The organism is bacterium Scap17, from assembly GCA_013376735.1.
Taxonomy (GTDB): domain Bacteria; phylum Pseudomonadota; class Gammaproteobacteria; order Pseudomonadales; family Halomonadaceae; genus Cobetia.
In genome coordinates, this window is the sequence record VINJ01000001.1 from 689,451 (window position 1) to 804,793 (window position 115,343).

Annotated in this window: 89 protein-coding genes, 8 tRNA genes, 3 rRNA genes and 1 pseudogene (2 of these 101 cut by a window edge); 53 read left to right on the forward strand and 48 right to left on the reverse strand. The window is 63.0% G+C overall.

Annotated features, from left to right (window positions below; all coding sequences use genetic code 11):
- The 10 genes from FLM52_02945 to rlmM all read left to right on the forward strand — a co-directional run.
- Positions 1-568 carry the final stretch of a M48 family metallopeptidase gene (locus FLM52_02945; GenBank protein ID NVN54762.1) on the forward strand. The gene continues 1,337 nt to the left of window position 1, outside the view, so the window shows 568 of its 1,905 coding nt (coding positions 1,338-1,905); its start codon lies beyond the left edge, outside the window; it ends in the stop codon at positions 566-568.
- Between the two features lie 481 nt (positions 569-1,049).
- Positions 1,050-2,595: ribosomal RNA gene (locus FLM52_02950) — 16S ribosomal RNA — on the forward strand.
- Between the two features lie 71 nt (positions 2,596-2,666).
- A tRNA-Ile gene (locus tag FLM52_02955) sits at positions 2,667-2,743 on the forward strand.
- A 40-nt stretch (positions 2,744-2,783) separates the two neighbouring features.
- A tRNA-Ala gene (locus tag FLM52_02960) sits at positions 2,784-2,859 on the forward strand.
- Between the two features lie 225 nt (positions 2,860-3,084).
- Positions 3,085-5,997: ribosomal RNA gene (locus FLM52_02965) — 23S ribosomal RNA — on the forward strand.
- Between the two features lie 120 nt (positions 5,998-6,117).
- Positions 6,118-6,233: ribosomal RNA gene (gene rrf, locus FLM52_02970) — 5S ribosomal RNA — on the forward strand.
- The 16S, 23S and 5S rRNA genes sit together here with 2 tRNA genes alongside, the layout of an rRNA operon.
- 174 nt (positions 6,234-6,407) lie before the next feature.
- On the forward strand, positions 6,408-6,776 hold the full coding sequence (locus FLM52_02975; protein ID NVN54763.1) for a transposase: 369 nt from the start codon (positions 6,408-6,410) through the stop codon (positions 6,774-6,776).
- Positions 6,773-7,108, forward strand: coding sequence for an IS66 family insertion sequence element accessory protein TnpB (gene tnpB / locus FLM52_02980; GenBank protein ID NVN54764.1), 336 nt, complete (start codon positions 6,773-6,775; stop codon positions 7,106-7,108). The genes FLM52_02975 and tnpB overlap by 4 nt, the downstream gene beginning before the upstream one ends.
- Positions 7,109-7,188: 80 nt before the next feature.
- Positions 7,189-8,718: an IS66 family transposase gene (locus FLM52_02985; GenBank protein ID NVN54765.1), complete on the forward strand. Its 1,530-nt coding sequence runs from the start codon at positions 7,189-7,191 to the stop codon at positions 8,716-8,718.
- A gap of 164 nt (positions 8,719-8,882) precedes the next feature.
- A complete protein-coding gene (gene rlmM, locus FLM52_02990; GenBank protein NVN54766.1) occupies positions 8,883-9,956 on the forward strand; it encodes a 23S rRNA (cytidine(2498)-2'-O)-methyltransferase RlmM in 1,074 nt (357 codons plus the stop codon).
- Between the two features lie 129 nt (positions 9,957-10,085).
- On the opposite strand, the gene FLM52_02995 is transcribed toward rlmM, so the two are convergent.
- Positions 10,086-10,370 carry an antibiotic biosynthesis monooxygenase gene (locus FLM52_02995; protein ID NVN54767.1) on the reverse strand — a complete coding sequence of 95 codons (285 nt, stop codon included), beginning with the start codon at positions 10,368-10,370 and terminating at the stop codon, positions 10,086-10,088.
- Between the two features lie 62 nt (positions 10,371-10,432).
- Between FLM52_02995 and tusA the strand changes: the two genes are divergently transcribed.
- Positions 10,433-10,678, forward strand: a complete 246-nt coding sequence (tusA, locus tag FLM52_03000) for a sulfurtransferase TusA (GenBank protein NVN54768.1) — start codon at positions 10,433-10,435, stop codon at positions 10,676-10,678.
- A 40-nt stretch (positions 10,679-10,718) separates the two neighbouring features.
- Here tusA and FLM52_03005 read toward each other — a convergent pair whose 3' ends face one another.
- Positions 10,719-11,453: a hypothetical protein gene (locus tag FLM52_03005; GenBank protein ID NVN54769.1), complete on the reverse strand. Its 735-nt coding sequence runs from the start codon at positions 11,451-11,453 to the stop codon at positions 10,719-10,721.
- A gap of 293 nt (positions 11,454-11,746) precedes the next feature.
- Positions 11,747-13,222 (reverse strand): MATE family efflux transporter, encoded by a 1,476-nt coding sequence (locus tag FLM52_03010; protein NVN54770.1) that lies wholly within the window; start codon positions 13,220-13,222, stop codon positions 11,747-11,749.
- A 342-nt stretch (positions 13,223-13,564) separates the two neighbouring features.
- On the opposite strand from FLM52_03010, the gene FLM52_03015 reads away from it, so the two are divergent.
- From FLM52_03015 to FLM52_03035, 5 genes are all read left to right on the forward strand, one after another.
- On the forward strand, positions 13,565-14,137 hold the full coding sequence (locus tag FLM52_03015; GenBank protein NVN54771.1) for an elongation factor P hydroxylase: 573 nt from the start codon (positions 13,565-13,567) through the stop codon (positions 14,135-14,137).
- A 250-nt stretch (positions 14,138-14,387) separates the two neighbouring features.
- On the forward strand, positions 14,388-15,419 hold the full coding sequence (locus tag FLM52_03020) for a Fe(3+) ABC transporter substrate-binding protein (GenBank protein ID NVN54772.1): 1,032 nt from the start codon (positions 14,388-14,390) through the stop codon (positions 15,417-15,419).
- Positions 15,420-15,725: 306 nt separating this feature from the next.
- Entirely contained in the window at positions 15,726-17,369 is a 1,644-nt protein-coding gene (locus FLM52_03025; GenBank protein ID NVN54773.1) for an iron ABC transporter permease, read from the forward strand.
- Between the two features lie 113 nt (positions 17,370-17,482).
- Positions 17,483-18,019 (forward strand): HPP family protein, encoded by a 537-nt coding sequence (locus FLM52_03030; protein NVN54774.1) that lies wholly within the window; start codon positions 17,483-17,485, stop codon positions 18,017-18,019.
- A gap of 216 nt (positions 18,020-18,235) precedes the next feature.
- Entirely contained in the window at positions 18,236-19,816 is a 1,581-nt protein-coding gene (locus FLM52_03035) for a DEAD/DEAH box helicase (protein ID NVN54775.1), read from the forward strand.
- 210 nt (positions 19,817-20,026) lie between these two features.
- Here FLM52_03035 and FLM52_03040 read toward each other — a convergent pair.
- A pseudogene (locus tag FLM52_03040) lies at positions 20,027-20,512 on the reverse strand (hypothetical protein).
- Between the two features lie 48 nt (positions 20,513-20,560).
- A complete protein-coding gene (locus FLM52_03045) occupies positions 20,561-21,511 on the reverse strand; it encodes a hydrolase TatD (protein ID NVN54776.1) in 951 nt (316 codons plus the stop codon).
- Between the two features lie 326 nt (positions 21,512-21,837).
- Here FLM52_03045 and FLM52_03050 point away from each other — a divergent pair, with 326 nt between their 5' ends.
- Positions 21,838-23,775, forward strand: coding sequence for an ATP-binding cassette domain-containing protein (locus FLM52_03050; protein NVN54777.1), 1,938 nt, complete (start codon positions 21,838-21,840; stop codon positions 23,773-23,775).
- A gap of 209 nt (positions 23,776-23,984) precedes the next feature.
- Here FLM52_03050 and FLM52_03055 read toward each other — a convergent pair whose 3' ends face one another.
- Positions 23,985-24,437 carry a universal stress protein gene (locus FLM52_03055; protein NVN54778.1) on the reverse strand — a complete coding sequence of 151 codons (453 nt, stop codon included), beginning with the start codon at positions 24,435-24,437 and terminating at the stop codon, positions 23,985-23,987.
- 209 nt (positions 24,438-24,646) lie between these two features.
- On the opposite strand from FLM52_03055, the gene FLM52_03060 reads away from it, so the two are divergent.
- Positions 24,647-25,195, forward strand: a complete 549-nt coding sequence (locus tag FLM52_03060; protein NVN54779.1) for a preprotein translocase subunit YajC — start codon at positions 24,647-24,649, stop codon at positions 25,193-25,195.
- Positions 25,196-25,319: 124 nt separating this feature from the next.
- On the opposite strand, the gene slyA is transcribed toward FLM52_03060, so the two are convergent.
- Both slyA and FLM52_03070 read right to left on the reverse strand, forming a co-directional pair.
- Positions 25,320-25,766, reverse strand: coding sequence for a transcriptional regulator SlyA (gene slyA / locus FLM52_03065; GenBank protein NVN54780.1), 447 nt, complete (start codon positions 25,764-25,766; stop codon positions 25,320-25,322).
- 217 nt (positions 25,767-25,983) lie between these two features.
- Positions 25,984-27,096: a DUF2914 domain-containing protein gene (locus FLM52_03070; GenBank protein ID NVN54781.1), complete on the reverse strand. Its 1,113-nt coding sequence runs from the start codon at positions 27,094-27,096 to the stop codon at positions 25,984-25,986.
- A 426-nt stretch (positions 27,097-27,522) separates the two neighbouring features.
- Between FLM52_03070 and fadB the strand changes: the two genes are divergently transcribed.
- The 3 genes from fadB (at position 27,523) to FLM52_03085 (ending at position 32,082) form a co-directional block, all read left to right on the forward strand.
- Positions 27,523-29,673: a fatty acid oxidation complex subunit alpha FadB gene (gene fadB / locus FLM52_03075; GenBank protein ID NVN54782.1), complete on the forward strand. Its 2,151-nt coding sequence runs from the start codon at positions 27,523-27,525 to the stop codon at positions 29,671-29,673.
- A gap of 93 nt (positions 29,674-29,766) precedes the next feature.
- Positions 29,767-30,945: an acetyl-CoA C-acyltransferase FadA gene (fadA, locus tag FLM52_03080; protein NVN54783.1), complete on the forward strand. Its 1,179-nt coding sequence runs from the start codon at positions 29,767-29,769 to the stop codon at positions 30,943-30,945.
- 204 nt (positions 30,946-31,149) lie between these two features.
- On the forward strand, positions 31,150-32,082 hold the full coding sequence (locus tag FLM52_03085; protein NVN54784.1) for an amidohydrolase family protein: 933 nt from the start codon (positions 31,150-31,152) through the stop codon (positions 32,080-32,082).
- A gap of 99 nt (positions 32,083-32,181) precedes the next feature.
- On the opposite strand, the gene FLM52_03090 is transcribed toward FLM52_03085, so the two are convergent.
- The 4 genes from FLM52_03090 to FLM52_03105 all read right to left on the reverse strand — a co-directional run bounded on the left by FLM52_03090 (position 32,182) and on the right by FLM52_03105 (position 37,088).
- On the reverse strand, positions 32,182-32,532 hold the full coding sequence (locus FLM52_03090) for a hypothetical protein (protein NVN54785.1): 351 nt from the start codon (positions 32,530-32,532) through the stop codon (positions 32,182-32,184).
- A gap of 21 nt (positions 32,533-32,553) precedes the next feature.
- Complete coding sequence (locus tag FLM52_03095; GenBank protein NVN54786.1) at positions 32,554-33,612, reverse strand: DNA polymerase III subunit delta; 1,059 nt, start codon at positions 33,610-33,612, stop codon at positions 32,554-32,556.
- A gap of 145 nt (positions 33,613-33,757) precedes the next feature.
- Positions 33,758-34,303: a hypothetical protein gene (locus FLM52_03100; protein NVN54787.1), complete on the reverse strand. Its 546-nt coding sequence runs from the start codon at positions 34,301-34,303 to the stop codon at positions 33,758-33,760.
- A 184-nt stretch (positions 34,304-34,487) separates the two neighbouring features.
- Positions 34,488-37,088, reverse strand: coding sequence for a leucine--tRNA ligase (locus FLM52_03105; GenBank protein ID NVN54788.1), 2,601 nt, complete (start codon positions 37,086-37,088; stop codon positions 34,488-34,490).
- Positions 37,089-37,512: 424 nt separating this feature from the next.
- Here FLM52_03105 and FLM52_03110 point away from each other — a divergent pair, with 424 nt between their 5' ends.
- The gene (locus FLM52_03110; protein NVN54789.1) at positions 37,513-38,088 is read left to right on the forward strand and encodes a hypothetical protein; all 576 of its coding nucleotides are present in this window, start codon (positions 37,513-37,515) and stop codon (positions 38,086-38,088) included.
- Positions 38,088-39,305, forward strand: a complete 1,218-nt coding sequence (locus tag FLM52_03115) for a tetratricopeptide repeat protein (protein ID NVN54790.1) — start codon at positions 38,088-38,090, stop codon at positions 39,303-39,305. Before FLM52_03110 ends, FLM52_03115 begins: the two co-directional genes overlap by 1 nt.
- Before the next feature lie 124 nt (positions 39,306-39,429).
- On the opposite strand, the gene FLM52_03120 is transcribed toward FLM52_03115, so the two are convergent.
- From FLM52_03120 to miaB, 6 genes are all read right to left on the reverse strand, one after another.
- On the reverse strand, positions 39,430-40,182 hold the full coding sequence (locus tag FLM52_03120; GenBank protein NVN54791.1) for a YdcF family protein: 753 nt from the start codon (positions 40,180-40,182) through the stop codon (positions 39,430-39,432).
- 119 nt (positions 40,183-40,301) lie between these two features.
- Entirely contained in the window at positions 40,302-41,819 is a 1,518-nt protein-coding gene (gene lnt, locus FLM52_03125) for an apolipoprotein N-acyltransferase (protein ID NVN54792.1), read from the reverse strand.
- 86 nt (positions 41,820-41,905) lie between these two features.
- Positions 41,906-42,814 carry a CBS domain-containing protein gene (locus FLM52_03130; GenBank protein NVN54793.1) on the reverse strand — a complete coding sequence of 303 codons (909 nt, stop codon included), beginning with the start codon at positions 42,812-42,814 and terminating at the stop codon, positions 41,906-41,908.
- 128 nt (positions 42,815-42,942) lie between these two features.
- Positions 42,943-43,659, reverse strand: coding sequence for an rRNA maturation RNase YbeY (gene ybeY, locus FLM52_03135; GenBank protein NVN54794.1), 717 nt, complete (start codon positions 43,657-43,659; stop codon positions 42,943-42,945).
- Positions 43,656-44,768 (reverse strand): PhoH family protein, encoded by a 1,113-nt coding sequence (locus FLM52_03140; protein ID NVN54795.1) that lies wholly within the window; start codon positions 44,766-44,768, stop codon positions 43,656-43,658. Before FLM52_03140 ends, ybeY begins: the two co-directional genes overlap by 4 nt.
- 226 nt (positions 44,769-44,994) lie before the next feature.
- Positions 44,995-46,344: a tRNA (N6-isopentenyl adenosine(37)-C2)-methylthiotransferase MiaB gene (gene miaB, locus FLM52_03145; GenBank protein ID NVN54796.1), complete on the reverse strand. Its 1,350-nt coding sequence runs from the start codon at positions 46,342-46,344 to the stop codon at positions 44,995-44,997.
- A gap of 833 nt (positions 46,345-47,177) precedes the next feature.
- On the opposite strand from miaB, the gene FLM52_03150 reads away from it, so the two are divergent.
- The gene (locus tag FLM52_03150) at positions 47,178-47,876 is read left to right on the forward strand and encodes an SH3 domain-containing protein (GenBank protein NVN54797.1); all 699 of its coding nucleotides are present in this window, start codon (positions 47,178-47,180) and stop codon (positions 47,874-47,876) included.
- 61 nt (positions 47,877-47,937) lie between these two features.
- Positions 47,938-48,588, forward strand: coding sequence for a thiopurine S-methyltransferase (gene tmpT, locus FLM52_03155; GenBank protein ID NVN54798.1), 651 nt, complete (start codon positions 47,938-47,940; stop codon positions 48,586-48,588).
- Between the two features lie 124 nt (positions 48,589-48,712).
- On the opposite strand, the gene FLM52_03160 is transcribed toward tmpT, so the two are convergent.
- The 3 genes from FLM52_03160 to ggt form a co-directional block, all read right to left on the reverse strand.
- A complete protein-coding gene (locus FLM52_03160; protein ID NVN54799.1) occupies positions 48,713-49,318 on the reverse strand; it encodes a hypothetical protein in 606 nt (201 codons plus the stop codon).
- Positions 49,319-49,499: 181 nt separating this feature from the next.
- A complete protein-coding gene (locus FLM52_03165; GenBank protein NVN54800.1) occupies positions 49,500-50,789 on the reverse strand; it encodes an MFS transporter in 1,290 nt (429 codons plus the stop codon).
- Positions 50,790-50,927: 138 nt separating this feature from the next.
- A complete protein-coding gene (ggt, locus tag FLM52_03170; GenBank protein NVN54801.1) occupies positions 50,928-52,688 on the reverse strand; it encodes a gamma-glutamyltransferase in 1,761 nt (586 codons plus the stop codon).
- Between the two features lie 278 nt (positions 52,689-52,966).
- Between ggt and FLM52_03175 the strand changes: the two genes are divergently transcribed.
- Together FLM52_03175 and FLM52_03180 are read left to right on the forward strand one after the other, a co-directional pair.
- The gene (locus FLM52_03175; protein ID NVN54802.1) at positions 52,967-53,674 is read left to right on the forward strand and encodes a ribulose-phosphate 3-epimerase; all 708 of its coding nucleotides are present in this window, start codon (positions 52,967-52,969) and stop codon (positions 53,672-53,674) included.
- Positions 53,610-54,014 carry a GIY-YIG nuclease family protein gene (locus tag FLM52_03180; protein ID NVN54803.1) on the forward strand — a complete coding sequence of 135 codons (405 nt, stop codon included), beginning with the start codon at positions 53,610-53,612 and terminating at the stop codon, positions 54,012-54,014. Before FLM52_03175 ends, FLM52_03180 begins: the two co-directional genes overlap by 65 nt.
- A 99-nt stretch (positions 54,015-54,113) precedes the next feature.
- On the opposite strand, the gene FLM52_03185 is transcribed toward FLM52_03180, so the two are convergent.
- Positions 54,114-55,415 carry an NAD(P)/FAD-dependent oxidoreductase gene (locus FLM52_03185; GenBank protein ID NVN54804.1) on the reverse strand — a complete coding sequence of 434 codons (1,302 nt, stop codon included), beginning with the start codon at positions 55,413-55,415 and terminating at the stop codon, positions 54,114-54,116.
- A 340-nt stretch (positions 55,416-55,755) separates the two neighbouring features.
- On the opposite strand from FLM52_03185, the gene FLM52_03190 reads away from it, so the two are divergent.
- From FLM52_03190 to trpC, 5 genes are all read left to right on the forward strand, one after another.
- A complete protein-coding gene (locus FLM52_03190) occupies positions 55,756-56,529 on the forward strand; it encodes a phosphoglycolate phosphatase (protein NVN54805.1) in 774 nt (257 codons plus the stop codon).
- 108 nt (positions 56,530-56,637) lie between these two features.
- Positions 56,638-58,125 carry an anthranilate synthase component I gene (locus tag FLM52_03195; GenBank protein NVN54806.1) on the forward strand — a complete coding sequence of 496 codons (1,488 nt, stop codon included), beginning with the start codon at positions 56,638-56,640 and terminating at the stop codon, positions 58,123-58,125.
- A 367-nt stretch (positions 58,126-58,492) separates the two neighbouring features.
- On the forward strand, positions 58,493-59,083 hold the full coding sequence (locus tag FLM52_03200; protein ID NVN54807.1) for an aminodeoxychorismate/anthranilate synthase component II: 591 nt from the start codon (positions 58,493-58,495) through the stop codon (positions 59,081-59,083).
- Between the two features lie 77 nt (positions 59,084-59,160).
- The gene (gene trpD, locus FLM52_03205; GenBank protein NVN54808.1) at positions 59,161-60,207 is read left to right on the forward strand and encodes an anthranilate phosphoribosyltransferase; all 1,047 of its coding nucleotides are present in this window, start codon (positions 59,161-59,163) and stop codon (positions 60,205-60,207) included.
- Positions 60,207-61,031, forward strand: a complete 825-nt coding sequence (trpC, locus tag FLM52_03210; GenBank protein ID NVN54809.1) for an indole-3-glycerol phosphate synthase TrpC — start codon at positions 60,207-60,209, stop codon at positions 61,029-61,031. Before trpD ends, trpC begins: the two co-directional genes overlap by 1 nt.
- Positions 61,032-61,184: 153 nt before the next feature.
- Here the strand turns inward: trpC and FLM52_03215 are convergent, their stop codons facing one another.
- The 7 genes from FLM52_03215 to ugpB all read right to left on the reverse strand — a co-directional run bounded on the left by FLM52_03215 (position 61,185) and on the right by ugpB (position 68,473).
- The gene (locus FLM52_03215) at positions 61,185-62,003 is read right to left on the reverse strand and encodes an HAD-IIB family hydrolase (protein NVN54810.1); all 819 of its coding nucleotides are present in this window, start codon (positions 62,001-62,003) and stop codon (positions 61,185-61,187) included.
- A gap of 105 nt (positions 62,004-62,108) precedes the next feature.
- The gene (locus FLM52_03220) at positions 62,109-62,930 is read right to left on the reverse strand and encodes a DeoR/GlpR transcriptional regulator (GenBank protein NVN54811.1); all 822 of its coding nucleotides are present in this window, start codon (positions 62,928-62,930) and stop codon (positions 62,109-62,111) included.
- The gene (locus FLM52_03225; GenBank protein ID NVN54812.1) at positions 62,927-63,754 is read right to left on the reverse strand and encodes a glycerophosphoryl diester phosphodiesterase; all 828 of its coding nucleotides are present in this window, start codon (positions 63,752-63,754) and stop codon (positions 62,927-62,929) included. Before FLM52_03225 ends, FLM52_03220 begins: the two co-directional genes overlap by 4 nt.
- 213 nt (positions 63,755-63,967) lie before the next feature.
- A complete protein-coding gene (gene ugpC / locus FLM52_03230) occupies positions 63,968-65,083 on the reverse strand; it encodes a sn-glycerol-3-phosphate ABC transporter ATP-binding protein UgpC (GenBank protein ID NVN54813.1) in 1,116 nt (371 codons plus the stop codon).
- A 98-nt stretch (positions 65,084-65,181) separates the two neighbouring features.
- Positions 65,182-66,027 carry a sn-glycerol-3-phosphate ABC transporter permease UgpE gene (ugpE, locus tag FLM52_03235; protein ID NVN54814.1) on the reverse strand — a complete coding sequence of 282 codons (846 nt, stop codon included), beginning with the start codon at positions 66,025-66,027 and terminating at the stop codon, positions 65,182-65,184.
- Positions 66,027-66,902, reverse strand: coding sequence for a sn-glycerol-3-phosphate ABC transporter permease UgpA (ugpA, locus tag FLM52_03240; protein ID NVN54815.1), 876 nt, complete (start codon positions 66,900-66,902; stop codon positions 66,027-66,029). Before ugpA ends, ugpE begins: the two co-directional genes overlap by 1 nt.
- Before the next feature lie 200 nt (positions 66,903-67,102).
- On the reverse strand, positions 67,103-68,473 hold the full coding sequence (gene ugpB / locus FLM52_03245) for a sn-glycerol-3-phosphate ABC transporter substrate-binding protein UgpB (protein ID NVN54816.1): 1,371 nt from the start codon (positions 68,471-68,473) through the stop codon (positions 67,103-67,105).
- Between the two features lie 340 nt (positions 68,474-68,813).
- Between ugpB and FLM52_03250 the strand changes: the two genes are divergently transcribed.
- Entirely contained in the window at positions 68,814-69,401 is a 588-nt protein-coding gene (locus FLM52_03250) for a hypothetical protein (GenBank protein ID NVN54817.1), read from the forward strand.
- Positions 69,402-69,529: 128 nt separating this feature from the next.
- Here the strand turns inward: FLM52_03250 and FLM52_03255 are convergent, their stop codons facing one another.
- The 4 genes from FLM52_03255 to betI form a co-directional block, all read right to left on the reverse strand.
- The gene (locus tag FLM52_03255; GenBank protein NVN54818.1) at positions 69,530-71,998 is read right to left on the reverse strand and encodes an acyl-CoA dehydrogenase; all 2,469 of its coding nucleotides are present in this window, start codon (positions 71,996-71,998) and stop codon (positions 69,530-69,532) included.
- Positions 71,999-72,448: 450 nt separating this feature from the next.
- Positions 72,449-74,164: a choline dehydrogenase gene (gene betA / locus FLM52_03260; protein NVN54819.1), complete on the reverse strand. Its 1,716-nt coding sequence runs from the start codon at positions 74,162-74,164 to the stop codon at positions 72,449-72,451.
- A 336-nt stretch (positions 74,165-74,500) separates the two neighbouring features.
- A complete protein-coding gene (gene betB / locus FLM52_03265) occupies positions 74,501-75,982 on the reverse strand; it encodes a betaine-aldehyde dehydrogenase (protein ID NVN54820.1) in 1,482 nt (493 codons plus the stop codon).
- A complete protein-coding gene (betI, locus tag FLM52_03270; GenBank protein ID NVN54821.1) occupies positions 75,975-76,616 on the reverse strand; it encodes a transcriptional regulator BetI in 642 nt (213 codons plus the stop codon). Before betI ends, betB begins: the two co-directional genes overlap by 8 nt.
- A gap of 496 nt (positions 76,617-77,112) precedes the next feature.
- Between betI and FLM52_03275 the strand changes: the two genes are divergently transcribed.
- From FLM52_03275 to FLM52_03295, 5 genes are all read left to right on the forward strand, one after another.
- Positions 77,113-78,009, forward strand: a complete 897-nt coding sequence (locus FLM52_03275; GenBank protein ID NVN54822.1) for a choline ABC transporter substrate-binding protein — start codon at positions 77,113-77,115, stop codon at positions 78,007-78,009.
- 86 nt (positions 78,010-78,095) lie between these two features.
- Positions 78,096-78,172: transfer RNA gene (locus FLM52_03280), tRNA-Met, on the forward strand.
- 174 nt (positions 78,173-78,346) lie between these two features.
- Positions 78,347-78,422: transfer RNA gene (locus FLM52_03285), tRNA-Asn, on the forward strand.
- 78 nt (positions 78,423-78,500) lie between these two features.
- Positions 78,501-78,576 (forward strand) — tRNA-Asn (locus FLM52_03290).
- A 97-nt stretch (positions 78,577-78,673) separates the two neighbouring features.
- Positions 78,674-78,749, forward strand: a tRNA-Asn gene (locus tag FLM52_03295).
- 466 nt (positions 78,750-79,215) lie between these two features.
- Here FLM52_03295 and FLM52_03300 read toward each other — a convergent pair.
- The gene (locus FLM52_03300) at positions 79,216-81,324 is read right to left on the reverse strand and encodes a tail-specific protease (protein ID NVN54823.1); all 2,109 of its coding nucleotides are present in this window, start codon (positions 81,322-81,324) and stop codon (positions 79,216-79,218) included.
- Positions 81,325-81,617: 293 nt separating this feature from the next.
- On the opposite strand from FLM52_03300, the gene FLM52_03305 reads away from it, so the two are divergent.
- Positions 81,618-82,946, forward strand: coding sequence for a M18 family aminopeptidase (locus FLM52_03305; protein ID NVN54824.1), 1,329 nt, complete (start codon positions 81,618-81,620; stop codon positions 82,944-82,946).
- 230 nt (positions 82,947-83,176) lie between these two features.
- Here FLM52_03305 and FLM52_03310 read toward each other — a convergent pair.
- A tRNA-Met gene (locus FLM52_03310) sits at positions 83,177-83,253 on the reverse strand.
- Positions 83,254-83,334: 81 nt separating this feature from the next.
- Positions 83,335-84,669: an FAD-dependent oxidoreductase gene (locus FLM52_03315; protein ID NVN54825.1), complete on the reverse strand. Its 1,335-nt coding sequence runs from the start codon at positions 84,667-84,669 to the stop codon at positions 83,335-83,337.
- Between the two features lie 182 nt (positions 84,670-84,851).
- Here FLM52_03315 and FLM52_03320 point away from each other — a divergent pair, with 182 nt between their 5' ends.
- Entirely contained in the window at positions 84,852-85,802 is a 951-nt protein-coding gene (locus FLM52_03320) for a LysR family transcriptional regulator (GenBank protein NVN54826.1), read from the forward strand.
- Positions 85,803-85,987: 185 nt separating this feature from the next.
- On the opposite strand, the gene ychF is transcribed toward FLM52_03320, so the two are convergent.
- The 8 genes from ychF to FLM52_03360 all read right to left on the reverse strand — a co-directional run bounded on the left by ychF (position 85,988) and on the right by FLM52_03360 (position 93,478).
- Positions 85,988-87,079 carry a redox-regulated ATPase YchF gene (gene ychF, locus FLM52_03325; protein NVN54827.1) on the reverse strand — a complete coding sequence of 364 codons (1,092 nt, stop codon included), beginning with the start codon at positions 87,077-87,079 and terminating at the stop codon, positions 85,988-85,990.
- Between the two features lie 298 nt (positions 87,080-87,377).
- Positions 87,378-87,962, reverse strand: coding sequence for an aminoacyl-tRNA hydrolase (locus FLM52_03330; protein ID NVN54828.1), 585 nt, complete (start codon positions 87,960-87,962; stop codon positions 87,378-87,380).
- Between the two features lie 29 nt (positions 87,963-87,991).
- Positions 87,992-88,627 carry a 50S ribosomal protein L25/general stress protein Ctc gene (locus tag FLM52_03335; protein ID NVN54829.1) on the reverse strand — a complete coding sequence of 212 codons (636 nt, stop codon included), beginning with the start codon at positions 88,625-88,627 and terminating at the stop codon, positions 87,992-87,994.
- A gap of 180 nt (positions 88,628-88,807) precedes the next feature.
- Positions 88,808-89,737, reverse strand: coding sequence for a ribose-phosphate pyrophosphokinase (locus tag FLM52_03340; protein ID NVN54830.1), 930 nt, complete (start codon positions 89,735-89,737; stop codon positions 88,808-88,810).
- Positions 89,738-89,821: 84 nt separating this feature from the next.
- Positions 89,822-89,896: transfer RNA gene (locus tag FLM52_03345), tRNA-Gln, on the reverse strand.
- Positions 89,897-89,925: 29 nt separating this feature from the next.
- Entirely contained in the window at positions 89,926-90,798 is an 873-nt protein-coding gene (ispE, locus tag FLM52_03350) for a 4-(cytidine 5'-diphospho)-2-C-methyl-D-erythritol kinase (GenBank protein NVN54831.1), read from the reverse strand.
- A gap of 50 nt (positions 90,799-90,848) precedes the next feature.
- Positions 90,849-91,493: an outer membrane lipoprotein LolB gene (gene lolB, locus FLM52_03355; GenBank protein NVN54832.1), complete on the reverse strand. Its 645-nt coding sequence runs from the start codon at positions 91,491-91,493 to the stop codon at positions 90,849-90,851.
- Between the two features lie 122 nt (positions 91,494-91,615).
- Positions 91,616-93,478, reverse strand: coding sequence for a tetratricopeptide repeat protein (locus FLM52_03360; protein NVN54833.1), 1,863 nt, complete (start codon positions 93,476-93,478; stop codon positions 91,616-91,618).
- A gap of 502 nt (positions 93,479-93,980) precedes the next feature.
- On the opposite strand from FLM52_03360, the gene FLM52_03365 reads away from it, so the two are divergent.
- The 5 genes from FLM52_03365 to moeB all read left to right on the forward strand — a co-directional run bounded on the left by FLM52_03365 (position 93,981) and on the right by moeB (position 98,823).
- Positions 93,981-95,252 (forward strand): glutamyl-tRNA reductase, encoded by a 1,272-nt coding sequence (locus FLM52_03365; GenBank protein ID NVN54834.1) that lies wholly within the window; start codon positions 93,981-93,983, stop codon positions 95,250-95,252.
- On the forward strand, positions 95,249-96,334 hold the full coding sequence (gene prfA, locus FLM52_03370) for a peptide chain release factor 1 (protein NVN54835.1): 1,086 nt from the start codon (positions 95,249-95,251) through the stop codon (positions 96,332-96,334). The genes FLM52_03365 and prfA overlap by 4 nt, the downstream gene beginning before the upstream one ends.
- A gap of 1 nt (position 96,335) precedes the next feature.
- The gene (gene prmC, locus FLM52_03375; GenBank protein NVN54836.1) at positions 96,336-97,184 is read left to right on the forward strand and encodes a peptide chain release factor N(5)-glutamine methyltransferase; all 849 of its coding nucleotides are present in this window, start codon (positions 96,336-96,338) and stop codon (positions 97,182-97,184) included.
- A gap of 316 nt (positions 97,185-97,500) precedes the next feature.
- Complete coding sequence (locus FLM52_03380; GenBank protein NVN54837.1) at positions 97,501-98,001, forward strand: winged helix-turn-helix transcriptional regulator; 501 nt, start codon at positions 97,501-97,503, stop codon at positions 97,999-98,001.
- A gap of 72 nt (positions 98,002-98,073) precedes the next feature.
- Entirely contained in the window at positions 98,074-98,823 is a 750-nt protein-coding gene (gene moeB / locus FLM52_03385; protein ID NVN54838.1) for a molybdopterin-synthase adenylyltransferase MoeB, read from the forward strand.
- Between the two features lie 104 nt (positions 98,824-98,927).
- Here the strand turns inward: moeB and gatB are convergent, their stop codons facing one another.
- The 3 genes from gatB to gatC form a co-directional block, all read right to left on the reverse strand.
- A complete protein-coding gene (gene gatB, locus FLM52_03390; protein ID NVN54839.1) occupies positions 98,928-100,382 on the reverse strand; it encodes an Asp-tRNA(Asn)/Glu-tRNA(Gln) amidotransferase subunit GatB in 1,455 nt (484 codons plus the stop codon).
- The gene (gatA, locus tag FLM52_03395; protein ID NVN54840.1) at positions 100,382-101,860 is read right to left on the reverse strand and encodes an Asp-tRNA(Asn)/Glu-tRNA(Gln) amidotransferase subunit GatA; all 1,479 of its coding nucleotides are present in this window, start codon (positions 101,858-101,860) and stop codon (positions 100,382-100,384) included. Before gatA ends, gatB begins: the two co-directional genes overlap by 1 nt.
- 129 nt (positions 101,861-101,989) lie before the next feature.
- Positions 101,990-102,277: an Asp-tRNA(Asn)/Glu-tRNA(Gln) amidotransferase subunit GatC gene (gene gatC / locus FLM52_03400; protein ID NVN54841.1), complete on the reverse strand. Its 288-nt coding sequence runs from the start codon at positions 102,275-102,277 to the stop codon at positions 101,990-101,992.
- Positions 102,278-102,606: 329 nt separating this feature from the next.
- On the opposite strand from gatC, the gene FLM52_03405 reads away from it, so the two are divergent.
- The 7 genes from FLM52_03405 (at position 102,607) to tldD (ending at position 113,577) form a co-directional block, all read left to right on the forward strand.
- Complete coding sequence (locus FLM52_03405) at positions 102,607-103,644, forward strand: rod shape-determining protein (GenBank protein ID NVN54842.1); 1,038 nt, start codon at positions 102,607-102,609, stop codon at positions 103,642-103,644.
- A gap of 106 nt (positions 103,645-103,750) precedes the next feature.
- The gene (gene mreC, locus FLM52_03410) at positions 103,751-104,686 is read left to right on the forward strand and encodes a rod shape-determining protein MreC (GenBank protein NVN54843.1); all 936 of its coding nucleotides are present in this window, start codon (positions 103,751-103,753) and stop codon (positions 104,684-104,686) included.
- Positions 104,686-105,168 (forward strand): rod shape-determining protein MreD, encoded by a 483-nt coding sequence (mreD, locus tag FLM52_03415; protein ID NVN54844.1) that lies wholly within the window; start codon positions 104,686-104,688, stop codon positions 105,166-105,168. The genes mreC and mreD overlap by 1 nt, the downstream gene beginning before the upstream one ends.
- Positions 105,169-105,393: 225 nt before the next feature.
- Positions 105,394-106,074 carry a septum formation inhibitor Maf gene (locus tag FLM52_03420; GenBank protein ID NVN54845.1) on the forward strand — a complete coding sequence of 227 codons (681 nt, stop codon included), beginning with the start codon at positions 105,394-105,396 and terminating at the stop codon, positions 106,072-106,074.
- Between the two features lie 185 nt (positions 106,075-106,259).
- Positions 106,260-107,723 (forward strand): ribonuclease G, encoded by a 1,464-nt coding sequence (locus FLM52_03425; GenBank protein ID NVN54846.1) that lies wholly within the window; start codon positions 106,260-106,262, stop codon positions 107,721-107,723.
- An 80-nt stretch (positions 107,724-107,803) separates the two neighbouring features.
- Entirely contained in the window at positions 107,804-112,120 is a 4,317-nt protein-coding gene (locus FLM52_03430) for a hypothetical protein (GenBank protein NVN54847.1), read from the forward strand.
- Positions 112,117-113,577: a metalloprotease TldD gene (gene tldD / locus FLM52_03435; protein ID NVN54848.1), complete on the forward strand. Its 1,461-nt coding sequence runs from the start codon at positions 112,117-112,119 to the stop codon at positions 113,575-113,577. Before FLM52_03430 ends, tldD begins: the two co-directional genes overlap by 4 nt.
- Before the next feature lie 88 nt (positions 113,578-113,665).
- On the opposite strand, the gene FLM52_03440 is transcribed toward tldD, so the two are convergent.
- Complete coding sequence (locus tag FLM52_03440) at positions 113,666-114,169, reverse strand: DUF615 domain-containing protein (GenBank protein ID NVN54849.1); 504 nt, start codon at positions 114,167-114,169, stop codon at positions 113,666-113,668.
- 76 nt (positions 114,170-114,245) lie between these two features.
- Between FLM52_03440 and pmbA the strand changes: the two genes are divergently transcribed.
- Positions 114,246-115,343, forward strand: the 5' portion of a protein-coding gene (pmbA, locus tag FLM52_03445) for a metalloprotease PmbA (GenBank protein NVN54850.1). It continues 273 nt past the right edge of the window; only the first 1,098 of its 1,371 coding nucleotides appear in the window; its start codon is at positions 114,246-114,248; the stop codon falls past the right edge of the window.

Consider the following 115,343-nt stretch of genomic DNA (forward strand, 5'->3'; position numbering starts at 1 on the left):
CCGGCTGATACCGCGCTGGCGGGAAGCGGATGAGCGCGCTCATCGCATGCTCAAGGCGCAGACACCTCCGCAGGACATGTTCATCTGGTGTCTGTGGCAGTTGTTGCTGGAGTCACTGGACCCGCGAATCGATCGCAAGAGTGACTCGTTGGCCTTGCAGCAATGTCAGCCGGCCTGTCAGCACTGGCTCATGCTGATGGTCGGACTCATCGACGATGAAGCGATGCGCGAGGCCATCTTCCTGGACGCCAGTGCGGAACTTGGTCTGGCGCTTGCGTATCCGCAGTCGCAGCCGGATGGAGATAACCCTGCGCTGCGCTGTCGTCATCTCACGCAGCTGGCTCACCTGCGCCCGATGGACAAGCAGCGCTGGTTCACGGCGCTTGCCCAGGTGGTGCATGCTGACCAGACACTGGCCGATGAGGAAGTGGCCCTGCTGACATTGCTGGCCCGCGTCATGCAGCTGCCGGAGGCACGCCTGGAAGCGGCGCTTGAGACACAGTCCCATTCGCGTGGCGGCTGGCAGGCGCGCCCAGTATCACGGCCTGCGGATGGCAGGGCGGTCTGAGTATCGATCAGGCGAGCAGCTATTTTCTGCGTCAAAGCTCTTGCCATCAAACCGATTCCTGCGTAAAGTACGCATCCGCTGCCGGGGACGCATGGCGTCACCAGCGGTGAAAGAGGTTTGCAGGTGATTGTTTTGCTTGATGTTTTTGAAGTCCGCTTCGAAACCATCGATTGACAATTCCGGGCGATTCGCTAGAATGCGCCGCAATCCTTACGGAACAGGTGATCGAGCAACGCTCCTCACCGCTTGATGATGCTTAGAGGCAGTCGACTGACTCATCATCAAGTGCTTGACTTCTCAAGCGTTCCGGGTAGAATATGCCTCCTCGCTTCACAGCGACGCTCTTTAAAAATTTGATCAGGTAATTCGTGTGAGCGCTTGCCGATGAGTGGTGACAAGGTCACCAAATATCGGAGCAAGCCTCTCACGAGAAGTTTGACTCTGAACCAAGTTTGGTCTGCTTAACAGACTATCAAGCTTTCAACTGAAGAGTTTGATCATGGCTCAGATTGAACGCTGGCGGCAGGCTTAACACATGCAAGTCGAGCGGAAACGATCCTAGCTTGCTAGGAGGCGTCGAGCGGCGGACGGGTGAGTAATGCATGGGAATCTGCCCGATAGTGGGGGACAACCTGGGGAAACTCAGGCTAATACCGCATACGTCCTACGGGAGAAAGCAGGGGATCTTCGGACCTTGCGCTATCGGATGAGCCCATGTCGGATTAGCTTGTTGGTGAGGTAACGGCTCACCAAGGCGACGATCCGTAGCTGGTCTGAGAGGATGATCAGCCACACTGGGACTGAGACACGGCCCAGACTCCTACGGGAGGCAGCAGTGGGGAATATTGGACAATGGGCGAAAGCCTGATCCAGCCATGCCGCGTGTGTGAAGAAGGCCTTCGGGTTGTAAAGCACTTTCAGCGAGGAAGAACGCTTGTGGGTTAATACCCCGCAAGAAAGACATCACTCGCAGAAGAAGCACCGGCTAACTCCGTGCCAGCAGCCGCGGTAATACGGAGGGTGCAAGCGTTAATCGGAATTACTGGGCGTAAAGCGCGCGTAGGTGGCTAAGTCAGCCAGGTGTGAAAGCCCCGGGCTCAACCTGGGAACGGCATCTGGAACTGCTTGGCTAGAGTGCAGGAGAGGAAGGTAGAATTCCCGGTGTAGCGGTGAAATGCGTAGAGATCGGGAGGAATACCAGTGGCGAAGGCGGCCTTCTGGACTGACACTGACACTGAGGTGCGAAAGCGTGGGTAGCAAACAGGATTAGATACCCTGGTAGTCCACGCCGTAAACGATGTCAACTAGCCGTTGGGTCCCTTGAGGACTTAGTGGCGCAGCTAACGCAATAAGTTGACCGCCTGGGGAGTACGGCCGCAAGGTTAAAACTCAAATGAATTGACGGGGGCCCGCACAAGCGGTGGAGCATGTGGTTTAATTCGATGCAACGCGAAGAACCTTACCTACCCTTGACATCCAGAGGACTTTCCAGAGATGGATTGGTGCCTTCGGGAACTCTGAGACAGGTGCTGCATGGCTGTCGTCAGCTCGTGTTGTGAAATGTTGGGTTAAGTCCCGTAACGAGCGCAACCCCTATCCTTATTTGCCAGCGAGTCATGTCGGGAACTCTAAGGAGACTGCCGGTGACAAACCGGAGGAAGGTGGGGACGACGTCAAGTCATCATGGCCCTTACGGGTAGGGCTACACACGTGCTACAATGGCAAGTACAAAGGGTTGCAATACGGCGACGTGGAGCCAATCCCATAAAGCTTGCCTCAGTCCGGATTGGAGTCTGCAACTCGACTCCATGAAGTCGGAATCGCTAGTAATCGTGGATCAGAATGCCACGGTGAATACGTTCCCGGGCCTTGTACACACCGCCCGTCACACCATGGGAGTGGACTGCACCAGAAGTGGTTAGCCTAACCTTCGGGAGGGCGATCACCACGGTGTGGTTCATGACTGGGGTGAAGTCGTAACAAGGTAGCCCTAGGGGAACCTGGGGCTGGATCACCTCCTTATCGACACTGTCTACTGCTCGCGGCAAGTGCTCACAACGAATTACCTGATCAAGTTAGTTTATCGAGTAGTAGTGTCGGGTCTGTAGCTCAGTTGGTTAGAGCGCACCCCTGATAAGGGTGAGGTCGGCAGTTCAAATCTGCCCAGACCCACCAAAAGCTTCGTGCTTTTGTCGACACGGTTTTGCCGACTTTTGGGGCCATAGCTCAGCTGGGAGAGCGCCTGCCTTGCACGCAGGAGGTCAGCGGTTCGATCCCGCTTGGCTCCACCATCAAGTTCCGGTTCAAGCTGCTACTACCTGATAACGCTGCACAGTCCACAGTGACAAGCATATCGCCTTCCTCGAGAAGGTTGTGTGACTTCTCACTGTTCTCTGAACAGCCGCTCTTTAACAATGTGAATCATGCTGACGATGGAGTGTGCGCCAAGCACATCTCCATCAAACGATATGTCGGAGAGGTCCGACAGAGTCGTAATCCTTGACAGACCCCTTGGGGTTATATGGTCAAGCGATTAAGCGCATACGGTGGATGCCTTGGCAGCCAGAGGCGATGAAGGACGTGATAGCCTGCGATAAGCGTTGGCGAGGTGGCAAATACCCTGCGACCCAACGATTTCCGAATGGGGAAACCCACTCACCATCAGGTGAGTATCTATAGGCCAATACATAACCTATAGAGGCAAACCCGGGGAACTGAAACATCTAAGTACCCGGAGGAAAAGAAATCAACCGAGATTCCCCAAGTAGCGGCGAGCGAACGGGGACCAGCCCTTAAGCGTGACAACCGACAGGCGAACAAGCTGGGAAGCTTGACGATACAGGGTGATAGTCCCGTAGTCGAAGTCCGAGTCACGTGAAATCGAGTAGGTCGGGGCACGAGAAACCCTGACTGAACATGGGGGGACCATCCTCCAAGGCTAAATACTCCTGGCTGACCGATAGTGAACCAGTACCGTGAGGGAAAGGCGAAAAGAACCCCGGCGAGGGGAGTGAAATAGATCCTGAAACCGTATGCGTACAAGCAGTGGGAGCACCTTCGTGGTGTGACCGCGTACCTTTTGTATAATGGGTCAGCGACTTATATTCTGTGGCGAGCTTAACCGTATAGGGGAGGCGTAGGGAAACCGAGTCTTAACTGGGCGACCAGTCGCAGGGTATAGACCCGAAACCGGGCGATCTATCCATGGCCAGGGTGAAGATTGAGTAACATCAATTGGAGGCCCGAACCCAAGTATGTTGAAAAATGCTGGGATGAGCTGTGGATCGGAGTGAAAGGCTAATCAAGCCCGGAGATAGCTGGTTCTCCTCGAAAGCTATTTAGGTAGCGCCTCACGTATCACCGCTGGGGGTAGAGCACTGTTTCGGCTAGGGGGTCATCCCGACTTACCAACCCGAGGCAAACTCCGAATACCAGTGAGTGCAGCGTGGGAGACACACAGCGGGTGCTAACGTCCGTTGTGAAAAGGGAAACAACCCAGACCGTCAGCTAAGGTCCCAAAATCCTGATTAAGTGGGAAACGATGTGGGAAGGCTCAGACAGCTAGGAGGTTGGCTTAGAAGCAGCCACCCTTTAAAGAAAGCGTAATAGCTCACTAGTCGAGTCGGCCTGCGCGGAAGATATAACGGGGCTAAATCAGGTACCGAAGCTACGGGTTCATCCTCTGGATGAGCGGTAGAGGAGCGTCGTGTAAGCCAATGAAGGTGGATTGAGAAGTCTGCTGGAGGTATCACGAGTGCGAATGCTGACATGAGTAACGATAAGGGGAGTGAAAAACTCCCCCGCCGGAAGACCAAGGTTTTCTGTTCTACGTTAATCGGAGCAGAGTGAGTCGGCCCCTAAGGCGAGGCGGAAACGCGTAGTCGATGGGAAACGGGTTAATATTCCCGTACCGGATGTGGTTGCGATGGGGGGACGAAGAAGGCTAGGTGAGCCAGGCGTTGGTTGTCCTGGTGAAAGCATGTAGGCCGAGGAATCAGGCAAATCCGGTTCCTCTGAGGTCGAGATGCGAGACGAACTGACCACGGTCAGGAAGTCATCGATGCCACGCTTCCAGGAAAAGCCTCTAAGCTTCAGATCACATGCGACCGTACCCCAAACCGACACAGGTGGTCAGGTAGAGAATACCAAGGCGCTTGAGAGAACTCGGGTGAAGGAACTAGGCAAAATGGCACCGTAACTTCGGGAGAAGGTGCACCGGTTAGAGTGAAGGACTTGCTCCGTAAGCTCCTACCGGTCGAAGATACCAGGTGGCTGCAACTGTTTATTAAAAACACAGCACTCTGCAAACGCGCAAGCGGACGTATAGGGTGTGACGCCTGCCCGGTGCCGGAAGGTTAATTGATGGGGTTAGGATTCGTCCGAAGCTCTTGATCGAAGCCCCGGTAAACGGCGGCCGTAACTATAACGGTCCTAAGGTAGCGAAATTCCTTGTCGGGTAAGTTCCGACCTGCACGAATGGCGTAATGATGGCCACGCTGTCTCCACCCGAGACTCAGTGAAATTGAAATCGCAGTGAAGATGCTGTGTACCCGCGGCTAGACGGAAAGACCCCGTGAACCTTTACTATAGCTTTACACTGGATGCTGATGTTGTCTGTGTAGGATAGCTGGGAGGCTTTGAAACCACATCGCCAGATGCGGTGGAGCCAACCTTGAAATACCAGCCTGACATCATTGGCGTTCTAACTCAGGTCCGTCATCCGGATCGAGGACAGTGTATGGTGGGTAGTTTGACTGGGGCGGTCTCCTCCCAAAGAGTAACGGAGGAGCACGAAGGTACCCTCAGCACGGTTGGAAATCGTGCATTGAGTGCAAGAGCATAAGGGTGCTTGACTGCGAGACAGACACGTCGAGCAGGTACGAAAGTAGGTTCTAGTGATCCGGTGGTTCTGTATGGAAGGGCCATCGCTCAACGGATAAAAGGTACTCCGGGGATAACAGGCTGATACCGCCCAAGAGTTCACATCGACGGCGGTGTTTGGCACCTCGATGTCGGCTCATCACATCCTGGGGCTGAAGTCGGTCCCAAGGGTATGGCTGTTCGCCATTTAAAGTGGTACGCGAGCTGGGTTTAGAACGTCGTGAGACAGTTCGGTCCCTATCTGCCGTGGGCGTCGGAAGTTTGAGAAGAGCTGCTCCTAGTACGAGAGGACCGGAGTGGACGAACCTCTGGTGTTCGGGTTGTCATGCCAATGGCATTGCCCGGTAGCTACGTTCGGACGGGATAACCGCTGAAGGCATCTAAGCGGGAAGCCCCCTTCAAGATGAGACTTCCCTGAGGCCTTGCGCCTCCTGAAGGGCCCTTGAAGACGACAAGGTTGATAGGCTGGGTGTGGAAGCACAGCAATGTGTTGAGCTAACCAGTACTAATTGCCCGTGAGGCTTGACCATATAACACCCAAGGGGTTTGCCCAGGCAAACCGCCGGGATTGCGACAGGATCGACGACATATCGGTCAGCATGATTCATATTGCGAGTCGCGAGGTCACAAGCCTCGAGACTCAGGCATCGCAAGATGCCACCGTTTCGCCTGACGACCATAGCGAGCGTGAACCACCCGATCCCATGCCGAACTCGGAAGTGAAACCGCTTAGCGCCGATGGTAGTGTGGAGTTTCTCCATGTGAGAGTAGGTCATCGTCAGGCACTTATCCCGAACCGCCCCTGTAGCCTTGCTGCAGGGGCGGTTCTCTTTGTGGTGAGAAAAGTTGCGCACAGCAAAGCAAGAGGCTTACGGTAAGCGACCGGTGATCCCATCTACCGCAGAGTCCTGAATTCCGTCACGTTAGATGTCCACCTATCAATAAGTGGACACTTATCATGACGGAATCAAGCGTGTTGGAAGTTCCTCGCAAGCGTCGCCGCTTCACTGCCGCCTTCAAGGCCAGGATCGTCGAAGCGTGTCAGCAACCCGGTGCCTCCGTTGCCGGAGTGGCGTTGGAGCACAGCCTGAATGCTAACCTGGTCCACAATTGGATCCGTACCACCCGTCAGCAAACGGCTGTGCCAGAAATACCGGCATTTGTACCGGTGCCCATGACTCGCGAGTTGTCACCGGCCACTCCCCAGCATCAGGTGGCGGACCCTATTCGCCTCACGATCCCGCACCCCAACGGCCCGATGGTCATCGAGTGGCCTGCCTCGGAGGCCGACGCCTGCCGATCTCTGATCCGAGAGCTGCTCGCATGATCCGCATCGACGAAATCTGGCTGGCCACCGAGCCGCTGGATATGCGGGCCGGTCCGGATACGGCCCTAGCCCGGGTGGTGAAGGTGTTCGGCGCGGCTCGCCCGCACTGTGCCTATCTCTTTGCCAACCGGCGCGGCAACCGTATGAAGGTGCTGGTCCACGATGGCCTGGGTGTCTGGCTGTGCGCCCGGCGCCTGAACCAGGGCAAGTTCCACTGGGCCGGTCACTGGCAGGGCGATCGTATCGAGCTTTGCCCCGAGCAGGTCACGGCACTGGTGCAAGGACTGCCCTGGCAGCGTCTCGGCGCCGACGGGGTGATCTCGGTCGTGTGATGAGCGGCACAGACTTGGCGGCCCCGCTATTCGCGGATGCGCTAATCCCGTTCTCGTCGGCGGGCTGGCATACTGGCGGAATGACGACGCCCCCTGACCTGACTCAACTCTCTCCCGATCAGCTCCGCCACTTGGCGGCAACGCTGATGACGCAGGTGGAGGAAAAGGAGAAAGCGCTACGCCACAGCGAGCAGGTCAATCAAAAGCTGACCTATGAAATGGCATTGCTCAAGCGCCACGCCTTCGGCAAGCGCAGCGAGCAGCTCAATGTCCTGCAGATCAGCCTGCTGGAGGAAGGGGTGGACGCCGACATTGCTGCCATCGAGACCGAGCTGGAAGAGCTCCACCTCACTGCTGCCACGCCAGTGGCAAGGAAGACGCCCAAGCGCACGCCCTTACCTCCCGAGCTACCGCGCACCGAGATTCATCATGATCCGGAGAATGATCACTGCCGGTGTGGTTGTCAGCTGAGGCGGATCGGCGAGGAAATCAGTGAGAAGTTGGATTACACGCCGGGCGTGTTCCACGTCGAGCGGCATATCCGTGGCAAGTGGGTCTGCGACCAATGCGAGACACTGACCCAGGCACCGATGCCGACGCAGATCATTGACAAGGGCATCCCCACCGCCGGCTTGCTGGCCCAGGTGCTGATCGCCAAATATGCTGATCACCTGCCACTCTATCGCCAGGAGCAGATCTTCGCCCGCGCCGGCGTAGCGATTCCGCGCTCCACCCTGGCCGAGTGGGTCGGCACCTGCGGGGTGCGACTTCAGCCGCTGATCGATGCACTGCGTGAAGTGTTGCTCAACGAGCCGGTGCTGCATGCCGACGAAACGCCGGTACCGATGCTGGCCCCTGGCAAGAAGAAGACGCACCGCGCCTATCTCTGGGCCTACGCCACCACCCCGTATGCCGGGTTGAAGGCCGTAATCTACGACTTCAGCGAGGGACGTGGCGGTCAACATGCCCGCGACTTCCTCGGGAAGTGGCGGGGCAAGCTGGTCTGTGACGACTACAGCGGCTACAAGCAGAGCTTCGCCAACGGTGTTACCGAGATCGGTTGCATGGCCCATGCCCGCCGTAAATTTGTCGATCTGCACGTCGCTGGCAAGAGCCAGATCGCCGGGCAGGCTATCGAACTGATCGGTCAGCTATACCAGGTGGAGCGTGAGGTACAGTCATTCAGTGCGGAAGAGCGTCAACGGCTGCGGGAGACGAAAGCAAAGCCCATCGCCGATGCGCTACATCGCTGGATGCTGGCGCATCGCGAGAAGGTTCCGAATGGTTCGGCGACGGCGAAAGCGTTGGATTACAGCCTGAAGCGCTGGGCGGCGTTGACGCGCTACCTGGATGACGGCGCGTTGCCGATCGATAACAACCGGGCGGAGAATCTGATTCGCCCCTGGGCGCTGGGGCGTTCAAACTGGCTGTTCGCCGGATCTCTGCGCAGTGGCCAGCGTGCTGCCACCATCATGAGCCTCATTCAGTGTGCCAAGCTGAACGGCCATGAGCCCTATACCTACCTGAAAAATGTGTTGGAAAGGCTGCCGACCCAAAAGGCTAGCCAAGTGCACGAACTTCTGCCCCATCATTGGCAGCATACTGCGTGATCACTCGCAAGCGGTGATGCCCGAACGCTTACGGCTTACGCGCTTCGTGAGGTGCCTGTCGCGCCCATGAACGGCCTGAGCGTTGTCACAGCCCCCATCACGTACATGCACGCTTGTAGAAGGCAGCGGCGAGGGGCTAGACTCCCCAGCCTTCTGTATTGGAGATGATGATGCAACCTCAAGAACTGTTGCTGTATTGCCGCCCTGGCTTCGAGGCCGACCTGGCCGCAGAAGTCAGTGAGAAAGCGGCGTATATCGGCACGCCGGGTTATCCGATTGCGGCACGCGACAGTGGCTTCGTGCGTTATGTGGTGACGGGTGAGGAGCCCGCCAACGCCCTGCATCGTGACATGCCGCTACAGGCGTTGGTCTTCGCTCGTCAGACCCTGGTGGCACTGGAGCCGCTGGTCGGCATGTCGCGGGAGAATCGTGTCTCGCCGATTCTGCAGCAGGTGGTCGACGCCGGCTGGAGCTTCGAGGAGATCCGCCACGAGATGCCGGATACCAATGATGGCAAGGCGCTGTCGGGGCTGGGCAAGGCCGTCGGTCGCCCGCTGGAATCCGCGCTCAAGAAGCGGGGTGCCCTGCGCCGCAAGGCCGGTGGTCGGGCGTTGCATGTCTTCTGGACGGATGGCGATGAAGTCCAGCTGGGCATGAGCTTCCCGGGCAACCGCAGCGAGTATGCCAATGGCATTCGTCACCTGCGTTCGCCGAGCCGTGCGCCCAGCCGCTCCACGCTCAAGCTGGAAGAGGCGTGGCACGAATTCGTGCCGCGCGATCAGTGGGAGCGTCGCATCGCCACTGGCATGCAGGCAGCGGATCTTGGTGCCGCCCCGGGTGGCTGGACCTTCCAGCTGGTCGAGAAGGGCATGTTCGTGTTCGCGATCGACAATGGTCCGATGAACCAGGACCTGATGGCGACAGGTCAGGTCGAGCATCTCAAGGAAGATGGTTTCACCTGGGAGCCGCCGCTGCGCCTGGATTGGCTGGTCTGCGATATCGTCGACAAGCCGATTCGTGTGACCGAGATGGTCGAGCGCTGGCTGAAGAAGCGCTGGTGCAACGAGGCCGTCTTCAATCTCAAGCTGCCGATGAAGCAGCGCTGGAAAGAAGTCTCTCGCTGCCTCGACTATCTGGCCGCCAGTCTCGAGCGCTCCAATGTCGGTGCCGAGATTCGCTGTCGTCATCTGTATCACGATCGTGAAGAGGTCACTGTGCACGTGCGTATCACGCACTGATTGGCTATAGGCTCGATCAGCACGCACGGGCGACATGCCCCATACAAGAACCCCACGGCCTGTACTGGCCGTGGGGTTCTTGTATGGGGAAGGAGGCGCCTGCTGCCTTCGCTCGCCGGAGAGGCGCGTTCAGGTATGCTCCAGCAGGATTATCCGCTCCGGTTGGGATAGCATGGGCGCCAGGCGCGCCATCATGTGATTTCTGGCCGGGCTGACCGACCATTCCTGCCACGCTCGCGCATCGCGCCATGAGGTGATCAGGATGCGGTGGCCCGCGCGGCCGGTTTCCATCAGGTTCTCGCCCGAGATGAAGCCCGGGACATGCGTGGCCTCGCGTACGACTTCACGCGAGGCCTGTTCGTAATCCTGTTCCAGTCCCGGCATGATATGCCGTTCGATCAGAACCTTGATCATGCCTGTCTCCCCTTTTTTGTACGTGCCGCCAGCCAGGGCGGCAGGATTGTCAGGAGTCTTCGATGACCGATATCACATTGCCCGAGGCCGATGCCGAACTGGAAACCAGTGGCCTGTATTGCCCGGAGCCTATCATGATGCTGCACAACAAGGTGCGTGAGCTTGCCTCGGGTGACCTGTTGCGGGTGGTGGCGACCGACCCTGCCACCACCCGTGATGTGCCCAAGTTCTGCGCCTTTCTTGGCCACACCCTGGAACTGAGCCACGAGACACCGGAACAGTTCCTGTATTACATCCGCATCAGTTGAGGCCTGTCCGCACCGCTGAGTCGTGGGTCATGACTGGCCCTCAGGCTTCGCGGTCATGGACCTCGACGCAGACCTGGTCGCTCTCGCCGGTCATCATCAGCGCGAGAGCCTCCAGCGTCGCCGGGTCCTGCTCGCGAATCTGATTGGCGATGGCGCGCTGGAAGAAATAGACCACATCATGCCGACTGCGCCCCGGGTACAGGCAGTCGTCGCCGGCCAGCACCGGTGTCTGGGTGACGCGAGTTTCATCGACCAGCAAGGCCTCGATGTTGCCATCGCTGTAGAGACGCCAACCGAAGACCTGCTTGAGCTGCCACTGTGACTCGCCGTTGGTCATGCACAGCGCATGGGTACCCAGCGTGTCCGGCAGTTGCTGCAGCAGCGTCGTCCTGTCCGAGACTTCATAGTCGTAATAGGCCGCTGCATGTTCGAGCTCGAACACCTTGTGGTCAGGCGCCAGCATGAAGACTTCGTCGGTTTCCGGGTCGCGATAGCCGACGAAATGCCCCTGCTGCGGGTCTTCCAGCTCGTGACAGGGCATCAGGCCCTCCATCCACGGCACCATGCCGACGACTTCACCATCCTCGCGCAGCCCCCAGGCCAGTACCGGAATGCTGTAATAGCTGTCCGGGTCGCTGTCGAGCTGATAGAGCATTTCCAATCCGTCGTGTTCCGGCGCCAGCCGGAGAATACGACGTCGTGCACGCATCCTGTCACGCATGACACTCAGGTCGATGACCTTGGCGGAGCGGGGGGAAGAAACTGGTACGCCCATGACGAACCCTCCTCAGCAGCTTGTCGATCGTCCTCGGCGTGTGCTGGTGCGTTCTCTCGCTTCTGCCATGTGTGTCGTCAGCGAGAGAGCACTGCCTTGAATAACCATTAGCACAGCCAGCGCCTTGACGGTAACCCCTCCTTGGACGAAATGACCGTCTATCGGCTTTGTCGTGTTTAAACGCAAAAGCCCCGCGTCACCCTGTCGGGTGTCGCGGGGCTTTCTCATCAAGGCGTTTCAGGTGGCTGTCAGACCAGCCTCCTGGCTGATATGCGCACGTTATTTGTCAGGCGTCACTGGCTCGCCAATACCTCGTCACGTACGCCACGGCGCGCGATGATCCACAGGCGCCAGCCCAGCAGCAGCGCTGCCACGGTCAGGCCTGCCACCATGCCGATCCAGTAGCCATAGACGCCCATCTGCTCGATGGGCCAGGGCGAGATCGGGAAGGCCTCACTGCCGACACCCAGCAGGTGTCCGCCTCCCAGCCCTACCACCCAGTAGGCGAACATGGTGATCAGCATGATGATGCGTGTGTCCTTGAAGCCGCGCAGTGCGCCTGCCATGGCGACCTGCAGGGAGTCCGAGACCTGATAGAGCATCGCCAGGGTGATCAGCGACATGGCCAGGGCCTGGACCTTGAGGTTGCTGGTATAGAGTGCCACGGCCGGCTCGGCCAGTACCCAGATCACGATGTCATTCACCAGCGCCACCACCAACGAGAAGGCCACGCCATTCCAGGCCACAAAACGTGCTTCACGCATGTCACCACGGCCGATGGTGTGGCCGACGCGCACGGTCAGGGCCATCGCCATCGACAGCGGCAGCATGAACAGCAGCGAGGTGAAGTTGAGCGCGACCTGGTGAGCCGCAACCTTGATCTCGCCGAAGCTGGCCACGAACAGGGCGATGACCGTGAACAGCGTGACCTCGAAGAAGATCGCGATACCGATCGGCAGGCCAACCTTGAGCAGTTCGCCCATCTGCTTGAAATGGGGGGCGCTGGGCTGGCACCACAACGCCACGGCGTGATACGCGCTGCTGTAACGCGTGTAGGCGAACATGCTCAGGCACATGATCCACATCGCAAGGCCGGTGGCGATACCGCAGCCGGCGGCGCCCATGGCCGGAATGTCGCCCAGCAGTCCCGGCAGGGTGATTCCCAGCAGGTCATCCACGCCCGCAGACCCGTAGATCAGCACGTAATTGAGCGGGACGTTCGATATCAGGCCGATCAGACTGATGATCAGTGCCGGGCGGGTATGGTTCATGCCGTCCGAGTAGGCGCGCAGAACCTGATAGAAGGCTGCGCCCGGCATGCCCCAGGCAATGGCCATCAGGTAGAGAGTCGCCTGCTCTGCCACGGCCTCAGGCACTTCCATCAGCGTGAAGATCGGCGCGGCCAGATACCACAGCGCAAGCCCGGACAGGCTGCCGAGCACCAGCGAGATCCACAGCGATTGATGCACGTTGCCACGTACCTCACCGCTGCGATTGCCTCCCATCAATTGCGCGACTACCGGTGTCAGGCCCATCAGGGTGCCCGCCATCAGCAGCAGCAGGGGCACCCACAGGCTGGAGCCCACCGACACGGCTGCCAGGTCCGTGGCCGAGGAACGCCCTGTCATCAGTACGTCCACGGCACTCATGCCTGCCTGAGCCAGCTGCGCGCCACAGATCGGCAGCGCCAGAGTGACCAGGCGTGAGGTTTCCGCTCTGATGCGGGGAATCAGTGGCGGAGGCGGAGAACCGGGGGCCGTCTGAGGCATGGAGGAGGGGGATGGGTCGGCGGGGGGCACGGCAGGCTCCTGCTAGTAATCGAGAATCATTCTTGCTTGGCGCGCCATCCTAGCAGATAAGCAGGTTTCATGAACGCAAGCTGATGAATTATCACGGCTATGAGTGACACTGTCAGCTGAAATGACGCGCTATAGGCTTGCCACGTACAATGAGCCATCCGGCAGAGCAGGTTTTCCTGCCGCCATCGAATGCTCCCACACTGCCAGCGCTTGCCGAGAATTGCCGTGTCGTCCCATGAGTCCCTAACTGCCGTCCATTCCTCTGATTCCGCCTGCGGGAGCCCTCGTCGTGCGCATGACCTCGCCACCTTGATGGCGTTGTTCGACGGCCTGTTCGGTGGCACCTTCAATACCTTGCTGCGTTGTGATCTCGAAGAGCCGCTCTATCTTCCGGCCGGCATGCAGGGAGAAGGCAGGCGAGTCCCGGAATCAGAGCTTGGCTATCACCGTGTCTATCTGGCACGTGGCTTCTTTTCCAGCGCACTGCATGAGATCAGCCATTGGTGCATCGCAGGCGCCAGACGGCGGCTCGAGGAAGATTACGGCTACTGGTATGCCCCGGATGGCCGCGACGCCGAGCAGCAGCGCGCCTTCGAGAGTGTCGAGGTTGCCCCCCAGGCGCTGGAGCTACTTTTCCACCGGGCGGTGGGCAAGCCGTTTCATGTCAGCGTCGACAATCTTGAGCTGGAGGTGGATCGAGACGCCTTCGCGCAACGTGTGATGCGGCGTGCCGCCGATATCGAGCAGCGCGCCCTGCCCGCACGTGCCGCTGCCTTCCGCCACGCGCTCGCCGGTGTCTGGCAGCAGGGGATGCCGCTTGAGCAGGCCATCGCCCATGCCATGCCCCTGTTGCCTACAGTGGGCGAGGACGGCCGACTGGCGTGATGCCTTCCTGCGCATGGCAGGCGGCAGTGTCGTCGCTGGCTGGGCTTGCCTCCCGGAACCCGCCTCCCGAAGCGGGATTGCATTATCTGCAAATCAGCGTTGCACTCACGTTGCAGGCGTCAGGGCTTTGTGATTAGAATGATTCGCATTGACACAATGGTTCCGCTTCTACTGGCCTGCAGGTCTGCCCATGGCAGTCCTCGTCAGGACAGGACACCTTGAACAGGGGTATTCGATGACTGCTGTATCCATGATTTCTGCATCCTCCGCTCGCAAGCTGTTGTTGAGTGCGCTGGTCGGCGTGACGGCTGTCACGGCCATGCCGGCGCAAGCCCAGGAAGAGGTGAACGTCTACTCCTATCGCCAGGCCTATCTGATCGAGCCGTTTCTCAAGGAGTTCACCGAGGAGACCGGCGTCAAGGTCAACGTGGTATTCGCCAAGCAAGGTCTGGCCGAGCGTCTCAAGCGTGAAGGCCGCAACACGCCGGCTGACGTCCTGCTGACGGTGGATATCGGTCGCCTGCAGGAATTGGTCGACGAAGAGCTGGTCAAGAGCGTCAATGACGACGTCATCGAAGCCAACCTGCCTGAGCAGTATCACGGCCCTGACAACCAGTGGTTCGGTATCACCACCCGTGCACGCGTACTCTACACCAGTGTCGATCGCCTCGAGGCCGGTCAGGTTGCAAGCTATGACGACCTGGCGGATCCGAGCCTCAAGGGCCGTGTCTGTTCACGAGCCGGTGATCACCCCTACAACGTGGCATTGATCGCCTCGCGTATCGCTCACAACGGCGAGGAAGCGACCCGCGAATGGCTGGAAGGTTTCAAGGACAACTTGGCGCGCAAGCCGCAGGGCGGGGACCGCGATCAGATCAAGGCGATTCGTGACAACGTCTGTGACGTGGCCATCGGCAACAGCTACTACTACGGCAAGATGCTCGACAATGACGAGCAGCGCCCGTGGGCCGAGAAGGCACGCATCGAATTCCCGGATCAGAACGGTGTCGGTACGCACATGAACATCTCCGGCATGGCGATGACCAAGTACGCGCCGCACGAAGAGAATGCGCTCAAGCTGATGCGCTTCTTGACCGAGAAGACCGCCCAGCACATGTATGCCGAGATCAATTTCGAGTATCCGGCCAACCCGGCTGCCGAAAGCTCGGAGCTGCTGACGTCCTGGGGCGAGTTCAAGCAGGATGACCTCTCGCTGACCGAGGTCGCCAAATATCGCAAGCGTGCTGCTCAGATGGTCAATGAAGTCGGCTTCAACCAGTAACGGCACTCACCGCTGGCATGAGCCATCGGGCGGGATGTCATGAACGAAGAGGGGCTGTCGCGATGCGACAGCCCCTCTTCGTTTGAGTGAACAATGTAAAATAGACGCAATTGCAGTTGGCAGGTCAGTGAGGAAGAACAGATGACGCAAGGCAAGCGGCTGTTGGCAAAGCGAGGTGCGAGTCTTGAAGAGGAAGCCTGCACGGCAACCAGCGCGACGGAGCTCGCCCTGGAGCACGTGACTCACGGCACGTCAGTCAGCGAAGATGCGGCGATAAGACGCCGTCAGCGGCGCCTGGGCACGCACATGGGATGGTTCGCGACGGCCTGGGGGGTCGCCGCGTTGGTGGTGATGCCGGTGCTGGCCGTCATCTGGCTGGCGTTGTTCGGCGATGATGGCAGTGACCAGGCCGGTGACGGCATCTGGCCGCACCTCGTCTCCACCGTGCTGCCTGACTATGTCATGACGAGTCTGGCGCTGGTGGCCGGCGTGGCGGTCCTCAGCGGCAGCATGGGCGTGGTCTCGGCGTGGCTGACCACCATGTATCAGTTCCCGCTGCGGCGTACCTTCGAGTGGTCGTTGCTGCTGCCGTTCGCGATTCCTGCCAACGTCATCGCCTACATCTACACCGATGTCTTCGAGTATGCCGGGCCCTTCCAGGGCGCGCTGCGTGCGCTGTTCGGCTGGGACTCGCCGCAGGATTACTACTTCCCCGAGATACGCAGTCTGGGCGGCGCCATCCTGATGCTGTCGCTGGTGCTGTTTCCGTATGTCTTCATGCTGGCGCGCTCGGCGTTTCTCGATCAATCACCTTCACTGCGCGATGCCAGCCGCACCCTGGGCTGCAATGGCTGGCAGAGCTTCTGGCGCGTGGCGCTGCCCAGTGCACGCCCGGCGATCGCCGTCGGTCTGGCGCTGGCGATGATGGAGGCGCTCAATGACTTCGGCACCGTCGATTACTTCGCGGTGCGTTCGCTGACTGCCGGCATCTTCAATGTGTGGCTCAACATGGGCAGCCTGCGCGGCGCGGCCCAGATCGCGCTGTGTCTGATGATCTTCGTGGTCACGCTGATCTGGCTGGAGCGACATGCCCGGCGCCGGCAGCGTCAGTTCGGCAAGGGCGATCGTTATCGTCGCTATCGTCGCCCGACATTGCATGGCTGGCGCGCCGGACTGGCGACGCTGGCCTGCCTGCTGCCGTTGCTCTTCGGCTTCCTGTTGCCGGTGGGCCTGTTGACGCGGCATGCCATTCGCTATTTCGAGGAGTCGTGGACGCCGGACTTTGCCGGTTACGCGCTCAATAGTCTGATGCTGTCGGTCAGTGCTGCCGTGTTGACGCTGATCATCGGGGTGCTGCTGGCCTACGCCAAGCGGCTGGATCGCACCGCCAGCGTACAGCAGGCGCTCAAGCTCTCGAGTCTCGGTTATGCCATGCCGGGCGCCGTGCTGGGGCTGGGCGTGCTGGTGCCGCTGTCCGGGTTCGACAATGCGCTGGACAGCTTCCTGCGCGCCAACTTCGGGTTCTCCAGCGGTCTGCTGCTGACGGGGACGATGGGCGCGATCATCATCGCCTATGTGGTGCGTTTCCTCGCCATCGCCGCGGGCTCCATCGAATCGAGTCTCGACAAGGTCACGCCCTCGATGGACATGGCGGCGCGCTCGCTGGGCGAGAACACCTTCTCGACACTGCGCCGGGTGCACCTGCCCTTGATCCGTCCCGGCTTGCTGACCGCGGCGCTGGTGGTCTTCGTTGATGCGATGAAGGAGCTGCCGGCCACCTTGCTGCTGCGGCCCTTCAACTTCGACACGCTCGCCACCCACGTCTATCAGTACGCCTCGGATGAAATGCTCGAGCAGGCGGCGTTGCCGGCGCTGGTGATCGTGGTGGTCGGCATCCTGCCGGTGATCGTGATCTCGCGCACCATCGTGGCCTCGCGCAGCGAGTCATGATGGCGACAGCGTCGTCATCAGCTTATTGCCAAACGGGAGTTGTTCCTTGTGTGGAGATCGCCTAGGGTGCAGCGCTCGACACTGACAGGACAATGCCGGAGATGGTTCGCACGATGCTCAAGCCTTACGTAGCCAAGATGCGGGGTGGTCCCCTGAAGCGGGGCAGGCCGCATGTTGCCGATGCCCTGTGGTCATGGCTCGGAGCCTTTCTGGGCATGGCGCTGATCGGCTGGCTGTCCTCGCACTATCTGGCGGTCAGCTCGCTGTTGCTGGTGGGGTCCTTCGGCGCGACCTCGGTGCTGCTCTACGGCGCGCCGCACAGCCCGCTGGCCCAGCCGCGCAATGTGCTGGGCGGCAACATGCTGTCGGCACTGGTCGGTGTCGCCTGCTATCACTGGCTGGGTGATGGCTGGCTGGCAGCGGCCATGGCGGTCTCGGTGTCACTGCTGGTCATGCAGCTGACGCACACCCTGCACCCGCCGGGCGGCGCCACCGCCCTGATCGCGGTGATCGGCGGTCAGCCGCTGCATGAGCTGGGCTACTGGTACGCCCTGTTGCCGGTGGGGCTGGGCTGCTTGGCGATGCTGGTGCTGGCGGTGTTGATCAACAATCTGGCGCGTCATCGCCGCTATCCGCTGCACTGGCATTGAGCCCATCGGATGCGCGCTTCTGCAGGCGATGGCGGAAGATGGTAGACTGGGCTATCGCCTGACGCGAGCGACTGGCAGCAGCCGGATGAGGTTCCTCTGACCGACTCCTTCTTCTCTGCGCCTGATACGCCTCGCTCCCTCTCCCGGCACGTGCCCGGCCAGGCGCCATTCCTTAATGATCGACCAGCACGTGGCCGGTCAGCCGAAGAGATATTGATGACTGAGACTACTGCCAATTCCGTCCCGGCGTTTGCCTCCCTGGGGCTGTCCGCTCCTGTCCTGAAAGCGATCGCCGAGATGGGCTATTCCACGCCGTCTCCCGTCCAGGCAGGTGCGATTCCTGCCGTGCTGGAAGGCCGCGATGTGATGGCTGCTGCGCGCACCGGTACCGGCAAGACCGCCGGTTTCGCTCTGCCGCTGGTCGAGCGCCTCGCGCAGAGCGCTCCCGCGGGTGCCCGCAGGATCAAGGCCCTGATCGTCACGCCTACGCGTGAGCTGGCCGCGCAGATCGACGAGAACGTTACCGCCTATTCCCGTCACCTGAAGCTGCGCAATGCCGTGGTATTCGGTGGCGTGAAGATCAACCCGCAGATCAGCCGCCTGGCCTCTGGCGTCGAGATCCTGACCGCCACGCCGGGCCGCCTGCTGGACCTGCACTCCCAGAAGGCCATCGACTTTTCCGATCTCGAGACGCTGGTGCTGGATGAAGCGGACCGCATGCTGGACATGGGCTTCATCCATGACATCCGTCGTCTGCTCAAGCTGCTGCCGACCAAGCGTCAGACGCTGCTGTTCTCCGCGACCTTCTCCGATGAGATCCGCAGCATGGCCAACAAGCTGCTGAATGACCCGGTGGCGGTGGAAGCCAGCCCGCGCAACACCACGGCCGAGAAGGTCGAGCAGCATATCCACACCGTAGAGAAGAGCCACAAGCCTTCGCTGCTCAAGCACCTGATCATCAAGGAAAACTGGCACCAGGTGCTGGTGTTCACCCGTACCAAGCACGGTGCCAACCGTCTGGCGACCAAGCTCGAGAAGTCCGGCATCAGTGCTGCGGCGATTCACGGCAACAAGAGCCAGAATGCGCGTACCAAGGCACTGGCCGGCTTCAAGAACGGCGAAGTACGAGTGCTGGTCGCGACGGACATCGCGGCGCGTGGTCTGGATATCGAGCAGCTGCCGCAGGTCGTGAACTACGAACTGCCCAACGTGCCGGAAGACTACGTGCACCGTATCGGGCGTACCGGCCGTGCTGGTGCCAGCGGGCGTGCCATCTCGCTGGTTTCCAGCGATGAGCGCAAGGAACTGGGCGGGATTGAGCGTCTGCTCAAGGGCAAGCTCAAGCGTGTCGAAGTGGAAGGTTTCGTGCCGGAAGTCGACGTCGAGCCGGAACGTGAACCGCGTCAGCCGCGTGGCGGCCAGCGCTCTGGCGACAAGCCGGCTGGTAAAGGACGCGGCAATGGCGGCCAGCGCTCTGGCGACAAGCCGGCTGGTAAAGGACGCGGCAATGGCGGCCAGCGCTCTGGCGACAAGTCGGCTGGTAAAGGACGTGGCAATGGCGGCCAGCGCTCTGGCGGTCAGCGCTCTGGCGGTCAGCGTCAGCAGGCCGCACGTGTCGATGATGACAACCGCGGCAACCGCGCACCGGTGCAGCGTGACGTGGATGGTAATCGTCTCGTGCCGCAACCGGAAGTGAACGGCAATCGCGCGCCGAATGCCGAGCGCCCGCGTCGTCGTTCCCGCGGCGGTCGCAATCGCTCAGGCGGCGGCAACGGTGGTAATCGCTCCAACGGTTGAGCCTTGACTGACAGTTTGAGTGTCTGAAGACGTTTGAGTGCGTAAAGAAAGAACGCCCCGACAACTTGCCGTTGTCGGGGCGTTTGCGTGTCGGGCCCTTGTCCGTCCGTCGCGAGACCGGGCGTGTGATCAGACGTCTTCTTGCCAGTCGATCTCGTAATCCGGCCCGGTGCCTTGAATGTCCTCCTCGCCTCGCACCCCGTCGCCGCGCAGGCGGGTATGGATGGCGAGCATCACCAGTACCTCGTTGTCGGGGCGGAACGGCTGCAGGCCCTGTTCGAACAGCATGTTGTTGCGCTCGCGCGCCCAGTCGCCCGGGGCAAGCTCGGGGTAGAGGCTCTCCGCCGGCGCGAACTCGATGAAAGGGTCCATGTTGTAGGCGTCGAACAGGCGGGCCAGTGCCTGCTCGTCATCCATGACGCCGGTGGTATAGAGCGTGGTCTGGTAGTAGTCCTGCTCCAGTTCCTTGAGCACATCGAGGGGGCTGACGCCGAAGCTGCGCAGGTCATCCAGGCTGTAGTCGCCCAGCTCCAGCATCTCGCCATCCAGCCATTCGTCATCCGGTTGAATCAGCACATGCTTCATCTGGCCATCGGGCAGCGCCCAGGCGATGGCCAGCGGCAGACTGGAGTCCTCGCCGGTCTCGACGGCGATGAAGGCGGGGAAGTCCCCTGTTTCGGGTTCATATTCGTGCATGGTGATGTCCAGAGCAGGGATGCGTGCAGGGAAAGTCGTGTATGCCGATTACAGGCGGAAGAAGCGGGTGGCAGTGACGGTGGTGGCCTGTGCGAGTTCTTCCATGTCGATACCGCGCAGCGCCGCGACCTCCGCCATGATCCACACCAGCAGCGAGGGTTCATGACGCCGTCCCTTGAGCTTGGCGGGCAGATTGCGCGGTACCAGATAGGGGCAATCGGTTTCCAGCATCAGGCGTTCGAGGGGAATCTCGCGGCACAGGCTGCGCAGGTGTTCGCCTCGGCGCTCATCACACAGCCAGCCGGTCAGACCGATGTGCAGGTCGAGATCCAGGTAGCCGTAGAGCGTCTCGCGCTCGCCGGTGAAGCAGTGCACGACGGCGTGACTGATATCGTCGCGCCAGTGCTTGAGCATCTCGAGCATCTGGCGACCGGCGTCGCGTTCATGCAGAAACAGCGGCAGGCCCGTCTCGGCGGCCAGCGTCAGCTGCGCTTCGAACGCTCGGGCCTGTTCGGCGGGCGTCGAGAAGTTGCGATTGAAGTCGAGGCCACATTCCCCCACCGCGACGACCTCCGGCTGCGCCAGTAGCTCCCGGATGCCGCGTTCGACGCCGTCGTTCCACTGGCTGGCATCATGCGGATGCACGCCGGCGGTGGCAGAAAGGCCGCGATAGCGTGCCGCCAGTGCCTGGGCCTCACGCGAGCCATCCAGGCTGGTGCCGGTCAGGATCTGCTGGCTGACGCCCGCCGCGCGTGCTCGCAGCAAGGTACCCTCGATGTCGCGCGCGTAGCTCTCATGCGTCAGGTTGACGCCGATGTCGACCAGCGCAGAGGGGCTGGCGAAGCGCAGCTCCGGTGCCAGCAGCGTCAGCGCGGCCGCGATTTCGGCCTCGCCGAGTTCAAGGTCGTCACACAAGGCGGCAAGCGTCTCGTCGGACAGCCGCTCGCTATCATAATAGGGCAGGGAGGCAGGATCGGCATGCGGGGGAAGCGCGGACATCGGACACCCTTGGGATCGCGGGGAGGGAGGAGACACGTGACAGTGCAAGGCCTGACAACAGCCCGTCGGCCTGGCACTAGATAGCGCTGCATGACAGGCGGGCCTTGGTAGCGCACGGCACGTGACGTGATTTCAAGCGGTCGGCCATTCTACCCAAGGCGCCGGCGTCTTTCAGCCCTTGCGGCGTCTTCCATCGCCTGCACGCTGCGCCTCGGGTAGAATGGCAGCATTCTCCAGCGCGCGTCGCTGGCGGCGGCCTGTCCGCCTGACTCCCACTTCCTCCGTGGCCTTCCCGGCCGTGGACCCGTCACGAGTTGCTGCTGCACATGGCATTGTTACGACTGGAAAATCTTCAGCTGGCCTACGGCCATCACGTCCTGCTCAACGGGGCGGATCTTGTCGTCGAGCGCGGCGAGCGTCTGGCGCTCGTCGGCCGCAACGGCACCGGCAAGTCGACCCTGCTCAAGCTGATCACCGGCGAATTCCAGGCAGATGCCGGTGAGCTGTGGAAGGCGCCGGGCCTCAAGATCGGCGTGCTCTCGCAGGACCTGCCGGCCGCCGAAGGTCGCACCATCTTCGATATCGTCGCTGAAGGCCTGCCGAAGGCGGGCGCGCTGCTGGCGGAGTACCATCATCTGATCAGCGACCCGGAGCCGGACCTCAAACGTCTCGAGCACGTGCAGGTCGCGCTGGAGAGCGTCGATGGCTGGCAGTTCCAGCAGCGTATCGATACCGTGCTGACCCGTCTGGGTCTGCCGGAAGACACCATGATGGAAGACCTGTCCGGCGGCTGGCGTCGTCGTGTCGCGCTGGCGCGTGCGCTGGTGTCCGACCCGGACCTGCTGCTGCTCGATGAGCCGACCAACCATCTGGATCTCGATACCATCGCCTGGCTGGAAGAGCAGGTCGCGGCCTTCTCTGGCGCCGTACTGTTCATCACCCACGACAGGGCTTTCCTGAAGCGCCTCGCGACCCAGATTCTGGAGCTGGACCGTGGCCGTCTCGGGCGTTACCCGGGCGATTACGCGGCCTACCAGGCTCAGAAGCAGCATGAGATGGATGTCGAGGCCAAGGAAAACGCCGAATTCGACAAGAAATTGGCTCAGGAAGAGACCTGGATCCGTCAGGGTATCAAGGCGCGCCGTACTCGTAACGAAGGCCGTGTGCGCGCACTGGAGAAGATGCGCCATGAGCGCGGTCAGCGGCGTGAGGTACAGGGGCGTGCGCGTATCGCCGTCGACTCCGCCGAGCGCAGCGGCAAGCGGGTCGTGGAGCTGGAAAACGTCAGCTATCGCTACGATGAGGCGCAGGAGCAGTGGGTCATCCGTGACCTGAGTGTCGAGATCCAGCGTGGCGACAAGGTCGGCCTGCTGGGCCGCAACGGCGCGGGCAAGACCACGCTGCTGCACATTCTGCTCGGTCAGCTGGAAGCCAGCGAAGGCAAGCGCATCGAAGGCACCAAGCTGCAGATCGCCTACTTCGATCAGCTGCGCAAGGGCCTGGACATGGAAGCCACCGTCTACGACAACGTGGCGCGCGGCAGCGATCGTGTCACCGTCGGTGGACGTGACATGCATGTGATGAGCTATCTGCAGAACTTCCTGTTCACGCCGGACCGCGCGCGTCAGCCGGTTCGCTCGCTGTCAGGGGGCGAGTCCAACCGCCTGCTGCTGGCACGTCTGTTCACCATGCCGGCCAACGTGCTGGTGCTCGATGAGCCGACCAACGACCTGGATGTCGAGACGTTGGAGCTGCTCGAGGAACTGTTGCTCGACTTCGACGGCACCGTGCTGCTGGTTTCCCACGACCGTGCCTTCATGGACAACGTGGTCACCAACATCCTCGCCTTCGAGGGCGACGGGGTCGTCAAGCCGTATGTCGGAGGCTACAGCGACTGGATACGTCAGGGCGGGCATCTGCCGCCGGCACCCTGGGAAGTCGAGCGCGAGCGCGAGGAAAAGCACCGTCGTGATGCCCAGGCAGAAGACGAGCGTCGCAAGCGTGAGGCCGCTCAGGCACAGCAGGCACCGAAGAAGGTCAAGCTGCCCTACAAGTTGCAGCGCGAGCTGGACCTGATTCCGACGACCATCGAGAAGCTGGAAGCGGAGGTCGCGACACTGGAAGCCGAGATCGCGGCGCCGGAGTTCTACACCGGGGATGCCAAGTTGGTGAAGAACACGTTGGAGAAGCTCAGCCACAAGCAGCAGGTGCTGGAAGAGACGATGGAACGCTGGATGGAGCTTGAGGCCATGCAGGAAGGCTGAAGCCGCAGGTGACGGTCATGCACGCGTACGGTCATGAACTACAGTCATGAACTACAGTCATGAGTGACGATGCTTGATGACCGTGCCGTGCAGAAAGCCCGTCAGCTGAACACACAAGAGGGCTGCCCATGGGCAGCCCTCTTGTCGTCCCTCACATGTCGTCGACGTGAGGTGTCGTCTGGCAGGAGGTGTCGTCTAGCCGGCCACCATCATTCCTCGCTGTCATCCGCGCCGACGCGCACCGCCAGCACGTCGCACTGGGCGCCGTGCAGGACACCCGTGGAGGTGGAACCCAGCAGCAGCGCAAAGCCATGACGACCATGCGAGCCGACCACGATCAGGTCCACGTCGTGTTCGGCCGCGAAGCGATGAATCTCGCTATCCGGCATGCCGACCACCACGTACTGGTCTTCGGCGGCGATATCATGAGGCGTGGCGATCTCGCTGAGTCGTTCACGGGCGTGGGAATCCAGCTGGTCCTGGATGCTGGTCAGGTCCATCGGGATATCACCGCCATAGGCAAAGCCCAGCGGTTCCAGCGTATGGATGATGGAAATCTTGGCGCCGTTGCGCTTGGCGATCGGCAGGGCCCGCTCCAGCACCAGATGGGAATCCTTGGTCAGGTCGACAGCGACCAGTACATGCTTGTATTCGTTGCTCATCCTGAGATCCTCCCGCAGAGGTTGGCCATTCGAGTGGCGTCGTGCACCTGCTTCCATGCTAGGCTTGCCGCCCCCTTGAACACAATGACTTACATCAACGTAATGGCAGTGCGTGATACGCAACACTGCGGGGTTGCATAGCCTATCCTGCGCTTTCACGCCACGTCCCGCTTGATGAAACCCTTGAATAGACAACCGATGGATAGACGATGACGACTGCGCTGATCATCATTTTTGTCGTGCTGGCGATGCTGTCGCCGCTGACCTGGCTACGCCCCAGCAAACGAGAGACGCGCACGTCACTGGTCCGCAAGGCGGTGATCGCCGATGGCATGCGGGTGGATCTCAAGGCGCCGCCTCTTTCTGACGCGCCCAAGGGCATCGTCGGTTACCGCCGCCCTTGGCCGACCGAACGCGATGTCACGCCCTTCATCCTCGTGCAGGATGAATGGGCCAGTGATGCCCTGCGTGAGGCGGTGCCGGGCTATCGCTGGCGCGAAGAGAGTCGCCTGGCGGACGATCCTGATGTCGCCGCGGCGCTGCAGCGCTTCACGCGCACGCTGCCGGAGGATGCCCTGATGCTGGAGTCGTCGCTCTCCGGTCTGACGCTGTGGTGGGGCGAGAGTCTGGATGTGGAGAGCTGCCACGACTGGCGGCGCGAATTCGAGGCCTTGCATGCGTTGTTGATCGACAAGGCGCCTATCTCGCACAAGCGTCGCCCGCTGGTGGGCACCGAGCCGAAGATGCCGGATGCCTGACACGGGCAGCCCTCCCGCCTGCAGAAAAAAGCCCCCATCGAGTGACTCGATGGGGGCTTTTTCATGTCCCGCTTGCGCTCATGTCATGCTGGCGCGGCCGGCCATTTTCGGTCGGCGTCTAGGCTCAGGCGCTCTCCGGCACCTTCTCGGAGATTTCCAGGCCATTGCGCTCCATGACACGCAGGCATTCGCAGAATTGATCGACCTGCGCTTCACTCAGACCGTTGAGCATCTCGATGCGAGTCTGCTCGGCGATGGCATCGATCTTCTCGATCAATGGCAGCGCCTTGCGGGTCAGGAAGATGCGCTTGGTGCGGCGGTCTTCCTCACAGGCACGGCGCTCGACCAGGCCCTGTTCGGTCAGTTGGTCCAGGGTGCGAACCAGCGACGGGGCTTCGATACCGATGGAGCGAGCCAGATCACATTGGGGCTGACCATCGCCCATGCGCCACAGGTGTACCAGCGTCATCCAGCGAGTCTGGGTCAGCCCTAGTGGGGACAGTCGCTGGTCCAGAATGGCGCGCCACAGGCGCGGCAGGCGGGAAAGCTTGAGTCCGATATCTTCATGCATGGATAGGTCGTCCGCTGAGTGCAAAGGTGAAGGGGCTTTTGTCATTGGCGCGCGTCCAGCATCACTCAAAAGTGAATGAGACTGATTCCTTATCTGCGCCGCCCTTCACATCAGCATGCTAGGCAGTCTGGATAATTACAAGCCTGCGAACGAATTTTACGTCCATGGTCGAGTAACTCAGCGTTCCTGCTTGCGGAGTGACTCGTGGTGGCGACTGTCACAAACCCGGAATCAGGTTGGTGATACGCCAGCCTGGGATGCCGGGGGGCTGGCTGATGGTGCTGTCGGCCAGGGTCGCCAGCTGCGGATCATCGCTGACCACGAAGCGCAGACTGCCGATGCGCTGTCCGTTCATCGTCTCGACATCGATGCGCCACTCGCCCTCGCTGCCCTGCGGGAAGGCCGTCTTGTGGGTCCAGGCGCGGTAGCCTTCGCTGCGCCCGCCGTTGATGTTCAGGGCGATGCGATCGACGACTTCGCCATCATGACGCCAGACGTGATAGACCTTCTCCGACAGGCCGCGCGGCGCACGGATGGCCGTGAAGGCGTAGAGGCCACGGGCGGAGAGTTGCGCAGGCGTCAGCTGCATCTCGCCACGCGGTGCGCGCGCCGCGGTATCGAAGTCCGGCGACAGGCTGCTGGCATTGATCCACAGCGTGGCGGGCGGAATCCAGGCGCGTGCCCCCCATGCGCCTACCCCGAGCATTACGCTGATGCCGATCATCGCCAGACCGCCGACCACCCCACGCGCGATGCGCAGGTTGGCGACGCTGGGCAGCGCGAACAGGCTCATGGCGGCACAGGCGGCCAGCAGGCTCTCACCTGTGGTCAGTTCCAGCAGCAGGGGCAGGGTGACCAGCACCACGACGAACACGCACAGGGCGTGGAAGCCGAAGTACAGCCAGCGATGACGCTCGGCCAGCCGGTAGTAGAAGGGGTCGAGAATCGACAGCAGGGTCGCGCCGCACAGCAGCAGCGTAAAGCCTGCCTGGCCGCTGGCCCAGTCGGTGGTCGCCAGGAAGAACGGCAGTGTGAAACACAGTGTCTCCTGCTGGATCAGCTGGGCCACGAAGGTCGCCAGCTTGCGGGGCAGGGCATTCTGACCGCGATGGCGGCGCAGGCGGCTCCACAGGCCTTCGGCGATCAGGATCAACCAGGCCAGCATCATGCCCAGCGCCAGCAGGCCGCCCAGCCATTGTTGACGGTTGACGAGAAAGAAACTGCAGATGCCGGCGGCGAAGCCGATCGGCGGCCATAGCCAGTGCCAGCGCTTGGTGCGTTCGACAAGGCCGGTCAGGCGTAGATACAGGGCGGTGAGAGTGCTACTCATGAAAGCATGATATCGATGAGGCCTTTGAAAGCCTGCTGGCGCGCGAGGAGGTGTCGCGGTCAGCCTGCGGGTTGGGAAAGCGTTCAGGGTAACGCGGCTGCCTTGTGCGGTGTAGCGTCGATCTTTGCCTACATCGGCTGTCGATAGCGTGCGCCAGTCAGCTCAGGCCAGTATACAGACGCCCTGTGACCTCCGACCTTTCGCTAATGTCCGCAGGCTTGATCTTTGTCCGTCACTGGCCCAAGCTGGCTATATTCAAACGCTTGTATGAAGCGCTGTGATGAGAGATGACTCTCACGCGGTGCCTCAGCCAGCGGCGAGTCCGGCGAGGCCGGTTGCCAGCGCCTTCATGGCCAACGCCCAAATGGCAGTGACCCTCGAGCGCCCGGCAGCCCCTTCACCTCTTTCTCTTGTGGAGATCCGTGGATGATCTATTCAGGCAAAACGCTAACCGTCGAGGCCAATCAGGACGCCATCGCCCTGTTGACCCTCGACCTTGAAGGCGAATCGGTCAACAAGCTGGCCAGCTACGTACTCAAGGAGCTGGGAGAGGCAGTCGAGGCCATCAAGGCGACGGCCGATCTCAAGGGGCTGGTCATCCGCTCCGCCAAGGAAGCGTTCGTGGTCGGTGCCGACATCACCGAGTTCCACCAGATGTTCGAGAAGGATGAAGCCTTCCTCATCGACATGAACATGAACATCCATGGCATCTTCAACGCCATCGAAGACCTGCCGTTCCCCACCGTCACTGCCATCAATGGACTGGCGCTGGGCGGTGGCTGCGAGATTACCCTGACCACCGATTTCCGGGTCATGGCCGACAGCGCCAAGATCGGCCTGCCGGAGACCAAGCTCGGCATCATCCCGGGCTGGGCGGGCTGTGTGCGTCTGCCGCGTCTGATCGGGGCTGACAACGCCATCGAGTGGATCTGTGGTGGCACCGAGAACCGTGCCGACAAGGCGCTGGCAGTGGGCGCCGTCGATGCCGTCCTGCCGGTGGCCGAGCTGGACGCGGCGGCACTCGATATTCTGGCGCGTGCCAATGCAGGCGAGCTGGACTATCAGGCGCGTCGTCTCGAGAAGACCTCGCCGCTCAAGCTCAATGCCATCGAGCAGATGATGGCCTTCGAGACCGCCAAGGGCTTCGTGGCCGGCAAGGCCGGTCCGCACTATCCGGCACCGGTGGAGGCCATCAAGGTCATCCAGAAGGGCGCGGGGGAATCGCGTGAGCGTGCCCAGGCCATCGAGGCCAAGACCTTCGCCAGGATGGCGCTGACCGACGTGGCCTTCAATCTGGTCGGCCTGTTCATGAACGATCAGGTGGTCAAGAAGAAGGCCAAGGGCTACGAGAAGCAGGCCAGTGAGATCAAGCAGGCCGCCGTGCTGGGTGCCGGCATCATGGGTGGCGGCATCGCCTATCAGAGCGCCAGCAAGGGCACGCCGATCCTGATGAAGGACATCAATGGCGAGGCCATCGAACTGGGTCTGAAGGAAGCACGCAAGCTGTTCGGCAAGGGCGTCGAGCGCGGCAAGCTGACCACCGAGAAGATGGCGCAGGGCCTGTCCAACATTCGCCCGACGTTGTCCTACGGTGACTTCGGCAATGTGGACCTGGTCGTCGAGGCGGTGGTCGAGAATCCCAAGGTCAAGGCCTCTGTGCTGGCCGAGCTCGAGGACAACGTCGCCGAAGACGCCATTCTGACCTCCAACACCTCGACCATCTCCATCACGCGACTGGCCGAATCGCTCAAGCGTCCCGAGAACTTCTGCGGCATGCACTTCTTCAACCCGGTGCACCGCATGCCGCTGGTCGAGGTCATCCGTGGCGAGAAGTCCAGCGATGCGGCCATTGCCGCGACCGTCGCCTATGCCCGCCAGATGGGCAAGACGCCGATCGTCGTCAACGACTGCCCGGGCTTTCTGGTCAACCGCGTGCTGTTCCCCTACTTCGGTGGCTTCAGCCTGCTGGTCGAGAAGGGCGCCGACTATCAGCGCGTCGACAAGGTGATGGAAAAGTTCGGCTGGCCGATGGGCCCGGCCTACCTGCTGGATGTGGTCGGCATGGATACCGCGGTGCACGCCAATGCGGTGATGGCGGAAGGCTTCCCGGACCGCATGGCGCGTGACGGCAAGACCGCCATCCAGGTGATGTATGACAACAAGCGCCTCGGCCAGAAGAACGCTCTGGGCTTCTACCGCTACGAGGAAGATCGCAAGGGCAAGCCGAAGAAGCTGGCGGATGATGAGGCTCAGGCGCTGGTGGCACAGGTCGTCAGCGAGACGCGCGAGTTCTCCGATGACGACATCATCGCGCGCATGATGGTGCCGCTGTGCATGGAAACCATCCGCTGCCTGGAAGACGACATCGTCGGCAGCCCGGCCGAGGCCGACATGGCCCTGATCTACGGCATCGGTTTCCCGCCATTCCGTGGTGGCGCACTGCGCTATGTCGATGCCATGGGCGTGGCCGAGTTCGTCGCGCTGGCCGATAGTCTGGCCGAAGAGCTGGGCCCGCTGTATCGCCCGACCGAGGCGCTACGCGAGCGCGCCAAGCGTGGCGACGCCTTCTACTCCTGAGCCTTTGATGGCTGAGCGCCCGAGTGGCCGCCAGCACTATCCGACCAGAATTTTCGGCCCTCGCGACAGCGAGGGCCATGAGGGAGCCAGACAATGAATCTGAATCCGAGAGATGTGGTAATCGTCGATGGCGTGCGTACCGCCATGGCCAAGGCCAAGAATGGCGCCTTCCGACACGTGCGTGCCGAGAACCTGTCCGCCGCGGTAATGCAGGCGCTGTTCGATCGCAATCCCGGCCTGGTGCCGGCCGAGGTCGACGACATCATCTGGGGCTGCGTCAACCAGACCCTGGAGCAGTCAATGAACATCGCGCGCAATGCCGCCATCATGACCGGCATTCCGCGCACCGTACCGGCGCAGACGGTCAACCGCCTGTGTGGTTCCTCGATGAGCGCCCTGCATATCGCCACCGCCAACATCAAGGCCGGCATGGGGGACTTCTATCTCATCGGCGGCGTCGAGCACATGGAGCACGTGCCGATGGCGCATGGGGTCGACGTCAATCCGGCGGCCAGCAAGCATGCGGCCAAGGCGGCAATGATGATGGGCCTGACCGCGGAACTGCTCGGCAAGATGCATGGCGTGAGTCGTGAGCAGCAGGATGAGTTCGGTGTGCGCTCCCACCAGCGAGCCCAGGCTGCCGCCGATGAAGGTCGCTTCGACAATGAGATCATCGGTGTCGAGGGCCATGATGCCGAGGGTCGGCGTGTCCTGGTGACCCGCGATGAGGTCATCCGTGGCGATGCCAGCATGGAGTCCATGGGCAATCTCAAGCCGGTCTTCGATCCCAAGGGCGGTACCGTGACAGCGGGCACCTCTTCCGCGCTGTCGGTGGGCGCCTCGGGCATGGCGGTGATGAGCGCCGAGCGAGCCGAAGCGCTGGGCCTCAAGCCCATCGCGCGAGTGCTGTCCACTGGCGTGGCAGGCTGTGACGCCTCCATCATGGGCTACGGGCCGGTGCCGGCCTCCAAACAGGCGCTCAAGGCAGCAGGCCTGACCATCGAGGACATCCAGACCGTCGAATTGAATGAGGCCTTCGCGGCGCAGTCGATTCCGGTGCTCAAGGACCTTGGCCTGCTGGAGCGCGTCGACACGGCGGTCAACCTCAACGGTGGCGCCATCGCACTGGGTCACCCGCTGGGCTGTTCCGGTTCGCGTATCTGCACCACGCTGCTCAACGTCATGAAGCAGCAGAACACTCGCCTGGGTCTGGCGACCATGTGCATCGGCATGGGCCAGGGCGTCGCGACCGTCTTCGAGCGACTCGACTGAACGTCAGCACCTTCGGTCAGCGTCTTCGATAAGCGATCAGGCCACGCCTGATACCAAAAGCGGCATGTCTTCGGACATGCCGCTTTTTCGTCGGCAGGCTTTTGTCTGGAAACGAGAGGGGCGGCGCAGTATCGTGGCAGTGGGCGATCGAGCGTCACGTCGCCCCGGGCTTGATGATTGAGGTTACGCGAGGGAGTCGCATCGATGGACTGGAATCATGTCGAGCAGGATCTGCCGCGCGCCACGCCGCCCAGACCCTTGCCACACCCCCTGACCTTCCGGTTGCCGGCGGGCAGTATTGATTGTCACCTTCACCTGTTTGGTGACCCGGTGCGTTACCCATTGGCGGCGGACAGAACCTATGACCCGGCGCCTGTGGGGCTCAGTGAAGCACTCGAGATGCATCATGCATTGGGCGCCAGCCACGGCGTGCTGATACAGCCCAGTGTCTATGGCTATGACAATCGCCTGCTGTGCGACAGCCTGCAGAGCTGTCGCGAGCGTGGGCTGGACTATCGTGGCGTGGCGGTTGTCACGCCCGACATCAGTGATGCCGAGCTTGAGCGACTCTCCGAGCTGGGAGTGTGTGGCGTTCGCCTCAACCTGATCTTCGCCGGCGGGTTGCGCTGGCGTGATGTGGTGCTGCTGGCGGACCGCCTGGCACGCTTCAAGTGGCACCTGGAATGTCTGATCGACGTCTCGACCTTCCGTGACATGGAAGCGCGCCTAGGCAGCTTGCCGGTGCCGGTGGTAATCGACCACATGGGCCATCTGGCGGCCACGCGTGGCCCGGAGTGCCCCGGCTTTGCCGCGCTGTGTCGACTGCTCAAGCAAGGGCGCACCTGGGTCAAGCTGTCGGCGCCTTACCGGCTGACCACGCGTGGTCGCTTGCCTTACTCCGATGTCACGGCGCTGGTGCGGGCGCTGGTGGCGGCCAATCCGGAGCGCGTCGTGTGGGGCAGTGACTGGCCGCATCCCTATATCGGCGTCGAGATGCCGGAAGAGGACACCCTGGCCGAGCTGATGCAGCGCTGGTTGCCGGAGCGCGAGATGCGCGAGAGGATATTCCGCGACAATCCGCGCAAGCTCTACGGCTACAAGGCATTCGTGAAGTCCAGGGCGGATACGGCGCACTGAGCGCAGATCGAATGTTCGCTTGAGACCCGCAGGCATGCCCCAATGGCAATGGCCCCCGTCAGTGAACTGGCGGGGGCTTGCGCATGGGATGATAGATGACTACAGCGTCTGGAAGGCCACGCGCGTGCCATGGGCCAGCAGGCTGGCATTGTCGGTCGGCGTCGTGGGCAGGCCGATCATCTCATCTTGCACTTCCGCCCAGGTCTGCACGCCGTGGGTCAGCCCCAGCGGCAACAGCAGGCGGCTGATCCACTGTGTGCCGGTGAAGCGCAGGGACTGGCCGTTGTCATCGACCAGGCGACTGATGCCAGCGGCGTGATGCAGGCGGACCACATGAAGCCCTTGATCCAGCGTCTGCACTTCCACTGTCAGGGTATTGCCTGCGGCGAGCCACCGTCGCAGAGTCTCGATATCGACGGCTTCGTCAAGTGTGCTGAAGGAAGTCTGCATGCGTTCTCCCTGGGGTCTGAATCACACCACCTTGTAGGCATGAGGTAGTTCGGCCAGTGGGCCGCGTCCGCCGGCGAGTGTCAGGGCGAGATCGACCATCCCGTCCCAGATGGGCAGCGTCATCCCGCCCTTGATCGCCATGTCGAGTCGCTGCGAGAACAGCAGCAGCTTGTGCAGGCGCTTGTGGGGCAGGCGGTTGAGTGCCTGTTGATAGAAGGGGCGACGCTTGTCGAAGATCATCGGCTTCTGCGCCTTGCAGGCATGCTCGAAGCTCTGGCCTTGATCGAGGTGCTGGCGCAGCGAGAGCAGGGTGCGCAGCTCGCGGGTCAGTGCCCACAGGATCACCGGCGGCTCGACGCCTTCTCCCCTGAGCCCGAGCACGATGCGGCCACTGCGCTCGACTTCCCCCTTCAGACACGCATCGGCCAGCGTGAAGACATCATAGCGGGCATTGTCCTCGACGCCCTGGACGATGGCATTGCCATCCAGGCGTGCGCCCGGCGGGTGCAGCAGCGCCAGCTTCTGAAGCTCCTGATCCGCGGCCAGCAGATTGCCCTCGATGCGCTCTGCCAGCAGGCGGGCGGCGTCCTGATTCAGCTCGAGGCCGTGACGACGGGCGCGATCGCGAATCCAGAAGCCGAGGCGGGAGTGGTCCACCGGCCAGACTGCGATGAAGACGCCGACCTTCTCCAATGCCTTGAACCACGCCGTCTGCTGCACCTTGCGATCGAGACGCGCTGCGGTGATCAGCAGGATGTCGCCATCCTTCTCGATGCGCTCGGCGTAGGCCTTGAGGACCTTGCTGCCTTCCTGGCCGGCACTCTGGGTGCCCAGGCGCAGCTCGATCAGCTTGCGCGAGGCGAACAGTGACATGCTGGCGGCAGACTCGGTCAAACGGCCCCACTGAAAGCCATTCTCGACATGCAGTACCTCGCGCTCCTCGACACCGGCGGCACGCGCCGCACGCCGGATGGCGTCGCAGCTTTCCTGATGAATCAGCGGCTCGTCACCGGCCACGATATAGACGGGAGACAGGCGCTTGTTGAGCTGCTCGTCGAGCTTGTCGGGATAGACCTTCATGAATGTCCTTCGATATTGCGCAGGCGAGGGCGGTGATGCCGGTGGACGATAGACGAACACGGCTCCGCGATGGTCGGTTGCCCGATGGCGCGGAGCCGTGCTGTCAGTACGCTCTGGCGTTGGACATCGCGCCGATCCAGAGGTGTCAGGGAGTGATCGAGCGCAGGCGCTCCAGCAGCTGACGGCTCAGGTCACGATTGACTTCCCCGGCCGCACGCTCGCGGAGGTCATCGGTGTTGAGCAGGTCATCATCGTTGGTATAGAAGAAGCTGCTGGCCTGCAGCTCCTGCTGGTTGGTCAGATAGGCCCCATCGGACTTGCGCTGCAGCGAGTAGGTCAGGCGATAGGTCAGTTCACGCTTGATGCTGCCGGCATCGCCGTAGGTGATCTGCTGCACGTTCTCACGGACCTTGCCCAGGTTGAGGGTCAGCGGGGCGCTGTCGCTCAACTGGACGTCGGCACGCTCGAGAGCGTCGCGCAGGGCGTCGTGGGTCTTGGTGATCGGTGCCTGGACGTCCAGCTCGGTGATGGCCATCGGCGCATCGTTCACGCCGCGCAGCTGGAAGCCGCAGCCGCTCAGTGTCAGCGCCAGGCCGACGCCGAGGGCGGCCAGCACACGACGGCGGCCGAGGCCGCGGGATGCACGCTCTGATGTGTCTGTTGAAACACTGGAAGACTTCGCTTGCGTCACCGTGACCTCCTGTCATGAACGGGTGTCATGAATATCTTGCGAGAGCGCTGCGTGGTGCCTGTCAGCATCACGCAGCGCACGGAATATGGCCGTCAGAGACCGACATTTTCTACTCGTCTGTCGGCCTCTGATGGGACCGGCGACTCGGGCCGCCGGTATCTTGCTCTGCCTGGTCGGGTTGCTATCAGTTGGCGACGATATTGACCAGCTTGCCCGGCACCACGATCACCTTGCGCACCGTCTTGCCATCGGTGTGCTTGGAGACATTGGCATCTGCCAGCGCAGCGGCTTCGATGGCGTCGCGATCGGCATCGGCGGCGAAGGACAGACGCGCACGCAGCTTGCCGTTGACCTGTACGACCAGCTCGATGCTGTCCTTCTTCATCGCATCAATATCAGCGACCGGCCAGCTGGCATCGATCACGGCTTCGTCGTGGCCCAGTGTCGCCCACAGCGAGTGGCTGGCATGCGGGATGATCGGTGACAGCAGCAGCACGCAGGCCTCGACGGCTTCACGGCTGACGGCCAGGCCCTGCTCGGAGGTGTCCTCGAAGCGGCTGATGGCGTTGACCAGCTCCATCACGGCCGCGATGGCGGTGTTGAAGGTGGTGCGGCGGCCGATGTCGTCGCTGCACTTGGCGATGGTCTCGTGTGTCTTGCGACGCAGCGCCTTCTGATCATCGTTCAGGGCAGTCACGTCCAGCGCGCCCGGAGTGCCGGCGGCGACATGCTCGTGAACCAGACGCCAGACGCGCTTGACGAAGCGGTGTGCGCCCTCGACACCGGAATCGGACCATTCCAGCGACTGCTCCGGCGGCGCGGCGAACATCATGAACAGGCGCACGGTGTCGGCACCGAAGCGGTCGATCATCGACTGCGGGTCCACGCCGTTGTTCTTGGACTTCGACATCTTCTCGGTGCCACCGATTTCCACCGGCAGACCATCGGACTTCAACACGGCCTTGACGGCGCGGCCCTTGCCGTCGGTCTCGACGTCCACGTCCAGCGGGTTGAACCAGTCGCGGCCGCCTTTCTCATTGATGCGGTAGTAGGTATCCGCGACCACCATGCCCTGGGTCAGCAGCTGCTTGAACGGTTCGTCGCTGTCGACCAGGCCGAAGTCACGCATCAGCTTGTGGAAGAAGCGCGAGTAGAGCAGGTGCAGGATGGCATGCTCGATGCCGCCGATGTAGTAGTCGACCGGCAGCCAGTAGTTGGCGCGTTCGTCCAGCATGGCATCGGCGTTGTCCGCACAGCAGAAGCGCGCGTAGTACCAGGAGGACTCCATGAAGGTGTCGAAGGTATCGGTCTCGCGCTGCCAGCCATCGCCCAGGTCACTGAAGGACGGCATCTTCTTGATCGGCGAGCCGCCGGAGGCGTCGAATTCGACTTCCAGCGGCAGAGCGACCGGCAGTTCGTCGTCGGTCAGCGGGATGGATTCTCCGTTGGGGCCATTCTTGACCGGGATCGGCGCGCCCCAGTAGCGCTGACGGGAAACACCCCAGTCGCGCAGGCGGAAGTTGGTCTTGACTTCACCACGGCCCTGTTCGACCAGGCGCGCTGCGATGGCATCGAAGGCACTCTCGAAGTCGAGGCCATCGAAGTCACCGGAGTTGATCAGCACGCCGTGATCGGTGAAGGCGGCGTCGCTGACGTCAGGCGCATTGCCGTCGGCATCGGCGATCACGGCTTCGATCGGCAGGTCGTACTTGGTGGCGAATTCGTGGTCACGCTCGTCGTGGGCCGGCACGGCCATCACGGCACCGGTGCCGTATTCCATCAGCACGAAGTTGGCGACGAAGACCGGCACTTCACGGCCGGTCAGCGGGTGGATGGCCTTGAAGCCGGTATCCATGCCGCGTTTTTCCATGGTCGCCATGTCGGCTTCGCTGGTGCCGCCACGCGCGCACTCGGCGTTGAACTCGGCAAGCTCCGCATTGTGCTCCGCCGCGGCCTTGGCCAGCGGGTGAGCGGCGGCGACGCCGACGTAGGTCACGCCCATCAGGGTGTCCGGACGGGTGGTGAAGACGGTCAGGGATTCCTGTACCTGGCTTGCCCTGGCGTCGAGGCCGAAGCTCAGCTCGACACCGCGCGACTTGCCGATCCAGTTGCGCTGCATGGTCTTGACCTGCTCCGGCCACTCGACCTTGTCGAGGTCGGCCAGCAACTCTTCGGCATAGTCGGTGATGCGCAGGAACCACTGCGGGATTTCCTTGCGCTCGATCAGCGCGCCGGAACGCCAGCCACGGCCGTCGATGACCTGCTCATTGGCGAGCACGGTCTGGTCCGCCGGGTCCCAGTTGACGATGGAACTCTTCTTGTAGACGACACCCTTCTCGACCAGCTTGGCGAAGAACCACTGCTCCCAGCGATAGTATTCCAGGTCGCAGGTGGCGAACTCACGGCTCCAGTCGTAGGCGAAGCCCAGTGCCTTGAGCTGATCGCGCATGTAGGCAATGTTCTCGTGGGTCCACTTGCCCGGCGCGACGTTGTTCTTCATCGCGGCGTTTTCCGCCGGCAGGCCGAAGGCGTCCCAGCCCATCGGCTGCATGACGTTCTTGCCCTGCATGCGCTGGAAGCGCGAGATCACGTCACCGATGGTGTAGTTGCGCACGTGCCCCATGTGCAGCTTGCCGCTGGGGTAGGGGAACATTGACAGGCAGTAGAACTTCTCGCGGTTGGCATCTTCCACCGCCTTGAAACACTGATTTTTCTCCCAGTACTGCTGGGCAGCCTGTTCGATCTGATCGGGAGCGTACTGTTGAGAAGTATCCTGTGAATCCATCGGGTCCGTCACTACCTTGGCATTGGCCGCTACCCGTCACCAGGGACAGGCAGGGCGTGAAGAGGTGGGCGGTCACATCGGGATGGGCCGCCACTGTCTGCGATGGGGTCAAGTCTACCCCAGACGCCAGGCCTCAGGTAGGGGAGGCGAGTGCCGTGGCGCCAGGCGTATGCGCTTCATGCTGCCAGTGCCACGCGCTTGATGCGTGTCAGGGAGTGGAAGCGTGTGGCTTGTGTCGCAACGCCAACACCACCATGCTGAAGGTAGAGCGCCATGCCCTCCCGCAGTACGGGAGAAGGTGAAGACACAAGGAGAGTCCATGAGCCAACCACGTGAACCCCGCGATCCCCATGAGCCGATCAGCGCCACGGAGCGTAATACGGCTGCCACGTCCTCGTACGACAGTGGCTTTGAAGATACGCCGATGCCCTCGCGCTCAGCCTCCAGTCAGTTGCAGGGCGAAGGTGAAGGACGTCTCGGCGATGCCTATGGGCGAATCCTTTCGCGTCTGGAAGACAGCAGTGGTGAGCTGTCGTGGGATGGCCTCAAGGCCGAGCTGGATGAGGCGGTCAAGTTCGAGGCCGAGGTCGAGGAATTCACGCTGGACGAGCTGGCGCTGCTGCGTGCCTGGGTCGAGCGTGACATGCGTGAATTCCGCCGCCACCTGGCGACCGGCGGAGAAGGGATCGCCAGCTGGCTGGGGATCGATCTCTCGGTGTTGTCGCGCAGTGTCAGTTCCGCGCTGATGTCGATCGCGGACCGCACCGTGGTGGACCGCGCCCACTTCGAGGAAGACCTCGAGGCCGCGCGCGCCGACTACACCAGCGGCGAGGTCATCGCGCCGGGGCTATTGCATTGCGTGCACTGTGAGTCGACCACCACGCTCACGCGCCCCAGCGTGCTGGAGCCCTGCCATGCCTGTGGACATCGTTTCTTCTCGCGTGGCGCGCCGCCCGTCACTCGTCAGCCCCCCACGACCGACGAGAGTGATCAGAGCTGATGGCGACACCGTCAGACTGGTTCGCCCCGGCGCATGCCACCTGGATCGCCGGTCAGCGCCACAAGGCATTGCAACAGCTGATCGAGCACTTCAACCAGCGCCCGCGCCCACGTGATGCGGGCCTCTTCAAGCAGATCTCCTATTACCTCTTTCTGCTTGCGGATTATCGCTCGGCCAGCCAGATTCTGGCCCAGGGGCATGTGGAGTGTCCGGCCGATGAAGAGATCGCGCTCAACCAGGTGGTGTGTCTGTCGCGTGCCAATGATGCCGCTGGCTCGCTGGCGGCCGGTGAGGCATTGGCCGCACGGGGCTGTCGCAATCCGGTGCTGTTCGACTCGCTGGCCAGCAGCGCGGCCAGGCTCAAGCGCCACGATGAGGCACGCGAGTATGGCAGTCGCGCCCTGGCGCTGAAGGATGAGCGGCATGGGAGCCTGCCGTTGGCGAAGGGCTGGCGACTGCCCGCTGACCCCCCCTCGGCAGTCGCGGCCGGCAAGACGCGAGTGCTGGCCTTCGGCCTCTGGGGCAAGGGGCCGCGCTACCTGAACGGCATGCTGCATAACCTGCTGTTGGCGCCGGTGCTGTATCCGGGGTGGCAGGTTCGGCTCTATCACGATGACAGCGTGCCCGATGACTTCCTGGCTCTGGCGCGGCAACTGGACGCCGAGCTGATCGAGCGTCCCGCCAGTGACACCCTGAGACAGCGGCTGTGTTGGCGCTTCGCGGTCGCCGATGACCCGACGGTGGGTTACTTCGTGGTCCGCGACTGCGACAGCGTCATCAGCCTGCGCGAAGTGCGCGCGGTGCAGATGTGGCTGACGTCCGGGCGCTTCTTCCATGTCATGCGTGACTGGTGGAGTCATACCGATCTGGTGCTGGCGGGGCTATGGGGCGGGGTGGCCGGAGTCCTGCCGCCACTCGAGACATTGTTGGCCCGGTGGCAGCCACAGCATGTCGAGACGCCGAATATCGATCAGTGGTTCATGAAGGAGTGCGTGTGGCGCTATCTGCGCGAAAGCCTGGTCAGCCACGACCGGTGTTACTCGCTGCAGATCAAGGGTCGTGACAGCCTGAAGTTCCCGGATGACTTGCTGGGAGAAGCGCCTGGCGGCACGGCGCATGTCGGCAGTGACGAGTGGACGCGCGATCGCGCCTTCCAGCGCCGCCAGCTGGGGCCATGGCTCAAGGAGGCCAGCTGGATGCGTGACAGCGACGACTGAGCGTAATCCTGCGATAAGCTCCCGATGAGCGGGTTATATAGACACACGAAGGGCTGCCCATGGGCAGCCCTTCGTGTGTCTTGCCAGCAGTCCTTCGCTTGCCTTGCCAGCAGTGCTGTCGGGTCTAGCGACCCACCAGCCAGCCGATCCATTCATGCAGTGCCCAACGTGACTGGGTCAGCGCGGAGCTGTTGGGGATCCAGGCATCGATGCCCAGTCCCGACACCGTGGTGTAGCCCACCGGCGCCGGGATGATGGTGCGGAAGCCCTGATTTTGGAAGTTGCGCATCGCGCGCGGCATGTGCCAGGCGCTGGTCACCAGCACGATCTTGTTGATGTCGTCCTGCTCGAGCATCTCGCGCGTGAAGAGCGCATTCTGCTGGGTGTTCTCGCTGCGGTTTTCCAGCCAGCGCGCCGGGTAGTCGAATTCATCGATCAGCGAGCGCTGCATCAGCTCGGCGAGGGTGCCGTCATCGGAAGACGATACCTTGCCACCGGTGAGCAGAATCGGCAGCTCCGCGTTGCGTGCCACGCGTACGCCTTCGTCCAGACGGCTGAGCGTCTCGCCATTGATGCGATCGCGACCCTGCAGCTCCGGGGCGTCGTAGTAGCGTCCGCCGGAAAGCACCACCACGGCCTGCGCCTGGATCCACTCTGCCGGTTCACTGGGTTGAATACGCTCCAGCCCTGACATCAGGCGCGTGGAGACGACCGGCGAGGACAGCAGCCACATGCCCAGAATGGCCACGACCATCATGGCGCGTGCCAGGCCCGGCCAGCGCTTGAGCACGAGCATGGCCAGAAACAGCAGCAGGAGAGGCCCGCCGGGCGGCAATACCAGGTCCTTGATGATGCCGAGTAACTCTGTGATGCCCATTGTGGTCTCGCTTGTGCAGAGGCAGTGCCGGGCATCGGCCCGGCAACGGGTAAGGTTGAGCGTTCAAGCGTCTGAGGCCCAGGGGGCGCAGGCGTTCTGGGGCTCAGGCATTATGGGTCTCAGGCGTCCTGCGGATGTTGACGGCGCGCCTTGAGGCATTCGTTGATGCCCAGCACGAGGCCCGGCGCCAGCAGCAGCCCGATCAGGATCCACACCGGCAGCAGGCCGTAGTGCATCCAGGGCGTCATGCCCAGTTGCAGGCGGATATCGCCAGTGACGGTGGCCTCCTCGAACTGGGGGCCTTGGGCGATGATCTCACCCTGCGGCGAGATGATCGCCGTGACGCCATTGCTGGTGGCTCGCAGCAGATAGCGGCCGTTTTCCAGCGCGCGCAGCTGGGCCATCTGCAGGTGCTGCAGCGGGCCGATGGAGTGACCGAACCAGGTGTCGTTGGAGACGGTCAGCAGCACGGTAGAGCTCAAGGCGCGCTGGCGGACCAGCTCCGGATAGACGATCTCGTAGCAGATCGCCACGCCGATACGCAGACCGCTGACCATCAGCGGCGGCTGCTGGCTGTCGCCTGACTGCATGCTCGACATCGGCAGGTCCAGGAAGCCGATGATGCCCCGCAACCAGCTTTCCAGCGGTACATACTCGCCGAAGGGCACCAGGTGCTCCTTGCGATACTGGGCCGAAGGGTCATCGATGGGAATCACGCTGTTGTAGAAGCGATTGTCGGCGTCACGCTCGACGATCCCGGTCATCAGACCGGTCTTGGGCGGCAGAGTGGCCTGGATGCGCTCGAGGAAGGGCTCGGCCTGGTCGCGCAGCATCGGCAGTGCCGTCTCCGGCCAGACGATCAGGTCGGCATCGTCCTGCACGGCGCGCGTCATCGCGGCGTAGGTATTGGCCGCACGGCGCTGACCTTCGGCGCTCCACTTGATCAACTGCGGCAGGTTGCCTTGCAGCAGAGCGACGCGCGCCGGCTGGCCGCCGGACTGTGTCCAGTCGGTCGGCAGCAGCAGCCCCGCGCTCCACAGCACGATCAGTGGCGCGATCGCCCACCAGCGGCGACGCAGGGCCAGATTCCACAGCAGCGCCCCGGACAGCGCGATGATCAGCGAGATACCGTAGACCCCAAGCACTGGCACCCAGCTGGCCAGCGGCGAGCCCACGGCACTGTTGCCCAGCAGCAGCCACGGGAAGCCGGTGAAGGCCCAGGTGCGGAACAGCTCGCTGAGCACGAACACCGCGGCGAATGACAGCACATCGAGCTTGCGTGAGCAGAAGCGCTGCCACAGACCCATCCACAGCATCGGGAACAGCGCCATGCAGGCCACGAACAGCATCGTCAGCAGCACCGCCAGCGGCATGCCGGTATAGCCATAATCATGAATCGAGACATAGACCCAGCTGGCCCCGCTGCCGAACAGGCCGACCCCGAACCACCAGGCGCGCAGGAAGCCACCACCTTCCATGCGCAGCGCCCCGTAGAGCAGGCCTGCGCCGATCGGGCCCAGCCACCACTGCTCGAAGGGGGCAAAGCTCAGGGTGACCAGTACCCCGGCAATGGTCGCCAGTACATTGGCCAGCAACGAGGCGCCCGGGAAGCTCCTCGCGCGGGGGGAATCTGACATGCCGCTCTCCTTGTAAAATGCCAGACACATCGGCGGATGTGTCTGGCATTGTCCTCTATCGGGTCAGCCTGTGGTCAGGCCATGAATCACTCGCCGCTGATGTGCGCACGATGCTCGGCCGAGGGCGGCGCGACACCGGTGGCATCTTCCAGACGGCATACCTGTACCTGACGAATGCGACGATTGTCCGCATTGAGCACCGTGAAACGCCAGCCGGCGAAATCGGTGGATTCCTGACGGCGCGGCATGTGGCCGAAGCGCTGGATCATCAGACCACCGATGGTGTCGAATTCCTCATCGGAGAAGTCGGTATCGAAGTGCTCGTTGAAGTCATCGATGGTGGTCAGCGCGCTGACGGCGAATTGACCATCGCCCAGCTCGCGAATGTCCTCATCCTCATCGGTGTCGTGCTCATCCTCGATATCCCCGACGATCTGCTCGAGGATATCCTCGATGGTGACAAGGCCTGCCGTGCCGCCGTACTCGTCGATGACCACCGCCATGTGGTTGCGGGTCTCGCGGAATTCCTTGAGCAGGCTGTTGAGGCGCTTGGATTCAGGGATGAACATCGCCGGACGGATCGCTTCGCGCAGATCGAAGCGCTTGCGCTCGCTGTCATTTTGCAGAATCAGCGGCAGCAGGTCCTTGGCCAGCAGGATGCCGAGCACCTCGTCGAGGTTCTCGTCGATGACGGGATAGCGGGAGTGAGCCGATTCGAGAATCAGCGGCAGGTACTCCTCCGGGCGCTGATCGACCTGAATGGCCTGCACCTGGGAGCGGGGGATCATCACCTCGCGCACCTGCTGGTCGCTGATTTCCAGCGCGCCTTCGATGATGGCGATGGCGTCCTGATCGAGGTTGAGGCGTGGGCCTACCTCAGCCAGAAACTGGAGCAGCTCGCTACGGGAGCTGGGTTCGTCGGTGTCGCTTGAGAAGGCGCCGAACAGCTTATCGAGCCAGGTTTTCGATTGGCTTCCCGATCGGTCTTCGCTCATGCGTTAGTTTCTCTTTTCCTCGGTGGCGATACCCCATCGTCGTGGCGGTATCGGGGCTGCCGGGTGACTCGGGGACAAGCCCCGAAGCACCCGGCGGCGGGTGCTGCCGATGCGCAGGGGCGCCGGCATCAGTGATTCTCTTCCCGGTAGGGGTCGGCGATGCCGAGCCCTGCCAGCACATGACGCTCGAGCGCTTCCATGCGTTCGGCTTCATCGTCCTCGATATGGTCATAGCCGAGCAAGTGCAAGGTGCCATGGACCAGCATGTGGGCGAAATGATGTTCCAGCGATTTGCCCTGTTCCCGCGCTTCGCGGGCGACGACATGCACGCTGATGATCAGGTCGCCCAGAAAGCGCTGCTCATCAGGGCTCTGCTCGTCAGCATCGCTCAACGTGTCTGACGCCAGCATGACATCGTCGATGTTGTGGCCGTCGAGATCTTCCTCTTCGCCAGCGTCCAGATCGCCCTCCGGCATGCTCGCAAGCGGCAGGCTGTCGTCCTCGACTTCCTCGGCGAAGCGCGCGGCCAGTTCCGGCGGCAGGGCGAAGTCGTCCAGATCCAGCGGCTCATGCGGGAAGGACAGCACATTGGTCGGGGAATCCTTGCCACGATAATCGCGATTGAGGCCCTGACTCTCGGCTTCTTCCACCAGTCGCACGGTCAGCTCGTACGGCGCCGCGGCGTCGCTGGCCTCGCGCTCGAGTGCGCCATCTTCCGCGGCGGCCAGCAGCGCAGCCGCCACCCAGGCTTCCAGCTGATGGCTGGCCGGCAGCGGCTGACCATCGAATTCACTCTCGCCGATGGCCAGTTGCAGGTCCACCATGACCGCAGGGGCTTCGCTCACTGGCTACCTCCCGGCGGGGTGCTGTCGGCGGGTGGTATGTTGCTCTGGGCATTGAGTGCTGCCATGCGGGCTTCACGCTCGGCTTGACGCTTCTCGCGACGCTCGCCTTCCTGCTGCTCCTCCGCGGCCTCGAAGGTGTCGTAGGCCTCGACGATGCGCTGCACCAGCGGGTGGCGCACGACGTCCTTGGCCAGGAAGCGCGTGATGCTGATCCCCGGGGTGTCCTTGAGCACTTCCAGCACATGGGCAAGGCCGGACTGAGTACCACGCGGCAGATCGACCTGCGAGACGTCACCAGTGATGACGGCGGTGGAGCCGAAACCGATGCGCGTCAAGAACATCTTCATCTGCTCACGCGTGGTGTTCTGGGACTCGTCGAGAATGATGTAGGCGTTGTTGAGCGTCCGGCCGCGCATGTAGGCCAGCGGCGCGATCTCGATGATCTGGCGCTCGATCATCTTGTTGACGTGTTCGAAGCCGAGCATCTCGTACAGGGCGTCGTAGAGCGGGCGCAGGTAGGGGTCGATCTTCTGGGCCAGGTCGCCGGGCAGGAAGCCGAGCTTCTCGCCGGCCTCGACCGCCGGACGCACCAGCAGGATACGTCGCACTTCGTTGTTGTTGAGCGCTTCCACGGCCGCCGCGACGGCAAGGTAGGTCTTGCCGGTACCGGCCGGGCCGATGCCGAAGTTGATGTCGTGATTGCGCATCTCGGTGACATAGCCCTGCTGATTGAAGCCGCGCGGGCGCACGACCACCTTTGGCGTGCGAATCACCACATCGCCGTAGGTGGCGCCCTGGTCTTCGGCGGCTTCGACCAGCGCCTCGACGCCGGATTCCTGCAGGAACAGATGCACGGTCTCGGCATCGACCTCACCGGCCCCTGTCTCGCGGTACAGGTGCTCGAGGACGTTGGCGGTCGCCTTGACGGCCGCGGCAGGACCCGCGATCTGGAAGTCGTTGCCGCGGTTGCGCAGGGTGACACCGAGCCGGGATTCGATCAGCTTGAGATGCTCGTCGCGCTGACCGGTCAGGCTGGCCAGACGCTGCGGGTCTGCCGGCTCAAGCGTCATGTTGAGAATGCGATTGGCTTGCTGTGACTGGTGGCTCAAGGCGTCGAATATCCTGATAGTGATGAGTGGCGAAGAGGCTTGGCGATGAGGGCCGCCACGGCGCATGACGGCGCCATTTCAGTGTCAATGGTGACGCGTTGCCGAAGTCTCAAGAGAGCTTAATGCGCGATGGCCGTACAGGGCAATTGTCCTGTACGGCCAGCGTGGCTATCTGCTTGATAGCGGGGGCTGATGGCGCCTCGTCAATGTCGGGAGTGACGAGCGATCAATAGCGGTAGGGCGAGCTGAGCTCACCGCGCAGCGAGTTGGGGTAGGCCTCGGTGATCTCGACATCCACCAGGTAGCCGATCAGCTCGGTCGGGTTGGCGGCGCGGAAGTTGACCACCCGATTGTTCTCGGTACGCCCTGACAGCAGGCCCGGGTCACGCGGCGAGAAGCCGGAGACCAGGATGCGCTGGGTGGTGCCGACCATCTTGCGACCGATCTGCATCGCCTGCTGGTTGATGCGGTCCTGCAGGATGAGCAGGCGCTCCTTCTTCACCTCTTCCGGGGTGTCGTCTTCCAGATTCGCCGCCGGAGTGCCCGGGCGTGCGGAGTAGATGAAGCTGAAGGAGTGATCGAAGCCGATCTGGCCGATCAGATCCATGGTATCCATGAAGTCCTGATCGGTCTCGCCCGGGAAGCCGACGATGAAGTCGGAGGAGAAGCTGATGTCCGGGCGCAGCGCGCGGATGCGTTCGAGCTTGTCGATGTAGAGGTCACGCTCATGGCCACGCTTCATCGCCGCCAGGATGCGGTTGGAACCCGACTGCACCGGCAGGTGCAGGTGACTGACCAGCTCCGGGATCTCACCGAAGGCCTCGATCAGCGAGTCCTTGAACTCCAGCGGATGCGAGGTGGTGAAGCGGATGCGGTCGATGCCCTCGACCTGCGCCACGCAGCTGATCAGTTCGGCGAGGTCGATCTCCTCACCCAGCTGATTGAGACCGGCGTAGGCGTTGACGTTCTGGCCCAGCAGGTTGATCTCGCGCACGCCCTGTTCGGCCAGGTGGATGACTTCATCCATCACCCTCTCGAAGGGGCGAGAGACTTCCTCGCCGCGGGTGTAGGGCACCACGCAGAAGGTGCAGTACTTGGAGCAGCCCTCCATCACCGAGACGAAGGCGCTGGCGCCGTCGCTCTTGGGCGCGGGCAGATTGTCGAACTTCTCGATCTCGGGGAAGGTCACATCGACGACGGAAATCTGCTTGAGGCTGTCGCGGCGGGTATCGAGCATCTTCGGCACGCGGTGCAGGGTCTGCGGGCCGAACACCATGTCCACATGCGGGGCACGCTTGCGCAGGTTGTCACCTTCCTGACTGGCCACGCAGCCGCCAACGCCGATCACCAGCTCCGGGTTCTTTTCCTTGAGCTTCTTCCAGCGTCCCAGCTGGTGGAACACCTTCTCCTGCGCCTTCTCGCGGATGGAGCAGGTGTTGAGCAGGATGACGTCTGCTTCGGATTCGTCGCTGGTGACTTCCATCTGATGCGATTCGCCGAGCAGATCCGCCATGCGCGCGGAGTCATACTCGTTCATCTGGCAGCCGTGAGTCTTGATGAAGAGTTTCTTCGCCATTGCCTTGTGTGAACGCTCTGAGCTGCGCACCCGGGCTTCGTGCGCCCGCGCCCGGGCACTTGGTGGCGGCGGGCAGCGTCAGCGGTCAGGAGAAGCGGGCGCGACTTGTAATGAATGAGCCCCGGCGCTGATGGCTGGCCGGGAATCGAGGGCACGACGATACCGTGCCAAGCGGCACGCTGATCGGATCGAGGCCAAAATCGGGACGGCACAGTATAGGAGTCTGCCGGCCATGCGGCCAGCCCTGTCGCATCGCTGTCAGCAATGAGGAGGATGCCTGCCAACCACCGGTTCAGCCTGATGGTGGCTGTGGTATCCTCATGAGAAAGCCCGCGCATGCCCTGACGCTACAACAGGGGCTTGGCATGTTTCATAGTTATCAGGCAGGTGTTGCGCGACGCACATCAGGCTGTCAATGGCTTGATTTGTTGAGGTTTTCATGCCGATAGCCCGGCTGCCTGAGCTGGTTAAAATTTGATCGATTTGTTGGCGGGGCAGGCAATTCGCCGTGCGCAGGCCTGCCCCTTTGCGGTTGTCCCAAGACTTATCCACAGAAAGTGTGGATCTCTGAAGACACTGAAATGACAGTCTCGGATTTTTCTCGCGGCAATTTCGTTACCGTACGTCCTAGCGCGACAGCGATGCCAGGCAGGATGCCTTGCATTGCGCAACCTGGCAGACACCGCATGGGCAGACAGGGCGAGCCTTCCTTCGCCCAAAAGTGGTCGATCATGTTCGGCATGTGGGGACGCTGGATTCAGCACGTTTGCTCCTCGTGCCCACACGCCTGACACGGTCGGCTTACGCCCTTAGACAGCCATGAAGAACACGATATGACGCGATTCTCCATTACCAGCACCCCTTCATCTTTCGGTCTCCTGTCACCCCGATCGCCGTGTTCGACGCTTGCGCGCTCACTGCGCCGTGTGGTGCTGGGGGCTGGCGTCGCCGGAAGCCTGCTGCTGGGCGCTCCGCTGGCCAATGCAGCCACCGACCGCTGGGTCGCCGATGACCTCACCACCTTCGTGCGCAGTGGCCCTACGGATGGCTACCGCATCGTGGGCACGGTGGAAGCCGGCCAGCCCGTCGAGCTGCTCGAGGTCCAGAATGACTACAGCAAGATCCGCACTGCCAGCGGCGACGTGGTATGGATGCCCTCCGCTGACCTGCAGAACACCCAGAGCGTCAATGCCCGGGTGCCCGAGCTCAGCGCCAGGGTCAAGGAATTGACTGCCAAACTCGATGGCATCAATGAAGAGTGGGAAACCCGTGTCGAGGACATGAAGGCCGGCCTCGAGACGCGTCAGGCGCGTATCGAAGAGCTTGAGCAGGCCAACAACAGCCAGTCAGCCGAGCTTGCCCAGGCGCGCAGCAAGATGCAGGACATGGAAACCAAGCTCGATACCAAGAAGCAGGACCTGCTGATGCGCTACTTCATGTACGGCGGTGGCGTGGCGGGTGTCGGCCTGTTGGTTGGCCTGATCGTGCCGCACCTGCCGCGTCGCAAGAAGAAGCGTCACGGCTTCCTGTAAGGCATCCCGGTAACCGATAGCAGAGGGAGTGCGCCAGCTCATGTCGACACAAGACACGACGATGGACGCGACGCCGGCCAGTGACCCCTGGCTGGCGCGATGGCAGGAAGGGCGGATCGGCTTTCATCTGCCTGCCACACATTCGGCGCTGGAGCGCTGGTGGCCGCGGCTTGAGGTCGCGGCAGGCGCCAAGGTGCTGGTGCCGTTGTGTGGCAAGAGTCTCGACATGCGCTGGCTGGCGGCGCAGGGCTATCCGGTGCTGGGTATCGAGCTTGCCCGCCAGGCCTGCGAGCAGTTCGTCGCCGAAGGCGCTGGGGATGTCTCGCGCTATCGGCTGGAGCACTTCGAATGCTTCCGCCAGGGCATGGTCGAGTTGTGGTGCGGAGACTTCTTCCACTTCCATATCGATCATGTCGATCATCTGGACGCCTTCTATGATCGCGCCGCGCTGATCGCCTTGCCGCCGGCCACCCGGCAGCGCTATGCCTTCCATCTGGCGCAGCTGCTGCCCCCGGGCGCGCGTGGCCTGTTGATCAGTCTCGAGCGGCAGACGGAGCAGCATCAGGGCCCGCCATTCCATGTCGCCGAAGACGAGATTCGTCAGCTGTTGAGTGCCAACTTCACGCTTGAGGTGCTGGAGCGTCGCGCCCCGGATGAGCGCGGCCTGCGCGAGACGGTGTGGAGTCTGGTGCGCAAGGGACCGCGTCGCTGACGCCTCGGGGATGACCTTGTCAGTCAGGTACCGTCCTCTTGAAGGTTCAGTCCTCATGAAAAACGCCACCGCCGCCCAATGGGCGGCGGTGGCGTTTTCGTTGGTGACGAGCTGCTGATTGAGCTTACTGGTCGAGCTGGCGGATCAGCGTGGTGTCCTGGAAGGCGCGAGTCAGCGCATCCCCAATCACCTTTGAAACCATCTCGGTGTTCTTCTCCTGGCTCGGCTTGAGGGCATAGCCCTGGTCACGTGTCGCGGTGTAGCTGCCGGTATAGCGCTGCTTGCCGGACACGGCGACGGCCTTGATCACGCCATTGAGTGTCGCGGTATCGGTGATCAGGCCGCCACGCTTCACGCCATAGGCCAGCTCGGTCAGCGAGATGGTCAGCTCTGCTGCGCCCTGGTTGGCCTGCTCGGCGGATACCGGCACGAAGCCCATGCGGCGCAAGGCGCTGATGGTCTGGGCCTCAAGCTTGGGGGTCAGGTCGCCGGTCGGCACGACCAGATAGCTCGAGGCATTGGTGGCGCCATCGCGAGAACCGATGCGCTCTGACGGACGCTCATCGAGCACATCCACCACCACCTGCTGACCGTGGCCGACCACGCCCATCTCGCCGACCTGCGGATTGACGTACAGGCGCTGCGGGCTGGTGCCGCAAGCGCTGAGAAGTGCCGTCGTGGCGATCAGTGCCACGCTCATGCAGGTGGTGCGCAACTTGTGCATCATCATCGGGGTTCCTGGGCCTGAGGCCGGTTGTCATGGGAGTCATCTCGGCCATCCGTTGCCAATATCTCGCCTGCAGCGCGGGATGGCCGGAGCACAATGGCGCGAGTATAGGGCCAGAATGACGCCTGAGCGTAGTGGAAATTCAGGCTCACGGTTGTCACTTGATGGCGACATTCTCGAGAGTTCATGCGGGATCGACACGGCGCGCCAATGCCAGCAATCCCAGCAGGGGGCCTGGCAGGATGGCAAGCAGCAGCAGGCTGCCCTGTGAGGCGACCAGCGGAGTCAGCAGGGCGATCGAGACCAAAGACAGGCTGAAGCCGATGGCATTCATCACGGCCAATGCACTGGCTTGAAGCTCGACCGGCGTACCGCCTGCCGCGAGTGCCGAGAATTGCGGAGAATCGATCACGGCCATCAGGCTCCAGAGCGCCAGCAGGCCCAGCAGCAGACCATAGCTGGCGTCACCCTGCATGGCCGTGACGAAGAGCAGGGTGAGTATCACCGAGCCCGCCAGCCCCAGGCGAGCCACCCACAGACTACCGCGCGTGCGTGACAGCCAGCCTCCCACCACGCAGCCGGGCCCGCCCACCGCGATCACCAGGAAGCTATGCAGCGCCAGTTGCGTGGCCGATAGCGACAGATCATTGAGTCTGGCCATTGTCGTCAACAGCAGCGGTACCAGCGCCCATAGCGTATAGAGTTCCCACATGTGGCCGAAGTAGCCCAGGGCACCGCGCACGAAGCCGGGATGACGCCAGGCGGCCAGACCACGGGTGGCCCGCGCCAGCAAAGACGTCTTCGTCGAGGTCGTGACCCTTGCGGGAGGCGCGATGGCGGGCAGCAATGCGACCAGCCCGGCCCCTGCCACGGCCAGCAGTGATGCCATGCCGATGGCCGCTCCCCAGGGGAGCGAGAAGTGGCCACTGAGTTGCAGCGCGGCCAGGCCGTGCGGCAGTGCGGTTCCCAGTACCAGCATGCCCACCAGCCAGGCCAGTGCGGCACCGGCGCGGTCAGGCGCCGTGTGCACCATCAGCTTGAGGCCGATGGGGTAGATGCCGGCCAGGGCCAGTCCGGTCAGCACGCGCAGTCCGGAGGCGCTCAGCAGTCCCGGTGCGATCAGCAGAGCCAGATTGGTCAGCGCGCCCAGCACACAGGAGGCCATGAACAGATGGCGCGCCGCGAAGCGGTCTGCCAGTCCTGCCAGTCCCAGCGCCAGCGTACCGACGATGAAGCCGCCCTGTACCGAGGAGGTCAGTTGTCCGAGTGCCGCGGCGCTGTCGCTCGTGAAACTCCAGCTTTCCAGCATGGGGGCGAGTACGGCATTGGGGGTAAACCACAGGCTGGTGCCGAACAGCTGTGCCAGTGCGATCAAGGCGACCGGATAGCGGTTGGCCCATTGCCGCCAGCCAGAGATGGGGGGCGTGAGTGACTTGGTGGAGGACACGAGGGCACCTTGTAGGGCAGAGGGCATGATGGCGCAGCAAGACGCGAACGGGCGACACCGAAGTGTCGCCCATCACAGATAGCCCGCCCCATCAATGGGGTCAAGGCGTCATTGATGGGGCAGCTCGGCAACGCGGTGCAGAGACTACCCCGTCGCAGCTATCGTCTACAGCCCCATGGCCGAAGAGGTGGAGCGGCGCGGGTCAGCACCGCCGTAGAAGGTGCCGTCGTCGATCATGATCGACTGGATGGCGCCCATGGCGTCCTTGGTCACCACCTTGTGGCCCATCGCCTCGAGCAGGCGGATGGTGTCCTTGCTGATGCCCGCCTCGATACGAATCTCGTCCGGCAGCCACTGGTGGTGGATGCGCGGTGCGCTGACCGCCGACTGGATGTTCATGCCGTGGTCGATCACGTTCATGATCACCTGCAGCGTAGTGGTGATGATGCGCGAGCCGCCGGGGCTACCGGTGACGAGGAAGTTCTTGCCATCCTTCATCACGATGGTCGGGCTCATGGAAGACAGCATGCGCTTGTTCGGCTCGATCTTGTTGGCGACGCCACCGATCAGGCCATAGGCGTTCGGTACGCCCGGCTTGGCGGAGAAGTCATCCATCTCGTTGTTGAGCAGGAAACCTGCGCCATCCACCACGATCCCGGAACCGTAGCTGAAGTTGATGGTGTAGGTGTTGGAAACGACCAGACCATTGCCATCGGCAATCGAGAAGTGGGTGGTCTGATTGGACTCATACGGCTGCGGCTTGCCGGGCTTGACCTCACTGGAGGGCGTTGCCTTGTTCATGTCGAACTGGGCGCGCAATTCCTTGGCGTAGTCCTTGGAGATGATGCCCGACAGCGGCACATCGACGAAGTCGGTGTCGCCAAGATACTCGGAGCGGTCGGCGTAGGCGCGGCGCATCGCCTCGGCCATCACGTGGAGGGTGGCGGCAGAGTTGAAGCCCATTGCCTGGATGTCGTCACCCTCGAGCATGTTGAGAATCTGAACGATGTGCGCGCCGCCGGAGGAGGGCGGGCTCATCGAGAAGATGTCATAGCCACGATAGGTGCCGTGGACCGGCTCGCGGATGGCCGGCTCGTAGGCCTTGAGGTCATCCAGCGTCATGATGCCGTCGTGGCGCTCCATCTCGGCGACGATCAGTCGGGCAGTCTCGCCCTCGTAGAACTCGCGCGCACCATTGGCGGCGATGCGCTTGAGGGTCGCGGCCAGTTCCGGCTGCTTGAACAGCTCACCCGCTTGATAGTTGCTGCCGTCAGGCTTGTAGAACACCTTGGCGGTGCTGTCCCACTTGGCCAGGCGGTCCTTGGCATCGCTCAAGCCCTTGGCGAAGCGCGTCGGAATCACGAAGCCGTCTTCGGCCAGCTTGATCGCCGGGGCGAGGGCCTGCTCGAGGCTCAGGGTGCCGTAGTCTTCCAGCGCCTTGGCAAGGCCTGCGACGGTGCCGGGCACGCCTGCCGCACGGTGGGTGAAGCGTGACCATTCGGAGACCGCCTCGCCATTCTCATCTTGGAACATCGTCTCGCTGGCCGCCGCCGGGGCCTTCTCGCGGTAGTCGATGGCCACCACTTCGCCGGTCTTCTCATCGGACGCCAGCATGAAGCCGCCGCCACCGATATTGCCGGAACGCGGCTGGGTCACGGCCAGTGCGAAGCCTGCCACCACGGCAGCGTCGACGGCGTTGCCGCCATTGGCCAGCACATCGCGTGCGACCTGGGAGGCCAGATAGTGGCTGGTCGCGACCATGCCGTGCTTGCCTTCCTGGGGGTGGAAGCGCTCGCCTTCCAGAATCGCGGAAGATTCGGCGAAGGCAGCGGGAATCGCCGTCGGTAGCAGGCCGGCCAGCGGCAACAGTGTGGCGGCGGCGAGGGTCTTCAGCCGCTTGCGTGCGGCAAGGGAGGTGTCAAACATGAGTCGATTATTCCATTTATCGTTATTGGAGTTGCAGCATGGCAATGGTGTCGCGAGTGTCATGTGCTGTCGTGAGTCGTGTCGGCAAGTGTTGCCCTGACGAACTCTTTTACTATCAGTTGCTAATGCAGCAATTTCAACCACCTGATGGCAGGCCTGGTCTTGTCATGGCGAGTGCGAGCGACAGGGGGCTACCCCGAACGGTGTCACACAGCGCCTGTCTTTTGTGAGAGTGTGGCGTAAAATGCCCCTTCCACTTCTCGCTGGCGCCTGATGACATGTCTGAACTACTGCCGAATGACTTCAAGATTGCCCCGTCGATCCTGTCTGCCGACTTCGCCCGCCTGGGGCAGGAGGTCGAGGATGTGCTGGCCTCCGGGGCCGATATCGTCCACTTCGACGTGATGGACAATCATTACGTGCCCAACCTGACCATCGGGCCGATGGTGTGCAAGGCGCTGCGTGACTACGGCATCACCGCCGAGATCGACGCCCATCTGATGGTCACGCCGGTCGACCGCATGATCGGTGACTTCGCCGAGGCCGGTGCCAGCTACATCACCTTCCATCCGGAAGCCTCCGACCACGTCGACCGCTCGCTTCAGCTGATCCGTGATGCGGGCTGCAAGTCCGGTCTGGTATTCAATCCGGCCACGCCGCTGTCCTACCTCGACTACGTGATGGACAAGGTCGACATGATCCTGTTGATGAGCGTCAACCCGGGCTTCGGCGGCCAGTCGTTCATCCCCGGCACCCTCGACAAGCTGCGTGAAGCGCGTCGTCGCATCGATGCCTCCGGCTACAACATCCGTCTCGAGATCGATGGTGGCGTCAAGGTCGACAACATCGCCGAGATCGCGCGTGCCGGTGCCGACACCTTCGTGGCCGGTTCCGCCATCTTCAATGCGCGCAGTGACAGCGATGCCAACCGCTACGACAGCGTCTTGGCGAAGCTGCGTGCCGAGCTTGCCAGCGTGCGCAGCTGATCGCGTGGCGGATGACAGCACGCGGGCTTGCGAAGCAGCCGACAGCTCGGCTCACGCCGGGACGCTCAGCGAGTGGTCGCTGTACGTTCTCGAGACGGCCCAGGGGCGCCTCTACACCGGTATCAGTACCGATGTGGCGCGCCGTGTGAGCGAGCATGAGGGCGGCAAGCGCGGTGCACGAGCGCTGCGCGGCAAGGGGCCTTTGATGCTGTGTTATCAACAGGTGGTCGGCGACCGCTCGCGGGCGCTCAAGCTCGAATATCGCGTCAAGCAGCTGAGTGTGGCGGCCAAGCGCCGGCTGATCGCCGGTGAGATGACACTGGACAGCCTGCTCGACTGACGGTCTGCTGATTGAATGCTTGAAACGAAAACGCCCCCAGCGGTCTCCGCTGGGGGCGTTTTGTTGACTGGCGACCCTGCCGGGCAGGCTGTCCCAGTCTCAGTGCAGTTTCATCTTCGGACGCAGGTAACGGTTCAGGCCATCGACCACCACTGTCATGCCGGTCTTGACCACGCCGTGGATCGCCATCTGGTGCATGCGATACAGCGAGGCGTAGAAGAACTTGGCCAGGCGACCTTCGATGAACAGTGAACGCGCCGAGGCACCGCGCATCAGCGAGCCGACGGCGTCGAAGTGCGCCAGCGAGATCAGCGAGCCGTGGTCCTTGAACACGAAGTCCTTGAGCGGCTTGTTGGCCATCGCGGCGCGCAGATTCTTGACCATCAGGCTGGCCTGCTGGTGAGCGGCCTGGGCACGCGGCGGGACGCGCTTGTCATCCGGCTGCGGGCAGCTGGCGCAGTCACCGAGCGCAAAGATGAACTCATCATCGATGCTCTGCATGGTCTGGTGCACCTTGACCTGGTTGTTGCGCTCGGTGGACAGGCCCAGCTCGGACAGGAAGGCGGGCGCCCGGATACCGGCGGCCCAGACGCTCAGGTCGGCTTCGATCAGGGTGCCATCGGCCGTGGTGATACCGCGTGAGTCGGCGCAGGTCACCCGGGTATCGACGTGGATATCGACGCCCAGCCTGGTCAGCTCCTTGGCAACCGGCTTGCCGATGCGTTCCGGCAGGGCGGGCAGGATGCGCGGTGCGGCCTCGATCAGGTGGACCTTGACCTGGCGGTCTTCCAGCGAGGAGAAGCCGTAGCTGTGCAGCATCTTGGAGGCATCAAACAGCTCGGCGGAGAGTTCGACCCCGGTGGCGCCGGCGCCGATGATGGCGACGTTGAGCTGCTGGCGCTCACATTCCTTGCCGTTGGCGCTGAAGCGCAGGAAGGTGTCGAGCATGTCGCGGCGGAATTTCTCGGCCTGCTGCGGGCTGTCCAGGAAGTGGCAATGCTCGGCGACGCCTTCGGTGCCGAAATCATTGGACACGCTGCCCAGTGACAGTACCAGATAGTCATAGCTGAGCTGGCGGGCAGGCAGCAGCACGTTGCCCTTGGCATCGTGGATGGCGGCCAGGGTCAGCTGCTTCTCTTCACGCTCCAGGCTTTCCAGGGTGCCGCGCTGGAACTTGTAGCCGTGGGCCTTGGAATGGCCCTGGTAGGAGACTTCATCGAGACCGGAATCCAGCACGCCGGTGGCCACTTCGTGCAGCAGCGGTTTCCAGATGTGCGTGGAATTGCGGTCGATCAGAATGATCTCGGCTTTCTTCTTGCGGCCCAGCTTGTGGCCCAGTTTGGTGACGAGTTCCAGACCGCCGGCGCCTCCGCCAACGACTACGATGCGGGGAATGGCCATTGAGTGCTCCTGAGAGTGACAAGGTCGAAAAGGACAAGCAGAAACTGGCTGTCGCCGGAGCGTCGGGTCGCGCATTTTTTCGTTGTCACTGGCGCCACACCCGGAGGGACGGTCGACGGAATGGCGCTATGGTAACGTGGCCACTGGCGTGCTAATAGTGGCAAGGTGAAGGAATGTAATTTTTTTACGGATTTTTCCAACAAAACAGATGAAACCATGCGTTGCGTGGATGAATGACGGACGATTCTCATCCCGTGACAGCCGGATTCAGCGGGTGGTCTCAGGAGGCCAGGTGAGCGAAAAGACGGTGATGCAGACTTTTGAAGAGGCGCCTGTCCAGATGGCGCCTCATTCAGCTTCCACACCTTGCGATACCGCGCATGGCGGGGGGGCTCTCGGGGCCCGGCCCGAGCAGGCACAGGGCCTCGATCACGGACTGGCACATCCGGCGTTGCGGGGCATCGAGATGGTGGCCTTCGATCTGGATGGCACCCTCATCGACTCGGTGCCGGACCTCGCCCATGCGATCGACTGCATGCTTGAGCAAGAGGGGCTGACGGCGCTGGGGGAGGCGCGGGTACGCGACTTTGTCGGCAATGGATCGCGGGTGCTGGTGGAGCGCGCCCTGGCAGCACATGGCCTGGCGACCGATGACCTGGCGCGGGTCGAGCAGGCGCATCAGAGCTTCCTGGCACATTACGCCGCCGACCCCAGCTCGCGTACGCGACTCTATCCCGGGGTGCGGGAATGCCTGGAGGGTCTGCGCCAGGCCGGGATCCCGCTGGTGCTGATCACCAACAAGCCGGAGGCCTTCATCGAACCGTTGCTTTCGCACTTCGCGCTGAGCGAGCACTTCGCGCTGGCGCTGGGCGGCGACAGTCTGCCGACGCGCAAGCCGGACCCTGCGCCCCTGCTGTTCGCCGCCGAGCGGCTGGGAGTGCCGCCGCGTCAGGCCTTGATGGTCGGAGACTCGCGCCACGATATCGCGGCAGGCCGCGCCGCCGGCTTCCGCACCCTGGCGGTACCTTACGGCTACAACCATGGCGAGCCGATCTCGCGCAGCCATCCGGATTACCTCGTCGACTCGCTTGCCGAGCTTGTCGTGGCTGACTGAGTCTGGCAGACAGCGCTGCCGCCAGCGACACGCAATGATAGACTGAGCCCCAGACAAGCCGGCCTCGTGCCGGCAACGCACCCTCCGTGGAAGGAACTGCAGGTCATGATGACCCCACAACACTTCGCTGAACTGGCCGAAGCCGGTTACAACCGCATTCCCGTCACCCGTGACGTGCTGGCGGATCTCGACACGCCACTGTCTACCTATCTCAAGCTGGCCGACATGCCGTGGACCTTCCTGCTGGAGTCCGTGCAGGGTGGCGAGAAATGGGGGCGTTATTCCATCATCGGCCTGCCGTGTCGTGAGCGCATCGAGGTGCGTGGCCAGGTGATCTCGCATCTGACCAATGGCGAGCAGACCGGCATGACCGAGGTCGAGGACCCCCTCGACTGGATCGAGCAGTTCCAGACCCGTTTCCGTGTGCCGGTCATCGACGGTGCGCCGCGCTTCAATGGCGGTCTGGTCGGCTACTTCGGCTATGACACCGTGCGCTATATCGAACCGCGCCTGCGGGGTGTCGAGAAGCCGGACCCGCTGGGCGTGCCGGACATCCTGCTGATGGTCGCCGATGAGCTGGTGATCTTCGACAACCTGTCCGGGCGTCTGACGCTGTTGACCCACGCCGACCCGGCAATGCCGAACGCCTACGAGGCCGCTTGCGAGCGTCTCGAACGTCTCGAGATCCAGCTGCGCAGCGCGACGCTGAATACCGTCAGTCCCGGCACCGGCGGCGAGCCGGTCAAGGAGACCGACTTCACCTCCGGCTTCACCGAGGAAGGCTTCAAGGGCGCAGTGGATAAGATCAAGGAATACGTGCTGGCCGGTGATGTCATGCAGTGCGTGCCGTCCCAGCGCATGTCGATTCCCTATCGCGCCGCGCCGCTGGATCTCTACCGTGCACTGCGCAGTCTGAATCCCTCGCCCTACATGTTCTTCTTCAACCTGGATGACCACCACGTCATCGGCTCGTCGCCGGAGATTCTCTCGCGTCTCGAGGATGGCGAGGTCGCTGTGCGTCCGATCGCCGGGACTCGCGTGCGCGGCGCCACCGAAGAGGAAGACTTGGCGCTGGAGAAGGACCTGCTGTCAGACCCCAAGGAAGTCGCCGAGCACCTCATGTTGATCGACCTGGGCCGCAATGATGCCGGCCGCATCAGTCAGACCGGCAGCGTCAAGGTGACGGACCAGATGGTGGTGGAGCGCTATTCCCACGTCATGCACATCGTCTCCAACGTCACCGGCAAGCTGAAGGAAGGCCTGGGGCCGATGGATGTGCTGCGGGCCACCTTCCCGGCCGGTACCCTGTCCGGTGCGCCGAAGATTCGCGCCATGGAAATCATCGACGAGGTGGAGCCGGTCAAGCGTGGCATCTATTCCGGCGCGGTAGGCTATCTCTCCTGGCATGGCAACATGGATACCGCCATCGCGATCCGCACCGCGGTGCTCAAGGATCAGGTGCTGCACGTTCAGGCCGGTGCCGGTGTGGTCGCGGATTCCGTTCCGCAGTCCGAGTGGGATGAGACGCTCAACAAGGGGCGTGCTCTCTTCCGTGCCGTGGCGATGGCGGAGCGCGGTCTGGACAATCTGGACTGATCGACGCGCCGTGCATTTCGGGAGTGACTCGCCAGTGTGGGCGGGTCGTTCCCTGCAACGGCGCATGTGATTGACACTCCTGACAGCTCAACGCACTATTGACCCATGACGCTACGTAACCCGCACGACCTCATCCAGCAGTGGTGGCGCTCCTGACAAGGGGGCGGCTTTCGCATGTCTGAAGTTCGAGGACGTACGACCAGAAGAATGCCGCCGACCAGGGCGGCATTTTTGTTGCTGGACGGCGGGAACGACACCACAGAAGAGCGGGCAGGCCACTGAGTCACGGCGCAGGACCCGCTCCCGAGAATGGACACTGACCATGCAGACATTCACTTCCCAGGATGCCAGCACGCCACGCGTGCTGATGATCGACAACTTTGACAGCTTCACCTACAACATCGTCCAGTATCTGAGTGAGCTGGGCGCGGAAGTGCTGACCGTGCGCAATGATGCCATCACCCTCGAGCAGATCGAGGCGCTCGGCGCTTCACATCTGGTGCTGGGTCCGGGGCCGTGTACGCCCAACGAGGCCGGCATCACGCTGGAAACCATTCATCACTTCGCCGGCAAGCTGCCGATTCTGGGCGTGTGTCTCGGTCACCAGGCCATCGGTCAGGTCTATGGCGGCAAGGTGGTACGTGCCCCTCAGGTGATGCACGGCAAGACCTCCTCCGTGCGTCACGACAACAGCGGTGTCTTCGCCGCGCTGGCCGAGCCGCTGGAAGTCACGCGCTATCACTCGCTGGTGGTCGATCGCGAGAGCCTGCCCGAGTGTCTGATCGTCACCAGCTGGACGGATGACGAGGATGTCACGCCTCAGTTGATCATGGGCCTGCGCCATCGCGAGCTGGATGTCGAAGGCGTCCAGTTCCACCCCGAGTCGATCCTGACATTGCAGGGTCATGAGCTTCTGGCTAATTTCCTGCGCCGTGGCGAGGCTGCGAAAGCTGCTTGAGCGGGCGTTGATCGCAAGAGCTACATCCTATTTTTTCATGCGTCAGCCGCCGAGGCTGGCGCCTGCGGAGACACAACATGCAGATGCGTGAGGCGATTGGCGCCGTGATGCGCCGCCAGCACCTGAGCTACGACGACACTCATGCGGTCATGACGGCCATCATGACCGGCGAGGCGACCCAGGCGCAGATCGGGGCCTTGCTGATGGCGCTGTCGATGAAGGGCGAGACCGTCGATGAGCTGGCCGCCGCTGCCCAGGTGATGCGTGAGCTGATGACGCGCGTCACGGTGCGTGCCACTGATGCGGTGGATATCGTCGGCACCGGCGGTGATGGCGCCAACCTGTTCAATGTTTCCACGGCGGCAAGTTTCGTGGTGGCGGCCGCCGGTGGTCATGTGGCCAAGCATGGCAATCGCAGTGTCTCGTCATCGTCCGGCAGTGCCGACCTGCTTGAATCGGCCGGCATCCATCTGGCGCTGGACGTCGAGCAGGTCGCACGCTGCATCGATGATATCGGGGTCGGCTTCATGTTCGCACCCAATCATCACGCCGCCATGAAGCACGTGATCGGCCCGCGCCGCGAGATGGGTGTGCGTACCATGTTCAACATTCTCGGCCCGTTGACCAATCCGGCCGGCGCCACCCGTCAGGTGCTGGGGGTCTATGATCCGGCGCTGGTACCGCTGATGGCCGAGGTGCTCAAGCGCCTCGGGGCCGAGCATGTGCTGGTGGTGCACAGCGATGACGGCCTGGACGAGATCTCGCTGGCGGCATCGACGCTGGTCAATGAACTCAAGGATGGTGAGATCCGCGAATACCGTATCGCGCCGGAAGACTTCGGTCTCGCGCGCCAGTCGCTGGAAAGTCTGGCGGTGGAGACCTCGGATGCCAGCCTCAAGCTGGTGCAGCAGGCGCTGCGCGGAGATGAGGGCCCGGCCAGCGACATCGTGGCGCTCAATGCCGGCGCGGCTCTTTACGTGGCGGGCATCGCGGACAGTCTCAAGGAGGGGGTCAGCATTGCCGAGGACGTGCAGGCCAGCAAGCTGCCGTTCGAGAAGATGAAGGAGTTGGCAGATTTCACCCGTGTCTACGCCCAGGTCAATGATGAAGGAGCGACCCGCTGATGAGCACCGAGCAGACGACTGACAAGGCATTGCCGACCATCCTGGCCAGGATTCTGGCGCGCAAGGAAGAAGAGATCGCCGAGCGCAGCGCCGCGGTGAGCGAGGCGGACCTGCAGGCTCTGATCGAGAAACAGAGCGCGCCGCGCGGCTTCATCGCGGCGCTGACGTCGCGCATCGACCGTGGCGAGCCGGCCATCATCGCCGAGGTGAAGAAGGCGTCACCCTCCAAGGGCGTGATCCGTGAAGACTTCGTGCCCGCCGAGATCGCCGTAGCCTATGAGCAGGCCGGCGCCGCCTGCCTGTCGGTGCTCACCGATGCCGACTTCTTCCAGGGACATGAGGACTTCATGATCGAGGCGCGCGACGCCGTCTCGATTCCGGTGATTCGCAAGGACTTCATCATCCACCCGTATCAGGTGCTGGAAGCGCGTGCCATCGGCGCCGACTGCATCCTGTTGATCGTCGCGGCGCTGGACGACGCACGCCTGAGCGCTCTGTATCGTCAGGCGCGCGAGCTGAGCATGGATGTGCTGGTCGAGGTGCACGACGGCGAAGAGCTCAAGCGTGCACTGGCGCTGGGCATGGAGCTGGTCGGCATCAACAACCGTGACCTGCGTACCTTCGAGACGTCGCTGGAGACGACGCTGGACCTGCTGACCGACATGCCGCAGGGCGTGCGTGTGGTCACCGAATCCGGCATCCATACCCGTGACGATGTGGCGAAGATGCGCGACGGTGGTGTCCATGGCTTCCTGGTGGGAGAAGCCTTCATGCGCTTTGATGATCCGGGTGAAGGTCTGCGGGGATTGTTCTTCGCGGATTGATAGCCGGTGGTTTGTGTTATTTGTTATCTTATGGATAACAAAACCCCGCATAGTGATGCCATGCGGGGTTTTTCATGCCTGTCTGCTGACTTCTGTATCAAAGCCTGTGGCCGTCATCCTGCTGGAGGTCTATACCCGCCATCAGTCACAGGGTCAGGCGTCTGTCTTGACGCTCTCGCCCCCCTTGCGTGCCGAGAGCAGAGCCTCGGCAATTTCTTCGACCCCGGCGCCATGACTGTGGCGTGTCACCCAGCTGGGCTCCCAGCCCAGTGCCGCGCGGTGCTGGATGATATTGGCCACGCCTACGGTGTGACGGAAGGTCGCGAACATCGGCGCATCATTGGGCGCATCGCCGACGTACATCACCTCCTGCTCCAGCTGCATGCGGTCCAGGCCGAAGGTCTCGGTGAGGACTCGCACCGCCATGCGCGCCTTGTCGAACTCGCCCTGCCACGCATTGATGTGGATTGAGCTGGCGCGCGCCTGAATGCCAGCGGCCGTGAAGCCGGCGATGATGGCACGAATCTCGCTCTGGGCCAGCGGGCCTACCGCCTGACAGTGGTCCACCGCGACATCGGCAAATCGGAAGGGCTGGTCCTGGGCCAGTGCTGCGCGCGGGTGATTGAGCAGCAGCTGGCGAGCGACGGTCATGACATGGCGTTGACGAGCGCGCAGGCGCTGCTCGTCTTCCCACCAGGTGGTGAGGATGCGCTGCCCCTGGCGGCGAAAGGCAAAGGCACCGTTCTCACCGATCACGCTGGCGATCGGCCAGGCGCGCGCGATGTGATCACACCAGCCCGCACAGCCGCCCGTGACGGGAATGACCTTGATGCCGGCGGCATCCAGGCGTTCCAGTGCCGCCAGCGTCGATGCCGCGAGACGCCCCTCATGGGTGAGGGTGTCATCGATATCGGTCAACAGATAGCGGATACCCGACAGGGTGCTGGCAGGACAGTGAGCGAAGGCTTGCATGGTGATTCCAGAAATCCTCAGAAGGTAAGCGGGAGCGCGGCTGTCATCCGTCGTGTGTCCCTTCAGTATCGTCGATGCGTGACGGCTTGCGCGACGCGCCTCGGTTCAGGCGGTGAAGCGCACCGACAGGCTCTGCTGGCTGGCAGCCTCCAGCGCGCTGCGATAATCGGGCTGATGGGGCAGCTCATCGGTGACCAGCAGGTCGATCTCCTCGAGCGGGGCGATGCGGCACATGGCGGCGCGCCCCCATTTGCTGGCGTCGGCGACCAGGATCCTGCGCTGGGCGTGGCCGATCAGTGTACGACTGACCGCGGCTTCCTCCGGGTCGAAATCGAGCAGCCCACCGGTATCGAGACCACCACAGCCGAGGACCGCGATATCGACCTGATGACGCGCGAAGAAGGCCACGGTGGCACTGCCGACCACATCGAGATCCTGTGGGCGCAATTGTCCTTCCGCCAACTGGACAGCGACATCCGGATGGGTCGAGAGCGCTTGGGCCACCTGCAGATTGTTGGTGATCACGCGCAGGCCGCGCCGGGCAAGCAAGGCTTCGGCGACCGCTACCACGCTGGTGCCGATGCCCAGCGCCAGGGTGGCGCCATCGGGAATCTCGGCGACCACGCTGGCGGCCATGGCCTGCTTGGCGGTTCGTGCCAGCATGATGCGCTGGGTATGACCCAGGTTGTAACCGCCCGGTGGGCGCTCGATGCCGCCGTGGCGTCGACGCGCCAGCCCGCGCTCACACAGCACGGCCAGGTCACGCCGGATGGTCTGGGGCGTGACGTCGAAGGTATGGGCCAGCGGGTCGACCGCCAGCTGGCCCTCGCGGGCCAGTCGCTCGAGAATCTGTTGCTGGCGCCTCGTCAGTGCGTCATTGCTCGCGTGTTCGACGCTGCGACTGTCGCGCTCGATGCCCGGGCTCATGTCCGGGATAGCCCTTGCGTAGGGGTGTCGTTCGGCAGAGTGGGCTCGCGATCCTCCTCGCTGAAGATGGCCGGGTCATCGCTGATGACGGCATCCACACCCCAGGCCCAGCGCGGTGCGAAGGCCGCCGCATCATTGGGCGTGTAGCAGAGCAGCTTGTGGCCTCGGCTGGTGACGGCACTGGCCGCGGCGCGAGTCAGGGCGCGCCAGTCGGCATGCACGGAGCTTGCGTTCAGCTCATCGGCCAGGCTCTGCCAGTCATCGGGGATGTCATCGAAGAGCAGGCCGATATGCACCTGTGGGTCGCGTTGACGCGTCAGGCGCAGCGCCTGGGGGTCAAACGACGAGATGATCAGGTGCGAGGGGGGGAGATGGGCGCTGGCCATCGGAATGGCGGCATCGACCAGCGCCTGGGCATCGTGGCCGGGACTGAGTTTGAGCTCCAGATTCAGACGCATGTCCAGGCGCGCGATCAGCTCCAGCGCCTGCTTGAGCGAGGCCATCCGCTCACCGGCAAAGCACGCATTGAACCAGCTGCCGACATCGAAGGTCTGCACGCTGCCCCAATCGAGATTCTTGAGCTTGCCACGCCCATCCGAGCAGCGATTCACGCCGGCATCGTGCCAGATGACCGGTGTGCCGTCGCCCAGCAACTGCACGTCCAGCTCCACCCATTGAAAGCCGGCCTCATGCGCCGCCTGAATGGCGGCCAGGGTGTTTTCCGGCGCATAGGCCGACAGACCGCGATGCGCGATCGCCAGGGGCAGGGACAGAGCGTTGTCGGTTGAGCGTGATGAGTCAGCTGAATGTGACGATGAAGCCATGGTGAATCCTCACAGAAAGAATGGCATGTCTGCCCGCTACGCAGCTGCGGCATCGATCAGTCGAGACGGGACACTGAGGCACAGGCGCGAGACTGATCAGGGCAGGTCCCAAGCATTACCATCCAATGATGACGTTATCAGGGCAAGGGGGTCAGTTGGCCCGCGACGGGATGGCCGCGCCTGCTTGATGACAGCGCTTCACGACGACAGCGGTCATTCGATGGCCGCTGTCGCCTGCTCGCGGGTTGCCAGCCGCTTGCCATCGGCGCCGAACAGGTGGGCGCGCGCCGGAAGGATGGCCAGGCGCAGCGTCTGTTCTTCCGTGACGGCGTGCTCGCCATCCAGTCTCACTACCAGCGGCTCGCTCTGGCCATGCAGTCGGCAGTACGCGAGGGTGTCGGCGCCCAGCGGTTCGACCAGCTCGATGTGCGCCTCAAGCTCCGCGGCCCCTGCGGGCAGGGCATCGCCTGTCTCCAGCATCTGCAGGTGCTCGGGGCGAACGCCGAGGGTCAGCTCATCCCCCATGGTCAGGCCTTCGCCCCGCAGGGCGATGGTTGCGCCACACGGCAGTACGAGGCCTGTCTGTACCTGGGTGGCGCTCAGGAAGTTCATCGCCGGGGAACCGATGAAGCCGGCGACGAACTGACTGGCGGGCTGATCATAGAGCGCCATCGGCGTGCCGAACTGCTCGACATGGCCGCCGTTCATCACCACCAGGCGGTCCGCCAGGGTCATGGCTTCGGTCTGATCATGGGTCACGTAGATGGAAGTGACCTTGAGGCGCTTCTGCAGGCGGCGGATCTCGAGACGCATCTGCACGCGCAGCTTGGCGTCCAGATTCGAGAGTGGCTCATCGAACAGGAAGACCTGCGGCTTGCGCACGATGGCGCGCCCCATGGCGACACGTTGACGCTGGCCGCCGGAGAGCTGCTTGGGGCGGCGGTCGAGCAGTGCGGTCAGGCCCAGCAGTTCGGCGGCCTCGCTGACGCGCTGCTGGATCTCGTCCTTGGGCGTGCGCCGATTCCTGAGGCCGTAGGCCATGTTGTCGAACACGCTCATGTGCGGGTAGAGAGCGTAGTTCTGGAACACCATCGCGATATCGCGCTCGGTGGGTTCCAGGTCATTGACGCGTTGGCCGTTGATCTCCAGATCGCCCTCGGAGATGTCTTCCAGGCCTGCCAGGGTGCGCAGCAGGGTCGACTTGCCACAGCCGGACGGGCCGACGATGACGATCAATTCGCCTTCGCCGAACGCCAGATCGATGCCATGCAGGGCCTTGTAACCATTGGGGTACTGCTTCTTGAGCTGCTTGAGCGCCAGTGTTGCCATGAGTCGTGTATCCAGAGCGGTGGCGTGACGGGCAAGTCTGCCCATCACGGCGTAACGGAATCAGGGGCGGGCGAGGTGTCGCAGGTCGGAGCGCGAGATCACTTCTCGCTGTCCACCAGGCCCTTGATGAAGTAGCGCTGCATGAACAGGATCACCAGCACCGGTGGGCCCATGGCCAGCAGCGTGGTGGCGGTGACGTCCTGCCACGGCACCAGACCATCACCGGTGGTCAGCATGCGCTTGAGGCTGACGACGATGGTCAGGTAATCGGCATCGGTCGTGATCAACAGCGGCCACAGATACTGATTCCAGCCGTAGATGAACATGATCACGAACAGCGCCGCGATGTTGGTCTTCGACAGCGGCAGCAGGATGTCCTTGAGAAAGCGCCACGGCCCGGCGCCATCGATGCGCGCGGCCTCGACCAGTTCCGCCGGAATGGTCAGGTAGAACTGACGCAGCAGGAAGGTCGCGGTGGCGCTGGCGATCAGCGGCAGGATCAGGCCGGCGTAGCTGTCCAGCATGTTGAGGTCGGCCACTACCTTGAAAGTCGGCAGGATGCGCACCTCCACCGGCAGCATCAGGGTGATGAAGATCAGCCAGAAGCACAGCTTGCGGAAGCGGAACTCGAAGAACACGATCGCGTAGGCGGCCAGCACCGAGATGATGATCTTGCCGATGGCGATGCCCAGTGCCATCAGCATCGAGTTGAACAGCAGAGTCATCACGTCGGCGCCAAGACTGCTGACCGGGTCTGCCAGCAGATGACGGTAGTTGTCCAGGCCAGCCTCGCCGATCCAGACGGGGGCGACATTGGAATAGAGGTCACCCATCTCGTGGGTGCTGGCGCTGAAGGCGATCCAGACCGGCAGGAAGAACACTGCGCAGCCGACGATCAGCAGGGCATGGCTTGCGATATCAAGCCCGGGACGGTTGTAGCGCATCAGTACTGCACCTTCTTCTCGACATATCTGAACTGGATCAGCGTCAGCACGCCGACGATGACCATCAACAGCACGGATTGGGCAGCACTCGAACCCAGGTCCTGCCCGACGAAACCATCTTCATAGACCTTGTAGACCAGGGTGCGCGTCGAGCCGGCCGGGCCGCCCTGGGTGGTGGCATCGATGGTGCCGAAGGTCTCGAAGAAGGCGTAGACCACGTTCATCACCAGCAGGAAGAAGCTGGTCGGCGAGAGCAGCGGGAAGGTGATGGTCCAGAAGCGCCGCCAGGGGCCGGCGCGATCCATCGCGGCCGCTTCCAGCAGACTCTTGGGAATCGCCTGGAGACCGGCGAGGAAGAACACGAAGTTGTAGCTCATCTGCTTCCAGATCGAGGCCAGCACCACCAGCAACATGGCCTGATCGCCATTGAGCTTGTGGTTCCAGTCGATGCCGATGGCGGACAGCAGCTCCGGCAGGATGCCCAGCGTCGGGTCGAACAGGAACAGCCACAACACCCCGGCAACGGCGGGTGCCACGGCGTAGGGCCAGATCAGCAGGGTCTTGTAGGCATGTGCGCCGCGCAGTACGCGGTCCGCCAGCACGGCCAGTCCCAGCGCCAGTGCCATGGCACCGAAGGCCACCGCAAAGGAGAAATAGGTGGTCGTCCATAGTGTCGTGAGGTATTCAGGCTCGCTCAGCACGCTGACGAAGTTGCTCAGGCCGGTGAATTCCCGCGAGAGACCGAAGGCATCCTCGACATAGAAGGCCTGTTCGATGGCCTGGTAGGCCGGCCAGAAGAAGAACACGCCAACGATCAGCAGCTGGGGGGCCAGCAGTATCCAGGGCGTGATGGGGTGTCGATTGAAATGGGCCATGCAGCAGGGGTCTCGCAAGCAAGGAGGGGCTGGGTGGTGCCGTCGGTAGCACGGAGTCGGCAAGTCTCGGCCGTTCCTGCACCATCACGCCGTGAGAGAAGGGAAAGGACACCGGATGTCGGATGCGCTTTCCGCTCTCTGGCGATAGAGAATGGCGGGAGGGCGAGCCCGGCATGGGCCCGCCCCCGGTGTGGCGATGATCAGCCGTTGGCGCGTTCGAACTTCTCGAGCAGCGAATCACCACGCTTGACGGCGTTGTCCAGGCCGTCCTGCACGCTTTCCTTGCCGGAGAAGATCTTCTCCAGCTCTTCATTGATCACGTCACGAATCTGCACCATGTTGCCCAGGCGCAGCCCCTTGGAGTTCTCGGTCGGCGTCGCGGAGGTCATCTGGGTGATGGCGACGTCGGTACCCGGGTTCTCGGCGTAGAAGCCCTGTTCGCGCGTCAGCTCTGCCGCGGCAGTGGTGATCGGCAGATAGCCGGTGAACTGGTGCCAGTCGGCCTGCACTTCAGGCTTTGAGAGGTACTGGAAGAACTTGGCGACACCCTGGTACTCCTCATCGCTGTGACCGGACAGTACCCACAGCGACGCGCCGCCGATGATGGAGTTCTGTGGCGTTTCGATCACGTCGCTGTCATAGGGCAGTGGTGCGACGCCGAACTCGAAGCCCTTGGCGCTTTCCTTGACGCCGGCATAGCTGGCGGAAGAGCCCATCATCATCGCGCACTCGCCGGAGTAGAACTTGGGCGCCGCATCATCGAAGCGACCGCCGAACACGAAGCGCTTGTCGGCCTGCCAGTCATCGAGACGCTGGATGTGATCGACCACGGCGGTCGTGTTGAATTCAAGGCGGGTATCAGTGCCGGCGAAGCCATTGGCCTGGCTGGCGAAGGGCACGTCGTTGCGCGCCGAGAAGTTCTCGAGCATCACCCAGGACGGCCAGGTGGTGGTCAGACCACAGCTGGCGGCGCCGGAATCGACGACCTTCTTGAGCGCAGCGCCCATTTCCTGCCAGGTCTGCGGGAGGGACTCGACGCCCGCCTCGGCCAGCACGTCCTTGTTGTAGTAGGTCACCGGCGTCGAGGAGTTGAACGGCATCGACAGCATCTTGCCGTCGGTATCGGTGTAATAGCCGGTGACGGCAGACAGGTAGGCGTTAGGGTCGAAGGCGGTGCCTTCCTGCGGCGCGAAGTCTGCCATCAGCTGATACACCGGGACGATCGCGCCCTTGGCGCTCATCATGGTGGCGGTGCCGACCTCGAAGATCTGCACGATGTCCGGGCCCTTGCCGGCGCGGAAGGCGGCGATGGCGGAGGTCATGGTCTCGGAGTAGTTGCCCTTGAAGACCGGCTTGACGACGTAGTCGTCCTGGCTTGCATTGAAGTCGGCCGCGATCTCGTCGACCTTCTTGCCGAGCCCGCCCCCCATGGCGTGCCACCATTCCACCTCGGTGGCGGCGAGGGCGCTGGCGGAGGCGGAGGCGAAACCGATGGCCAGCGCGAGGCTGGCGAGGCGACGAGTCGCGGTGGCAGTCGTGCGGGTGCTTGCATGATGAGTCGGGCGGCGCATGGTCAAACTCCTGAGAGGTTCCCCTGGCCAGCTTCCGCACAAAGAAGAAGGACGCTGGCCGCTGACGATCGATGGCGACGATCAAGTGAACATTTTCTTGTTCTTTTGATGATCGTCCGAAAAGCGTAGACGACTCTATAGCGCCCGCTTTACAACTTTGTGACAGGAAGATGTTCATTCGAGCGAGGCTGAACTTGTGACTGAGCAGCCGCCGTGTGGCGCCGCCAGCTCGGCTCGGGCTGGCAAGCGAGGCGCCGGGGGTAACTCAAGGTCGAAATAAGCGGCCGGCGAGCGAGTGTGCTAGTCTTGCGCGCTGAAAATGCCTGTGGCGGAGAACGCGATGAAAGTGGTTGAAGTGAGTGCCGGTGCCCGACGTGATGCCTGTCTGGCGATGCTGTGCGCCGAAGTCCATGGCCGCGAAGGGGGTCTGGATGCGCTGGTGAGTTACGCCGGCGTGCGTGGGGTGTGGTTCGAGAATGAGATGGCGCGCCTGTTCGCGCTGGTCGACGATGCCGAGCGCATCCACTCTGCCGCGCTGCTGGTACTCGACGAGAACGCACGTGGCCTGAATCTGGCGCTGTGGGCGACGCCGACGGTGCATCGCGGTCACGACCACGGCATCGCGCTGGTCTCCCAGCTGGCCGATCACGGTCGCCTGCAGGTACGCATCACCGACAGTTCACTGGTCAGTGTGCTGCGTCGCGCCGGCATCAACGACTGGCTGGAGGCTGAGGCCGAAGGCGATCAGCCGCGCGAGCTGGTCGGCATGAATCCGGCGGCGCGTGTCGGCAATCTGGCAGCCCTCGACGCGCCGCTGCGCCTGGATCGCGAGCGCATCAAGCGCTCCTTCAAGGCGCGCCCGAAGGACTTCGAGGCCTACAAGAACGCCTTCGTGCGTGACCTGGAGCACTTCGCGCGTCATATCTGAGGATGAGATGACGCACGCGAATGGCATGCTCTGCCAAGACAAAGGCCCCGCTCATTGAGCGGGGCCTTTGTGGTTCTGCGATCAGTGATCAGTTCGAGCGTCGATCACGTGGGCGTCGCCAGTAGTGATCAGGCGGCGTCCTGCTGCGGGTTGGAGGCGGTGCCGTCACTCGCCATCGGCTTGCGCACGAAGGCGTCGAATTCGAAGTGGTCGACGGTCAGCATGTCGAGCACCTCGGCTTCGAAGACGCGCATGAAGTCGCCATCCTCTGCTGACAGGATGCCTGCCTCGACCGCCGCTTCGATACGTGCTTCCGGTGACAGGGCATCGGCCGGAATCTCGCCTTTGTGGTAGGCCTTGGCCAGCGCCTTGTAGATCGGCTCGGCGCGCGGATAGTCCTTGAGCAGCGCGTTGTAGCGGGCGAGGGCGTTGTCCTGCTGGCCTTCGTCCTGGGCGTCCCAAGTGTTGTCGGTCAGCTTGGCACGCAGTGCAGTGTCGGTGGAAACGGCACGGGCGACCTCGCGGGTCAGGCTGTCCCTGGGCATGGCGAACTGACGGCCACGCGGCAGGGCGATCACGCGCAGGGCAGTGCCCAGCGCACGGTTGGGCAGGTTGGCGAACAGCTCATCCAGTGCCTTTTCCGCGCGGTGCAGCAGCCACTGCATGCTGTAGTGGAACAGCGCCTCTTCGTGTTCGCAGGCCTCGGATTCGTGCCACTGCTTGAGCGTCAGTGACGCCAGGTAGAGGTTGGAGAGCACGTCGCCCAGGCGTGCCGACAGCATCTCGCGCGCCTTGAGGCTGGAGCCGAGGCTTGCCATGGCTGCATCGGCGGACAGCGAGAAGGCGGCGCTGAAGCGGTTGATGTGGCTGGTGTAGGGCGTGGCGATGGCGTCGAAGCCGGTGGCCTTGCCGCCGATGCCGAAGCTCTGGGTGAAGGCGCGTGCCGCGTTGCCGAAGATCAGGCCTGCATGGCGGAAGAAGGCCTTGTCGAAGGCGTTCAGGTCATCGGCGTCCTTGGCGGCCAGCTCTTCCAGCACGTAAGGATGGCAGCGGATCGCGCCCTGACCGAAGATCATCAGGTTGCGGGTCATGATGTTGGCGCCTTCCACCGTGATCGAGACCGGAGTGCCAGCGTAGGCCACGCCGATGTAGTTGCGCGGGCCAAGCGTCACGCCGCGTCCGCCGTGGATATCCATGCCATCGGCCAGCAGCGAGCGAGCCATCTCGGTCAGCTGACTCTTGAGGATGGCGGAAGGCACCGCCGGCTTGTGGCCGTTGTCGATCATGTTGGCGGTGTGCAGCACGGACGCCTGGCTGATGTAGTTCATCGCGGCCATGCGCGCCAGGGGCTCCTGAACGCCTTCCATCTCGGCCACCGGCAGATTGAACTGACGGCGGATGCGCGCAAAGCCGGCACTCCAGCCCAGCGCGTAGCGCGAGATGCCCGCAGAGCCGGACGGCAGGGTGATGCAGCGACCCACCGACAGACACTCGACCAGCATCTTCCAGCCCTGGCCGGCCATCTGCTCGCCACCGATCAGGTAGCTGAGCGGAATGAAGACATCCTTGCCGAAGATCGGGCCATTCATGAACGGCGCGCCGATCGGGTGGTGACGACGACCGATGTCCATGCCGTCGGTGTCACGCGGAATCAGGGCACAGGTGATGCCGATGTCTTCCACGTCACCCAGCAGGTGCTCGGGGTCGAACATGCGGAAGGCCAGGCCGACCACGGTGGCGACCGGCGCCAGGGTGATCCAGCGCTTCTCGAAGTTCAGGCGAATACCGACGACTTCCTCGCCATCATGCATGCCGCGACACACGATGCCGGTGTCCGGGATGGAAGTCGCATCACTGCCGGCACGCGGGCCGGTCAGACCGAAACACGGGATCTCGCGGCCATCGGCCAGACGCGGCAGGTAATAGTTCTTCTGTTCTTCGCTGCCGTACTTGAGCAGCAGCTCGCCCGGGCCGAGGGAGTTGGGCACGCCGACGGTGACCATCAGTGTCTCGTTGACCGAGAGTTTCTGCAGTACCAGTGACTGGGCCTTGGCCGAGAAGCCCAGGCCGCCATATTCCTTGGGAATGATCATGCCGAAGAACTTCTCGCGCTTGAGAAACTCCCACAGCGCTTCGGGCAGATCGGCACGCTCACGCGCGATCTCCCAGCTGTTGGTCATGCCGCAGGCGACAGAGCATTGATCGTCGATGAAGGCCTGCTCTTCGCTGGAGATGCCGTCGTTGCGCTGTGCGGTCAGGGTGTTCCACTGCGGCTTGCCGGAAAAGAGCTCGGCGTCCCAGAACACGGTGCCGGCTTCCAACGCCACCTTCTCGGTGTCCGAGACCTTGGGGGAGACCTTCTTGAACATCGCGAACAGACGCGGGCTGAGCCACTTGCTGCGCAGGGCCGGCAGGCCACATACCGCGACCAGTGCCGCGCCGATCAGCAGCAGGCAACCCAGCACCGGCGCGTCGACCGCCAGGCCGACGATGCCGATGATGGCGAGAACGCCGATGGCCGCGAGGGCCCCGGCTTCGCGTGCCATGACGGCCAACAGACCGGCAATGGCGACAAGGATGAGGATGAGCTGCGTCATGGCAGGATCTCCGGGTGGCGAGGGATGGTGTCTTTGCATGGTGTTACTACAGCGTAGCAGCCATGCGTTTAGAACGGTTGTTTGAATTGTCTTCAGCCTATCCCATGTTGCTCGACCCTGCAGTACGTCCAAGGTCTAAGGTGTGCGGATTCGTTCTCGAAAAGGACAGCCGCCCGGGGCAGGCAGTCGGAGAGCGCAAGACCGGGATGAGTGGCTGCTTCTGACAGGCATGAAAAAGGCCCCGCAATGCGGGGCCTTGGACGATCGATAGCGCTTGCGTGCGTGAGGCCAGACTACCTGTCGCAGGCGTTGACTCGCACGGATTCTGGCGTTGATCAGTGCTTGGTCATCGACCTGAACTCAGTCATTGATCGGTGCTCAGTCATTGATCGGTGCTCAGTCATTGATCGGTGCTCAGTCATTGATCGGTGCTCAGTCATTGATCAATGCTCAGCCATTGATCGGCGCGGAATCGATCTGGCGCTTGGCGGGCTGTTTGGCCGGTGTGCCCGGCTCGACCACGAAGTAATCGGCGTCGGACGGCGGCAGCGGCGCGCGGCCACGAATCTTGTCGGCCATCTTCTCGGCCAGCATGATCGTCGGCGCGTTCAGGTTGCCGGTGGGGATGACCGGGAACAGCGAGGCATCGACGACGCGCAGGTTGTCTAGGCCATGTACGCGACCGGCACCATCGACCACGGAGGTCTCGTCACTGCCCATGCGGCAGCTGCCACACGGGTGGTAGGCAGTCTCGGCATGGTTGCGCACGTACTCGTCGAGCTGCTCGTCTGTCTGGACATCAGCACCCGGCGCCAGTTCGCGGCCACGGTAATCATCCAGTGCCGGCTGAGCGATGATCTCGCGAGTCAGGCGAATGGCGGCGCGGAACTCTTCCCAGTCCCGCTCCTCGGCCATGTAGTTGAAGAAGATCGAGGGCGCGGCCTTGGGGTCGAGAGAGGTCAGTCGGACACGACCCTTGCTCTGGGAGCGCATGGAACCGACGTGTGCCTGGAAGCCGTGGCCCTGCACCGCGCTCTTGCCGTTGTAGCTGATCGCGATCGGCAGGAAGTGATACTGCAGGTTCGGCCAGGCTTCGTTGTCATCGCTGCGAATGAAGCCGGCGGCCTCGAACTGGTTGCTGGCACCCACACCAGTCCCCTTGAGCATCCACTCCAGGCCGATGGGCGGCTGGTTGTACCACTTGAGGGACGGGTAGAGCGAGATCGGCTTGGTGCACTCGTACTGGATGTAGAGCTCGAGGTGATCCTGCAGGTTCTCGCCCACGCCCGGCAGGTGGTGCACCATCTTCACGCCCAGCGGCTCGAGATGTTCACGGTTGCCGACGCCTGAGCGCTGCAGGATCTGCGGCGAGGCGATGGCGCCGGCGCACAGCAGCACTTCCTTGCGCGCACGCACGCGGTGGTCCTTGCCCTTGCGCTCGTACTTCACACCGACCGCCGTCTTGCCTTCAAACAGGATGACGTCGGTGGTGGCGCGCGTCTCGATGGTCACGTTGGGGCGCTTCTTGGCGGTATCCAGATAGCCGCGCGCGGTGGAGGCACGACGGCCTTCCCTAGTCACGAAGCGGTCCATCGGGCCGAAGCCCTCCTGCTGGTAGCCGTTGACGTCTTCGGTGGCCGGGTAGCCCGCCTCGATGCCTGCCGCGATGAAGGCATGATAGAGCTCGTTGTTGCCCTGCTTGGGCGTGGTGACAGACACCGGGCCGTCGCCGCCATGGTAGTCATTCGGGCCGATATCGCGTGTCTCGCACTTGCGGAAGTAGGGCAGACACTCACGATAGTTCCAGTCGGCCAGAATGGGGTCCTTGGCCCAGTTGTCGTAATCCAGCGCATTGCCGCGGATGTAGCACATGCCATTGATCAACGAGGAGCCACCCAGACCCTTGCCGCGGCCACATTCCATGCGACGGTTGTTCATGTGCGGCTCGGGATCGGTCTTGAAATCCCAGTTGTAGCGCTGACCCTGCAGCGGGTAGGCCAGGGCGGCGGGCATCTGGGTACGGAAGTCGAAGCGGTGGTCGCGGCCACCGGCTTCCAGCAACAGCACGCTGACGTCGGAATCTTCGCTCAGGCGGGTGGCCAGCACGTTGCCGGCACTGCCGGCACCGATGATGACGTAGTCGTATTCACGCTCGAATTGGCTCATGAAATCTCCTTTCGTATCAGATGCCACATGCGGGCGCAGGACGCCCCGTCGACGACGAGGGGTGGCCACTGCCGGGCGGATGGATACGGTGATGTGTCTGTGAAGAGTCGTCGGGGCACCGCATGACAGCAAGCTGCCATCGGGGGCTCAACGACTCATCGGGATTCGGGCACTGCGCGCGGCGCTGGCGAGCGACGCGGCGTGCAGCCGGCATGGCGAGTGTTCGACATGCCGGCAGGTGGGGCATCTGGCGCTTGGCCCGGTCTTGAGTTCCGGTACTTCAGCCTCTGGCGCCAGAGGGTGCTGCTGTCATCAGGCCTTATGGCCAGTGCTGGCTCAGAAGGCGGACTCGAACGGGCCCATCTCGATCAGCACGGACTTGGTCTGGGTGTAATGAGACAGCGTCTCGACACCGTTCTCGCGACCGATACCGGACTGCTTGTAGCCGCCGACCGGCATTTCGGACGGCGACTCGCCCCAGGTGTTGACCCAGCAGATGCCGGCTTCGAGCTGATGAATCACGCGATGCGCACGGTTCAGGCTCTCGGTGAACAGGCCAGCCGCCAGGCCATAGGTGGTGTCGTTGGCGCGACGGATGACTTCCTCTTCGCTGTCGAAGGACAGGATGGACATCACCGGACCGAAGATCTCTTCCTGCACGATGCGCATGTCATCGCTGCAGTCGGTGTAGACGGTCGGTGCGACCCAGGCGCCCTTGGCGAAGTCGCCTTCGCTCATGCGCTCACCGCCGACCAGCAGACGTGCGCCGTCCTGCTTGGCGATTTCCAGATAGGAGACGACCTTGTCCAGGTGCTCGAAGCTGACCAGTGGGCCGAAGGTGGTGGCGCGGTCCTGCGGGTCGCCGGCCTTGATGCGCGCGACTCGCTCGACGATCTTCGCCTCGAATGCCTCCTTGACGCTGGCTTCGACGAACACGCGGGTGCCGTTGGTGCACACCTGACCGGAGCTGTAGAAGTTGGCCATCATGGCGCCGTCGGCGGCACGGTCGAGATCGGAATCGGCGAACACCAGCAGCGGGGACTTGCCGCCCAGCTCCATGGTGACTTCCTTGAGGCTGGAAGAGGCGGACGCGGACATGACCTTCTTGCCGGTGCCGGCTTCCCCGGTGAAGGAGATCTTGGCGATATCCGGGTGCTCGGTGAGCATAACGCCGACGCGGGCATCGCCCTGCACGACGTTGAACACGCCGTCGGGCAGGCCGGCTTCGGTGAAGATCTCGGCCAGCTTCAGTGCGCTCAGCGGCGTGACTTCGCTGGGCTTGAAGACCATGGCGTTGCCGGCGGCGAGAGCCGGGGCAGACTTCCAGCAGGCGATCTGGATCGGGTAGTTCCAGGCACCGATGGCGCCGATGACGCCCAGCGGCTCCTTGCGGGTATAGACGAAGGCTTCCTGACGCAGCGGCGCCTGGCTGCCTTCGATGGCCGGCGCGAGGCCCGCGTAGTACTCGAGTGCATCGGCACCGGTGACGATGTCGACCGCTTCGGTCTCGGACAGCGGCTTGCCGGTGTCCAGCGTCTCGAGCAGTGCCAGTTCGTCGTTGCGCTCGCGCAGCAGATCGACGGCGCGACGCAGGATGCGTGAACGCTCCATGCCGGTCATCGCGGCCCACACCTTCTGCCCCTGCAGGGCGCTTTCGACGGCGGTATCGACGTCGGCACCGCTGGCCTGCTGGATCTCGGCGATGACTTCGCCGGTGGCCGGGTTGACGGTCTCGAAGGTCTCGCCGGAGGTAGCCTCGACCCGACGGCCACCGATGTAGAGGGTCTGGGTCGGGAAGCTTGCGTTGCCGTTAGCCATGCGTGCGCTCCTTTCTGGGTTCAGGGGAAGTGGGGGAGTCTGTCGCGTTCAGGGATGCTGTCATGTGACGTGTCAGCTGGTAGTCAGCATATTCGTAGGCGAGGCGGCGTGCGCGCTCGACATCGAGGCCGGTCGGGTCCAGCGTACCGCGCAACCACAGGCCGTCGATCAAGGCGGCCAGTCCGGCCGCGGCATCACGTGCCTCGTTCAGCGGCATGCAGCGGCGGAACAGGGCACACAGATTGGAGATCAGCCGCCTGTCGTTGACCCGCTGCAGGCGTTCCAGCGGAATGCGGTGCATGCTGGAGGCCCAGAAGGCCAGCCAGGTCTTGGACACGCTCTGACTGACCTGGCTGCGATCAAAGTTGCCGTCGATCACCGCACGCAAATGGCTGCGGACGTCATCATCTGCCAGTGCGGCGCGACGCTCACTGACGGCGCTGCGCAGGTCAGTGAGAATCTGGCGCATGGTGGCTTCCATCAAGCCATCCTTGCCGCCGAAATAGTGGCTGATGATGCCGGTGGACACACCTGCGTGACGGGCGATACGGGCCACGGTCGCATCGGCGAGTCCTGCCTCATCGATGGCTTGCATGGTGGCCTGGATCAACTGGCGGCGGCGGATAGGTTCCATTCCCACTTTGGGCATCAACGGAGTCCTTTTCGTATATCGGGTCGGTGTGACACTGGGTGTGGCCATGGTACTGGATCATCACCGGTTTGCCGCGAGCGCTGCACCATGCTGTCGTGTGCAAAGTTTTTATTGAACGTTCAATTAACAAAAAGTGTAGAGGCTGGTTCTCGATGCGTCAAGTTGAGGTAGGGCGGGGCAGCCAGGGGGCTGTCAACAGGCAGTCCGGGAGGGCATCAAAGGGGAGGCGGGCGAGGAATCGAGGTCAGGTGGCGGTCAGCGGCAGGCGGGCGTGAAAGATAGTGGGTTGGCGAGGCCGGTTGGTAAAAGCGCTACAGTGCGGTAGAACATGGAGGGGCAGCATGTCGATCTCAATGTAGGTTGAACGTTGCGCCGATGGTCGAGAGTTGACTGACAACGAACAATAAAACAAGGGGTTAGCATGAAACGATCACCTGGTAAGGTGCTGTTGGCATTGGGCGTCATCGCCGTGCCGGTCATGGCGAATCAGGCCCAGGCCGCCGTGACGGAAGAATGTCGCACGGTACGTTTCGCCGAAGTCGGCTGGACGGACATCACGGCTACCACCGCCCTGACGCGTGCCGTGCTGGAAGGGCTGGGCTATGAGACGACCTCTGACACCATCTCGGTGCCGATCGCCTATGCCGGCATGAAAAATGATGACTTCGACGTCTTCCTGGGTAACTGGATGCCCTCGATGGCCTCCATCAGTGACCCCTACATCGACAAGGGGCAGGTCGATCGCCCGCGCGCCAATCTCCAGGGCGCGAAATACACCCTGGCGGTGCCGCAGTATGTGCTGGATGCCGGCGTGACCTCGGTGGCGGACCTTGCCGACAATCTCGAGAAGTTCGACGGTCGCATCTACGGGATAGAGGCGGGTAACGACGGCAACATGATCATTGCCGACATGATCGATGACGACGCCTTCGGCATGGGCGAGTTCGAGATGATCGACTCCTCGGAAGCTGGCATGCTGGCGGAAGTGAAGTCGAAGATTGCCGCCGAGGAGTGGGTCGTGTTCCTCGGCTGGGAACCGCACCCGATGAATACCCGCTTCGAGATGGGCTATCTGGAAGGGGCCGATGATTACTTCGGGCCGAATCTGGGCGGTGCGACGGTGTATACCAACACCCGCGCGGGCTACAGCGAAGCATGCACCAACGTCGGGGCCCTGCTTGCCAATCTCGAGTTCACTCTGGAGATGGAAAATCAGTTGATGGGTGACATCATGGATGGCGGCGAAGACCCGGATGACGCGGCGGCCAGTTGGCTCAAGCAGAACCCGCAGGTGCTGGAGGCCTGGCTCGAGGGAGTCGAGACCGTGGAGGGCCAGCCTGGCCTTGCCGCGGTGAAGACATCGCTGGGGATCTGATCGGCCCGTCGGGCTCGTCTGTTGAGCTTTTGATAAAAAGTGCTTGCAATTCAGCAGCCTGACCTGCAATATACGCCTCGTCGTGTGGCTACATAGCTCAGCTGGTTAGAGCACATCACTCATAATGATGGGGTCCCCTGTTCAAATCAGGGTGTAGCCACCAGTGATTCCAAGGCCTGCATCCGTGCGGGCCTTGTCACATCTGGATGTCGCTTCGTGCGCTTTCGGAGGTGGATCCGGCAGGAGGAATCCAGCGAGTTCTGCGGTGGTCTGAATGGCCGAAGGTGGTTGACGCCACTGAGTATTTCCGTATAATTCGTCGCGTGTTCAAGGTTGTTCCTCGATAGCTCAGTTGGTAGAGCAAATGACTGTTAATCATTGGGTCACAGGTTCGAGTCCTGTTCGAGGAGCCAATAGCACATGCAGCATGCTTGAAATGTCAGCCTGATAGCATCCATGATGATGTCACTGACAGATGAATTTCCGGTCGTTCCTCGATAGCTCAGTTGGTAGAGCAAATGACTGTTAATCATTGGGTCACAGGTTCGAGTCCTGTTCGAGGAGCCAATCCAAGGCTTCCTGCCAATGCCGGAAATGACGCTGATAGATGAGTTCCTCGTCGTCAGCTTCGATATCGCCCTGATATCGATCGATATTTTGTTGTTCCTCGATAGCTCAGTTGGTAGAGCAAATGACTGTTAATCATTGGGTCACAGGTTCGAGTCCTGTTCGAGGAGCCAATATCACTTCCCTGCTTCCCCTCGTGTTCTCTGCTGGTGGCATCATCGCTGCCTGAGCTTTGCTTGTTGCTTTGCGCTTGAGCTCTGTTCGTAATCCTGGCTTGTCAGCCCTGCTCATCAATCCGTTCCTGCTCCTCCACCTGTCAGGTGTCTCGTGCTTTCTGCCTCGAGCGTGCTCTCGCGTCGCCAGCCGTCTGCTGTCGTTCTCTGCGCGCCTCTGCCTGACGTTGTGATGCTGGCCATTGTGTTTCTGCTGCTGCGTTTTCTGTCCTGTCGTTGCTTCGTATGTGTTGCTGCCTGTGCGTTGTTGTGCGCGCGTTGCTGCCTCGAGTGACCATCATGCTGCGTGCCACAGACTGTCTTTGTGGCATGAAAAAAGCCCCTGCGCTCGGTTTTGCATGAGAGCAGGGGCCTTGGCGGTCGACCAGCTTCGTCAAACGCGGTTCATGGTGCGAGTCACGAAAGTCTAGCGATCACCGGTGAGGTGGGCGTAGTCGAGCAGGATCTCGGCACTTTCCTGAAGCTGGGCCTGATCGATCGGGTCCTTGGCTTGCTTGTCGCTGCTGCCTTCTTCGATATCGGCTTCCTGCTGCGGGTCGCTCTCGGGGGAAGAGATGTGGTCGCTGGCGGCATCGAGTTCGGCAAAGCTTGTCAGTGGCTCGAGGTTGAGGGCGCGACGGCGCTTGTTTTCCAGTGCCAGCTGCTCGGCTTCCTGGGCATCCATCTCGCGTTTGCGCTGCTCACGATTGAGGCTGATGCTGGTCTGCTGCGCGCGCAATGCCTTTGACAGCGCGACTTCGCTCTTCAGGTAACTGAAGTTGGGCTCTTGCTCGACTCGGCTCTGGTGGCGGGCGCGCAAAGCGGCCAGATAGCGTGCCGGATCACCGTAGCGGCGATACTTCACCGGGCGTACCTGGTCCCAGGGCAGCGCGTAGTCGAGGCTGGATTCGCCGATCTCCTGCGGGTCGATGACGCTGGGGAAGGCGATGTCCGGCTTGACGCCCTTGTTCTGGGTCGAGTCGCCGGAGATGCGATAGAACTTGGCGCGGGTCAGCTTGATCTCGCCTTCGCTCAGCGAGGAGATGGTCTGCACCGTGCCCTTGCCGAAGGTCTGGCTGCCGAGCACCAAGCCACGACCGTAATCCTGGATCGCGCCAGCGAAGATCTCGGATGCCGAGGCGGAGAGGCGGTTGACCAGTACGGTCAGCGGGCCGTCATAGTGGGTGCCGGCATCGGTATCGCCATAGAGGCTGATGCGGCCGCGAGCGTCACGCACCTGCACGGTGGGGCCGCGATCGATGAACAGTCCGATCATCGAATTGGCTTCCTGCAGTGCGCCGCCGCCGTTGTTGCGCAGGTCGAGAATGATACCTTCCACCTGCTTGGCCTTGAGTTCGTCGATCAGGCGCGCCACGTCGCGGGTGGTGCTGCGGTAGTCGTCTTCGCCGGCCTGCCAAGCATCGAAGTCGACATAGAAGGCGGGCACATGGATGACGCCGATGCGGTGGGTGCCATCATCGCGCTTGACGTCGACGACCTTGGCGTTGGCGGCCTGGTCCTCGAGCTTGACGGTATCGCGGGTGATGTCCAGTTCACGCGTCTTGGTGACATCCAGCGACTGTGCCGGAATCACTTCCAGGCGCACCACGGAGCCCTTGGGGCCACGGATCAGGTCCACGACATCATCCAGGCGCATGCCGACCACGTTGGTCCACTCGCTGTCGCCCTGACCCTGGCCGACGGCCACGATGCGGTCGGCCGGCTTGAGCTCGCCATCCTTCTCGGCAGGGCCGCCAGGCACGAGGCTCGAGACCTTGACGTATTCACCTTCGGATTGCAGCAGGGCGCCGATGCCATCCAGCGACAGCTTCATCTGGATATCGAAGGATTCGCCCTGGCGCGGCGAGAAGTATTCACTGTGCGGGTCGATGCTTCCGGTCACGGCATGCATCACCAGCGTCAGGATATCTTCATCGTTGGTCTGCTTGATGCGCTTGAGCTGGTTGGAATAACGCTCGTTGAGCGTCTTGGCGATCTCGTCATCGCTCTTGTCGGACAGCGACATCGACAGCCAGGCATTCTTGAGGCGCTTGCGCCACAGCTCGTCGAGCTCCTGCTCGCTATCGGCCCACGGGCTGTCCTTGCGGTCCAGCGCCAGGCGATCATCGTTGTCGAAATCGAAGCTCGGTTTGGCATCCAGTGTCTTCACCAGCCAGGTGAGGCGTGCGGTGAGGCGTTGCTGATAGCGATCGTAGAGTCCATAGAGGCGCTCGAGGTCACCATCGACCATGGCGTCGTCGAAATCATGACGCAGGTCGCTGAACTCGCTGATGTCCGCATCCAGCAGATAGGCTTTCTGAGGGTCGAGAGTCTTGAGGTATTGCGTGAAGGCGCGGTTGGCCCAGTGGTCATCCAGGGTCACATCTTCGTAATGCCCATAGCGCAAAGACTCGGCAACTTCGCGAGCAGCCTGTGCATCGGCGTCAGTAGGGGTGACCGCGGCACTGGCAGGGCCGGCCATGGCAAGACACAGGGCAACGAATGCCGTGCGCCGGACGTTTGCGAACAGGCTCATCAATGAAGCACTCCCGATTCATGTACACTCTGCTCCCTGAACGACCTCCCCGCAGGAGGTCGAGCGGGCATTGTAGCAGTCTCACGCACCATACACAGTTGTCTGGCGTTGATGCGTTGGGGTTGTGAAAACTCTGTCAGCGCAGGGCTTTGGCTGGCATGCCGCGCTTTTGGGCGCCCCGCTGAGCGGTGACTGGATGGCAGTCATGTCATCGAAGGGTCGTCACAGGTTTTCCCCATCATGTTTCTTCTTATACAGTGCCTTGCCTATATCTTCGAGGACCAGACGCCATCATGACTCATGCGATTGCGGATTCCCGCGTTCCTGCACTGCTCGACTTCCTGTCTTCTTCTCCCACACCGTGGCACGCGACGGCTTCCATGGCGCAGCGTCTTGAACAGGCGGGCTATCGTCGCCTCAGCGAGATGTCTTCCTGGCAGCTGGTGCCCGGTGAGCGTGCCTATGTCACGCGCAATGATTCCTCGTTGATCGCCTTTCAGCTCCCGAAGGATGATACGTCGCTGAGCTCACTTCGGATGATCGGTGCGCACACCGATTCGCCCTGTCTGCGCCTGAAGCCCAATCCGGCACAGGCCAGTCAGGGCTGGTTGACGTTGGGCGTCGAGACCTATGGCGGCGTGTTGCTGAGCACCTGGTTCGATCGCGATCTGGGGCTTGCAGGCCGTGTTCAGGTGCGGCATGCGGACGGTCGTCGCGAGACGCTGCTGCTGACGGTCATGCGTCCGTTCGCCTGCGTGCCGAGCCTGGCGATCCATTTGGATCGTGACGTCAACAGCGGGCGTGCCATCAATGCCCAGACCCAGATGTCAGCCGTGGTCATGCAGCTGGGGGACGAGGCCGGGACGCCCGCGGAGGCCTTCAATATGATGTTGATCGATCTGATCGAGGAGCAGCACGGCGTGCGGGTCGCGGATGTCGTTGACTTCGAGCTGGGGCTGCATGACCTGCAGCCGGCGGCGCAGTCGGGGCTGAAGGGTGAGTTGATCACCAGTGCCCGCCTCGACAATCTGCTGTCCTGCTACGTCGGTCTCGAGGCGCTGCTGGAGGCCGATGGCAGTCAGGGGGCGCTGTTCGTCACCACCGATCATGAAGAGGTCGGCAGTGCCAGCGCCTGTGGTGCCCAGGGGCCTTTCCTGGCCGATGTGCTCAAGCGCATCAATCACTATGTCGGCTTGGACAGCGAAGAAGGCTATCAGTGCCTCGTGCAGCGCTCCTTGATGATTTCTTGCGATAATGCTCACGCCGTGCACCCCAATTTTGCGGACAAGCATGATGCGGGGCATGGGCCGAAGTTGAATGCCGGGCCGGTCATCAAGGTCAATGCCAATCAGCGTTACGCCACCAACAGCACCACGGCCGGGCTGTTCCGCGAGATGTGTCGTGAGCAGGATGTGCCGGTGCAGACCTTCGTCAGTCGTGCCGACATGGGCTGTGGCAGCACCATCGGGCCGATCACCGCCAGTGAGGTGGGGGTGCCGACCCTGGATGTGGGGCTGCCGCAGTGGGGCATGCACTCGATTCGTGAGACATCCGGCAGTGCCGATGTCGCCATGTTGATCAAGGTGCTGGTAGCCTTCTGCAATCGCGAGCAGGTGGACTGAGTCGAGCCGGAGTGTGCTGAGAGAGCAGGCGCGGAGTGTAAGAAGACAAGCTCGGAAAAAGGGCGGCCTGCGGGTCGCCCTTTTTGATGTCTGTGATCTGGCTCGAGGACAGCGGCGCAGGGTGCTGGATGCGCGAGCGGAGTGCGATCAAGGTCCGATCAAGTTTTGGCGCAGATCGCGCACAACGAAAAAGGCCTGACTGCAAGCAGTCAGGCCTTTCGAATCCTGGTTGGTGGCTACACCCTGATTTGAACAGGGGACCCCATCATTATGAGTGATGTGCTCTAACCAGCTGAGCTATGTAGCCGTCCAACGGAGGCGAATATTACGGATTGCTCGTGATGTTGTCAATGCATTAGCGCGAAAAAGTGGCAGGGAATTCATCGGGCTAGCGTCCAGGCCGCGCAGCGAGGGCATCAGATAGGCTGTCGGAGAAAGTGCCGGGGAGAGCCTCTCGCGAGATGGCGCGTGCGATGAGGTCGCCACTGGCGCAGGACAGCGTGAAGCCCAGACTGCCATGGCCGACGTTCAGCCACAGATTGTCAGGGCTGTTCGCTTGCCGGGGACGGCCGAGGATCGGCGGCCCCTTGGGCGTACTGGGGCGCAGTCCGGCCCAAGGAGTGGCCTGCGCGAAATCGCCGGCTTCGGGGAAGGTATCGCTGGCCAGCTTGCGCAGGGCGGCAATGCGCTGCTCATTCAGTTCGGGGTGAAAGCTGTCGCGTTCCCGCTGGCCGATATCCACCATCGCCGCGACGCGCAGCTGGCGTGATGCCGATGACTCCAGATCGGCGTAGACCACCTTGCGTGCCGAATCGGTGACGCTGATGCGTGGCGCGGCCGTCTCGGGGGTGTCAGCTGCCAGTGGCAGGGTGAGGCTATAGCCCTTGAGCGGCTGCAGGGCCAGGCGGATACCCAGGGGGTGTACCAGCTCGGCGGCATGATTGCCGGCCGCGATGACGACCTCTTCGACGGTATGGCGTTCTCGGCGGCCATCAAGGTGTCTGAGCTCGAGTTGCTCGATGCGGCCGTCGCGTGCGGTCAGCGGGGCGACGCGCGTATTGGCGATGCGCGTGTAGCGCCCGGAGGCCCGCAGCTTGCGTTCCAGCGCCTGGCAGAAGGCATGGCAATCCGCCGTCTCGTCCGAGGCGCTGAAGATGCCGCCCGACAGATGGGCTTGCTGGTGGGAAAGTGAGGGCTCCAGCGCGATGCATTGGCGTGCATCGAGTACCTGTTGGTCCTGCGGGGCGACGCGCGCGGCTGCCGCCTTGTCGAGCGCTTCGGGATCACGATGGATCACCAGCTTGCCGCGCTGCTGCCAGGCGAAGTCGCCGAGCGCATCATGAGTGCGCCACTCCGTCATCACCTGCTGGCTGTGCAGAGCCAGCGAGAGCATCTGCGCTGCACTGGCCTGATGCGTGCGGTGATTGCAGGCGGCCACAAATCGGGCCATCCAGCGCCATTGTGCGGGTTCCAGATTCGGGCGCAGTTTCAGCGGTGCCTCGTTGCCTGCCAGCAGCCACTTGATGGCCTGGCGGGGCACGCCGCTATCGGCCAGTGGTGCCACATAGCGATAGCTCAGCTGGCCGCCATTGGCGCGACTGGTCTCGCTGGCCACCTCGGCATGGGCATCGATCAGGGTCACACAGTGGCCGGCGCGCGCCAGAGCATGGGCACTGGCGAGGCCGATCACGCCGCCTCCGATGACAGTCACATGGCGTTGCATGCTGGGCTCCCGGGTCGTGAAGGTCGTGTTTCGTTGTGCTTGAGCTTGCCGGTCGCTTGCGTGAGTGACGAATGAAAAGGATGTGCCGCGTCATAACCCGAGGTTATGGGGTAACCTGATGCACAGGCGCTCAAGTGCGCCCTCAAGTTGGCCCTCTAGACAACCGGACAGGAAGATTGCGCATGCGGCTCAGGGACCTGGAGATCTTTCACGCCGTCCTGCAGGCGGGCAGCGTGACCGGCGCGGCGAGGTTGCTGCATATCTCCCAGCCGGCGGCGAGCAAGGCGCTGCAGCAGGTCGAGCGCCAATGGGGCATCACGCTGTTCACGCGTAGTGCAGGGCAGCTTCATCCCACCGAGGAGGCGCGCAAGCTGGAAGCGGCCAGCCAGGGAATGCTCGGTCAGCTGGACGATGTGAGGCGGCTGGTCGATGGCTTGCGTGAGGGCGAGGCACGCACGCTCAAGGTGGTGGCGACGCCTGCCATCGCCCAGCAATTGCTGCCGCAGGCGCTGGGGCAGTGGCGCCGGCGTCAGCCGCGAGTCAGCTGTGAGCTGGCGACCCAGCATACCCGCGAGATCGTCGATGCCCTGTTGCTGCATGAGGTCGATATCGCCTTTACGCTGAGTGCGCCGACGCATCCTGCACTGATGACGCGTCCGCTGGTGCGCATGCCGCTACTGGTGCTCGCGCCTGAAGGGTATTGGGCACAGGACTGTCAGCAGACGCCGATGACGGTGGCGGAGCTGGCCGGTCAGCGCCTGATCGCGCTGGGGGCGCACGATCCGCTGGCGCGGCGACTCGATGGTTTGCTGGCGAGCGTGGCGCAGGAAGCTTCAAGTACTTTGCCATCTTCGCCGCGTATCGTGACGCGGGTGCAGACCTATCCCCTGGCGGCGTCGCTGGTTCAGGCGGGGGAGGGGCTGGCGGTGGTCGATGCACTCACGGCGCATGCCGCCACCACGGAGCGCAGCTTGAGCGCACGTCAGCTGCCCCAGGCGGGTGAGCTGGTGCTGAGTGCCGTGTGGCGACGCGAGGCGGGGCGTTCGCGGTTGGCCCAGTCGCTGGCAGATCAGCTCGCCAGACAGGCCGCGCAGTGGCTGCAGGTGCCGCTGGCAGAGCCCTCTACGGTCTGAGCCCTTCGCTGGTTGAGCCCTCCGCTGGTTGATATCTTCACGCCTTGATCGGCGCCCCTGATTGAACAGTTTTCCGCACCACAACGCAGAACGGCCCTGACCTCGTGAGAGATCAGGGCCGTTCTGTCAGGACAGGCTGTCAGGGCGTCAGCTGGGCCCGGGCGTCGCCGGGCGCCGATGAGCCATCAGACATTGAAGCGGTAGTGCACCACGTCGCCATCCTTGAGGATGTAGTCCTTGCCTTCCAGGCGCCACTTGCCGGCATCCTTGGCGCCTTGCTCACCCTTGTAGGCGATGAAGTCGTCATAGGAGATGACTTCGGCTCGGATGAAGCCTTTCTGGAAGTCGGTGTGGATCACACCAGCGCCTTCCGGTGCAGTAGCGCCGATCTTGACGGTCCAGGCACGCACTTCCTTCACGCCAGCGGTGAAGTAGGTCTGCAGACCCAGCAGCTCGTAACCGGCGCGGATGACGCGGTCCAGGCCCGGCTCTTCCATGCCCAGTTCGTCGAGGAACATCTCGCGCTCTTCCTCGTCCAGCTCGGCGATCTCGGCTTCGATCTTGTTGCACACCGGCACGACGCTGGCGCCTTCGTTGGCGGCAATGCCGCGCACGATATCGAGGTAGGGATTGTTCTCGAAGCCTTCCTCGCTGACGTTGGCGATGTACATGGTCGGCTTGAGGGTCAGGAAGCCGAAGCCGCGCACGATCTTCAGGTCGTCATCGCTGAGGCCGAAGCTGCGCAGCGGCTGGCCTTCGGCCAGGTGCGGCTGGATGCGTTCCAGCACGGCCTTGGTGGCGATGGCTTCCTTGTCGCCGCCCTTGGCGACACGGGTCAGACGCTGGATGCTGCGCTCGACGCTGTCGAGATCGGCCAGGGCCAGCTCGATGTTGATGGTCTCGATGTCGGCGGCCGGGTCGACGTGGTTGGCGACGTGGATGACGTTGTCATCCTCGAAGCAACGCACCACGTGCGCGATGGCGTCGGTCTCACGGATGTTGGCCAGGAATTTGTTGCCCAGACCTTCGCCCTTGGAGGCACCCGCGACCAGACCCGCGATGTCGACGAATTCCATGGTGGTCGGAATCACCTTCTCCGGCTTGACGATCTCGGCCAGCGCGTTCAGGCGAGGGTCAGGCATCGGCACGATACCGGTGTTCGGCTCGATGGTGCAGAAGGGGAAGTTCTCGGCGTCAATGCCAGACTTGGTCAGTGCATTGAAGAGAGTGGACTTGCCGACGTTCGGCAGGCCGACGATGCCGCAATTGAAACCCATGGCGCTAGATCCTGGTGTGACGTATCGAATGGGGCGTGGCACTGGCAGTCGTCTCGACCAGCAGGCTCTGAGTGCACAGACACTGGGCATGCGGGGAAACGAGTGGGCAGGCACGGAATGAAGACAGGCGGGAAGTGTAAGGCCTCATGCAGCCGAGGTCATCCATTGGGCGCATGTCGCGCGACAAATGATGCCTTTTGCTGCTGATCGCGTGGCGAGACACGCATACGCAAGCGAGGTGATGCGCTGAGCGAATCACCGAAATTCGGAGAGGGGTGATACTGGATGATGCAGAGGTTCAGCTCTTGAAAGAATGCAGGCGATTCATGGCCCGTGCCCATTCGCCACTGATGGCGTCGGGGAGGGTCATCACCACTTCGTCGATGGCGTCGTCGATGGCCTGGCGTTCCGCCTTGCCGGGGCGTCCAAGCACGAAGTTGGTCACCAGCTTGGCATTGCCGGGGTGGCCGATGCCGATGCGGGCACGATGGAACGACTTGTCGTTGCCCAGTGCGCTGATGATGTCGCGCAATCCGTTGTGACCACCATGGCCGCCACCCTGCTTGTAACGAGCGGTGCCGGGGTCGATGTCGAGCTCATCGTGGGCGACGAGCAGTTCATCCGGGGCGAGCTTGTAGAAGTTGCACAATGCGGCCACGGCCTGACCGCTGCGATTCATGAACGTCGATGGGAACAGCAAATGCAGATCCTGACCGGCGAAGTGGACCTTCGCGTATTGGCCATGGAACTTGCGTTCCGGACGCAACGTGGTGTGACCGTGGCGCGCAAGAGCGTCAAGGAGCCAGACGCCGGCATTGTGACGGGTGTCTTCGTATTCGTTCCCCGGGTTACCGAGGCCGATGATCGCTTTCACTCGTGACATGCGCTGTCTGGCTCCTTGATCAGGCTGCGTTATTCTGCAGCAGGTGCTTCTTCGCCTTCAGCAGCATCTTCTGCGTCAGCAGAGATGTTCGGACGAGTGACGTTGACCACAGCGGTGTCGTGATCGGCACCGTGGGACAGGGCAACGGACTCGGCGCCTTCCGGCAGAGCGATGTCGGACAGGTGCAGGGTGTGGCTAACTTCCAGCTTGGACACGTCCAGCTCCAGGTATTCCGGCAGGGCTTCCGGCAGGCAGCTGATTTCGACGTCAGTCGCCAGGACGTGCAGGACGCCGTCCTGGTCCTTGACACCGACACAGGCTTCCTGACCAGTGATGTGCAGCGGCACGTTCATGGTCAGTTTGTGGGACGGATCGATGCGCAGGAAGTCGACGTGAGTCAGCAGCGGCTTGAACGGGTGACGCTGCAGGTCACGGATGACGACTTTCTCGGTCTTGCCCGCAACGTTCAGGGTGATGATGGAGGTGTAGAACGCCTCATCGTCAACCGCCTTGTACAGGCTCGGCTTGTCGATCATGACCGGAGTCGGAGCCTGGTCGGCACCGTAGATGATTCCCGGCACGAAGTCGTTCGTACGACGCAGGCGGCGGCTCGCACCTTTCCCCAGGTCTTCACGAACTTCAGCATTCAGTTTGAACTGTTTCATTTTTGCAGATACCTCAAGGGGCTAATGAGAATCCGGCAGCCCCCGCGACCAGAGCGCTACCGGATCCATGAGGCCGGCCCGGAGATTTCCGGGCCGGCCGCTTGTCGGCAGATGACGGATCATCTGCCGTTGTCAGTGCCTCTTCCCCGAGCAGCGGCGAGCGGTGCCCGCCGACAGGACTCAGTGGAACATGGCGCTGACGGATTCTTCATTGCTGACGCGACGGATCGCCTCGGCGATCAGGCCAGCGACTGTCAGCTGGCGGATCTTGCCGGAACGACGCGCGGCGTCGGACAGCGGGATGGTGTCGGCCACCACCACTTCGTCGAGGACGGAGTTGGTGATGTTGTCGACCGCCGGGCCAGACAGAATCGCGTGGGAGGCATAGGCCACGACGCGGTTGGCGCCATGATCCTTGAGTGCCTCGCCCGCCTTGCACAGGGTGCCGGCGGTATCGATCATGTCATCGACCAGCACGCAGGTGCGGTCTTTGATATCACCGATGATGTTCATCACCTGGGCCTGGTTGGCCTGGGGGCGACGCTTGTCGATGATGGCCAGCTCGCAGTTGAGCTGCTTGGCGATGGCACGGGCACGTACCACGCCGCCCACATCCGGGGAGACGACGATCAGGTTGTCATAGTTCTGACGTTCGATGTCGTCGAGCAGGATCGGTGAGCCATAGACGTTGTCCACCGGCACATCGAAGAAGCCCTGGATCTGATCGGCATGCAGGTCCATGGTCATGACGCGATTGACGCCAGCCTTGACCATCATGTCCGCGACCACCTTCGCCGAGATCGGCACGCGCGCAGAGCGCACGCGGCGGTCCTGACGGGCGTAACCGAAGTAGGGAACGACCGCAGTGATACGCGCCGCAGACGCACGACGCAACGCGTCCACCATCAGGATCAGCTCCATCAGGTTGTCGTTGGTCGGTGCGCAGGTGGACTGCATGATGAAGACGTCCTTGCCGCGGACGTTTTCGTTGATTTCTACCGCAATCTCGCCATCGCTGAACTGACCGACGGTTGCATGACCCAGGCGGGTATCGAGGGCTTCAGCTACCTTGCGGGCGAGAGCGGGATTGGCATTCCCCGCGAATACCATCAGTTTTGACACGCGCAGCCACCTTTGGAGTCTTGTGGGATCTCGGGAGTGGAGAATTCCGGGTTGACCGGGAACGGCCAGGATTGGCTGGGGTACCAGGATTCGAACCTGGGAATGTCGGTACCAGAAACCGGTGCCTTACCACTTGGCGATACCCCAGCAACGTTCACTTCAACCAGTTGCTGTGCTCAGGCCGATGCCAGAGCGGCATGTAGAGGGGAGATATTGCAACCGCGTGCCGAGAAGGCGTGCCACATCGGGCGCTCGAGTTCGAGTCGACCCAGCACCTCGCTGGCCTGTCGTGCGTCGTCAAACGCACAGAACACACAGGCGCCGGTGCCCGTCAGTCTGGCGGTGCCGAACTGGTCCAGCCAGTCCAGGGCGTCGGCGACTGCCGGGTACAAAGTGCGCACCACGACTTCACAGTCGTTGCGGCCCCCCTGCAGTGCGCGCGCCATACTAATCGCGAGGCTGGAACGTGTCAATTGTGGGTGGCCGAACACGGCCGGTGTCGCGACCTCGATACCGGGGTGGATCACCACGAACCATGGGGTGTCCAGCGGGGCTGGCACCAGGCGTTCGCCGATGCCTTCGGCCCAGGCGGCGAAGCCACGCACGAACACTGGCACATCCGCGCCAAGCGACAGCCCGAGCTCGGCAAGGGTATCTTCGCCAAGCTCCAGGCCCCAGAGTCTGTCCAGTGCCAGCAGGGTCGTGGCGGCATCGCTGCTGCCGCCACCCAGGCCGCCACCCATCGGCAGCACTTTCTCCAGCGTGATATCGACACCGGGCAATGCGGTGGGCGACGCGACCTTGCCCTGCGCGTGTGCGGCTTCTCGCAGCAGGCGCGCGGCGCGCACGATCAGATTGGCCTCTTCGGGCACACCTTCAATAGGCGGTGAGAGGCGGATTGCCTCATCGTCGCGCAGCGTGAAGCTGAGGCTGTCGCCGTGCTCGAGAAACTGGAACAGCGTCTGCAGCTCGTGATAGCCATCGGCACGCTGGCCCGTGATATGCAGCATGCGGTTGAGCTTGGCCGGGGCGGGCAGGGTGAGTGTCATGGTCGATGTGGATGTCGGAGTCGTCATGGCAGAAGGAGAAGGTGTCACGATCACAGCGCCTGCCACTGGTTGACGATGAGAGTGGCAGTGAGGTCGCCGTAATAGAGTTTCATCTTGCGCGGTAGCCACAGGCCTTCGGCGCGGGTCCAATCCTGATAGTCCACTTCCCAGCCGTCCTGGTAGAGGGTGGTCGGGAAGCCCAGTGCATCTGTCTCGAGGTCATGCTCGCCAGCGGCCGGTACGCCGCGCACCCAGTTGTCGAGGGCACCCAGCGGCAATGACCAGCCCAGTTGCGCCAGCATCAGGCTCTCGGCATCCGGGGCTTCGAAGTCACCCTCGGAGGAAGAGAGGCGCACGCCTTCGGCGTCGCGCACTAGAGTCGTGCGCCCCGCGCCCAGCGGGCCGGTGATCAGCATGTGGTAATCATCGCCGTCCTGCTGCCAGTCGAGGTTGGCGCTGTGGCCTTCCTCGGGGGTGCGAATGCCGACCTTGCCTGCCAGCTGCCAGTGGGTCAGGGCGGCAAGTTGCGTGTCCTGTTGCTGCCAGTCACCGTCACTGCGCGTCAGATCACCGGCATTGTCGCTGGCCATCTGGCTGGCGCAGCCGCTGAGTACCAGTGTCATGGCCAGCAGGGCTGGTCCGAGCAGGCGGCGTGCCTGGCTCAGCAGAGGAAGTGACAGGGAAAAAGTGATCATGACGCGAAAGCCTTCCGGATGGCGAGAAGATGAGGAGAGGTGAGTGAGGCTCCACTCACTGGCGGGTCAGGATAATGGACTCGCCAGTGGGCAGAAAGTGCCGGGTAGCGTGGCAGTGCTCTTCAGGGCGCGTCGACGACCGGGCGCAGTTCCGGAATGTGCTGGAACAGAGCTTCGAGCTCGCTGGCTTCTTCAAAGCGCTCGCTCAGCTCTACCGCCAGACCGCGGGCTTCATCCTCGCGGCCCAGCGCCCACAGCACCTCGATGAGATGGGCGCCGATCTCGGCATCCTGCTGCTGGGCCCAGGCGGCTTCCAGCGGTGCCAGCGCATTGTCGAGGTCGCCTGTCAGGTAGCGTCCCCAGCCGAGGCTGTCCAGGATGGCCGCGTCGTCGGGCGACAGCGCATGGGCGCGCTCGATCAGGGCCAACGCTTCCTCGAGGCGATCGGTCTCGACCAGCAGGGTGTAGCCGAGCGCGTTGTAGGCGCTGGCATTGTCGGGTTCCAGCGCGATGACTTCGCGCAGGTCTTTCTCCATGGCGTCCAGCTGATCATCTTCCAGGTGGCGAATGCCACGCAGGAACAGCAGGCTGCCCAGTTCGCTCTCCAGGTCGTTGCGCTTCTCGGCCTCCTGGGCGGCGATGGCTTGCGCAAGTGCCTTGCGACGCGTGGCAATGCTGCTGCTCAGCAGGGCCTCGGCCTCGGCATGCGCCCCCTGGGAGTCGAGCAGGTCGATCTCGAAGCTGAGCAGCGTCATGGCATGACGCGGATGACGCAGGCGTTCCACGGCCAGAAACTGACGGGCCTCGTCCGTGCGTTCATGTTCGACCAGCAACTGGGCGGCACGGGCGCGACTGGAGATGTAGCGCTCGCCGTCCGGCACCTGCCGGTAGTAGAGAATGGCGTTGTCGACATCGCCGCTGGACTCGGCGGCCAGCCCCAGCAGGGCGTAGGCGGCGTCCGGCACCGGGTCTTCATCGAGCAGCGGCAGCAGCAGGCGATGGGTGTCCTCGGGCGAATCGGCATCAAGATAGAGACTGGCCAGTGCCAGACGCAGACGTGGCGCGCTGGGATGGCGGGCAATGAGGCTATCGATGCGCTCGCGTGCCGCGTCCAGATCGCCGCTGGCCAGTTCGGTCTGCGCGGCGCTCAGGATCAGGCGGCTGTCATCGGGGGCAATCTCAAGGCCTCGGGACACCGCTCGCCGAGCTGCCTCAAGACGCCCCGCGCTGCGTTCGATCTCGCTGCGCGCCAGCCAGAGCTCTGCCAATGTGGCGTGAGCGCTTTCCAGGCGCACCAGGCGTGCACGCGCCGCGGTCTCATTGCCCAGCGCAGACTCGAACAGTGCCGCGGCAATCTCGGGCATCGGCTGCTCGGGATACTGGGCGATATGCGTCTCCAGCATCGCCAGCAGGGGTTCGAGCTCGGCGCCGGCATCGATCGCCTGCTCGGCCAGGGTCGCCAGATTGCCATTGCCGCCACTGGCGGTGAGTATCAGGCGCTGTTCGAGCGCGGCCTGCCAGTCGCCTCGCTCGACAGCCAGGCGGGCGCGGATGATGCCGGGCTCGCTGGCGGACTCATCGAGTTGCTGCCAGCGTTCGGCGGCGCGCTCCAGCAGGGCCGGGTTGTCGGCGAAACGAGCCGCGAGCACGGCGCGTCGCGCCAGTTCCGGGTCATCGAAGTGACGGCTGGCGGCCAGATAGCCATTGGCGGCGCGGGGATAGTCACCGCGCTGTCCGGCGAGTTCGGCGCTCAACAGCTGATTGAGGCTGTCTGCATCCAGGCCCTGCTGGATGGGCGGCGCCGTGGCCAGCGGGTCGGGCTGCGCCCTCAGGGGCGCGGAGTCGCTCATCGACTGACAGCCGGTCATGCCCAGCAGCAACCCGCCCACGACGCAGGACTTCCACCCGCCGCGCGGGCGACGAGGGGCATCAAGAGAGGCGAGAGTGTGCGGGGGGCTATGTTCAGCGGCAGTCGAAGCGTGCATGCAACCTCGCGTTTGTCAGTGTGGGCAGAATGGGGAACAGGGCGATCGAGCCGCAGGCCGGGTCATGTGCGTAGCATGGCGCTGACGAAGCCATCGTGTCTCGCAGCATAACGGCTGGCGGCGAAGGGGGATAGCGTTGCCGACGCAAGGAAGTGGCATGACCCACCGGACACCTCGTATGCCGACAGATACGTCGCGCGGGCTGATAGCGATAGCCTGCCAGCATCATGGAAAATCCTCATCGGCTGCGACATGCTGCGGGGTCGCGTGGTGCAGACGCTGTGATAGAATGAGCGCGCTAATATTACGATCTCAGCCGCTTCGGCAGCCCTGTGTGCCTTTATGTCAGCCGCCCTTGTCCCCATTTGTGTCGACAGGTGTAAAGGCACCGAGCCTGCGCGGATTACCTGCTGTCCTGGCCTTGGCCTCGCGGCAGGCCAGCACCGAGAGCCGCCTGACATTGACGCCGATTCCTGCCGGCCAGACCCTGACGACTGACTCCATGACCCTTCTTGCCCTTGGCATCAATCACCGCACCGCCGCCGTTGACGTGCGTGAGCGCGTTGCTTTCACGCCTGCGCAGCTCGATGCCGCGCTGGGCGAATTGAAGCGCCTGCCGGCGGTTTCCGAAGCGGCGGTGCTGTCGACCTGCAATCGTACCGAGCTGTACTGCGTGACCAGCGATGGCGCCAAGTCGGTGCTCGAGTGGCTGGGGCGTTTTCATCGCCTGCCGGTGGAGGAGCTGTCGCGTTGCAGCTATCAGCACCTGGGAGAGGAGGCGGTACGCCACCTGATCCGTGTCGCGGTGGGGCTGGACTCGATGGTGCTGGGCGAGCCGCAGATTCTGGGCCAACTCAAGGACGCCTATCAGTTCGCGCGCAACTCGGTGGGGCTGGGCGGTGAGCTCGAGCAGCTCTTCCAGCATATCTTCCAGGTCGCCAAGCAGGTACGTACCGAGACCGGTATCGGCGAGAACCCCGTCTCGGTGGCCTACGCCGCCGTCAGCATGGCCAGCCACATCTTCGATGACTTCTCGCGGGCCAATGCCTTGTTGATCGGCGCCGGCGAGACCATCGAACTCGTCGCGCGCCATCTCAAGGAAGCGGGCATCGCCAACCTGTGCATCGCCAACCGCACCGTGTCGCGCGCCGAGCGTCTGGCCGATGAGCTGGGCGGGACTGCCATCGGCCTGGAAGGTATTCCGCATGCCCTCGAGAATGCCGATATCGTGATAGCCTCCACCGCTTCCCAATTGCCGATTCTCGGCAAGGGCATGGTGGAACGCGCGCTCAAGAAGCGCCGCTACAAGCCGGTGTTCATGGTCGACATCGCCGTACCGCGCGATATCGAGCCGCAGGTCGGAGACCTCGACGACGTCTTCCTCTATACGGTCGATGACCTGCAGGAGGTGATCGACGAGAATCGTCGCCACCGTGAGTTGGCCGCTGCCCAGGCAGAAGAGTTGATTCGCCAGGGCGTCAACGCCTGGTCGCACCGCAAGCGGGTGCGCAGTGGCGGCGAAGTCATCAAGCGCTATCGCAGCCATGGCGAGCAACTGCGCGCCGAATGCGAGGCGCAGGCGCTGGCGGAGCTCGATCAGGGACGCGACCCCCAGGAAGTGGTCGCGCAGTTGGCGCGCCAGCTGGCCAATCGCTTCATGCATCACCCGACACTGGCACTGCGCCAGGCCTCGGGAGACGATCGCCAGGATATTCTTCAGACGGCCCAGACGCTTCTGCTCGCGCCGGCTGATTCATCACAGGACCCTTCATGAAAGACAGCCTCATCACCAAGCTCGACACCTTCCATGACCGCTTCGAGGAGATCTCCGCACTGTTGTCGGAGCCCGAAGTGATCGGGGACCAGGCCAGGTTCCGCGACCTGTCGCGGGAGTATGCCGAGCTTGAGCCATTGATCGAGGCATGGCGCCGTCATCGCGGCCTGAACGAAGATCGTGACGCCGCGCTGGAGATGGCGGAGGACAGTGACCCCGAGATGCGCGACATGGCGCGTGAGGAAGTCCGCGATGCCGATGCGGCGCTCGAGACGCTGGAAGCCGAGATTACCCAGCTGCTGATTCCGCGTGACCCGGATGACGGTGCCAACGTCTTCCTCGAGGTGCGCGCCGGCACGGGCGGTGACGAGGCGGCGCTGTTCGCCGGTGACCTGTTCAAGATGTACTCGCGCTACGCCGAGCTCAAGGGCTGGCAGGTCGAGACCGTCAGCGCCAGTCACGGCGAGCACGGCGGCTTCAAGGAAGTCATCGCCCGCGTGAAGGGCGAGGGCGTCTACTCGCGCCTCAAGTTCGAGTCCGGCGCGCACCGCGTGCAGCGCGTGCCCGCCACCGAATCCCAGGGGCGTATCCATACCTCGGCCTGCACCGTGGCGGTGATGCCCGAGGCCGATGAAGTCGGTGACGTCGACATCAATCCGGCCGACCTGCGCGTGGACACCTATCGCAGCTCCGGCGCCGGTGGTCAGCACGTCAACACCACCGATTCCGCGATTCGCATCACCCACCTGCCCACCGGTGTGGTGGTGGAGTGTCAGGATGAGCGCAGCCAGCACAAGAACCGTGCGCGCGCCATGTCACTGCTGGCGGCGCGCCTCAAGCAGGCCGCGGTGGACACCCAGGCACAGGCCACCTCCGATGCCCGTCGCAAGCTGGTCGGCTCCGGTGATCGCTCCGAGCGCATCCGTACCTACAACTTCCCGCAGGGGCGTCTGACTGACCACCGCATCAACCTGACGCTCTACAAGCTCAATGAAGTGATCGCCGGCCAGCTGGACGAAGTGATCGAGCCGCTGGTGGTGGAATACCAGGCCGATCAGCTGACCGCACTGCAGGAGCAATAAGGTGAGAATCGATGTCACCCTGGCAGCCGCGACTGCCCGTCTGAGCGAGGCGGGCAGCGATTCTCCGCGTCTGGATGCCGAGTTGCTGCTGGGCGAGGTAATGGGACGAGAGCGCACCTGGTTCTACACCTGGGGCGATCGGGATCTCGAGAGCGAGGCCGGTGCCGAGGGTGTGGCACGTTTCGAGGCGCTGTTGGCGCGCCGGGCCGAGGGCCATCCCGTGGCGCATCTGCTCGGGCGGCGTGAATTCTATGGCCTGACGCTGGCCTGTTCACCGGCCACGCTGATTCCGCGCCCGGACACCGAGGTGATGGTGGAGTGCGCGCTGGAACTGGCCGAGGCCACCAGCGGCAAGCTGCTGGATCTCGGTACCGGCACCGGTGCCATCGCGCTGGCCTTTGCGCGTCACCGCCCGCAGTGGCAGGTGTTGGGCGTCGATCTCATCGAGGAAGCCGTGCAGCTTGCACGTGGCAATGCCGAGCGTCTGGCGATCGCCAATGCCGAATTCCGCCAAAGTGACTGGTTCAGTGGCGTCACCGAGACCGGCTTTGCGCTGATTACCGCCAACCCCCCTTATCTGGCCGATGATGACCCGCATCTCGTGCTGGGCGATGTGCGCTTCGAGCCGCGCTCGGCGCTGGTCGCGGCCGAGGCAGGGCTGGCGGACTTTCTGCATCTGATCGCCACTGCGCCGCAGCACCTGGCCGCAGGCGGCCACCTGATGCTGGAGCATGGCCTCACCCAGGGCAATGAAGTGCGCGAGGCACTGCGTGCCGGCGGCTTCGTTGACGTCGAGACCCTGGAAGACCTGGGCGGGCGCGAACGCATCACGCTGGGCAAGCTGGCCTGATGCTCGCCGGGCACCGTCTAGCGGTGCCCGTGTAGTGGTGCCCGTGTAGTGGCGCCCGTGGGTGTTTCCCGCTGACACCCTCGGCGCCTGGCATCCCTGTAGTGCATTCCACCGTTTTCTGTGGAGTCTGCGTGGAATCCTCGTCACAGTACCGCCAGTGAAGGCGTATCCCCTGTTGGTCGGGTATGATAGTAATGATCCTGCATGATTGGCATGGTCGTCTGATAACTCCCTTGTTATCCGACGGCCTGACTGCACGGAAGCCAGGAGCACGGATGATCCTGCTGCAAGTCACCCTGCTGGGAAAACTATTACAATGAAAGCAAAATCACGCACTCTGGACCGCATCGACCTCAAGATTCTGCGTTGCCTGCAAGAGAATGCTCGCATCTCCTATGTCGACCTCGCCTCGGAAGTCGGCCTTTCCACCACGCCGTGCCTGGAGCGTGTCAAACGCCTCGAGCGTGCCGGCGTCATCCGCGGTTACAAGGCGGTGCTCGACCCCAAGGCGCTCAAGGCCAACCTGCTGGTCTTCGTCGAGATCAGTCTCGAGACACAGTCGCCGTCGGTGTTCGATGAATTCCGCCGCGCCGTCTCCAAGCTGCCGCAGATCCAGGAGTGTCATCTGGTCTCCGGTCAGTTCGACTACATCCTCAAGTGCCGGATTCCGGAAATGTCCGCCTATCGTCAGCTGCTCGGCGATGTGGTGCTGACGCTGCCCGGCGTCAAGGAATCCAAGAGTTATGTGGTGATGGAGGAGGTCAAGGAGCAGTTCTCGCTGCATGTGCCCGATATCGAGGAGCTGGACGCCAAGTAATGGCAAGTCACGTTGTTGCCAGACAGGGCTCGTGGCTTCTCACTTCATTTACCGACAGGCGGCTTTTCTCCCATGCAAGATTCGCAATTGCTGCGCTACTCGCGCCAGATCCTGCTCCCTCAGGTCGACATCGCCGGGCAGCAGCGCCTGTTGGCGGCGCGGGTGCTGGTGATCGGGGCGGGTGGTCTGGGCTGCCCGGCAGCGCTCTATCTGGCAGCTGCGGGCATCGGCACTTTGGTGGTGGCCGATGATGACCACGTCGAGCTGTCCAATCTGCAGCGTCAGATCGCCCATGGTGACGCCGACATCGATCAGCCCAAGGCGCAATCACTCGCCGCCTCGCTGTTGGCGATCAATCCCGATACCGAGGTGATCGCATTGTCAGAGCGCCTGCAGGAGGAAGCGCTGGCCGAGCAGGTGGCCGCCGCAGACGTGGTGCTCGATTGCACCGATCGCTTCAGCTCGCGCTTCCCGATCAACGCCGCCTGCGTGGCAGCGGGCACCCCGCTGGTGTCCGGCGCCGCGATACGCTTCTCCGGCCAGCTGGCGGTGTTTGATCGCCGTGAGCCACAGGCGCCGTGTTACGGCTGCCTGTATCCGCCGGATGAGCTGGGCGATGAAGAGTTGACCTGCGCTGAAAGTGGTGTCATCGCGCCGCTGGTCGGCATCATCGGCGCCTTCCAGGCGCTGGAAGCGCTCAAGCTGATCAGCGGTGCTGGCAGCGTGCATCGCGGCCTGGCCACCTTCGATGGCCTGAGCGGTGAATGGCGGCGCATGGGCCTCAAGCGCGACCCCGGCTGTCAGGTGTGTGGCGGTTCGTGAGCCTGCATGGGCGGCTGTTGATTGTCGTTCGATAGAGCATGAAAAAGCCCCCAGCGTCGTGATGACGGTGGGGGCTTTTTTCATTCAGCGGCTGATGGACAGGCTCAGCTGAGGCTATCCAGCTTGTCTTTCAGCACCTTGTTGACCTGTTGCGGATTGGCGGTGCCGCGCGAGGCCTTCATCACCTGACCGACGAAGAAGCCGATCATCTTGCCACGCTTGTCCGGCTCGGCTTCCTGATACTGTGTCACCTGGGCCGGGTTGTCGGCGATCACCTGATCGACCACGGCTTCGATGGCACCGGTGTCGGTGACCTGCTTGAGGCCGCGTGACTCGATGATCTCGTCGGCGTTTTCGCCTTCGCCATCCCACAGCGCGGCGAATACCTGCTTGGCGGCCTTGCCGTTGATGGTCTCGTCGACGATGCGCTTGATCAGGCCACCCAGCTGAGCCGCGGAGACCGGGCTGACGGCGATGTCGAGGTTTTCCTTGTTGAGACGACCGGTCAGCTCACCTTGCACCCAGTTGGCGGCCTGCTTGGCGTCGCCGCAGACATCCTTCACTTCCTCGAAGAAGTCGGCCATTTCGCGGCTGGCGGACAGCACGCCGGCGTCATAGGCGGACAGGCCCAGTTCGCTTTCGAAACGCGCGCGTTTCTCGGCCGGCAGTTCCGGCAGGGTCTGGCGCAGGTGTTCGATGTAGGCCTCGTCCACTTCCACCGGCAGCAGATCCGGGCACGGGAAGTAGCGGTAATCGTTGGCTTCTTCCTTGGTACGCATGCTGCGCGTCTCGTCGGCGTCCGGATCATACAGGCGGGTTTCCTGCACGACCTTGCCGCCGTCCTCGATCAGCTCGATCTGACGCTCCACCTCGAAGTGGATGGCGCGCTCGATGAAGCGGAAGGAGTTGACGTTCTTGATCTCCGCGCGGGTGCCGAAGGCTTCCTGCCCCTTGGGGCGCACCGAGACGTTGACGTCGCAACGCAGCGAGCCTTCGGCCATGTTGCCGTCAGAGATGCCGAGATACGTCACGATGGCGTGGATCGCTTTCACGTAGGCCACCGCTTCCTTGGCGGAACGCATGTCCGGCTCGGAGACGATTTCCAGCAGTGGTGTGCCGGCACGGTTGAGGTCGATGCCGGTCATGCCCTGGAAGTCTTCGTGCAGCGACTTGCCGGCGTCTTCCTCGAGGTGGGCATGGTGGATGCGGATCGACTTGCGCGTGCCATCTTCCAGAAGGATCTCGAGCTCACCCGGACCGACGATGGGCTGATCCATCTGGCTGGTCTGGTAGCCCTTGGGCAGATCCGGATAGAAGTAGTTCTTGCGTTCGAACACCGAACGGCCGGCCACGGCGGCATTGACGGCGAGGCCGAAGCGCACGGCCATGGCCACGGCCTGCTCGTTGAGCACCGGCAGGGTGCCCGGCAGGCCGAGGTCCACGGCGCTGGCCTGGGTGTTGGGCTCGGCACCGTAGGTGGTGGAAGAGCCGGAGAAGATCTTTGACTGGGTGGCGAGCTGAGCGTGAACCTCAAGCCCGATTACGACTTCCCATTGCATCAGGCTTGCTCCTGTCCGAATTCCGGGCGCTGGCGGTGCCAGTCGGTGATTTGCTGGAACTGGTGCGCGACGCCCAGCAGGGTCTGCTCACCGAAGTGCGGGCCGAGGATCTGCAGACCCACCGGACGCTTGCCTGCCAGGCCGGCCGGCACGCTGATGCCCGGAATGCCCGCCAGGTTGATGGCGATGGTGTAGAGATCCTGCAGGTACATGGACAGCGGGTCCTTGTGCGCGCCGAGATCGAACGCCGGGGTCGGTGCCGCCGGGCCCATCAGCACATCGACCTGATCGAAGGCATCGAGGAAGTCCTGGCGGATCAGGCGACGCACCTTCTGGGCCTTGATGTAGTAGGCATCGAAGAAGCCTTCTGAAAGGGTGTGCGTGCCGATGATGATGCGGCGCTTCACCTCGTCGCCGAAGCCTTCCTCGCGGGTGCGCTTGTAGAGGTCTTCCAGGTCTTGCGGGTCATTGCAGCGATGGCCGAAGCGCACGCCGTCATAACGCGACAGGTTGGAGGAGGCTTCGGCCGGCGCGATCACGTAGTAGGTCGGGATGGCCAGGTGGGTATGCGGCAGCGAGATTTCCTGCACGCTGGCACCGGCATCCTCGAAGACCTTGATCGCGGCACGCACGGAGGCTTCGACTTCCTCGGACAGGCCTTCGCCGAAGTATTCCTTCGGCAGGCCGATCTTCAGGCCCTTGAGGTTGTAGTCCAGTCCTTCGACGTAATCCGGCACGCCACGCACCACGCTGGTGGAGTCGCGCGGGTCGGCGCCGGCGATCACGTTCATCAGGCGCGCGCAGTCTTCGGCGGAGCGAGCCATCGGGCCGCCCTGATCGAGGCTGGAGGCGTAGGCGATCATGCCGTAACGCGAGACGCGGCCGTAGGTCGGCTTGAGGCCGGTGATGCCACAGAAGGCGGCCGGCTGGCGGATGGAACCGCCGGTGTCGGTGCCCAGCGCGGCCGGTGCGAGGCCTGCGGCGACGGCGGCGGCACTGCCGCCGGAGCTGCCACCCGGTACGGCGGACAGATCCCACGGGTTCCTGACGGCACCGTAGTGGCTGTTCTCGTTCGAGGAGCCCATCGCGAACTCATCGAGGTTGGTCTTGCCGAGAATCACCACGCCCTCGGCCTTGAGCTTCTCGATCACGGCGGCGTCGTAGGGCGAGACGAAGTTGTCGAGCATCTTCGAGCCGCAGCTGGTGCGCACACCTTCGGTGCAGAAGATGTCCTTGATGGCCATCGGGACGCCGGTCAGCGCGGCGGCATTGCCGGCGGCACGGCGTGCATCGGCGGCATCCGCATCACGCAGCGCTTCTTCGCGGCACAGGGTGATGTAGCTGTTGAGCTCGCCATCGAGGCGTTCGATGCGGGCCAGGAAGGCTTCCGTCAGCTCGCGACTGGTGTATTCGCCGGCCTCCAGGCCTTGCGCCAGCTCACTGAGCGTCTTGTCATGTAGTGCAATGGACGATGACATGTTCGATTCCATCAGTGCAGACGATGCGCTGGGCATCGTCCGCAGAAATTCCGGGGCGGACGGGGCGTGCCGCGTGACGTGGTATCCGATGGCAGCCGATCACGATGTGTGAGCGATCTGCCAGCGAGATCACTCGACGACGCGCGGAACCAGATACAGACCCTGCTCTGTGGCCGGGGCTACCTGCTGAAAACGCTCGCGCTGATTCGATTCGGTGACTTCGTCCGCGCGCAGGCGTTGCGTGGCTTCCAGCGGGTGTGCCAGCGGTGCGACGCCGTCGGTATCGACCTGTTGCAGCTGGTCGACCATGGCGAGAATCCGGTCGAGATCCTCGACGTAGGCTTCGGCATCCTGCGAGGCAAGACCCAGGCGTGCGAGGTGAGCGGCACGCAGCACATCTGAATGTTCAAGGGCCATTGAAGTTTCCCTGTCTTGGCTTCGAGAGGCTTGAGGTGACGGCAGGAGTCGGAGACGACCACGCGGAATCGGACTGGCGCCACGAGCGCGAAAGGCCGAATTCGAAAATCGTGGTGTCCCGGCAAACCCGATGCCCGTTACCCTGTAGAACAGCGCGCTTTGCAGCGATGGAGCAATCTGTCGCCGAATGCGCCGTCACAGTGTGATTCGGCGTGAAATGTACCACATCTGCGTCGCTCTGGCAGGCGTGTCAGCTTGCCGCCATGGGGTGGCAATGGTACCGTTCGCGTCTGCACAGGGTTCCGGTCTGGACTAGGTGATCAACTTCCATGTTTAAACGTTTACGTGGGCTGTTCTCGAGCGATCTGTCGATCGATCTGGGTACTGCCAACACGCTTATTTATGTGCGCGGTCGCGGTATCGTGCTCGACGAGCCCTCAGTCGTGGCCATTCGCCAGTCCGGGAATGCCCGCAGTGTGGCGGCCGTCGGTGCCGATGCCAAGCGCATGCTGGGGCGCACCCCCGGCAATATCACGGCCATCCGTCCGATGAAGGACGGCGTCATCGCCGACTTCACCGTTACCGAACAGATGCTCCAGCATTTCATCCGCAAGGTGCATCAGAGCACCTTCCTGACACCCAGCCCTCGTGTGCTGGTGTGCGTGCCGTGCATGTCGACCCAGGTCGAGCGTCGCGCCATCAAGGAATCGGCCGAAGGGGCCGGCGCGCGTGAGGTCTACCTGATCGAGGAGCCGATGGCTGCCGCGATCGGTGCGGGTCTGCCGGTGGAAGAGGCGATGGGCTCCATGGTGGTCGATATCGGTGGTGGTACCACTGAAATCGCCATCATCTCGCTCAACGGCGTGGTCTATTCCGAATCCGTGCGTATCGGCGGTGACCGCTTCGACGAAGCCATCACCTCCTATGTGCGTCGCCATTACGGCAGCTTGATCGGTGAGGCGACGGCCGAGCGCATCAAGGAAGAGATCGGTTGTGCCTACCCGGGTGGCGAGCTGCGCGAGATCGACGTGCGCGGCCGCAATCTGGCCGAGGGTATTCCGCGTTCCTTCACGCTCAACTCCCACGAGATTCTCGATGCGCTGCAGGAACCGCTGGCGGCCATCGTCTCGGTGGTCAAGAGCGCGCTTGAGCAGTCTCCGCCGGAACTGGCCTCCGACATCGCCGAGCGCGGCCTGGTACTGACCGGTGGTGGGGCGCTGCTGCGTGACATCGACAAGCTGATCGCGGAAGAGACGGGGCTGCCGGTGATCATCGCCGAAGACCCGCTGACCTGCGTGGCGCGTGGCGGTGGCAAGGCGCTGGAAATGATCGATCAGCACACCTTCGAGCTGCTGTCGAGCGATTGACCTCGTCCGGGGCCGGGCATGCTGTGTGCTGTACGGCTGGTCCCGGCCTGTCGGAGGAAGTGCTATCAAACCCCTGTTCACGCGTGGCCCCGTGCCCGGCTATCGCATGCTGTTGTGCGCGGTGCTGTCACTCACGCTGATGTTTGCCGAAGATCGCTTCAGCTGGATGGTCGATGTGCGCGCCAGCATGGCGACGCTGGTGTCGCCCGTGCAGTGGGTCGTCAGCTTGCCGACGGAAGGCATCAGCTGGGGCGCCCTGGTGTTTGCCGATCAGCAGGAGTTGGCCGACGAGAATCGCGCGCTGCGCGAACAGCTGCTCAACCTGTCCAGCCGTGTGCAACGCATGGCGAGCCTGACTTCCGAGAATACGCGTCTGCGCGAATTGCTCAATGCCGGACAGCGCAGCGATATCCCCTATATCACCTCCCAGTTGTTGACCCTCGATGCTGACCCGTTCTCCCACCGCATGGTGGTGGACCGCGGTGAGCAGGACGGCGTGCGCATCGGCCTGCCGGTACTCGATGCCTATGGTCTCGTCGGGCAGGTCATCTCCACCTCGGCCTACAACAGTCGCGTGCTGATGATCAGTGATGCCAGCCATGCGGTGCCGGTGGAGATCAATCGCAATGGCCTGCGCTTCATCGCCCAGGGCAGTGGCAAGATCGACCAGGTCGATGTGCTGCATGTGCCGGATACCGCCGACATTCGTGTCGGGGATCTGCTGGTGACTTCCGGACTGGCGCTGCGCTTTCCGCGCGGCTTGCCGGTGGCACGTGTCACCGAGGTCTACCATGATCCCGGCAAGCCGTTCGCCCGCGTGAGTGCCGAGCCCATCGCGCAGCTGGAGCGTTCGCGCAACTTCCTGATCCAGATGCCGCCGCCGGTGGACACCGACAACCTGTATGTCGATGACAGCCTCGATGAGTTGCCGCGCGACAACCTGGCGGCGCCCAGACCCGAGGGTGACGACGCCGCACAAGGCTCCGCCGAGGATGCGGCAGACGCACAGGCACCCACCGATGCTGCCGGGGAGAACAACTGATGGCCTTTCGTCCCCAGACCACCTTGCTGTGCTGGTTCTCGCTGCTGCTGGCGCTGTGTCTGCAGGTCATGCCATTGCCGGATGTATGGCTGATCTGGCGGCCCCAGTGGCTGGGTCTGATGCTGGTCTACTGGTGCATCGTCTCGCCGCAGAGTGTCGGAGTCTTCCACGGCTTCCTGTTCGGGCTGGCGCTGGATGTCCTGCAGGGCGCACCGCTGGGGCACAACGCCCTGGTACTGTCGCTGACGGCCTTCATGGGTGTGCTGCTCTATCAGCGTATTCGCGCCTACTCGCTGTTGCAGCAGGCGTTGCTGGTGATCGTGGTGCTGGGCATCGCGCAGTTGCTGGATCAATGGCTGCGCAGCCTGTTCGGTGCCGGCCCCGTCAGCCTGTCGTTCCTGCTCTCGGCGGTCATCGGCGGCGCGCTGTGGCCGTGGCTCTATACCCTGCTGCAGATGCTGCGTCGGCGGGTCGCGGCCTGAGTGCCACTGGCACGTCGATAGCGTTTCTTGTGAGCTTCCAAAAGCCGCCTACGGGCGGCTTTCTGGTACTTGTCAGCCATCAACGCCTGTCAGTCATGTTTCTCCGCGAGGTCTTCCATGTCATCCCGTTCAAGTTCATCCGCTTCCAGGCCATCCACACCTGATACCGACAGCCCCACTTCCTCACTCTTTGCAAACTCTGACGCCGCGGGGCAGCGCAACGTGATGTTTCAGGGCATTGCTCAACAGGGCATTGCTCAACAGGGTTCTGATCAACAGGACGCTGCTCATCCGGGATTGATTCTGGCCTCGGGGTCGCCGCGTCGTCGTGACCTGCTGGCCAGTATCGGCATCCAATGTGAGGTGGCGCCGGTGGATATCGATGAGACGCCGCAGGCCAATGAGTCGCCGGAGCATTACGTGCTGCGTCTGGCGCGAGAGAAGTCGCAGGCCGGTTTCGCGGCCCTGGCGCAGCGGACGGCAGGCCAGACGGCGGGGTGGCGAGTACTCGGCGCGGATACCGCGCTGGCACTGGATGGACGCACTCTCGGCAAGCCGCGCGACGAGTTGGACGCGCGCGAGATGCTGCTCAGCCTCTCGGGGCGCAGTCATCAGGTGCTCAGTGGTGTGGCGCTGTGTCATGGCGACGCCGGGCGCGACATCCGCTGCGCGAGCGAGCTGGTCGAGAGCCGCGTGACCTTCCGCACCATCACCCCAGAGGAGGCCGCGCGCTACTGGGCGACCGGTGAGCCCGCTGACAAGGCAGGTGGTTACGCCATCCAGGGGCTCGGCGCCGTCTTCGTCAGTCATCTTGAGGGCAGTTACAGCGCCGTGGTCGGGCTGCCGCTGCATGAGACTGCACAGCTCTTGAGCAAGGCGGGCGTTCAGCCGTGGCAACCGCTCTGACGGGCGATGTTCCACGCTGCATCCGTCGGGCGTCGAGTCAGCGCACCAGCGTTATCACGAAGAACCATGGCTTGCATGCGTGGCACAAAATACCCGTTGCAGGAAATCCTTAGTCGATAGATCACAGCCGGGGGCTCCCTAGCTATGTCATAATCGCAAGCAACGACTTTACAAGGACTTGCGCTATGAGCGGCGAGGTATTGATCAATCTGACACCGATGGAGACCCGCGTGGCGGTAGTCGAGAACGGTGTCCTGCAGGAAGCCTTCATCGAACGCAGCGGGCGACGCGGCATCGTCGGCAACATCTACCGTGGCAAGGTGGTGAGAGTATTGCCCGGCATGCAGGCGGCCTTCATCGATATCGGTCTCGAACGGGCGGCCTTCATCCATGCCCAGGAAGTCATGCCGGCGCATACGCCGCATGATGAGCAGCTTTCGATCCGCGAGCTGCTCAGCGAAGGCCAGCCACTGGTGGTGCAGGTCACCAAGGACCCCATCGGCACCAAGGGCGCCCGGCTGACCACGCATCTGTCGGTGCCGTCACGCTATCTGGTCTACATGCCGGACTCGCCGCATACCGGCGTGTCGCAGCGCATCGAGAGCGATGTCGAGCGTGACCGCCTCAAGGAGATGACCGAGCAGTGCCTGACGGAGCTTGATCCGGAGGCGCCCGGCGGCTTCATCCTGCGCACCGCCGCCGAGGGCATCAGCGAGGCGGAACTCAAACAGGACATGCATTTCCTGCTGCGCCTGTGGCGCAAGGTCAGTGAACGTCGCCTCACCGCTGCCGTGCCCAGCGTCATCTACGATGATCTGCCACTGTTCATGCGCACGCTGCGCGATGTGATGCGCGACGAGATCGAGCGCGTGCGCATCGATTCCCGCGAGAACTATCTGCGTCTCAAGGAATTCTCCAGCGAATTCATGCCGGACATGGAAGGGCGCATCGAGTATTACCCTGGCGAGCGACCGATCTTCGATCTGTTCAGTGTCGAGGATGAGCTGCACAAGGCGATGGGTCGCAAGGTGCAGCTCAAGAGTGGTGGCTATCTGGTGATCGACCAGACCGAGGCGATGACCACCATCGACGTCAACACCGGTGGTTTCGTCGGCCACCGCAACCTCGAAGAGACCATCTTCAAGACCAATCTCGAGGCGGCGACCGCCATCGCGCGCCAGCTGCGGCTGCGCAATCTCGGCGGCATCATCATCATTGACTTCATCGACATGGAAGAGGCCGAGCATCAGCGCCAGGTGCTGCGGGTGCTCGAGAAGTCGCTGGAGCGTGACCACGCCAAGAACAAGATGACCGGTGTGACCGAGCTGGGCCTGGTGCAGCTGACGCGCAAGCGCACGCGCGAGAGTCTGGAGCAGGTGCTGTGCGAGGCCTGCCCGACCTGTCAGGGGCGCGGCACCCTCAAGACGCCGGAGACGGTCTGCTACGAGATCTTCCGCGAGATCATGCGCGAAGAGCGCGCCTACAGCCCGGATACCTACATGGTGCTGGCCTCACAGAACGTGGTCGATCGCCTGCTGGACGAGGAATCCGCGGCCGTGGCGGACCTCGAGAGCTTCATCGGCAAGACCATCCGTTTCCAGGTCGAGGCGCATTACACCCAGGAGCAGTACGATATTGTGCTCATGTGATCTGTCAGCCACCGAGCCTGCGATGAAGCCGGGAGTCGCGTTATCCACATCGTGAGTCTGTCCTGTTCGGAGAACCATCAGTGACCCGTTCTACCTCACCAGAGGCGGCACGTTCCACCTCGCAAGAGGCGGTGCAGGAGGGCGTCGACGACACCCCGTCTTCGCCAGCTGCGGTGCCAGCGCCACCCTCGCGTGGGCGGCGCTGGGCGCGCGGGCTGCTGATGGCGCTCGCGGTACTGCTGGCGTTGCTGGCCATCCTGATCGGGGGCCTGCGCTGGTGGTTGACCACGCTGGATTCGCGCAGTGAGTCCATCAGTGACTTCATCGCCACCCAGACCCACTCCAATGTGGGGATGTCATCGCTTGAGGGCCGAATGGATCACCTTGATCCGGCCATCGAGCTGTCCGGTCTGAACCTCTTTCGTCCCGACGAGATGCAGGCGGCGCCGCTGTTGAGCGTGTCCCATCTGGAAACCCGTCTCGATGTGCTCTCCTCCCTGCGCCATCTGGCGCCTGTCTTTGATCGCGCCACTGCCACCGGCGTCATCGTGCACCTGTACCAGCGTGAAGATGGCAGCTGGGGCTGGCCGGGGCCGCCGCGTCCTCCCGAAGCGCTCGAACCCGAAGGGCAGGTGAGCCTTGCGCAGACGGAGCAGGGGCTGGCGCTGCTGGCGCGTCAACGAGTGCGGCTCGAGGATGTGCGTCTGGTGCTGCATGGTCGCAACGATACCCTCAACCTGAATGCCGCCGAACTGTTGCTGTCGGGAGAAGGCGATCGCGCGCATCTGGAAGGCCAGTTGCGGGTCGGGGAATCGCCTCAGGCCGGAGTCAGCGCCGTACTGGAAGTGCTGCCGGGAGATGACGGCCTCGCCGACTACTCGGCCCAGCTGCAGGTGGAGCTGGACGCCGGTGCGCTGGCGAGTGTCGGTCGCCTGATGAGCGAGCGCGACAGCCTGATGCTGCGCGACGCCGATGGCAACGCGACGCTGTGGGCGCGCTGGCGTGACGCACGACTGGAAGATGCTCGCCTGCGTCTCGATCTCAATCGCCTGACGCTGGATCACCATGGCGCCCAGCTGGCGCTCAAGGACATTCATGCGCGTGGCCAGTGGCTGCGCGACCTGGCGGGCAGTGATCGCTGGCAGGCTTGGCTCAATCAGATCTCGGTCGGCGCCACGCAACTCGATGACGCCCCGGCGGCCGGCGCTCCGGTGGCCGGCACTCCGGCGGCCGGCGCCCCGGTGGCAGGCAGTGACGGCCAGACGCCGCAAACGGCGTCATCGCCAGAAGCCTCCACGGCGCTTGCCAGCCTGCCCGAGCGTATATCGCTGTCGGGGGATCTCGCCGATGGCAGCGTGTCGCTGGTCACCAGCAGTTTCGATCTGGAAAAGGTGGCGCGCTGGCGCAATGTGCTGGCGCTCGGCGAACTTGGGGATGTGCTCGAGTCTCTCGATCCGCGAGGCACGGCCAACGGCCTCTCCCTGTCGCTGGCCGGGATCGGGCTCGATGCCCCGCTGACCATGACGCTGGCGCTGGGGCTCACCGGCGCCGAGGTGGAACCCTGGCAGGGCGCCCCGGGACTCGGCCCCCTGGCGGCCTGGGTCACCGCGCACAGTCTTGAGGAGGGCGGCATCGCGAGCCGGATCGCGTTTCGTGGTGACCCGGGGATGCGCTTCCACTTTCCCGAAGTCTTCGGCGACGGCTGGCAGCTCGAGGCCGCCGACGGAGTGGTCGAGGTCAAGGTCGATGACAGTGGCAGCAGCGTCACGGGGCATGACCTGCATATCCAGCGCGACGGCGCCGATGTGACGGGCGGCTTCGGCCTGCAGATTCCCGCTCAGGACCATGATCGCTTCCAGCTGGATCTCGAGATGCGCGATGTGAACGCCCGCAGTATACCGCTGGCCTCCTGGTTGCCGATGAAGGTGCTGGACCCGGCGCTGAGTGAGTGGTTGACGCGCGATGTCGCGGGGCAGGTCCCCGAGGGCAGCCTGCATCTCACCCAGGTGTGGGATGATGACAATGGCGAGGATGGCTATGGACCCGGCGATTCGCTGGACCTTGAGCTGGCCATCGAAGACGGGCGACTCGGTTACGCCGAGGGCTGGCCTGCGCTGGAGGGCGTGAAGGGCAACCTCGCGCTGCATGACAATGCGTTGAGTGCCACGGTCGCGGCGGCGCGCTCTCAGCCGGCCACGGCGCTGGGCGGTGCAGCACCTCTGTCGGTGCGTCAGGCCGATGTCGGCATGCAGGACAATACCTTGAGTATCCAGGGGGATGTGACCGGCAGCGTCGAGGCGCTGTTCGATCTGATCTCGCATGCGCCGCTCGAGGATACCGCTGCGTTGATCGCCGAGTGGCAGGGCAAGGGCTCGGTGGCTGCGTCCATGGATATCCGCGTGCCCCTGGAGGACGCCGAGCAGACGCGCATCACGGCGGCGGGCAAGGTGGGCGAGCGCCAGGCGGCGACGCTGGTCTTTCCGGGGCCGGGCATCGAGGTTGATGACATTCGCGGGCCGCTCGAGTTCGTGCATGACCCTTCCCGCCCCGAGGGGCGTCGTGAGCAGTTGACCGGCAACCTCTCCGGCAAGCTGTTCGGCGGTGCGGTCAAGGCGGCGCTCAACATCGGGCAGGAAGATTCAAGCAGCAAGGGCGCGATCACCTTCGATGGCAAGGCGCCATTGGCACCGGTGCTGGGCTGGCTGGGCACGCCCGAGCACCTGATCGGCGATGCCGCCGAGAACACTCGGGCCGCCTTGCAGGACGGCGAGACGCCGCGTGCGCTGGGCGGCGAGTTCAACTATCAGGCGCGCCTGATGCTGCCCGATGACGGCGCCACTCTGGCGCTCTCGAGTGACCTCAAGGGAGTCGCCATCAATCTGCCGGCACCCTTTGGCAAGACGCGAGAGGAGGCGGCCCCACTGGCGGTGGATATCGGTCTCGCGGAGGGTGGCGGTGATGTGCGTCTCGACAATCGCGCCCGGGCACGCTGGAAAGGCGGCAATACGCGTGATGATGGCAGCACGGTGCCGATGACGGGGCAGTTGTGGCTGGAGCGTTGGCCGAGCGACCCGCAGTGGCCTACCCAGACCGGCTGGGACATCGCCTGGCGCACACCGACCCTTGCCCCCGAGCTCTGGAAGCCGTGGGCGGGAGCGCTCTCCGGTGAGGGCAGCGCGAGTGATGAGGGCGGCGCGAGTGGTGAGAACAGCGCGAGTAGAGAGGGCAACGACACGGAGCAGAGCGACCCCCTGCGTGCCTTGTCACGCCTGCGCGTTGCCACCGATTGCCTGATGATCCAGTCCCGGTGTGCGGGGCCGATGACGCTGGAGGCCGCGCCACGCCAGAGCTCGCAGCAGCAAGGACTGGGGCTGGCCGCGACGCTGGATGGTCAGCTCGCCAGTGGTGAGCTGGTGTGGCAGTCAGGTGCCGCGCGACCGCTGATTCTGGACCTGGACACTCTGAATCTCGACGCCCTGTGGCCCGCGGATGCCGAGCAGGAGACGCAGACTGCCAGTGTGCCAGGCAACTTTACCGAGGCTATCGATGTCGGCATCGAGCCGACGCCGTATCCCGCCGAGCTTGCCGACCTGCCCGCGGGCAGTCTGCGTCTGGCACACCTCATCTGGCGCGATCAGCAGCTGGGGCCGATCAGTGCCGACTGGACCGCCGACAGCCAGCAGCTGGTGGTGTTGCCGCTCTCCATCACGCTGGGCAGAATCACCGCAGTGGGCAATATCACCTGGGAGGATGCCGGCGCCAACAGTCTGACGCGCGCTCGCCTGTCCGCCGATGGCAGTGACCTGGGCGGGCTGCTCGAGCGCCTCTCCCAACCGCGCGGCATCGAGGCGGACCGCGCCCGGGCCGAGGTCAAGCTGGCCTGGCCCGGTGCGCCGCAGGACTTTGCCCTGTCACGCTCCAATGGTCGCGTCGAGATCAAGCTGGATGACGGACGCTTCCTGAATCTGGGCTCGACCTCCGCCCGCCTGCTGGGGCTGGTCAATGTGGATAACCTGCTGCGCCGGCTGTCGCTGGACTTTTCTGATGTCACCGACAAGGGGACGGCCTTCGACAAGGTGCGCGGCGCAGCGACGCTCTTCGATGGGCGGCTGGAAAGCGATGGCCCCTTGCGTATCGAGGCGCCGTCCACCACCGTGACACTCAACGGTCAGGTCGATCTGCTTCGCGGTACCCTTGATCAACGCATGGCCATCACGGTGCCGGTCAGCCAGAACCTTCCGCTGGCCGCCGTGCTGGCAGGCGCGCCCGCCGTGGGCGGGGCGCTGTTCGTGGCCGACAAGATCTTCGGCCGCTTCATCGACAAGGTGACGCAAATTCACTATCGGGTATCAGGCCCCTGGGGCGACCCGAACATTACTCTGGAAAGTGCCGAATGACGCAAAATGCGAGTTCCGGTCGCGTGCTCGACGATGCCGCGGCCCTGTTGCTGACCCCGGGCGGGCTCAGCCTGGATGATCTGGATGCTGGCCTGGCACATGCCATGGGCCCGGGCACCGACTATGCCGACCTCTACTTCCAGCGTATCTGGCAGGAGAGCTGGGTGCTGGAAGACGGCGTCGTCAAGGACGCCAGCTATAACATCGATGGCGGCGTGGGCGTACGCTCACTGGCGGGGGAGAAGACCGGCTTCGCGTACTCCAATCAGATCGATGCCGCCGCGCTTGCCGATACCGGTCGTACTGCGGCGGGTATCTCGCGCAGCGGCAGCAGCGGTACGGTCGCAAGCTCGATCATCACCCAGGCGCCGTCCTTCTATGCAGGCATCGACCCGCTGAATGGCCTGAGCGCTGAGGACAAGGTCGCGATGCTCAAGGAGGCGGATCGCATCGCGCGCAGCCTCGACCCTTCCATCAGTCAGGTATCGGCCTCGCTGTCGGCGCTTTACGAGGTGGTGATGGTGCGTGCCAGTGATGGCACCTTGGCGGCCGACCTGCGCCCGCTGGTGCGTTTCAACATCAGCGTGATCGCGGTGCGCAATGGGCGTCGCGAGCGTGGCAGCGCCGGTGGTGGCGGTCGCTTCCCGCTGACTCGCCTGCGCGACGACAATGTCGCCGAGCGTTACGCGCGCGAAGCCGTGCGTCAGGCGCTGGTCAATCTCGAGGCCGTCGATGCGCCGGCCGGTCAGATGCCGGTGGTGCTGGGCAATGGCTGGCCGGGCGTGCTGCTGCACGAGGCCGTCGGTCATGGTCTGGAAGGTGATTTCAACCGCAAGGGCAGCTCTGCCTTCTCCGGTCGCATGGGCGAGCAGGTCGCGGCGCGTGGCGTCACCGTGGTCGACGATGCGACCCTGGCCGATCGCCGAGGCTCGCTGTCCGTCGATGATGAAGGCACCCCGGGCCAGTACACGCCGCTGATCGAGGACGGCATTCTCACCGGCTACATGCAGGACAAGCTGAATGCTCGCCTGATGGGCATGGCACCGACGGGCAACGCGCGTCGCGAGTCCTTCGCCCATCTGCCGATGCCGCGCATGACCAATACCTACATGCTGGGCGGCGAACGTGACCCGCAGGAGATCATCAAGAGCGTCAAGCGCGGGCTCTACGCGGTCAGCTTCGGCGGCGGTCAGGTGGATATCACCTCCGGGCGCTTCGTGTTCTCGGCCAGTGAGGCCTACCTGATCGAGGATGGCAAGGTGACCACGCCGGTCAAGGGTGCGACCCTGATCGGCAATGGCCCGGAATCCATGGGGCGCGTCTCGATGATCGGCAACGATCTCGAGCTGGATACCGGGGTCGGCGTGTGTGGCAAGGACGGCCAGTCCGTGCCGGTCGGCGTCGGCCAGCCGACCCTGAAGCTCGACGAATTGACGGTGGGAGGCACCCAGTCGTGAGCCGATGAGGCTGAACGACAGGGAGCAGACATGACGACGCCGCCGTGGCAGGGCCGCAGCGGCGTCGATGAAGCGGGAAATGCCAGAATCAGAGATCGAGTTCGGCACGCAGCAGCTTGAAGAGCTTCTTGGCGCTGTTGGGCTGCTTGCCGGCATCACGTTCGGCACGTGAGTTGCGGATCAGCTGACGCAGTGCCTGGCGGTCCACCTCGGGGTGGTCCTCGACGAAGATCACGAAGGCTTCGTCATCCTCGATCAGGCGGTCACGCCAGCGCTCCAGGCGCTGGAAGGAGGCATCACGACGGATGCTCTGCTGTTCCATGTTCTGGAAGACGGCATTGATGGCCTCGAGGTCTTCCTTGCGCATCAGCTTGCCGACGTACTGCATGTGACGACGCAGGCCCTCGTGACTGCGAATGCGACCGCATTCATCGATGGCGGCCAGCATGTCATCGGAGAGCGGAAACTTGGCGCGCTGCCCGGCCGGCATGTCGATGATCTTCTTGCCCAGTGCCTGAAGTTCGATCATTTCACGCTTCATCTGGGATTTGCTGGGACGCTCGACGAGCTCCTCAGATCTTTCTTTACGCATGCCAATTCCAACGAGTCGGGGAAATTTGCGGCAGTATAGCATTGCCAGCGCCCCGTCTCCTCAGAAGGAGAACAACATGAGCCAGGCCTTTGATGCCGTTGCTCAGCAACAACTGCTCGAGCGTCGCGTCAGCGAAGCGCTCGAGCTGGCCCGCAGCCTGGGCGCCGATGCCTGTGAGGTCGGCGCCAGCGTCGATCAGGGCGTCAGCATCTCGGTGCGCGACGGTGAGGTGGAAACCGTCGAGCTGTCACGCGATCAGGGCATCGGCGTGACGGTCTATCTCGGCAACCGCAAGGGCAGTGCGACCTCGTCCGATGCCGGCAGCGACTCGATCCGCGCCGCGGTCGAGAAGGCGGTCTCCATCGCGCACTATACCGGCGAAGACAGCTTTGCCGGGCTGGCGCCGGCCGAACTGATGGCCACCGACTTCCCTGACCTCAAGGCGCATCATCCCTGGGCGATCAGCGTCGATGAAGCGACCGACCTGGCACTGGCCTGTGAGCGTGCCGGGCTGGAAGTGGAAGGCATCGCGCAGTCCGAAGGCGCCAGCTTCTCCAGTGGCGAAGGCGTGCAGGTCTATGGCAACAGCCATGGGTTCCTGGCCAGCCAGTGCGGCAGTCGTCACTCGATGTCATGCATGCTGATCGCCAAGGATGCACAGGGCATGCAGCGTGACTATGACTACACCAGCGTGCGCAATCCGGCAGACCTGCGTTCCCCCGAGTCGGTGGGGCGTGAAGCTGCTCGCCGCACGCTGGCGCGTCTGAATGCGCGCAAGGTGGCGACGGGTCGCATGCCGGTGATGTTCGACCCGCAAATGTCGGCCGGTCTGATCGGTCACTACCTGTCTGCCATCGCCGGCGGCTCGCTGTACCGTGAGTCCAGCTTCCTGTGCGATAGCCTGGGCCAGCCGCTGTTCCCCGACTGGTTCACGCTGGGCGAGAAGCCGCGGGAAGTCGGTGGCATGTCCAGCGCCGCCTTCGACAACGATGGCGTCGCGACGCGTGACAATGTCTACTTTGCCAACGGCAAGGTGCAGAGTTACATGCTGAGCGCCTACAGTGCCCGTCGCTTGAACATGCAGACCACCGGCAACGCTGGCGGCGCGCGCAACGTGCGCATCACCGCGCCGCTGACCTCGCTCGATGAGATGCTCAAGCAGATGGGGACCGGC

Excerpts from the sequence above, each read along its gene's own strand:
- FLM52_02975 (NVN54763.1), top strand. The coding sequence starts at position 6,408 with ATGACGGAATCAAGCGTGTTGGAAGTTCCTCGCAAGCGTCGCCGCTTC.
- tnpB (NVN54764.1), top strand. The coding sequence starts at position 6,773 with ATGATCCGCATCGACGAAATCTGGCTGGCCACCGAGCCGCTGGATATG.
- FLM52_02985 (NVN54765.1), top strand. The coding sequence starts at position 7,189 with ATGACGACGCCCCCTGACCTGACTCAACTCTCTCCCGATCAGCTCCGC.
- rlmM (NVN54766.1), top strand. The coding sequence starts at position 8,883 with ATGATGATGCAACCTCAAGAACTGTTGCTGTATTGCCGCCCTGGCTTC.
- FLM52_02995 (NVN54767.1), bottom strand. The coding sequence starts at position 10,370 with ATGATCAAGGTTCTGATCGAACGGCATATCATGCCGGGACTGGAACAG.
- tusA (NVN54768.1), top strand. The coding sequence starts at position 10,433 with ATGACCGATATCACATTGCCCGAGGCCGATGCCGAACTGGAAACCAGT.
- FLM52_03005 (NVN54769.1), bottom strand. The coding sequence starts at position 11,453 with ATGGGCGTACCAGTTTCTTCCCCCCGCTCCGCCAAGGTCATCGACCTG.
- FLM52_03010 (NVN54770.1), bottom strand. The coding sequence starts at position 13,222 with ATGCCTCAGACGGCCCCCGGTTCTCCGCCTCCGCCACTGATTCCCCGC.
- FLM52_03015 (NVN54771.1), top strand. The coding sequence starts at position 13,565 with ATGGCGTTGTTCGACGGCCTGTTCGGTGGCACCTTCAATACCTTGCTG.
- FLM52_03020 (NVN54772.1), top strand. The coding sequence starts at position 14,388 with ATGATTTCTGCATCCTCCGCTCGCAAGCTGTTGTTGAGTGCGCTGGTC.
- FLM52_03025 (NVN54773.1), top strand. The coding sequence starts at position 15,726 with ATGGGATGGTTCGCGACGGCCTGGGGGGTCGCCGCGTTGGTGGTGATG.
- FLM52_03030 (NVN54774.1), top strand. The coding sequence starts at position 17,483 with ATGCTCAAGCCTTACGTAGCCAAGATGCGGGGTGGTCCCCTGAAGCGG.
- FLM52_03035 (NVN54775.1), top strand. The coding sequence starts at position 18,236 with ATGACTGAGACTACTGCCAATTCCGTCCCGGCGTTTGCCTCCCTGGGG.
- FLM52_03045 (NVN54776.1), bottom strand. The coding sequence starts at position 21,511 with ATGTCCGCGCTTCCCCCGCATGCCGATCCTGCCTCCCTGCCCTATTAT.
- FLM52_03050 (NVN54777.1), top strand. The coding sequence starts at position 21,838 with ATGGCATTGTTACGACTGGAAAATCTTCAGCTGGCCTACGGCCATCAC.
- FLM52_03055 (NVN54778.1), bottom strand. The coding sequence starts at position 24,437 with ATGAGCAACGAATACAAGCATGTACTGGTCGCTGTCGACCTGACCAAG.
- FLM52_03060 (NVN54779.1), top strand. The coding sequence starts at position 24,647 with ATGACGACTGCGCTGATCATCATTTTTGTCGTGCTGGCGATGCTGTCG.
- slyA (NVN54780.1), bottom strand. The coding sequence starts at position 25,766 with ATGCATGAAGATATCGGACTCAAGCTTTCCCGCCTGCCGCGCCTGTGG.
- FLM52_03070 (NVN54781.1), bottom strand. The coding sequence starts at position 27,096 with ATGAGTAGCACTCTCACCGCCCTGTATCTACGCCTGACCGGCCTTGTC.
- fadB (NVN54782.1), top strand. The coding sequence starts at position 27,523 with ATGATCTATTCAGGCAAAACGCTAACCGTCGAGGCCAATCAGGACGCC.
- fadA (NVN54783.1), top strand. The coding sequence starts at position 29,767 with ATGAATCTGAATCCGAGAGATGTGGTAATCGTCGATGGCGTGCGTACC.
- FLM52_03085 (NVN54784.1), top strand. The coding sequence starts at position 31,150 with ATGGACTGGAATCATGTCGAGCAGGATCTGCCGCGCGCCACGCCGCCC.
- FLM52_03090 (NVN54785.1), bottom strand. The coding sequence starts at position 32,532 with ATGCAGACTTCCTTCAGCACACTTGACGAAGCCGTCGATATCGAGACT.
- FLM52_03095 (NVN54786.1), bottom strand. The coding sequence starts at position 33,612 with ATGAAGGTCTATCCCGACAAGCTCGACGAGCAGCTCAACAAGCGCCTG.
- FLM52_03105 (NVN54788.1), bottom strand. The coding sequence starts at position 37,088 with ATGGATTCACAGGATACTTCTCAACAGTACGCTCCCGATCAGATCGAA.
- FLM52_03110 (NVN54789.1), top strand. The coding sequence starts at position 37,513 with ATGCCCTCGCGCTCAGCCTCCAGTCAGTTGCAGGGCGAAGGTGAAGGA.
- FLM52_03115 (NVN54790.1), top strand. The coding sequence starts at position 38,088 with ATGGCGACACCGTCAGACTGGTTCGCCCCGGCGCATGCCACCTGGATC.
- FLM52_03120 (NVN54791.1), bottom strand. The coding sequence starts at position 40,182 with ATGGGCATCACAGAGTTACTCGGCATCATCAAGGACCTGGTATTGCCG.
- lnt (NVN54792.1), bottom strand. The coding sequence starts at position 41,819 with ATGTCAGATTCCCCCCGCGCGAGGAGCTTCCCGGGCGCCTCGTTGCTG.
- FLM52_03130 (NVN54793.1), bottom strand. The coding sequence starts at position 42,814 with ATGAGCGAAGACCGATCGGGAAGCCAATCGAAAACCTGGCTCGATAAG.
- miaB (NVN54796.1), bottom strand. The coding sequence starts at position 46,344 with ATGGCGAAGAAACTCTTCATCAAGACTCACGGCTGCCAGATGAACGAG.
- FLM52_03150 (NVN54797.1), top strand. The coding sequence starts at position 47,178 with ATGACGCGATTCTCCATTACCAGCACCCCTTCATCTTTCGGTCTCCTG.
- tmpT (NVN54798.1), top strand. The coding sequence starts at position 47,938 with ATGGACGCGACGCCGGCCAGTGACCCCTGGCTGGCGCGATGGCAGGAA.
- FLM52_03160 (NVN54799.1), bottom strand. The coding sequence starts at position 49,318 with ATGATGATGCACAAGTTGCGCACCACCTGCATGAGCGTGGCACTGATC.
- FLM52_03165 (NVN54800.1), bottom strand. The coding sequence starts at position 50,789 with ATGCCCTCTGCCCTACAAGGTGCCCTCGTGTCCTCCACCAAGTCACTC.
- ggt (NVN54801.1), bottom strand. The coding sequence starts at position 52,688 with ATGTTTGACACCTCCCTTGCCGCACGCAAGCGGCTGAAGACCCTCGCC.
- FLM52_03175 (NVN54802.1), top strand. The coding sequence starts at position 52,967 with ATGTCTGAACTACTGCCGAATGACTTCAAGATTGCCCCGTCGATCCTG.
- FLM52_03180 (NVN54803.1), top strand. The coding sequence starts at position 53,610 with ATGCCAACCGCTACGACAGCGTCTTGGCGAAGCTGCGTGCCGAGCTTG.
- FLM52_03185 (NVN54804.1), bottom strand. The coding sequence starts at position 55,415 with ATGGCCATTCCCCGCATCGTAGTCGTTGGCGGAGGCGCCGGCGGTCTG.
- FLM52_03190 (NVN54805.1), top strand. The coding sequence starts at position 55,756 with ATGGCGCCTCATTCAGCTTCCACACCTTGCGATACCGCGCATGGCGGG.
- FLM52_03195 (NVN54806.1), top strand. The coding sequence starts at position 56,638 with ATGACCCCACAACACTTCGCTGAACTGGCCGAAGCCGGTTACAACCGC.
- FLM52_03200 (NVN54807.1), top strand. The coding sequence starts at position 58,493 with ATGATCGACAACTTTGACAGCTTCACCTACAACATCGTCCAGTATCTG.
- trpD (NVN54808.1), top strand. The coding sequence starts at position 59,161 with ATGCAGATGCGTGAGGCGATTGGCGCCGTGATGCGCCGCCAGCACCTG.
- trpC (NVN54809.1), top strand. The coding sequence starts at position 60,207 with ATGAGCACCGAGCAGACGACTGACAAGGCATTGCCGACCATCCTGGCC.
- FLM52_03215 (NVN54810.1), bottom strand. The coding sequence starts at position 62,003 with ATGCAAGCCTTCGCTCACTGTCCTGCCAGCACCCTGTCGGGTATCCGC.
- FLM52_03220 (NVN54811.1), bottom strand. The coding sequence starts at position 62,930 with ATGAGCCCGGGCATCGAGCGCGACAGTCGCAGCGTCGAACACGCGAGC.
- FLM52_03225 (NVN54812.1), bottom strand. The coding sequence starts at position 63,754 with ATGGCTTCATCGTCACATTCAGCTGACTCATCACGCTCAACCGACAAC.
- ugpC (NVN54813.1), bottom strand. The coding sequence starts at position 65,083 with ATGGCAACACTGGCGCTCAAGCAGCTCAAGAAGCAGTACCCCAATGGT.
- ugpE (NVN54814.1), bottom strand. The coding sequence starts at position 66,027 with ATGCGCTACAACCGTCCCGGGCTTGATATCGCAAGCCATGCCCTGCTG.
- ugpA (NVN54815.1), bottom strand. The coding sequence starts at position 66,902 with ATGGCCCATTTCAATCGACACCCCATCACGCCCTGGATACTGCTGGCC.
- ugpB (NVN54816.1), bottom strand. The coding sequence starts at position 68,473 with ATGCGCCGCCCGACTCATCATGCAAGCACCCGCACGACTGCCACCGCG.
- FLM52_03250 (NVN54817.1), top strand. The coding sequence starts at position 68,814 with ATGAAAGTGGTTGAAGTGAGTGCCGGTGCCCGACGTGATGCCTGTCTG.
- FLM52_03255 (NVN54818.1), bottom strand. The coding sequence starts at position 71,998 with ATGACGCAGCTCATCCTCATCCTTGTCGCCATTGCCGGTCTGTTGGCC.
- betA (NVN54819.1), bottom strand. The coding sequence starts at position 74,164 with ATGAGCCAATTCGAGCGTGAATACGACTACGTCATCATCGGTGCCGGC.
- betB (NVN54820.1), bottom strand. The coding sequence starts at position 75,982 with ATGGCTAACGGCAACGCAAGCTTCCCGACCCAGACCCTCTACATCGGT.
- betI (NVN54821.1), bottom strand. The coding sequence starts at position 76,616 with ATGGAACCTATCCGCCGCCGCCAGTTGATCCAGGCCACCATGCAAGCC.
- FLM52_03275 (NVN54822.1), top strand. The coding sequence starts at position 77,113 with ATGGCGAATCAGGCCCAGGCCGCCGTGACGGAAGAATGTCGCACGGTA.
- FLM52_03300 (NVN54823.1), bottom strand. The coding sequence starts at position 81,324 with ATGAGCCTGTTCGCAAACGTCCGGCGCACGGCATTCGTTGCCCTGTGT.
- FLM52_03305 (NVN54824.1), top strand. The coding sequence starts at position 81,618 with ATGACTCATGCGATTGCGGATTCCCGCGTTCCTGCACTGCTCGACTTC.
- FLM52_03315 (NVN54825.1), bottom strand. The coding sequence starts at position 84,669 with ATGCAACGCCATGTGACTGTCATCGGAGGCGGCGTGATCGGCCTCGCC.
- FLM52_03320 (NVN54826.1), top strand. The coding sequence starts at position 84,852 with ATGCGGCTCAGGGACCTGGAGATCTTTCACGCCGTCCTGCAGGCGGGC.
- ychF (NVN54827.1), bottom strand. The coding sequence starts at position 87,079 with ATGGGTTTCAATTGCGGCATCGTCGGCCTGCCGAACGTCGGCAAGTCC.
- FLM52_03330 (NVN54828.1), bottom strand. The coding sequence starts at position 87,962 with ATGTCACGAGTGAAAGCGATCATCGGCCTCGGTAACCCGGGGAACGAA.
- FLM52_03335 (NVN54829.1), bottom strand. The coding sequence starts at position 88,627 with ATGAAACAGTTCAAACTGAATGCTGAAGTTCGTGAAGACCTGGGGAAA.
- FLM52_03340 (NVN54830.1), bottom strand. The coding sequence starts at position 89,737 with ATGGTATTCGCGGGGAATGCCAATCCCGCTCTCGCCCGCAAGGTAGCT.
- ispE (NVN54831.1), bottom strand. The coding sequence starts at position 90,798 with ATGACACTCACCCTGCCCGCCCCGGCCAAGCTCAACCGCATGCTGCAT.
- lolB (NVN54832.1), bottom strand. The coding sequence starts at position 91,493 with ATGATCACTTTTTCCCTGTCACTTCCTCTGCTGAGCCAGGCACGCCGC.
- FLM52_03360 (NVN54833.1), bottom strand. The coding sequence starts at position 93,478 with ATGCACGCTTCGACTGCCGCTGAACATAGCCCCCCGCACACTCTCGCC.
- FLM52_03365 (NVN54834.1), top strand. The coding sequence starts at position 93,981 with ATGACCCTTCTTGCCCTTGGCATCAATCACCGCACCGCCGCCGTTGAC.
- prfA (NVN54835.1), top strand. The coding sequence starts at position 95,249 with ATGAAAGACAGCCTCATCACCAAGCTCGACACCTTCCATGACCGCTTC.
- FLM52_03380 (NVN54837.1), top strand. The coding sequence starts at position 97,501 with ATGAAAGCAAAATCACGCACTCTGGACCGCATCGACCTCAAGATTCTG.
- moeB (NVN54838.1), top strand. The coding sequence starts at position 98,074 with ATGCAAGATTCGCAATTGCTGCGCTACTCGCGCCAGATCCTGCTCCCT.
- gatB (NVN54839.1), bottom strand. The coding sequence starts at position 100,382 with ATGCAATGGGAAGTCGTAATCGGGCTTGAGGTTCACGCTCAGCTCGCC.
- gatA (NVN54840.1), bottom strand. The coding sequence starts at position 101,860 with ATGTCATCGTCCATTGCACTACATGACAAGACGCTCAGTGAGCTGGCG.
- gatC (NVN54841.1), bottom strand. The coding sequence starts at position 102,277 with ATGGCCCTTGAACATTCAGATGTGCTGCGTGCCGCTCACCTCGCACGC.
- FLM52_03405 (NVN54842.1), top strand. The coding sequence starts at position 102,607 with ATGTTTAAACGTTTACGTGGGCTGTTCTCGAGCGATCTGTCGATCGAT.
- mreC (NVN54843.1), top strand. The coding sequence starts at position 103,751 with ATGCTGTTGTGCGCGGTGCTGTCACTCACGCTGATGTTTGCCGAAGAT.
- mreD (NVN54844.1), top strand. The coding sequence starts at position 104,686 with ATGGCCTTTCGTCCCCAGACCACCTTGCTGTGCTGGTTCTCGCTGCTG.
- FLM52_03420 (NVN54845.1), top strand. The coding sequence starts at position 105,394 with ATGTTTCAGGGCATTGCTCAACAGGGCATTGCTCAACAGGGTTCTGAT.
- FLM52_03425 (NVN54846.1), top strand. The coding sequence starts at position 106,260 with ATGAGCGGCGAGGTATTGATCAATCTGACACCGATGGAGACCCGCGTG.
- tldD (NVN54848.1), top strand. The coding sequence starts at position 112,117 with ATGACGCAAAATGCGAGTTCCGGTCGCGTGCTCGACGATGCCGCGGCC.
- FLM52_03440 (NVN54849.1), bottom strand. The coding sequence starts at position 114,169 with ATGCGTAAAGAAAGATCTGAGGAGCTCGTCGAGCGTCCCAGCAAATCC.